This window comes from Bacillus marasmi (genome assembly GCF_902168435.1).
Classification (GTDB): Bacteria; Bacillota; Bacilli; order Bacillales; family Cytobacillaceae; genus Bacillus_BU; species Bacillus_BU marasmi.
The window spans coordinates 1-115343 of record NZ_LR656178.1 but is presented as its reverse complement, the minus strand read 5'-3'; the positions used below and the strand labels follow the sequence as shown (position 1 = coordinate 115343).

The following is a 115343-nucleotide window of genomic DNA, read 5'->3' as shown; positions in this document are numbered from 1 at the left end:
ATCAACAACCATCCATTTACCGTTTACTTTATTTAGTTCTAAATCGATAATACCAAGTGATCCACCACCGAATCCAGCTTGTACTGCTGGTACACCGTTTATTGTTCCTTTGCGGTTATCAATGCCTGGTAATGGTTGTTTATCTGGACCCAGTAAGGATCCATCTAACGCGGTTGCTGCTTTTGCCGGAAAAAGCTTATGTGTATGCGAAAATGCAATAGCATCTATACCGGGGATTGTGCTCAGCGGATATACTGCATTCTCAGAATCATCGATTGTTGGCTTAAAGCCAGTATGAGCAAGTGCAATTACAAGATCTACATCTTTCTTTTGTATTTCGGGAATAAACTTCCTGGCTGTCTCTACAATATCTTTCACAATCACTTTGCCGTTAAGATTTGCTTTATCCCAGACCATTGCTTGTGGTGGCATAAATCCAATAAAACCTATTTTCAAGTTATGCTTTTTACCAGTTTCATCAGTAAATTTTTTCTTTAAGATTTTATAAGGCTTAAACATGTTTTTATCATTTTCTGGATTCATATCATGATCATCATAGTATACATTTGCATTGATATATGGAAAATTTGCATCGTTGTAGGCTTCCTTAAGGAAGTCGACACCAAAATTAAATTCATGATTGCCTAATGTTGCTATATCATAGCCCATTAAATTCATAGCTTTAAAAACTGGATGAATTTCACCTGGTTTTAGGATGTCATATTTCGCTTTAAATGCAGCTAGCTGAGTGCCTTGAATTAAGTCGCCATTATCAACCAATAGGCTGTTTTTCACTTCTTTTCTGGCATTCTTCACTAAAGTGGCCGTTTTTGCCAATCCAACTTTATGAAACTCAGCATCTTTATTGTAATCGTAGCTTAATATATGAGCATGCACGTCCGTCGTTTGCATAATGCGCAATCTTAATAATGAAGGTATTGTTCGCTGATTTTGAATCGTAGCAATGACCTCCTTTGCAGCTACATGATTTATTCCAAAAATACCGGCACTTAAAAGCAAACTTAAGGCGAGAGTAGCAGATAATAGTATTTTATGACAAGACGTTTCCACGAAAATCTCTCCTTATGTTTTATCATGATATTGCAATCTTATCGGGGTTCACTGGGGTAATGGTCATTTGATGTCAATATTGTTTCCATTTTATTGGAATAATACCAAAAAATTTTTGATGTAAGACAATGGATTTAAAATCACTATTTTCTGGAAGTGGTAAATATGTTAACCTAATAATTATACAAGTTTACGTTACTTGATTAATATGTTAAGAGAATGGCGGTGGCACGATTGTATTTAAGAGGACATCATCTTTTATGTGTTCAAGGCTTTAGAGGAATGGGTTATAGTGAAAGCTTCGTAGAAACAATGAAAGAGATAGTTTCTGAGCTGCGCGATGAGAAGTCTGATTTTCCGATTACAGTCGTTGCAGGCTTTGATAATGTGTGCATGGCCTGTCCAAATCGTGGTGATCGAATATGTGAAGCTAATATTGGCTCACAAAAGCATGTATTGTCAATGGATCTAAAGGTCATTAAACATTTAGGATTAATAATCGGAAAAAATTATCCAAAATCAAAACTAATGAAATTAGTTGCCAGCAAAGTTGAGGCGAATGATTTAGATTATCTTTGTAAAGGCTGCTCTTGGCTACAGTATGGAGTATGCAAACAAGGTATCGCGGAGCTGAAGGAGAAACATATTGGGGAGCTAGATCAAAATTGGAAAATAGGCTAAATAAAGAGGCTGGGACATAAGTATTTCAGCTAAACAAAAAACCGAACTATCATGCGAAATTCTAACTTAGAATTTCCTAATAGTTCGATTTTTTTATTCCTATTTACTATAGAGCTACCCTGAAATAAATGTGGATTGGATTACACATTGAGTGCAATAGTTTTTGCTTGAGGGTCTGTTAACCCGAATGTTGATTTCCTTGTGTTTGAAAATAAGTGGAAGAATTACGCTTATATTGGAAAAGACCCATATTTCCCTTATAATAACGGGAGTTTTTCAACTTATTTCCTAAAAATCAATTGATTTTGTCTTTTATGGAGTAGTTAAGCGGAAAATCTACTCTTATTTCAGCTCATTTAACCCACTTTACATACAATAAAGGGAAATTCTACTCTTATTTAGATTCTCATACCTACATGAAAATCAACACTGAACTTTAATTTAGTCCTCCATAAAAAATCATACGGTTTTAATAGCGAACGATTTAGTTCTGTCCCAGCTTCTTTCAAGTTCTGTTAGCCTCGAACTTGGCCATTTCCGTAAACATAAAATTTGCTTGAAGTTAAAGCTGGTAGCCCCATAGGTCCACGTGCGTGAAGCTTTTGCGTACTAATTCCAATTTCTGCACCATAACCGAATTCAAATCCATCAGTGAAGCGAGTTGAAGCGTTATGATAAACAGCTGCTGCATCCACTTTGGTTAAAAACATATCTGCACTAGCTTGGTTTTCAGTAATGATAGCTTCTGAATGACGCGTACCATATTGATTAATGTGTGTAATCGCAGCTTCCACTCCGTTAACTACCTTCACACTTACCTTTAACGCTAAATATTCAGTAGCCCAATCTTCTTCTGTTGCCATTTTAGCGGCTGGGTATTTTGCGCAAACCTTTTCATCACCATATATTTCTACCGAATGTTTTTCAAGGGATGTTAAGAGTTTCTCTCCATTTTTATTAAACCAATTTTCTTGGATTAGGATGGTTTCAATTGCGTTACAAACTGATGGTCGCTGTGTTTTTCCGTTAATTGCAATTGATTCTGCCATCTCAACATCTGCTGTTTCATCGATAAAAATATGACAGTTTCCAGCACCTGTTTCCAATACAGGAACAGAAGCTTCACGTACAACGGTATCGATTAGATTTTTTCCACCACGTGGAATTAATACATCTAAATACTCATTTAAATGAAACAATTCATTCGCTGTTTCATGACTCGTGTCTTCAATTAATTGTACTGCCGTTAATGGCAAATCGGTTTTTTCCAAAGCGCGATGAATCGATTGAACCAATGCGATGTTTGAAAAGCGTGCAGATGAGCTACCTCTTAAAATGACAGCGTTCCCGGTTTTTAAAGACAATGTTGCGGCATCAATCGTAACATTCGGTCTAGCTTCATAAATCATTCCGATCACACCAATAGGTACTCGACGCTTTTTGATCACTAATCCATTGTCTTTTTCAATCGATTCAAGCGTTTCACCTACAGGATCCTCTAGCTTCACGAGCAAACCAATTGCTTCAGCCATGTCTGAAATTCTTTTATCATTAAGTAGGATACGGTCTAGTACAGAGTCATTTAAGCCCTTTTTCTTACCTTGCTCTATATCTTTTTGATTCTCGGCAATTAGATATTCCTGATCAACTAAGAGTTGCTCTGCAATTTTTGTTAGTGCGTGATTTTTTTGCTCAGTTGATACTCCAATTAATGCAAAACTAGCCTTTTTTGCCAATGCCCCTTTTTGTTTTACTTCACTCACTTTAATTCCTCCCCTTTATACTTTTACCCATTTATCACGATGAATGACGGCAACAGCTGTACAATTCTCAAGCTCGCCAGTTCGTTTCCCCATCATTTTTGAAAGTTCTTCGTTTGAAAATAAAACTTCCCCTTTACCAAGTAGTCCAGAAGGTCCATAGACCTCAACCACTTCGCCTTTTTCAAAAGAACCTTCAACATGATATATTCCTGCAGGCAATAAACTTTTTCCGTTGAAAAGGAGAGCATCTTCAGCACCTTGGTCTACGTAGATTTGACCTGAAACTGCTGAATGAAGAGCTATCCATTGTTTATTACTGTTGACAGTCTGGAGTTCATCACTGCCGATGTATGTGCCATCGCCATTTCCCTCTAGAATATCTACCAATTTTAATTCTCCCTGACCATGCCCTATAAATACGCGAACGCCTAGAGATAAAGCTGTTTTTGCTGCTATCAATTTAGATAACATTCCACCAGTACCAACACTAGATCCAGCACCTCCAGCAACAGCAAGCATATCATCAGTTACTTCGTTAAGAAAATCAAATTTTTTCGCGTTTGGATTTGAACGTGGATTATCATCATATAGCCCATTAATATCAGTTAAGATGATCAATTGCTCGGCATGTACCAAACCGCTTACTAGCGCGGAAAGCATATCATTATCCCCAAAGGTCAGTTCTTCAACTGAAACGGTATCATTCTCATTAATGATTGGCACAATGCCCCTTTCCAAAAGCTCGGTTAATGTAGAATAAGCATTGCGGTACCGATCCCTTTTCGAAAAATCATTACGAGTTAACAAAATTTGCGCAGGAATAATTTCGAAATTGCTTAAATATTCCATATATGATTGAATCAATAAGGTTTGTCCTACTGCTGCTGCAGCCTGTTTTCCTTTCAGCGTTACAGGTCTTGATGGGTAACCTAGCTTTGTAAATCCCGCCGCAACTGCCCCTGACGAAACAAGGACAATCTCATGTCCGTCTGCTCTTAATTTTGCAAGAGCCTGAATATGGTCTGTAAATTTTTCGTAATCAATTTCACCCTTGGAATTGGTTAACGAACTACTACCGATTTTAACTACAACCCGCTTCTTTTCCATTTATAAATCCCCCAAAATCGAAAAGCGTAAGGTGTGTGTCGGTGACTTGCACACCTTACAATCTAAATTTTACACATATTTCCTCATAATAAAAAGCCCTTTCCTCCTATAATAAGGACGAAAAGGGCTTAACTTCCGTGGTACCACCTTGATTGGATGTTATTAGACATCCCACTTGAACTGATAACGCCAGTTTGCGCCTATGCTTTTCACACAGGACTCCAAAGGTAGGTTCTGCGGTTTCCTGTGGCGGGTCTTCCAGCTTTTAAACGCCGCTCTCTGTCACAGAATGTATCACGCATACTAGTCCTTTATCAACGTTCTATAATTTGAATCTATTATGGCAGAACTCTTTTCATAAAGTCAAGCAAGTCTTATACGGGTACAGCTACGAAAAACTCTTCATACAACGCTTGAACCGCACGTTTCTCAAGTTCTTCTTTAACTGCAAACATCATGCTAACCTCTGAAGAGCCTTGGTTAATCATTTCAATATTAACTTGAGCGTTAGCTAACGCTTTTGCTGCACGAGCAGTTGTACCCACGTTATGACGCATTCCTTCACCTACAACCATGATTAAGGCTAAATCATGTTCGATTTTTACCTCATCAGCATGAAGTTCATTGTAAATTCGCTCAACGATTTTCTTTTCTGCTTCTTCGGTCATTTGCTTTTGGCTAAGGATAATCGAAATATCATCAATACCTGATGGAATATGCTCATATGAGAAACCAAAATCCTCTAAAATTTGTAGGAGTTTACGACCAAACCCGATCTCACGGTTCATTAAATACTTGCTGACATAAATACTACAAAAACCACCATCGCTGGCAATCCCGACAACCGGACCAGTAGAACCGTTACGTTTATTTACAATGAGCGTCCCTGGTGCCGTTGGGTTATTTGTATTCCTTACATTTACTGGAATGCCAGCTCTAAATGCAGGAAGGAGCGCTTCTTCATGAAACACAGAAAAACCTCCATATGACAGTTCACGCATCTCGCGGTAAGTCATTTCTTTAATGTCTTTAGGATTTTTTACAATATTAGGATTAACGCAATAAACCGCATCCACATCGGTAAAGTTTTCGTATACATCTGCTTTCACCGCATTGGCTAAAATCGAACCAGTAATATCTGAACCACTTCGGGAGAATGTTAGTACTTGACCGAACTCATTATACCCGAAGAAGCCTGGGAAAATAACAATGCCAGAGCGTTCTCGTAATGAATGCAAGCGCTCGTAAGATTCCGGAAGTGTTTGTGCATTACCTGGCTCATTGCTGACTAAAAGACCAGCATCTTTTGGATTTACATAGGAAGCATCTACTCCCTTATGCTGGAATACAGCCGCAACTAGCTTTGCGTTGTTATCTTCACCGCTTGCTTTAATCGCATCAAGGTAACGTTCTGGTGAACTTTGATCACCCTTGAGCAATGTTAATAAGTCTTCTTTAATCGTATTTATTATATCTGAAGGAACACCTAAGTCATCAGCAATAATAGAATATCTTTCTACAATTTTATTAACTAATTCATCTGCCTCGCCATGCAACATATAACGCTCGGCACATTCAATTAAAAGGTCAGTTACTTTAATATCGTCTGAAAAACGTTTACCAGGCGCAGATACAACAACAATCTTACGCTCCGGATCACTTGTAACGATATTAAAGACCTTTTCAACTTGTTCACCAGATGCTAATGATGAACCCCCAAATTTCACAACTTTCATAGTAACAACCCCTGCTCATATAATGTCTATGTCAAATTTATTTATTATTATCACCTTTTATTCCAAAAGAATCAAGCATTTTCTTCTCGGTGTGAACAAATGTTTTTTTAGGGAGGACTAAATTCTCTGAAATAATCAAAAAAAAGCTAGGTCAGCTATTATGCTGCACCTAACCTGTATTTATCAGGATATAAGAATAATATTAATAAAAAATTATCTTAAAATAAAGGAAAATTTTTATTAACTTAAATGACCTGGGTTTTCTTGAATAACACGATTAAGTTCTCTTATATCAGCCTCATGCTGAATTGATCTGGCTGAGAGTAAATCGATGGTCTTTTGATTCATATTCATCGACGATAATCGCCTTATTTCTTTAGTAATAAATGACTCTAAATGCTGATACTGTACGATGATACTACTGATCTTCTTTTCCTTCCGAGCATGATCATGCTCTAGCTTGTCTAGACTTCTCGACATTACTTCATAGCTATTCTCGATAGCATCCAATCGTAAACCGATATCACTCATCGCAGTTTCCAATTTTTCATACCGCTCTTTTGTGTCCGCTCTAAACTCATCTACATCCTTTCGAAGTTTGCAAACAGTTTGATGAACCTCTGCAAACTCTTCCTTGAGCACATCGCGCAATAATGATTTCATTTCTTCGTTCATTCTATCTCCTCCAATTTTCATAATTGATGATATATGTGGAAGTCTTAAAGATGATAAATGAATGAAAGCGTTTTTATTATTTGCGAATATGAAAAACGTGAATAGTATTAAGAATTCGAATATACTTTATTTTACCATTAACAAGTAAATATGTAACAATCTTCACGAAATAGTCAAATTGCTATCAGCAAATGACCGTCACTCCTAAATAGGCAGTTGTATGTTTCTTTCTATTAATAAATTTTGAAAATCTGCCAAGCGCTGTCTGCTATCTAAAAATGATTGGCTGACGATTTCTGTAAGTAATTCTCTCCTCGTTTCCATATCTTCCACATACTCTAAAATCAGGCGTCGAGCCTCCGCTAAAAAATCTAAATATTCAATATATCGGTCGTCAAATTCATTCGAAAACCTTCTTGATATCTTTTTTGCAAGTACTGGACTAGCTCCAGATGTTGATGTCGCAATCGTGAGCTTGCCTCGTTTTACGATTGCTGGAAAATGAACATCGGATTGCTGCTGCTGATCAAGTAAACACACTAGTTGGTTATTAGAGGCATAGTCCTTTACAAGACGATTAACCGTTGCATTATTTGTTGCGGCAATAATCATAAATGCATCAACAATATCCTCTTGAGAAAATGTTTTCTGCTTCCAAACAAACAAAGATTTTTCCAGCATCCCCTGTAAGCCAACTGTTAGGTCAGGGCTAACCACCTCAAGGAATGCCCCGGCAGTACATAATGAACGAACTTTTCGCTCTGCCATTTTGCCTCCACCAACAATCACAATTCTTTTTCCTGATAAACGGATATTTAAAGGATAGAAACTATTCATAAAACCACAACCATTCTACATTTATCAAATTGATACTATTATATAACATTTACTTACAGATTTCGTCGCTTATGATAGACTGAACATTGGAGAGATTAGGAGGATTTATAAACATTTATGAATATTTATGCATTTAGCTCAAAATCAAACATTGTCCAATTTATTCTTACATTATTTACAGCATTACTCGGAGGTACCGTTTTTTCAGTATTACATATTCCGGTTCCATGGCTGCTGGGTCCGATGGTCTTTATATTAATTTTCTCGAAGCTTTTTAACATTTCCTTTTATTGGCCGGGGATCATCCGTGATACCGGATTAATCATACTTGGTTACTCTATCGGTCTTTCTTTTACAAAAGCGGTTTTAACAACAATCACAATGCAATTACCTGTTATGTTTTTATTTACGACAATAACGTTAATCATATGTACTTTGCTGGCTTTTGTAGTAGCTAAGATATCCGGGCTTAACTTCCCAACCATCTTAACAGGAAGTATTCCAGGCGGATTAACACAAATGGTTTATTTTGCTCAAGAAACAAAGGGAATTGATGTTACAATAGTGACATTTTTACAGGTCATACGCTTATTTGTAATTATTTTCTCTGTCCCATTACTTGTTTTTAGTCCTTTGTATGGCGGAGATACATCAGTTCCACTACAGCTTGGTTCACAATCATCAAGTTATAGCTTGAACGATTCATATTTGGAACTAATTATCTATGGTATTACTGTTGTTTTGTTTGCGCTCTTTGGGAAAAAAATCAATGCTCCAACTCCCTTTCTCCTTGGTCCGATTATTGGAACGATATGCTTAAACTTAACGGGTTTGCAGGGTCCTGAGTTACCACCTGTGATTATTGATGGATCTCAACTTATGATTAGTGTATTCTTTGGTTTATTGTTAAATCTGGATAAGTTAAAAAATAACCGGAATATATTATGGCTCTCATTGGTAAGCGGTATGATTTTGGTTAGTGCAACTATTTTGTTAAGCTATATCCTCGGTATGATCTATCATACTTCTAATGTAACTGCATTTTTAAGTTTAGCACCAGGCGGAATGGACCAAATGGGGATTATCGCGCACGAGGTTAAAGCTGACTTATCCTTTGTTGCAGGATTTCAAATGTTTCGCTTATTGTTTATTTATTTTGCCATACCTCCCCTGCTAAAATGGTTTTTTCAACGTATTAATAAACCTGAAAATTAAAGCGCTTAAAGCTTCTATATAAGATAGAAGCCTTAAGCGCTTTTTCGCATTTATGCAAACAGGATTCAAACGCTACACCGACATACTTCAACAATTCTGCGCTTTTTCCAAGCTGGTGGAGAATGAAGTCTTGTTTTGAGAAGTTTTGTCAAGAGGCAGGAATATCACGTAGGTGATGCTGAATACTATTTTAAAGCAATTCACAGACAGGTAAAAAAAGTCGTTAATAGACTATTAATCATATAGGAAGGGATGACATAAACATGAATAGTCCTAACATTAAAACATATACCATTCAAGAAATATCCAAGCTCCTTAGTATACCAGTAGGAACAATCAAACGTTGGGAGAAGGATTTAGATGGCTTACTAATCATCCCTCGTACGAAACAAGGTGCTCGATATTACACTAATTTAGAGCTTGCCAAGTTAATTAAGGTAAAGAATTTACGAGAAAATAACACTAGTGTAGAAAAAATCAAGGCCATTTTATCTGAACAGGAACAGCATAAGCGGGAACAAGCCCAAAAAACAAGCAAACCAAAAGCTAATGCAAACTCTGGAATAACGACAGAGATTCAAAAATTAAAGTCAGAAGAACCACACCCAACTTCTCAACCTGAAACAACAACTGAGCTTACGCAAAGGGACGTCGAATACGAAACAAATGTAATCACTAAGCCCATTGCCCATGAGATTCAACAGAATCAAGCTCTCCCAAATTTAGAAGAATTCTTCAACGTTATGGAAGCCTATAAACAAAACTTATTAAGTGAGGTTAAGGCTGAAATTCGCAATGGCATTCGAAAGGAGGTCATTGATGAAGTGAAAAAGGAAATTTCGAAGGGGTCCATGCAAACGGTTAAAACTCTATCAAACTCCATTTACAAATTAAGTGAAAATACTAAGTCAGATATACAAGACCTCACCACTATCATTAATGAAACAAATGAAAATACAACTGAAAACATTGTTACTTTATCTCATATTATTACCGCAACCTCAGAGAATACGACAGAATCAATCGAAGCCTTATCCAGTCAATTAAACGCCACCGCTGAAAACACCACTGATAACCTTGTTACATTATCGCATTTCATTACTACAACTGCTGAACACACATCAGAGTCTATTGATGACCTATCGAGAAGAATAGCCGTTTCAACGGAAAATACAAATGATACAATCGTTTCTTTATCGGAAAACTTTGCAAAGGCGACAAAAAATGCAAATGATACGTTTCGTTCCCTTTCCAATTCCATCTCGAATGTCACTAGCTCAACCCAACATGAACTAAGCAATTTAGTAGAAGCCATTAATAAAGATCGGGAGTTGTATTTAGAAACGCTTCACGAGGAGCGGATGAATTTTAAACATGAAATTCGCACACGTGAAGCAATGTTCCAGGACATGGTTGCTAGCTTCCGAACGACAGCAGTAGCAAAAGAATTAAAAGAAACTAAGAAATGGTGGAAATTTTGGGTATAACTTATTTGATCATTTCTGTAGGTAAGCTGTTTGGTGGATATTTTAATCAAGCTTGCTGAAAATAGTTGATAATAAAGGAGGAGCTTATTTTGAACACAAGTGAAGTTGCAAAATTGTTAGGTGTCTCTGTAAGCACGATCAAACGATGGGTGAAGCAGTTAGGACTGCAATTAGAACGTAATGAACGCGGTCACTATCAGTTTAATGACGAAGCAATCGATTATTTAAAATTCATCCAAGGTCAGATCAACAGTGGTATCCTACTTCACGAAATCGCTCCTTTACCAGAAAAAACGCCCCGAACTGGGACGATTAAAGCACCACAACAAAATGACAAGGTTATTTCAGACATAGTATCAAAAATCGAAAGCTTGGAACAAAAAATTAATCAAAAAGCAGATTCTGTTGCTACTTACCAGCTTTTACAGCATCGTCGCGAAATTGAAGATCTCCAAGAGCTTATTACCTCGTTAACTAGCCAAATCGAGGAATTAGAGGAGGAATTGTCAGACCTAAAAAAGAAAACATTAATGGAGCTGCCACTTGTTTTGGATCATCAACAGCCCGTGAAAACTGGAAAAAAGAAGAATATTTTCAGCAGCATTTTTGGATTTTAGCCAGCTTATAGCTGGCTTTTTGTTTATCTATTAAAATAAACTCGAATTCTCCCGAAAAATGTTAAAAATAACTGGAATATTATTAACATTTTGTTAAAATGAGTATGAGCAGATTAGTTGGTTATTTTTAACAGCAAGGGGTTATCGAGTATGTTTCTTAATAATAAACAAAATATCACTATGATTCCATTATTTATATTTGTTTTATGGCTTGTATATATGAATAGTTTACGATTTTACGAGAACAGCAACTGGACCATACCAAACGAAATATTTGAATTCTCTCGTACAACAAGGGCGGTAGCTACGGTTGCCTTAACGGAACTTCCTGAAAAGCAAACTGGACTTAAACCGCTAGACACCGTATATACTATAAAAACTGCTGCTGGTATTGTTTCTGATACTGGACAGAATACAGTAAACTCTCAATTAAATAGTTCAAATCAAACTGGTAATCTCTCAAATTCTGGTCATGCGGGGGCTCTTCCAGCGAAAAAAACGGTTTATTTAACCTTCGATGATGGACCAAAACCATTTTCTCCAGAAATCCTTTCTATTCTCTCCCAATATGGAGCGAAGGCTACTTTTTTTATGATTGATGGAAACATTAGGTCATATCCTGATGCAGCAAGACAAATGGTTGCTTCCGGCCATACGGTTGCCTCTCATGGTGTATCACATCGAACGGATATATTTTACCAATCATCGCAAACGGTTATTTCTGAAATGGAACAAACACGGAATACAATTAAAGAAGTGACGGGAACGGACTCCATCTTAATTCGTACACCATATGGTAGTGCGCCGTATATGACCGATGAATATAAGCAAGCAGTAGTAACACAAGGCCTACAAATGTGGGATTGGAATATTGATAGTAAAGACTGGTATTATCGCGATCAGCGCCTTGTAGATACTGTTATCTCCCAAATTGAAGCTAGAATGAATTCAACTGCACCAATCGTGATTTTACTTCACGAACAACAGGAAACATTGGCTCAATTACCTGCACTTTTGCAATATTTAACATCTCAGCAATTCGACCTTCAGCCAATAAATCCAAGCATCCCACCGGTACAATTCTAATTCGTAATGTACTTAAATGCTCGAAATACCCAACGTTAAAAAGCAAGGAATGGATATATTTCAAACCATTCCTTGCTTTTTTAGTAGATTCATATAAATTACAGCCGTTCGAAAATCATCTGAATATCACTAACCTAATTAGAGTTTTTGTGGTTAGTTGTATATTACCTTCATTTTTGCAACTGCTTCTTCCGCCCGCTCCCTAGCTAGCTCGACTGTTTCCGCAGCATTTAGCGCCACGGCCATTCGACGACCTACCTTTGTCTCTGGCTTCCCAAACACGCGCACTTGAGTATTTGGAATGGAATAGCTTTCCTCGATACCAGTGATTTGGTATGTTTTGCTTTCTTCCCATGCTTTTAAAGTGCGGCTTGCACCAGGAGACAATAGTTTAATCTCAGGAATCGGATAGCCTAATATCGCTCGCACATGCAGCGCAAATTCTGATAAATCTTGAGTAACTAAAGTAACCATTCCAGTATCATGTGGGCGTGGTGATACTTCACTGAAATAGACGCGGTCAGGTGCTAGGAATAATTCCACACCAAATAATCCGTAGCCTCCTAAAGAATCGGTAATTTTCTTCGCAATATCCTCTGCTTCAGCAATTTGTGCTTCACTCATGAAATGTGGCTGCCAAGACTCGATGTAATCTCCATCCTTTTGGATATGGCCTATTGGCGCACAATATGTAGTGCCAGAAACTGATCTAACTGTGAGTAGTGTGATTTCTGAATCAAAGTGAATAAATTCCTCAACGATTACTCTTGTTTTCTTACCTCTTCCGCTTGCCATTGCCTCATTCCAGGAATTTTCGACATCATCAAGCGTACGACATACTGTTTGCCCTTTACCAGAAGAACTCATGACTGGCTTAATTACGCATGGAGTCCCAATTTTTTGAACAGCAGCTTTTAATTCCTCAAGCGTATTCGCAAATTCATAATTTGCCGTTGGTAAACCTAGAGTTTCACTAGCAAGTCGCCGAATCCCTTCGCGGTCCATTGTTAAGTTCGCAGCGGTTGCGGTTGGAACAACACGATAGCCTTCTTTTTCAAGCTGTATTAATGTTTCAGTTGCGATAGCTTCGATTTCTGGAACGATAAAATCCGGTTTTTCAGTTTCAATCACTTTTCTCAATTCTGCTCCGTCCAACATGTCAATGCTATAGGAACGGTGCGCTACTTGCATTGCTGGAGCGTTTTCATATCGATCAACCGCAATCGTTTCGATTCCTAAGCGCTGCGCTTCAATAATTACCTCTTTTCCTAGTTCACCTGATCCAAGTAGCATCATTTTTTTTGAGTATTCACTATATGGTGCACCAACCATGTAAAGCCCTCCCTAATTGTCTGTTATTTGATTAATATAACTTACATTTCTGAATGTTTCAAGAATGAATCTGTTGTAAAATCCGAATGAAAAAACAATGATCTTGAGATATAATTCGTATTTCGAAATACTAATAAACGAGAATAGAGACTTTGTATATTGGGCATGATTACTGCTTTTATTATTTGCTTAAATTGGATACAATTTTAGTAGAATGGGGGATTATAAATGAAGCGATTCATCCAAACACTATTGGTTATAGTTGTGTTAATCATTTCATGGCCATTAATCGAAAATCAAATCATCCAAAGTGATTTTGGACCAACATATGAAAAAATTAGCGATGGTATCGATAACGCTCAAGATCATCCAAAGTACTCAGATGCCATCGATTCATTTTTTGATAGTATTCATCAACTATTAACCGCATTTGGCGAGAATCCTGAAGACACTGAAAAGGAAGAAACATCTACTCTCCAGCTAGACAAGCCTAAATTAGATCAGCCTATATCACAAAGCTTTTCGGTCTATAATATTGAAATAGGCGATTCGAAAGATAAGGTCGAAGCTACAGTTGGAGTCCCAAAACGATCCACCTATAATGAATACGGTCTGAAATGGTCAACCTATCATCAAAATTATCAGCATTTCTTCATGGCCACTTATGATGATAACAATAAAGTAGTAGGTCTATATACGAATCAGGATCTTATCACCTCTACTAAAGGAATTACAATGAATGCAACTAAGGAAATGGTTCGTCAAAAGCTCGGTAAACCCCTTTCCAAAATTGAAAAGGGAACCTATTATTACCAAATTGAAGAGAGTCGGGACCATGATATCTATTTATTGGATGGCAACTATGTCACCATTTTTTATGATAAGCATGAAAATAATACCGTTACTGCACTTCAAATTATTAGTGAAAAAATGGAAGATAGAAAGCAGGATTTTTATACTGCTGAATCTGTTCAGCTACGAGAAGGCTTTGAATATCAGCTATTTGACCTTACAAACGCTACTAGGGTAAATCACGGTTTATCGATTTTAACTTGGAATGATCGGGTGAAGGAAACTGCGCGGGACCATAGCTTAGATATGGCAGTAAATAATTACTTTGATCATCAAAATTTAGCCGGACAATCACCGTTCGATCGAATGCAGGAAGACCAAGTGGTATTTACCTCCGCTGGTGAGAATTTAGCCTACGGACAGTTTAGTAGTATTTTCGCACATGAAGGCTTGATGAATTCACTCGGACACCGGGAAAATATATTGAGATCAGAGTATGAGTTTTTAGGTGTCGGCGTTGCATTTAATGATGAAAGTCAGCCATATTACACACAAAACTTCTTCGCGGATTAACACCGAAAAGCGGAAGCGGCTTGCTCAGGGGCGACAGGCATAAGACGAGCCGGCCAGAAGGTCGTACTTTGACCTACTGGCCGGATTGGCTTATGACCCAAGCCCCTAGCCGCTGGAGCTAGACAGTTCGAAAAGCGGAAGCGGCTTGCTCAGGGGCGACAGGCATAAGACGAGCCGGCCAGAAGGTCGTACTTTGACCTACTGGCCGGATTGGCTTATGACCCAAGCCCCTAGCCGCTGGAGCTAGACAGTTCGAAAAGCGGAAACGGCTTGCTCAGGAGAGTCACTAAACTAAACTTATTTACTATTAAAGAAGCAGTGACAGATCTAAATAATCTTACGGTAGTCTATATTAAAGTTCAGTGTGATTTTCATGTAAGTATGAGAAAAAATAAGCGGAGAATTTCCCGTTATTGTATGTAAAGGGAGCTAATTGATCTGAAATAAGAGGAGAATTTCCGCTTAAATGCTCCCAAGAAGACAAAATCCAATGGTTTTTATGAAATAAGCGGAAAAACTCCCTTTATTCTTAGCAAAAAACCCATATTTCTCAAAATAAGCGGAATTCTTCCGCTTATTTTTAACCACAAGTAAATCAACATTCGGGTAAACAGACTAACGTGCATAAAAATTGGCACACAGTTATTTCAAGGTAGTGCCTATTGAAAAAAAGAATAAAAAACCGAACTATTAGGAAATTCTTGGGAAGAATTTCACATAATAGTTCGGTTTTTTGTTTAGCTGAAAAACTTATGTCCCAGCGTCTATATTAATTTCAAAAGTTCTTTAACTGCGTAACTGATACCATCTTCGTCGTTGCTTTTTGTAATAATGTCAGCTGCTTCACGAATTTCCTTAGGTGCATTCGCCATTGCTACTGACTTTGTTGCCACTTCAAACTGCGATAAATCATTCCCGCCATCACCAAATGCGTAAATTTCTTCAAACTCGATATCGTTTAGCTCCGCATAACGTAATATGGCTCGCCCTTTATGGGCTTCGCGAGATGTAATTTCCACATTATTCGGAAATGATGATGCCATCGAAATATTTTCAAAATGTGCTAATGCTTTTTTTACTTCATCCACCCTCTCAAGCTGTTCAGGATAGACTAGAGCAATGATTTTATAAATTTTTAAATCATCTTTCATCAATAATCCATGATAATCAAAGCTTGTAAACATCTCATCTAATTCCGTTTTACTTTTTGAATGCAATGGTGGTAATGTTGAAGGAAAACCACCCTTATCAGTGTAAATAAGAATGCCAACATCTAGGTCTGTTAAAATTGAAATAATGGGTTCGTAGATTTCTCTCCTCAAAGTCGCTTCAAAAAGAAGTTCTCCTGTTTTGGAGAAGAGAATCGAACCATTGACACAAACAATTGGGCAGTTAAGCTCACGAATTCCCGGGACTTTTACTACATCAGTAAAGGCCCTTCCAGTGTTAATAATTACTTCTATCCCCTGTTCCTGAAGATTGACAATCGTATTAACACTCTTTTCAGTCATTTCAAAATGAGAATTTAATAAAGTACCGTCGAGATCCAATGACACACATTTCACGCTACAAATACACCTCTATATCTAATAGTGAAGCTGTTTAAAATATTTTTTATTAAAATCATCATATATTAATTCCGAGACAGGTACAATTTTTATGTTTTTATCCCCAAAATGTTTCATAGATGAAAAAACGCCTTTTGAACAAACATTTCCTGTTACACCTACATGTCCGATTGCTATACCACGACCATTTTTTTCTGTAATTTTCGCAAGAAGTCGCATTTGTTTCGAAACATATGAACTCGATGAGATATCATCCAAAAATACATCTCTAACTAAAAATGGTACGCCTAATTCCGTGGCGATTTTTGGAATTTTGGAATTAGGGCTTGTTCCACTATCGATAAGGTACAATCTATTTTCCTTCGCCACCTCGACAATCGCCCGCACAATTTCTTCATTTTCAATTGCCAAGGATCCCATATGATTATTTAACCCTTTTGCATAAGGAACACTTTTTATGGCCTCTCTGACGCGCTTCTTGACCTCTTCCTTTGATAAATCAACAGTAATCGGTTTTGGCCCAAGCCAAGATCTTTTTCCCTTTTTTGGTTGCATCGGTAAATGCACCATCACTTCAATCCCATTTTTATGAGCCCACTTTGCATGAGCCTTAGCATTTTCAGTAAAGGGCATCACTGCTGCCGTAATTTTTATATTCCCTTCCAAAAATTCTTTTACTCCACCAACGCCACCACCAAAATCATCTATGATAACAGCAGCCTTTAATTCATTCGGTGTGGCTAACGTGAAATTAGCAGGATGAATCATGCTTATGAACATGAGCGTTAGTATGAATAGAAATGCTCGCTTCATCTTACTCCTCCTACTTGTGTATTTTTGTTAATTTAACCTAACCAAGGGAGGTTAATGCACTATGAAACATAAAAAAACCACTTCAAGTATGAAGTGGTTTTCACTCTTAATTATGAATATAAGCTAATACTTCAGAACGTTTTGTTGCATCTTCACTAAAAATACCGCGAACTGCAGATGTTACGGTTTTAGCGCCAGGCTTGTTAACGCCGCGCATTGTCATACACATGTGCTCAGCTTCAACCACTACCATCGCACCGTGTGGATCCAATGTCTCCATTATCGTATCAGCAACAGTTGCTGTAATTCGTTCTTGTAACTGAGGACGACGTGAAACAGCTTCTACCGCTCGAGCTAGTTTACTTAATCCTGCAACTCGACCATTTCTTGGAATGTATGCAACATGTGCAACACCATAAAACGGAACAAGATGATGCTCGCACATGGAGTAAAAAGGAATATCCTTAACAAGTACTAATTCCTCATGATCCTCGCTAAAAATGGTTTCGAAGTATTCTTTAGGATCGATAGTAAGACCCGAAAACACTTCCTCGTACATTTTGGCAACTCGCTTAGGTGTATCGAGCAATCCTTCTCGATTTGGATCTTCTCCAACTGCCTCTAATATTAAACGTATCCCTTCCTCAATTTGGGCACGATTTACCTTTGACATTTTACTTCCCCCTACGGACATCTATTTCATCTTTATTTTATTATTAAGGATTTCTTATTATTGGAAAAAATAACCCTATACGCCTCGCTTATTTCCCCAAATATAGGTATGAAGCTGTGGCAATACTTTAACATCGCGTAATTGATGATCTTTCATAACTTTATCAATCAACCATTCATATTGCGCAATCAGTTTCGCTAATAGTGGTTTTTGATCGATTGTCTGCAAATCATCATTCCCCGTTTGTAGGAAAAATGGCACTTCTGGATAGCGCAAATGGACGCTCTTCGCGTACTCATAGTCAGCTACATCAAAAACAACCACTTTTAAGCTCACATGGTTTTGGTGATTCCGTGTTTTCAATTTATCGATGATTTCATCTAATACCGAAAAATCTGTTTTCATGCTCGAACTTGGTGGTTTTGGAGAAATCGTTAATTCATCTATCTGATAAAACCAATCCTGCCACCTGCTCCCTTGCGTTTCCAAGCCGATTTTAATTCCTTTTCCTTTTAATAAGTTGATAAATTCATCTAAATTTCTTAATAATGCTGGATTTCCGCCGGATATCGTTACAAATGAAAATCCATCTCCACCGAGTTCTTTGAGCGCATCCCAAATTTCCTCAGCATTCATTTGCTTGATTTGATCCTTTCCTGTTCCATCCCAAGTAAAGGCAGAATCGCACCACGAACAGGAATAATCACAACCTGCAGTACGGACAAACATCGTTTTTTGACCGATGACCATCCCTTCGCCTTGAATCGTCGGACCGAAAATTTCCAGCACTGGGATTTTACTCAAGCTCCATCCACTCCCGTCTTGCTTCAGCGAAGCTCGTAGGAGTTTCGTATAGTCGAACAAATTCTACTCTTGCTCCTAAATATTGCTCTTGTCTTTCCTCTTTTTGCAAAGCTTCATGCATTTTTTCATAGATCCACACAACCATATTCTCAGCGGTTGTATTCATTGGTGGCAAGGTTTCATTTAAGTAACGATGATCTAAGTGTACTTCAATTTCTTGCTTCCAAATTTCCTTTAAATCCGCAAAATCCATCATTAAACCACGTTCATCTGGGTAACCGCTAATCCCGAAAATCACCTTATACGTATGACCGTGAAGATTTTTACATTTCCCTTCATATGCATGAAGGTGATGCGCTGCATCGAAGGTAAATTCCTTACTAATCATCACCCGTTTATTGTGGTATTTTAATTGATTTCGTTTGATATCCTCATCTATTTTTTGGAGCTTATCAACTATGCGAAAACCATACATATTTTATTGCTCCTTTCTTTCAGTTAAATAGTCCTCTAAACCTTTTTGACGGAGCTTGCAAGCCGGACACTCACCACAGCCATCAGCGATAACACCGTTATAGCAGGTTAATGTCTTTTCTCTGACAAAATTAAACGCATTAAGCTCGTCAGCAAGCTTCCATGTTTCTGCTTTATTTAACCACATTAGTGGTGTATGAATCACAAATGATTTATCCATCGCAAGGTTTAACGAGACATTCAGAGATTTAATAAAAGAATCTCGGCAATCGGGATAACCACTAAAATCTGTTTCACAAACGCCAGTCACAATATGTTTTGCACCGATTTGATAGGCAAGCACCCCTGCGAAGGACATAAACAATAGGTTACGCCCAGGTACAAATGTCGAAGGAAGCCCTCCTTCTTCTCCATCCTTGACCTCAATATCAGCTCTTGTTAAAGCATTAGGAGCTAACTGGTTAAGTAAGGACATATCTAATATATGGTGTTTAATTCCTAGTTCTTTCGTAATATTTTTTGCACATTGAATTTCAGTGATATGTCGCTGGTTATAATCGAAGGTAACAGCGACAACTTCTTTAAATTGCTGCATGGCCCAAAATAAACATGTTGTACTGTCTTGGCCTCCGCTAAAAACTACTACGGCCTTGTCGTTTTTCATTTCTTCATGCTCCTTTACATAAAAAAACAGCACTACTAAGAAAGCAGTACTGTTTTCCTTAGTTTTTTTGAGAGGGTAGCTAGAACCTCTTTATTAAAATGTGGCATTAATATTTTAACATAATTTGAAACCAGTTTATTATAACACAATCCATTCAATAGTTCATTAAAAAATAGATTCATTCACTCTTTTTGAATTTAACAAGTATTAGCTCCCCTGAATACCCTATACACTGAGGAGGGATTTGTTATGTATCATCAAAATGAGTTTGGCAATCATCACGGACATTTATATTATCGTGATGATGAATTCCGTAACGTAAAAAGTGCTTGTCATAAGTATATGAACTTTCATGTTATTGGTACGATGGCAAATGGTCAGCAAATTGAAGGAATTCTCGAAGATATGGATGATAGGAATGTAACGATATTAGTTCCAGAAACGGTGGAAGAAGATGTAATGGAATCACCAGAAACACGGGTGTATGGAGGATTTGGTGGTGGTTACGGTAGAAGGCGTTTTCGCCGTTTCCGTCGTCGTCGTTTCCCCTATACAGTTTTCGTCGCCCCTTTCATCATCCCGTTTCCTTATTTTTATTAAAATCAAACTGAGCTGTTGGACATTATTAGTCCTTCAGCTTTTTTCATATAATTGATACCTATTCTCATCATCCATATTTTATTAAAAAACTAATGAAATTTATATTACATTCCATTTTTTTAAGAAAAAGATAATATTTACTAGCTATGATTAACATATATTACTATTTTAATAAAGTAATAGAAAGGAATTCAACCATGTTTACAGGTACAGAAATTAAGCTTCATACAGATACTGTTTCGATTTTACAAAGTAGATTGTACATTAATCAATTAATCCGACGTATCATGGATGTCCCACCTGACCGTGAAAACTTCATGGAAATAGCCGAAGATCCCCGCTTCCATTATTTATGTGAAATTAGCCACTCTTGTCAAACCATTCAAGAGGGAATCACCACCTACCTTTTAGGTGAGGGAAATACCGTCAACTCAGTTAGAGAAGAGTACACTCGACTCTTTATAGGTCCGGGCAATTTACCCGCTCCACTTTGGGAATCCGTTTACTTAAGCAGAGAACATATTATGTTCGATGAACAGACTATTCAAGTAAGAGAATGCTATCGGAAGCATGGTTTAAGCTTTGTCCGAGAAAATAATGAGCCTGACGACCATATCGTGACTGAGTTAGAATTTCTAAGCTATTTAATACTACAAACATTATTAAGCACGGATCACGCTAGTAAGAGCTTTTATATGGATGAACAGCTTTCATTTTTGCAGGAGCACTTATTAGTTTGGGGCCCGCTATTATGCGAACGATTAAGTGAAGCAGCAGAAAATGACCTTTTCAAGGGAGTTTCTCAGTTATTAATGGAGTATTTAGAGCTTGAAATAGAATTAACGAGCCAGCTGAAGGAGGAATTAGCTTATGAGTGATGAAAATAAAACACTTGCAAAAGAACTAGCAGATAAAAAACTTTCAAGAAGAAGTTTATTAAAATGGACCGGTGCACTCTCCATACCTGCACTCGCGGGCGGAGGTATTTGGGCTTCGAAACGGCTAACGAAAACGAAAAGTCCTGGAGTAAGTAGCGGTCCAGAAACCATCATTCCTACCTGCAGTACCTTTGATTGCGGTGGAAAATGTGTGATCAAAGCACATGTGCAGGACGGGGTTATCACTCGAATTAGCACAAGGACTGATGAAGAATTAGATGAATCGAATCCATACATGAAGGCCTGTGTTCGAGGTCGTGGTTACCGCAAATATCAGTACCATCCAGACAGATTGAAATATCCAATGAAACGCGTGGGCAAACGTGGTGAAGGAAAATTTGAACGAATTTCCTGGGAAGAAGCAATTGATACGATTGCGAATGAAACGAAGCGGATTACTGAAACCTATGGTCCAACCGCACGCTATGTTCATCAAGGTACCGCGGTCTCAGGCGGAACAATGATGGGTGCGAATTTTGCACGCCGTCTTATGGCGATGACTGGTGGTTATTTAAATTACTACCATTCCGTCAGTATGGGGAATACAGCAGCTGCGACTCCTTACACTTATGGAACAGCCGCAACAGGAAGCAGTCTTGATACGCTTGAGCACACAAAGTTAGTCGTGCTTTGGGGGCATAATCCAGCTGAGACAATCTTTGGTCACACAAATCATTACTTTAAAAAACTAAAAGAAAAGGGTATCAAGTTTATCCTAGTGGATCCTCGTTATTCAAACTCTGGACAAGCTTATGCAGATGAATGGATACCGCTTTTACCAGGAACCGATAATGCTTTAATGGATGCAATGGCTTATGTAATTGTAAAAGAAAACCTCCATGACAAAGCCTTCCTTGATCAGTTCGTAGTGGGCTTTGATGAAGACCATATGCCTGATGGAGTACCAGCAAATGAATCATTAGTTGCTTACCTTTTCGGTCAAAAGGATGGAATTGAAAAAACACCAGAATGGGCTGAAGCCATCTGTAAAGTACCAGCAGAAAAAATTCGTGAATTTGCTCGTGAATATGCCAATGCTAAGCCGGCTGCTCTTATTCAAGGCTGGGGGCCACAACGTCATGCAAGCGGTGAACGGATTGCCCGTGGCGGTACTATGCTAGCCACCATTACTGGTAACGTCGGTAAAGCAGGTGCATGGGCTTCGGGTTACGGTGGAATCCCACGTAAATTCCCTGTTGGCGTTCCGATTCCTGAAAATCCAGCAAAAGCATCTATTTCAATTATGTCCTGGACAGATGCAATTACTGATGCCAAGTCGATTACACCTGAAGATGGTCTACAAGGAGTTGACCAATTAACAACGAATGTGAAATTGATTATTAATCTAGCTGGAAACTATTTGGTCAACCAGCAGCCTGACATCAATAAAACAATCAAAATCCTTGAAGATGAAAGTCTAGTGGAGTTTATTGTCGTAAGTGATAACTTCTTATCGCCAAGTGCTAAGTTTGCCGATATCCTGCTTCCGGAGAATACCTTCTTCGAACGTTGGAATTTAGGAGAAACTTGGGCATCCGGTGATTACTTTGTTCTTTCTGAAAAGGTCGTTGATAATTATTTTGAATCTCGCTCCGATTATGAATGGCTAGCTGAGGTAGCTAAAAAGCTTGGCGTAGAAAAGGAATTTACTGAAGGACGAGACGAGTTAGGTTGGATTAAATTCATTTTAGAAGAAACCAAAAAGGTTGAGCCTAGTGCCCCTACCCTAGATGAGTTGAAAAAATCAAGAGTTCATATGTGGCGTTATGATAAGCCGAGGATTGCTTTTAAAGATCAGATTGAAGATCCAGCCAATCATCCTTTCGAAACCCCTTCTGGAAAAATCGAACTGTTCTCAAAGGCGTTGTATGATATGGAACACTCCGAAATTCCGGCTATTCCAAAATACGTTCCAGAATGGGAAGGTCCGAGTGATCCGTTGACTGAAAAGTATCCACTCCAATGCATCACCTGGAAAGCGAAAAATAGAGCAAATTCATGTTTTGCCAATCATCCTTGGCAAAAGGATTTAACTGAACAAGTTCTCTGGATGAACCCAGTTGACGCCGAAAAACGTAAAATTAAATCTGGAGATAAAATCAAGATTTATAATGATCGTGGCACCATCCTCATGCCAGTTCAAGTAACGGTCCGAATTATGCCTGGCGTTGTAGCAATGCAAGCTGGTGCTTGGTATAAACCTGATAGAAATGGTGTCGACACAGGCGGCTGTGCCAACGTTTTAACGAGCCAACGAAAAACACCGTTGGCAAAGGGTAATGCCCACCAAACGATGCTCGTTCAAGTCGAACGTAAAATTTAATCGTTTTTATAAGTTTATCGCACCACCTAGCCTGCTGTTTGCGGTTCTAGGTGGTGCGTTTTTGTGTTATTCATACCATCTAAGCAGACAATCTTCTGTTATGAAACTGTAATTCGATGCTTTTTACACCATCAAGACACAAATTACAGCTACTAGAGGTTGTAATTGACAAATCCTTAAAACATATTATAGAGCACATTGCTCGATTTCAAAGCCAAGATCTTCAATCATGCCCCAGTCAGCAGTTGGCTCTTGACCAGCAGTAGTTAAGTAGTCACCAACGAAAATTGAATTCGCCGCAAACAAACCTAGAGCTTGTAAAGAGCGGAAATTCACTTCGCGTCCACCGCTCATACGAATTTCTTTAGTTGGATTTACAAATCGCATCATGGCCAATAGCTTCAGGCATTTACGCGGATTTAACTGCTTTTGTCCCTCTAACGGAGTTCCTTCAATTGGGTTTAAGAAATTACAAGGAATTGAGTCTGTATCTAATTGGCGTAAAGTTGTTGCAACTTGTACCGCTTCAAGATCTGTTTCACCCATTCCGAAAATTGCACCTGAACATGGTGACATTCCAGCATCTTTAGCAGTTTCCACTGTATCAACACGGTCTTCGTATGTATGAGTAGAACATACATTTTCATAGTTCGCTTTGCTTGTGTTAATGTTGTGATTATAACGATGAACCCCTGCAGCTGAAAGCTTTTTCGCGTGTTCTTCATTTAAAAAGCCAAGACAGCAGCAAATTTTTAAATCTGTAGTTTGGCTAATTTCTTGAACAGCTTCGACAACATGGTCAATTTCGCGATCAGTTGGACGACGTCCAGATGCAACGATGCAGTATGTGCCTGCTTTACGGCGAATAGATTCCTGTGCCCCCGCAACGATCTCCTCTTTAGATAACCAGCCATATTTTTCAATCGGTGCATCTGACACGATTGATTGCGAGCAATATCCGCAATCCTCTGCACATAAACCAGATTTAGTATTAATAATCATGTTAAGCTTTACTTTATTCCCAAAATAATGGTGACGAATCATATAGGCAGCATTCATGATTTCAAGAACTTCCTCATCCTTCGCTTGGACAATCGCAAGTGCTTCATCTTCTGTAATTTGATATCCATCAATAATACTTTGAGCTAGTGTTTTCCAATCTTTCTTTGTTGTTACTTCCATCCTTCTTGTCCCCTTTTTATTAAAGTAAAAGCATTTGTTTTTTGTAAACTTAAATAATATTTTAGTTAACATATAGAAAATTACCACATAATAACAAGTTTTACAATTAGCAATTTTAAAAAAATATTTAAATAGTGCAACTTTTAGGAAAAAAATACAGGGAATCACGATTCGGATTACGGGGAAATTAAACAATGAGCTATTCATATAGCTCAAAAAATATGCGGCGGGAGTGATGGATCATGGCTAGAAACAAACTTTTGGTTCCTGGTTCAGAAAACGCATTACAGCAAATGAAAGCAGAAATTGCCAATGAGTTTGGTGTTCAACTTGGTGCTGATACGACCGCACGTGCAAATGGTTCAGTCGGTGGCGAGATGACAAAACGACTCATTGCCCTGGGTGAACAATCATTGCGTAACCAACAAAACCAGTAGGGTTAGGTCGTTATATACCATAACATCCCTCCTCTATCTCTGGTCTTTGTTGTTTTCCATGGAATGGGCCCGACTCGGGTCCTTTCCTATTTTTTATTTAGGCTGTGTTTTATGCACAGTGTTGATTTTTTGCCACGGTGATAGGAGCGGGAGTCAACATTCAAATTTATCACAAGCTTTATTAAAAACGGAGGTTTTTATTATGACTAATAAGAATGACAATCGTGAACGTATGAACAAATACCCAAATAACAAACGTCAGGACACTGAGTTTAACAAAGATACGGACATAAGAAGCGAAATCACCAAACGCGATTTGAAAAATAAAAACTTTTAACTCCTATTACGAAAAAAAGCGGACCAATATTTGGGCCGCTTTATCTCCTTTCCATTGCTCCATAACGATTTCTCCAGTTAAAATAAAGAAAAGCACAATGAAGGAGATTAAAATGAACCATAAAACCGCGATCATCACAGGGGCATCTAGTGGCTTTGGGTTATTAAGTGCAATAGAGCTAGCCAAGCGCCATTTCCACGTCATCGCGACGGTACGAGACCTCTCAAAAGCCAAACAGCTTGAGGAACTCGCCAAGAAAGAAGGAATCTCAAACTTAATTTCTTTTCACCTCCTTGACGTCACTTCAATCGAAAGCATCCAACAGTTTACAGAGCATTTATCCGAGTACTCAACCATTGATGTGCTAGTTAATAATGCAGGTTATGCACTTGGTGGTTTCAGTGAGGAAATTCCTGTTGATCACTACCGACAGCAATTTGAAACTAATTTTTTTGGCGTCATCAACGTAACTAATGCTCTCCTCCCTATCATGCGCAATCAAGGCTATGGTAAAATCATCAACATGAGCAGTATTAGTGGAAAAATTGGCTTTCCAGGAATGTCGCCCTATGTTGCCTCAAAGCATGCCCTTGAAGGCTATAGCGAAAGCTTGCGTCTTGAGTTAAAGCCATTTGGTATTGATGTTGTCCTAATTGAACCTGGTTCCTTTTCAACCAATATTTGGTCGAGTGTTGACTCAATACCCGTTAATCAGGATTCACCCTATCATCAGTACATGAATCAGATCTTAAACCAGGTCAAAGCAGGAAAAGCAAATCACGGAAATCCATATGATGTGGCAAAACTTGTTGCAGACATATCGACTATGAAAAAATCACCCAAGCTTCGCTATCCGATTGGTAAAGGGGTCAAACAAAACATTATTTTAAAAAAACTCCTTCCATGGCGAACTCTTGAGAACATCATTTTAAAGCAATTGAATAAATAAAGAATAGTATTACTTGATTCGGATAACCTAATGATACATATTGTTTTTTGAGATATCAGTCTCAAAACCAGGAGGTTGTTGTATGGATCGAATGCAGTTTGAACGACTCGGTGACGAGTTACGAGAAATCGGACATAAGAGACGGAAGCTTGCTGAACAAGTATTTCAGGAGGTCCAAGAGGGAGATGGTAAATCATCCAAAGAGTTATATCAAGAATTAAGCTCTGTTTCAGATCAAGCCATCGAAATTATTACGAAGCAAAAACAATTATTTGATGAACAAGTACAAAACATATAGAATGAATGATATGATATAGCCCGAGCTGGTTATGTCATTTTTTATTGGTCAATTTATCCGTTTTATGGATAAATCTCTAATAACTGGAGAGAATACACTGTGAAACTATGTTAATGAAGGAGACAAATGATGTTAAAATTAGTAAACAATATGGAGTTTGAAATTACCTCCAGTTTTATTCCCAATATTAGCAACGCCGCAAAGCTAAAGATTGTTGAATTAACCCCGGAAAGCGTTGTTGTTCAAATGTATAACTCCAACTGTAGAGGTGTCTTTCCTGTTGATAACTTCCAATACTGGGTGAAAAGAAGCTCGCTTATCCACATCATCGAACAAGATCACGAGCAAGAACAGCAAACATCTTAATAAAAGAGGCTGGGACATAAGTATTTCAGCTAAACAAAAAACCGAACTATTAGGAAATTCTTACATGGAATTTCAAAATAGTTCAGTTTTTTTATTCTTTTTTCAATATGCACTACCTTAAAATAACTGTGTGCAAATTTTTTTGCAATGAGTCTGATAACCAGTTTGTTTGTGTTTAAAAATAAGCGGAAGAATTCCGCTTATTTTGGGAAATACCCATATTTCCCTTCATATAAAAGGAGTTTTTCCCCTTATTTCATAAAAATCACATTATTTTGTCTTTTTAGGAGCAGTTAAGCGGAAATTCTCCTCTTATTTCAGATCAATTAGCTCCCCTTACATACAATAACGGGAAATTCTCCGCTTATTTTTTCTCGCACCTTCATGAAAATCACCAAGGAACTTTAATATTGTCTTCCATAAAATCATTTAGTTCTGTCCCAGCCAGCTTTTATATATTACTTTTCTCCCCATTGATTATGGAAAATTAGCGGCTCTAATTCCTGGCGTTTCTCCCAATTAGCAAGCTCTAATAACGGTTTCTCTGGATAATGGTCAGTATAGCCAATTGAAATGAGCGCCAACGGATCAATATGCGGTGGTAAATTTAAGATGTCTCGAACATCATTCTTCTTATAAAAGCTCACCCAGCCCATCGCCAAACCTTCTACACAGGCCGCCAACCACATATTTTGAATGGCACAGGCAGTCGATAGCGCATCGGTTTCTGGAATAGAATTTCTACCGAGCACATGCGAGCCACCTCTCGTTGGATCACAGGTTACACAAATGGTGATGGGTGCTTCCTTCAGACCTTGAATTTTTAAGCCTAAAAATTTTGATTCTTTTTCTTCATTTTCCTCATAATGAATGGCAAGTGCCCTTCTTTCCTTATCGGCAGCCCATGCCAATTTTTCTTTTACATCATTTGAAGTGATGATAACAAAATTCCAGGGCTGACTGAATCCGACTGAAGGCGCGTGATGAGCTGCGTTTAATATTCGATTTAGTTTCTCCTCCGAAACCGAATCTGGTAAGAATGAGCGAATATCGCGACGATTATAGATTGTTTTATATACTGCTTCCCTTTCTGCTTGTGAAAACATACTTTTCCCCCTTGTGTCTATTTGCCCACAAACTCAACCTGAATGACCATAACCTCTGCCTTTGTGCCAATTCTAATTGGAGGTCCCCACAATCCAAATCCGGATGAAACAATGGAATGGAGCTCCCCCTTTTTCAAATATCCATAATCATTTTCATAGATGAAATTTGTCAGCAAGCTAGCTGGCCAAATTTGACCTCTATGTGTATGGCCAGACAACAGAAGGTCCGCGCCAAAGTCCTTAGCTTCCTTTAAATCCTTTGGCTGATGATCCATCATAATGATTGGTTTATTTTTATCCAAATTATTTAGGTAGGCATTTAGTTTTATTCGACTGTTATCCGTATGTTCCTTCCTACCAACGACATAAAAATCTTGAATGTTAATATATTCGTCCATTAATACAGCAATTCCAAGCTTATCCATTTCAGCTAAAATCTCGTCCTTATCATCACCGTAATAGTCATGATTACCCAAAACCGCATAAACTCCAAGCGGAGCATCAATTTTCCCTAGCACCTCTCCCATATTTTGGTTAAGATAAGGCTCGATATTATCGTTAATGATGTCCCCTGGCAATAACACTATATCCGGTTTTTCTTCTCCAACCAATTTCACTAATCGCTCAAGATGGCTTTTTCCTACCAACTGCCCTAAATGAATATCAGAGGCCATTAAGATTTTTAGATCCTTACGTTCAGATTTTTTGTTAATCTCTATCGTGTAATTGCGCACAGTTGGAATCCAAGCATTGTATGAACCATATAGAAAAATAAATATGAAAACTGCAATTACTCCTATTCCAATTGATAGCTTATATTTCTTTTTTAATAAAAAATAAAGCAAATTTGCTAGCGGTAAAATCAGGAGACTGTAGCTTAATAGCATCATCCAATAACCACTTATCCATTGAAAAACGTTAAAAGGTAACATGATTCCAATAAAGATTGAAAGCGATAAAAACACGATAAAGCTAATATAGCTCTTTTTGTATTTGCCTAATGGAGTTGAATTTAGTAAAGCCCAACCGTTTCGACCGATATAATAGCAAATCAGTCCGTAAAGAACAATTGAAATAATAACCGATAGGATGATAGTAAATGACATGTTTGCGCACCTTTAATGTATTTTTTTGGTTCAAATAAAATCTTACATTGAAGCACGAAACAATTCAAATATATTATTTCTGATTCCGAAATACTTCACGAGGACAATTGCGTTGGCTTTTTATACTTTAACCATTGTAAAATAAAGCTAGAAAGGATGTGGAACCATGGCGATTATTTTACCGCATATCGAAAATGCCAATACAACTCACTACATACCACCAAAAGGTGAATACATACATTTTACTGATGAGAGACATTATGCTGAGAAGGTTCGCGAATGGGGTTTAAGCGGAGCTAAGGAGGTTAAGAAGGAATTTTGGTACAAGGAGCGTACGTTGCAACGTCTTGTAACAATTATTGGCTATGAATCCTATGGGATAACTGGTGAACATGATACACTTGTGATTCAATTTCAAGATGGACACCTATCTTGCATCAACCCTGCGTTATTAAAAGAAATGCAGTCTTCAAATTTTGGTAAAGAACTGATGATACAGACAACTACGGATCAAATGGAAGCATCACTCGCTGATACGAATGCTGCAAATAATGAAACGCAATCTTCACCCGAATCGATGACCAAATCCTTAGCGTCCGTATCAAGCAAAACGAAAGCTACAAAACCTAAAAAAGAAAAAGCACCAAAGCTTGTTTTACCAGAGGAAAAGGTTCATTTTACGGCACAGGTAAAGCAGTTTGCCCTTAGTTGGAATCATTTTAATGAGGAAAATGACGAAGTGGTTGTACTTGAAAATGTCATCGTTGAAAGCGAGGCTCCATTAGAGGTTGGTCTTGCCTGGTGTGCTCATAGCAAAACCTTGAAGAAATTCGAACTTGCTCCCGGCGAGTCTCTTGAATTTGATGGTAAAATCGTAAAGAAATCCCTACCTAAAGGTAAGGATATTGATGACGAAGCACTTCTGTTTGAGGGGTCCATCGCTTATAAAATTAATAACCCATCTAAACTAAAGAAGAAATAAAATACTAAACCTGTGGTGAATCACCACAGGTTTTATTATTCCTTGTTCAAACAAAATACAAATACCAAAGTTATGCAGATGCATTGAAATGGTAAAATATTAAGGTGCTTATGATATTATATTTATATACTTTCAAAGGTGGTGGAGCATGAAATTTAACGGAAGAATGATTGGGATATTTCTTGTTATGCTCCAAGTAATTGTTTGGATTTCCCATGATCACCTCAAATTAACTGATACACATAGTTTGATTTTTCAGATGGTTCTATTTGCGATATACTTCCCCATCTTTTGGATGTTAGGGAAAATGCATGATAAAAATAAATACCAAACGAAACAACTTGAAGCAAATAAAAAACGATTTCAAACCATTTTTGAAAAAGCAGGAATTGGCGTATCCCTCATTGATGAAAACGGACGACCTGTTATGGTGAACCCTAAATTACTAGAAATGTTAGGATATTCTGAAGAGGAATTAACATCACTAACATTAAACGATATTAGTGTGCCTGATGATGCCAAAGTAAATTATGATTTGTTGCATCAACTGGTGAACCAAGAAATCGATTCCTACACATTAGAAAAACGATATATCCGTAAAGATGGTCAAATTGTATGGGGTGAAGTAACTTCATCGTTATTTCCAAATAACGAAGGCGATCTTACTTATGTAATTGGAATGGTGAATGATATTACCGAACGCAAGGAAACTGAACAGAAGCTCATTGAATTAAATCAAGAACTGGAATACCGATCAAACCGTGATGGTTTAACTGGTATTGCTAATCGTCGCTCCTTCGATGAACAGCTATTGATAGAGTTGAAGATTGCTAAAAAATTCAAGCAATCTCTTTCCCTTATCCTAATTGATATCGACTTCTTTAAAAAATATAATGACACATACGGGCACATCAATGGGGATAATTGCTTGAAAAGTGTCGCTAAAGTTCTCTGCGGAATCACTGAACTACCGATATGTCTACCGGCACGTTATGGGGGCGAGGAATTTGCCATTATCGTTCCAAATTCCAATATGAAGGATGCTGTGATCATTGGCGAAAAGGTTAGGGCCTTAGTCGAGGAACTAGAACTACCGCATATACAATCTGACATCAGTCCATTTGTTACAATCAGTGTTGGAATCGCTACCATAGTTCCTGATGTTCATTCAACACCTGAAGACATCATTCATCAAGCAGACCAAGCTTTATACCAAGCTAAGCTTAATGGGCGAAATCAAATATATAGTACTAACAATTGTAAGACATATCAAACCAAAGAAAAAGCTTGCATCCACTAATTATCAATGGATGCAAGCTATTATTTTTTAATCTTCGTATTTCTTCTTCATTTCCTCGCCCTTTTCCTTAATGGCGTTTTTCAGGTTTTCTCCATTAGTTTTTAGCTCGTCTTTTAAACTTTCATAGTTTTCTTCTTGGTATTTCTTAATGATCTCATAACGCTGATCAATTAAACTATCCACTTCAACACGGATATCATAGCTGATTTGCTCTTGATCATTTAAATAATAGGCGGCTTCACTTAAACGATTTTGCTCATCGTAGGCTAAACTACCAAACTTATTGTTCTTTTCCCAAAGGTTATTGGATTTTTTATTTTGCTCATCCCAAACTTTATTCCAATTCTTATTGCTCCAGTCCCACCATTCATTCCAGAGGTGACGACGCTCATCTTCCCAGATACGATTAAAATCTTCAGCAGAATCAACTGTTTCAAATTCACCACCACCGGCTTGTGCAACCTCTAAGAGCTGCTTTTGACCCGCGCTATCAACGTTAAAACCAATAATATTGACAACTGCCTCAATTTCTGAATCATGCAATGACTTTGCCGCCTGAACAGGGTCTCCGTCACAGGTTTCAACCCCATCGCTTACGACGTATATGATATTTTGCCCAGGCTTGTCTGCTTTTTCAAAATCAGCCTTGGCTTCGTTTATGGCCTTGGCGATTGGTGTCCAACCAGTTGGTTGAAAGCTGCCAAGAGATTCGGAAAACTCCCCTTGATTATAAGCCTTTAAATCATACACAAGCTCAGTACTACCACAGGACAATTCTTTATCACTGTCACTATTGCTCCCCTTATGACCGTATACACGAAGTGAAACGTTTGCTCCCTCTGGCATTGAAGCAACAAAATTATTAATTGCTTCCTTTGCTAAGTCCATTTTCGACCTTCCACCTACCTGCTGTGCCATACTGCCACTCGCATCTAGCAAAATAGCAATATTTGCATTTAAGGCAACCTCACCATTCTTATTTAGCTTCATTCCACCAGGTATTTGGCTAATTTTCGTTTCAATTTCAGGATTAAACTTTTCAAAAAACTTATAATAAGGTCGATAATTTTCTCCTTCTCGCATCAATGCTAGAAGTGCATTATAGATTTGAAAGCTATCCTTATCTTGAAAATTTGATTCATTTAATTCTTTGTGGACTATTGCTTTATTGTACTTTGTGCCTGAGTACTTGCCTGGGTTTTCCTTTAAAATGTCTTTTATCGATTGTGCTACCTCTGTTCCCTCATCTTTTTCTTCTTGTACGTTGTTAGTATTTTCGCTTTCTTTTTCAGATTTTGATGCAGCATCCTCTGCAGAGCAGCCAAACAACGTGAATGATACTAACAATAGCAAACACAAAAATAGTGCAAAGCTCTTGATGTTCATGAAAACTTCTCCTCCTTAACTAGATTAGTAGGGAATGTTTTTTCATCTAACCACATATTCTCTACTAATTTTTTACAAAAATAATACCCAACAACTAATTTATCAAATTATTGGAATTTTTACACCATTTTCATGAAAGGAAGGAGAATTTTTCTTGTTTTTTAGACAAAGAATATAATAGTAAAAAATCTTGACATGTAATGTTAAATCAATTTGTTCTTATACTTCGTTTTTATGGATAAAAAAGATAAAAAAGATAGAGGAATTTTTTTGAAACGGAGGTAATACTCATTGCCAAAATTAAAGGTTGAAGGAACAAATCTTTACTATCAGGTTCAAGGAGAAGGTGTTCCAATCGTCTTTGTTCATCCCCCTTTGTTAACTAGCTCGAACTTTAAGTATCAGGTCAACGAGCTATCAAAGGAGTTCCAAACGATTGTCTTTGATATCCGCGGACACGGCAATAGTTCTTTTTCGAAAGAACCTGTCACCCATTCGCGAATATCAAAAGACATAAAGCAATTATTGGACCATTTACAAATCACGCAAGCCTTCCTATGTGGCTATTCCACAGGCGGTACAGTCGTGCTAGACTTTTTGCTAACCTATCCACACCGAGCAAAAGGAGCCATATTGCTTGCACCTATGCCTGAGGTTAATGATTGGAGACTAAAGCAAGAACTTCAGCTAGCTATACTATTTTCAAAAACCAAATTGATAACTCCGTTGAGATATGCAATCTGTTTTAGCAATGCTGACAATAAATCAATGTTTCGTGAACTTTTGAGCGAGTCGAAAAAAGGTTGTTCCGATAATATTAGGCAATATTATCAATCAAGTTTAACTTATCAAAGTACCCAATCAATAGGGAAAATTAGCACACCGACACTGTTACTATATGGTGAGAAGAACAGACAATTTCATCAGTATGCACGAATGATTGAATCAAGGGTTCCAAATAGTCAGCTACAGTTGATCCAAAACGCCAAACATCAGCTACCAACAAAAGCAGCAGAGGAAACAAATTCGTTAATCAAATCATTTGTTCAAAGAGTAAGTCGGCTAATTCAAACGGTGTAACGAATAATGAATATTTATACTTCCTGAAGAACACATTGTTCTTGAGTGTTTGTATATTTTTTCCAATACAACTCATTGCCAGGTAGGTCGTCAAACCAACTTGCATCATTTGGACAATCCAAGACCATTAATTTGCCATAGTTCCCTTCCTTAGATTGATGATACTTTAAATAGGCTTTTCCAGCTTGAATCGCTAGTATTTCAATTTTACCTGAACTATGGCTCATTACTAATCGTACCCTTTTACCTAATCCCGAGGTTTTGGCTTTTGCCTCTTCAACTAATGTATAGGCTTCTTCCAAAGGAAGCACGAAATCGTAATTTCCTGCTACAGGTCGATTAATAAAGAAATAGTATGGGTTAACTCCAATCCATGATAATTGACTGAGAAGATCGGCCAACACATCTGAATCATCATTTATGCCTCTTAATACAGGCGTCTGATTCATGACTATTGCACCAGCTTCGATTAATGCTTGAAACGCTTGTTTAGTTTCAGAAGTAAGCTCTCGGGGATGATTGATGTGTGACATAACATATATTCTTTTTTCGGGAGTAGAATTGTTTCGAATGAGTTCTAATAGTTCTTTATCTTCATATATTCTCATTGGGTTATATGCAGGTAGCTTGGATCCTAATCGAATGATTTTTACATGATCAATTTTTCGAAGTTGCTCAATAATGTTACTGAGTTTTTTGGTAGATAGCATTAGTGAATCTCCACCAGTCAATAGGACGTTACTAATTTCTTGATGTTCGCGGATATAATGAAGCCCTGGTGTAAAATCTATATTCGCTTCCTTCACATCATTAATAAATAGTCTCTTACGGAAGCAATAACGACAATACCCTCCACAAACTTCGGATATCACTAAAAGTGCAGTAGCTTGATATTTATGCTGACATCCTGGCACAACATAATTTGTTTCCTCATCACAGGCATCCCATTTTCCGTACTCTAAAAGCTCACCATTGTTAGGGATGATTATTTTTCTGATTGGGTCATTAGGATCCTCCCAATCAATTAAATTTAAATAATAGCTATTTGATCGGAAAGCAAATTGATCAGTAATCGGCTTTAACTCTTCCTTCTCTTCATTTGTCAGTCCATCAATTTGATTGATCGATGTTAGATATTTTGGTTTCATCTAGTTTCCTCCATTTCTATAGAAATGGTTATTAGCATTTAATAGTATTAAATGCTTTATAACCTTAACCACGTTGTAAGTGGCTATTCCATATACTAACCGTAACATTATTTGGGGTAAAATTTAAATATTCTGACAAGATAGTCGAAAATTTGACACTAAATATCCATTAATTGTATATTTTTCCATGCATTTTGTATCTCGTTTTCTTTACTTGAAACTTTTTGTTATGTTAAACGTAATAGATACTATGACATTCATGAAGGAGAATGATTATGGGGAATTTTTTTCTTTTTTCACTTATTGCGGGATTAATATTTGCGCTGTTACTAGTACCCTTTTCTAGCCCAAAGGCAAAAGGTGTTAAACAGCCGTCTGCAACATTTTTACTCGGAACTATTATCTTATTTTCAGTCATAGTTCTTGCGACGTTTTATATTACAAATCTAGACCGAAACATAACGATATTATGGGCTCCTGCCATAGTTTTCGCTGCTGTCGGAGCCATTTTTTCAACCGGATTAGAGCAAAAGATTAAAGGATTGTTATTTTTAGCAAGCTTTGCGATTGGAGTTTATTTCCTTACTGCATTTGTCTTTAATGCAAACGAAAAATTTGAATCTGCAAACATGAAACAAAAAGTAGAAATAGAGACCTTTGATGAAAAAGAAACGCCTGCAAGCGTACCTCCGCAATTTGCCCGAAATAAAATGAAAAAGGCATTTGGACAGGTTCCAAACACTAGTTATTATGAATTAGGGAATCTTCAAATCCAGAAAATTGATGGAAAATATGTTTACATTGCTCCAGTTGAATTTTCCGGTTTCTTTAAATGGATGAATGGAGATGTAACTCCAGGTTATTTTACCGTCAGTGCAACGGATTCATCTGCAAATCCAAAGTTCGTAAAATCTGAAATGAGCTATACGCCATCTTCATTCTTTAACAAGCAAATTGAAAGACATATGCGTATGCAATATCCAAATGCCATTTTTTATGGTGATGTTCAATTAGAAATCGATGACGACGGAACTCCTTTTTATATCCGTTCCTATGGGGAGTTTATCTCTGCTCGTAACGGGTTTGAAGTTAAAGGGATTGTTATGGTCGACCCTAAAACGGGGAAAACAGATTCCTACTCATTAAAAAAAGTGCCAGAATTTATTGATGGAGCTGTTTCACCAGAGGTTGTAAGTTTGCAAAATAGTTATTTTGGAAATTATATTCACGGATTTTGGAACAGCAAGTTCGGTAAATCTGATGTAAAGCTCCCTTCTGATGAAGGAACAGAAGCAAATGTAAGTCCAATTTTCGATGAAAATGGAGAAATGTTTTATTTTACCGATTTCACAAGTCCGAAGGAAGGCGTCGATTCGATGCTTGGCTACTCATTAACGAATGCTCGCACTGGTGAGGCAACATATTATACTGGAAATATGGAAGAATCGTACATGGATTCACAAGGGGCACTCCAAATTATAGAGAAGAAATTTATCGAGAAAAAATGGTATGGAGCCATGCCTATCCTCTATAATTTCTATGGTGAAGCAAGCTGGTTATCACCTGTTCTTGATTCAAATGGTTTCTTACAAAATTACTTCATCGTTTCAGCAGCAAATCCTGAAATATCAGTATATGGAAGCACTCCGAATGAAGCGCTGAAGCAATATAAAACAGCTCTTCAACGTGGTGGCAGCACGGTAAAAGGAAGCTCAAAAGCAGATGAAAAACAGGCTAGCGGGACGGTTGTACGTGTTTATAAAGAGAAATCAGGTGAATTTACGATTGTAAGCTTTCTCCTTGATAATAATAAAAATTACACTATCTCTTCAGAAAATAGCCCACTTGCTATTTACTTAAAAGAAGGTGACGTTGTGAAAGTAACATACATGGATACGGAAGAAGATTTCTTACCGGCGAAAAAAGTGGAGATTGAAGGATTAAAATAACCATTACTATAAAGCAGAGAGTCACATTGATATGATTCTCTGCTTTTTCTAATTATAAAGTACGGAATGACAAGATGAATGCACTAACTGATACTGCTATGATGACCAACAAAATACTCATCCAAAGGGTTGTAATGGAAAAATAAAGTGAGATTCCCATAGAAAGCCAAAGTGCCGTAATACTAATCACTTTATTTTTCAGCGTGATTCCCTTCTTCTTTTGAAAATCCTCAATATAGCCTCCGAGCCATTTATTTTTCAGCAACAGCTTGTACAATTTTTCAGAGGAGCGAATGTAACACGCCGCTCCTAGTAACAAAAGCGGTGTTGTTGGTAGTAAGGGGATGATAATTCCAATTACTCCAAGTGCAATTGACAATGTTCCAATCACAATTAAGAGTGCTTTTACGAGTTGATTCATAGAATTCCCCCTTGCTGTTTGATCTCGTCTTAATGGGCAATTTAATCTCCCTTAATGAACATTTCAGTTTTATCATGATTTGTTACCTTACAGAGGACGAATAGACCCTTATAATATTCCTTTGTTTCTGTTATTTCCATTCTATGGGATTTCAATAGCTGCTCTAAATTTCGATTTAAACAGCATCCATCACAAAGTGATTTCCACGTAGGGGTTAACCAATCCTGTAATTTCGACAAGACTGGATTTTCCAATTTTACATGTTCAAAGAAAAGGATCGAGCCACCTGGTTTGCACACTCGTTTTATTTCATTTAGCGCTTCATCAACATTAGGGATGGTACAAAACACTAGTGTCGCCACAACTGAATCAAAGCTATTCGTATCAAAAGGAAGCCTTTCGGCGCCTGCATTGTGGATTTCGATTGGAACTCTCGCATGCTTCTTTTTTAGAATTGACTTTTCAATCATGGCAAGATTGGGCTCTATGGCATGCACAGCTTGCGCTTTTTCATATAACGGGAAATTAACACCAGTTCCTGAGCCTATTTCTAATACTTTACCATTTGCATCACCTAATAATTCAGCTCGTATTGTTTTAAATTTCCCTTTTTCAAGTGGATTCATAAAAAAGTCATACCATTTTGCAAAATTTTTATTCAAAACATTCATCTCCGTAGCAATTTATGGAATTTGTATTTTTGGCAGGAATATCGACAATGAAAGCTGAATATTTAATCATCAACTCTATTTCTCAAGCATTCAATCCTTATGACTAGGAGAGTAACAATGCGCAACCAAATGGACCAAGTCTCACTTAATTTAACAGGAATGATACCATTTAACCATCGGTTATCACCATTATTCATCCGTGATTCTCTCTATTCATTAATTCCACAAGGAACACAGCACATTTTTGTTGCGGCAATTGGTTCCAATCGCATAAGCGGTGACAGCCTAGGACCATTCGTGGGTACGCTTTTAGATGATTTATTTCCTCGACATTTAACAGTACTAGGTAATTTGCAATATCCATTAGACGCGACTACGATTGAGGAAGAAATTTCAACCCTTTCGCTTCCGGATAACAGTTTTGTAGTCGCTATTGATAGTGTACTTGGGAATGAAGAAACCGTAAACTCGATTATCATCCAAAATGGCCAGCTAAAACCAGGTAAAGGACTTGGGAGTGATCTTCCTCCCATTGGTCATTGTAGTGTCATGGGTGTTGTTGTCAAAAATGATCCTGACTTGGAGTCTTCACTACTATTTTCCGATCTCCATCTCATTTATACTATGGCAACGAATATAGCCAAGGGAGTTTCGCTCGCTGTTCGGCAGTATTTTCATTATCCTGCTACACACCCTATTTTACAAATCGGTTAGTTTAATTTCTATGATATTAACGCACATGTCGATATATCTTTTGAATAATTAAATGTACGAGTATCATAGAATGGTTGAGGATAAATCATGAGAGGACGGGGTTTAATGTTTAAAAAAATTGCTGCAGATGCATTAGGTTTATCAGATATTGGGAAAATCATAGATCCATCAGATTACGATAAAACAGATGCTGATGATTACGTGATGCATGAAGATCAGGAAAAGATTTACTTTCTGATTAAGACGAAGAAGGATGAATATTGTTTTACGAATTTGGCGTTAATCCATGTTGATGGTGAAAGTGCTGTTTCATCGAAGCGAACTTTAAAACGCTATCCATATTCCCGCAATCGAATTACTAACGTTCTGCTTGAAACTGCTGGTAAAATCGATCTAGATGTTGAAATCAAATTCAAAATTGGTGAAGTTCAGTTTGATATTGATGTTCAAAAAAATCAAATAGAAAAACTGAAGGACCTTTATAAAACATTAACCTACATTTCCGATGTCACACATGAAAATACTGTCATGACACGAATGGCAGAATTAAGCCTTGATAAGGCTAACACTATTCTCCAGAACTCTCGGACAGATGCACAAATTAACCTTGCTACCCAATATCAAGAATTAACAGAGTTTGGATTTAAATGGCTTACCCAAGTCCGTGAACAATATCATGAAAAAGATTTTGGCAAGGTTTTTGAAAAATACATTAATAACTAATAAAACGAAAAAACTTGGTTGATAGGATCAGCCAAGTTTTTTCGTTTTATTGATTCATCAACTACTATTTCCTCATTACCTCAAAATATTTTGGAGCCATGATTCTACTGACTCCAGTATGGTCGATTTTCGGTTAACTTTATCTGTAAATATTTCTTTTGTGTTTCGATATGATTCCAAGTATTGATGTATTTCTTCACCTAAGTCTTGAATGACAAGGCTTTTGCGAACATAAGCAGGAAATTGAACCATTTCATCAAACGCATTTTTCTCATCGCCCAAAATCATTTTCGTCAGTATATATGCTTGATAAAAGACAACAGGAAGCGGTATATCCTCCTTCATAGTCAGTAATTCTTCAAAAAGCAAAGAAGCTTCAGTATATTTGCCGCTCTGAATATGCTCCAATGCTTTATTATACTTTTGATATATTTCGATGTAGACGGGTAATTTTTGTTCAACTTGATAAATCGCATGATTAAGCCCGTGTTCATTCCCGTCTACTATCCCCTTCCAGATCAGCAAAGACTTATGTGGGTAGCCGGATAATGTATAAGCAATACCGAGTGCCCATCGCGCTTGATTAAAATGTGGCCTCTCTTCAACCAGCTTTTCAAGAAGGTCGGTCGCCTCGTCAAATAATTCATCTTTCATATAATCAATTGCATGATTATACGTTTCTTCCTGTAGCCCCATCACATTCCCTCTTTATGTTGACTTTATGTATTGATCAGATTCTTTGTCCTCTTCTAGCGGTTGACTTGCCTGAATATGAAGAACTGCTTGTTCTGTTTCGATTACAGGTATCGGTTTGAGTTCGAGCAGTTTTTTCTTAAACCACTCTATGTATTCACTTTCCGTTTTCATTTTATTTTCCTTTCTGACTAATAAATGGCATAGGTAATATCGTTTTAATTTTACCACATGAAACAAATAATCAGGGATTAGTAGGAACGAAAAAACCTGGAGAATCTTCAGGACTTCTTCAGGCTTTTTGGTTAATATAAATTCAATGTGGTTTCAAGATGACCTTTATGCAGCCATCGGTTTTCGTATCAAACACCTCATAGCCGCGTTTCGCTTCATCTAATGGAATCATGTGGGTGATAATATCACTGGGATCAATTGTCCCTTTGGAGAACACATCATAAAGGTATGGCATATAAGGTATAACGGGAGCTTGCCCAGTTCTAATATTTACATTCCTCGAAAATATATCGCCTAAAGGAAAACCGTTATATCTCATTCCATAAACACCTGTTATTTGAATCATTCCGCCCTTACGTACTGCCTGGGTTGCCGTCACAATTGCTCCCATTGATCCCCCATGTAATTTAAGACCAGTGGCCAAAAACTCAAGAGGACTCATTTTCCCATCCATACCAACACAATCAATAACGACATCAGCACCGCCTTGGGTGATTTCCTTCAAATAGTTGCCAACATTTTCTTCCTTTTCAAAATTAACAATTTCCACATTGTTCGTCCGTTTTGCGTGCTCAAGTCGATAATCGATGTAATCAACGGCAATTACACGTTTCGCACCTTTAAACCACGCAAATTTTTGTGCCAACAGTCCTACTGGACCACAACCAAGGATAATGACCGTAGAACCTTGTGTAACACCAGCGTTTTCAACCGACCAATATGCAGTTGGTGCGGCATCAGACAATAAGACTAGTTTTTCATCTTCCACTTCACAATTTTCTGGAATCTTAAAGGGAGTAAAATTCCCGTATGGCACTCGTAAATATTCTGCCTGCCCACCAGGATAACCTCCAGTCGTTTCTGAATAACCAAAAAATCCGCCCATCTCACCGTGCGGATTGGAGGTATCACATTGACTCGTTAAATCGTGCTGGCAATACCAGCATTGCCCACAGCTAACATTAAATGGAATGATAACTCTATCACCCTTTTTCACCTTCGTCACCTCAGGACCTACCTCTTCAACAATTCCCATTGGCTCATGGCCAATTACGTAATCCTCTGGTGTGTTCGGGATCATACCATGTATTAAATGCAAATCAGAACCACAAATCGCTGAACTTGTGATTTTTACAATCATATCATCTGCTTTTTGAATCGTTGGGTCATGTACTTCTTTTACAGCAACATCTTTTATCCCTTGATAGGTCACAGCTTTCATGCATCTGTCCTCCAAACCTGCTATATATTCGGTGTCGCAAAGGTGCCGCGGCGGTCAGTATCCAGTGGAAAAAGCTCCATATTAGCTATAGTGATAGCCATGTCGGCTGATTTCAAATCCAATTCTATCTGCTTATTTACATCGTTTGGATAGAGCCAGCCCTTGTTTAACATCAATTCCGTTACCTCAGTATGTAAATCAATGGCTTGCTCCATCTGCTTGTATAAAACCTGACGAAGCTCAGGACTTGCAGTTTCAGTTAATGTGACCGCATAATAGCGAATTCCTGTCTTTATTCCTAAAAGAAAGTCCATCGCAAATGCTGAGTCAGCCATCTTTGGCATTCCTTCTGCATATTTTGGATCTAAATAATCCTGGTTCATGATACACCTCCAAACTAAATTATTCTGTACGTGCTTTAGTGTAGAGTCCTTTTAATTCTTGAAGTGCTTGAACAGATTGTTGCACATCCTTTTGCATAAGTGCTTTTAAATCATTATCAAAACAAATACCTTGCATAAGCTTTGATTTCATTAAACACACTGTTTTAAAATTAATCATTTCATGCGTATCCATCGTTTCGTGGTAAGCTAGCACCCCATTTTCCAAAGTAAAACCCTCCAAAAACAGTCTTTATATACAGATTTAATTTGCCGTCTTTTTTGGATAGTATTCAGTTCTTTTGGTGTGAAAAAATAACAATATTTAACAATAGGTAAACTGCTTAAATTACACAAAATGTTATTAAAACATTTAAAGGAGCATGACATGACAAAATATATGGGTTTACACGAAACGCTCGAAGTTCATGAACTTTTAACGTTCAAAAATTTAAGTTTAACGAAATCGTTTTTAATGGGAAAACTTGTACAAGATCCTGAGTTAAAGACTATTCTTAATGCTGAAGTTCTTGCAGGGACAAATGCTGTTAATCGCCTTCAACAATTCATAACTAATGGGAGTGAAAATCAATGAATGATATGATAAAAAGCTTGATGGGCATGGGAGGCATGACGGATCAGGTAATTGCTACAGATTTCCTTATCTCCACAAAAGCAGGAGTTCGAAATTTAGCCTTTGCCATAACCGAATGCAATACGCCTGAGGTCAAAGCAGAACTACAGGAACAATTACGAAGCGCTGTCGCCACTCACGAGAGCATTTCAAATTACATGATAGCTAAAGGAATGTATCATCCAAGTAACTTGGAGGAACAACTTCAATTAGATTTAAAAATTACCAATACTGCACTTAAGTTAACTGGTGAATGATGATCATTTAAAATGATTTGTCTAATAAAAATACCTTGCAAAGTATGCAAGGTATTTTTATTAGACTTATATTAATTTAAGTATTCATTAGGTTGAGAGGTAGTTTCTTGATTCATCCATATATTTGATTTTGGTTTATCATTCAATTTTTCCAATTCATCAAATACTGCCTGATAATGCTGCAGGTTATCCGCTTTAAAAGAAGTATTTTGATAAGTTAATATGCCTTCTTGATTTATGACAAACACGGAACGAACAGCGGTTTCCCCCTTAGCGTTGAATACACTGTAACTTTTAACGGTTTCTTTATGCCAATCAGATAGGAGCGGATATGGCAATGTACCCATACTTGCTTCAAAGACACGGTGTGAGTGAATATGATCAACACTAATGGCTAAAATTTCTGCATTCGCTTGTTCAAACTTCTTGTAATCCTCTTTCCAAGAGGCAATTTCCTTGATTCAGCCTGGTGTAAAATCCATTCCATAAAACGCTACAACTACATTCTTTCTTCCATAATAATCAGAGAGTGAAATCTTCTCTTTTTTGGTTGCGGGTAAAGTAAAATTAGGCGCAGCATCACCTATTTTTAAAGACGCCTCCATGTTATTCCTCCCTCAATTTCATATTCCACTTCGTTCCAATAGCATTTCCAAAACTTTAGTTTTAATGTACAAAGCAGCTTATTATCCTCATTATTATTTTTTGACGAAAAAATTTCGAATTTTTCCAAATCGTAAAATGTTATAATGATGATGGGTTAATTGTGTTTCCGGAGGTGAATTTCTTGGCTCGAGAATTACACTTTACCGATCACGAATTAGTGTTAAAGCTATCTGGTACTGTTAGTTTATTAGCTTTAAAGCGTGAATTAAGGATTCCCTATCAATGTATTAAACGTGTCTATGTTGAACATTATAAACCGCCGCTGTGGATGCTACGAATTCCCGGAACATCGGTTGCTTTTCTGAATATTTACGAAGGAACTTTTTATTACGAAAAGGAATGGTACTTTTTTTCATTTGAACATTACGTACCACTCATTCATTTGGAGTTAAGCGGACATAAAAAATATAAATATGTCATCTTCGAGCTTGAAAAGACGCGAGAAGCATTAATAGAAATTCGAAGTAAACTGCGTGAAATTTGATAATAAAAAAAAGGCTGGGACATAAGTATTTCAGCTACAAAAAAACGAACTATCTTGCGAAATTCCAACTTAGAATTTCCTAATAGTTCGTTTTTTTTATTCATAGGCACTTCCCTGAAATAAATATGGATCACAGTGCAAGATTTTTTTGTGGGTCTGTTAACCCGAATGTTGATTCTTTTATGTTTGAAAATAAGTGGAATAATTCCGCTTATTTTGGGAAATATGGGTATTTCCCTTGAAATAGCAGGAGTTTTTCCGCTTATTTCATAAAAATCACTGGATTTTGTCTTTTTTGGAGTAGTTAAGTGGAAATTTTCCGCTTATTTCAGCTTAATTAGCCCCCTTACATACAATAAGGGGAAATTCTCCGCCTATTTTCTCATATAAACATGAAAATCACACTGAACATTAATATAGGCTTCCATAAAAAATTATTCGGTTTTAATAGCAGACAATATAGTTCTGCCTCAACTCTTTCCTTTAATACGATTTTCTTCTATTCGATTCTCTTGTATCTTTTCTATCATTGAAAAAGTGATCAAAAGCAGAGTAACGGTGTGGTTTTTCGTAGTCATTTTTTTCGTCTTTATGAATATTTTTCATGCGATCCTTGCGATATTCAATGTTATCCTCTTCATAAACCTTTTTACGATCCCTGCGGTATTCCACCTTTTCATCATCAAAATCTTCTTGTTCCTTCATATTATTATCGTCATTTCTGACGATTCTAAGTTCTACCCTTACCTTTCCTTTGTTTTCAATCTCACAATTCTCGTCTATATATTCGCTAATAAAATCTTCGCTCGCTTTTGTAGTGTGCAGCTTTTCTTTGTCTTGATCATTGTTTGTATCATTTTCTTGATATTTGTTTTGTTCTTTATATTCACAATGTTTGTTATCATCTTTTTCATGATCATGTTTAATATTACGGGAATGCTTTAACCCATCTTGATACCCATCTTGATAACCTTCACGATATCCTTCCTTGTAACCAAGATAATAGCGGTCTTCTTCATGATGTACTTTAGAATAGTTCCTATTACCCATTACTTCCATCTCCTTTGTACATGATTGTCTAATGTCTTTATAGGTTATTCGCAATCATATATTTATCTTGTATTTATACCCAACAGCAATCGAAATGGATGTTTGTCCTACATGTTAAAAGTGGAACAACAGTCTACAAATCTCCCTCCTAGCGCTTTCTATCATTTTTCATAAAAAAAGCATGTAACTCAATTGAATGAGCTACATGCTTTTTGGAAATTATGATTCTATTAATTTAGGACAATGACTTTTACTGTTTTACGGCCCCATTGCAGTGCTGCTGCCTTTGTAGGCATTAACACATCAATTTTGTAGCCTTTAATTGCCGAACCAGTATCTCCAGCTATTGCCTCACCATAGCCTTCAACCCATACTCTACTTCCAAGTGGAATTACAGTTGGATCCACAGCAATTATTTTCAAATTTGGGTTTTCGTGTATATTATGGCCTAATCTTGTAGTTGGACCAGATTCCTCTGGGCTGTAAGCTGTCGCAGAAACATACATTTCTCGTCCATTACCTGTAGGCGCAGTTTGCTGCCCGCCTTGATTTACACTAGCGATTGCAGCTGCTGCCGCTTGTTCTGCACGAATTTTGTCTTGAGCGGCTTTTAATTGAGCAGCGATTCCGGCTTCCTGTTCTGCTATTTGACTGTATTTATCCTGCATAACAGAAAGATTTTCCTGACGCGATTGTAAATTGTTGTTTAGCTCTTCCTGTTGTTTTGCTAGTGTTTGCTGTTCTTCATTTAGGATTTGCTGTTGTTTATCGATTTCCTTTTTATGCTCTTCAATTCTCTTTAAATCCTGTTTTTGTGCTTCAAGGATATCATTATCCGCATCCAGAAGAGCATTTACAGCACTAGCACGTTGGATAAAATCATCAAGACTCTTAGACTCTATTAAAACTTTAATCACTAAATTAAAATTATTGTCATCATTTTGAAGAGCCTTAAGCCTATTTTTCATAACCTCTTTACGATTATGGATTTTATCCTCTAGAATGACGATTTCCTCTTTATTTTTTTCAATAAGCTGATTTAATTCGTCAATTCTTTTTTGGGTATTATCCATTTTAGTCTTATTCTCTGCAATGTAGTTATTTAACGAATCCATTTCTTGTTGTATTTTGGCTATTTCATCATTAATTGATTTCTTTTCTTTAGCCGTTTGATTTAACTCTTGTTGAATATTTTGTATAGTTTCAGTGTTGGCTTCTGTTTTTATAGCAAAGGTACCTGAAACACACATCATCGTTGTAACACCTAAGAGAATCATACGCTTAAATTCTGGCATGCACTTCTCCTCCTCGCCAACTAATTATAACAGAAGAATTCAACTGCTATGTTACAAAAGGATTAAAAGTGCTGTAATGTTACGTACAAATTTTGGTAATAACTATAGATATTTGTAAAAAAACAACAAATTTAAGCGTTTTCATTCATCTATCAATGCAAAGAATGTAAAAAATCGTCATTAATGTTTGAACATATTTACGTTAAAATGCCATAAAAATACAACAGCATTTCTGCTGTTGCAATTTTAGGAACGTAAAAGCCTTAATCCATTCAATATGACTAATATCGTACTGCCCTCATGTCCGAGTACCCCAAATGGAAGTGCAAGAGATTGTAAAAAATTAGATATTATTAGCAACATGATGACAGCAATCGAAAAAATTACATTTTGTTTGATGATCATATTCATCCGTTTCGAAAGCTTTACAGCTTCCGCAATTTTTGGAAGGTCATTTTTCATTAGCACAACATCAGCAGTTTCTAGCGCGACATCTGTACCTTCTCCCATCGCAATACCAACCGTAGCCGTAGCTAGAGCAGGAGCATCATTAATTCCATCCCCAACCATCGCAACTGTACGATAGTCACTTTTTAGCTTTTTCATTTCCTCTACCTTCGTTTCAGGTAAACATTCGGATATGAAATGATCAATTCCAGCTTGTTCTGCTATGGCTGTCGCCGTTTTGTTACTATCGCCCGTTAGCATGACCGTATGAATGCCTTCAGCTTTTAAAGAACGGATTGCTTGTAGTGCTTCATCCCGTACACAATCCGACAAGGTAATTAGACCGGCAATACCCTTATCATCTCTTGCATAAACGATGGTTTTTCCCTGTTGGGCAAGCGTTAATGCAATACTATTCTGAAATTGTTCAGCTTCCTCGCGTCCTACAAAATCAGCCTTACCCACCTTCCAGTGAACATTATCTATTGTTGCTTGCACACCATAACCGGCAAGGTCCTCCATGTATTCAGGTTTTAATAGTACTCTTTGATGATTTTGATTTGCAAAACGGACTATTGCAGTTGCAAGAGGGTGAGTTGAATACTTTTCTATTGAGGCCACATGTAATAAAAACTGATCTAAGCTTAAATCCTGGCGTACTACCACGTCTGCCACCTCGGGTTTACCCCTCGTCAATGTCCCTGTTTTATCAAAAGCTATTGCTTGAAGATTACCGAGATTTTCTAAATGAACGCCCCCCTTAAATAAAATTCCGTGCCGCGCCCCATTAGAAATTGCAGATAAGGTTGCAGGCATAATCGCTGCAACAAGAGCACATGGTGAAGCAACTACCAATAAAATCATTGCCCGATAGATGGTTTCTGTCCAGCTCCAATCCAAAGCATAATGTGGCACAAACATCATCAGACCAACAGCAATTAACACTGTTTTTACATACTTACCTTCAAATTGCTCAATAAACTGCTGTGAAGGAGATTTTTCACTTTGAGCAGACTGAACGAGCGTGATGATTTTTTGAAATAAAGTTTCACCGCTTGGCTTTGTCATTTCAATGATAATTGTTCCTCGAAGATTCACCGTGCCTGCAAAAACCTCATCAGTAATCGTTTTGCTAACAGGCATTGATTCTCCAGTTATGGCTGCCTCATCTAGGTTCGTTTGCCCTTCAATAATTCTTCCATCAGTCGGTACCCTTTCACCAGGCTTAATTAAGATTTTGTCACCTACACATAAATGTTTAATTGGAACCATTTCCTCAACACCATCGATGATACGAACCGCTGCTTCTGGCTGTAGATCCATTAAGGCTGAAATTTCCTTCTGACTTTTATTCATTGTATAGGTTTCGAGTGCCCCACTTAATGCAAAAATGAATATCAGTATTGCTCCTTCGTTCCAATATCCTATGAATGCAGAACCAAGTGCTGCAAGTATCATCAGCATTTCAACATTAAGTTCTTTGTTGGCAATAGTGTCTTCAATGCCTTCTTTAGCCTTCGAGTACCCCCCGATGACATAAGAGGCAATATAAATGATAATTGCAGCAGTTTGCAACTCGTATTTCATAAGAATCCAGCCTGCAATAATAAGGATTCCACTGAATAAAGCAGCAAATAATTCAACATGTGGTTTAAATTTTTCAAAGAGTGGTGCTTCAATATTTACTGGCCGCTCAATCGTTTTTGCCTCAGCAAGCATATAATTCCCTCCGATTTCTTTTCTAATCAACAAATCATTCTCAATAAAACAATATAATTGAGAATGATATTCGACATCATTATTTTAAGATAGCAACAAACTCAATTAAATAAAGCTCTTATATACCGTTGTTTTTAAGGTTAAACCTATGATAACACAGGATTTCTAAAAAATAAATAGTAATTATTTTAAATTAATAATTATTATTGATAATGATTTTCATAATCAACACGTTTATAGAAGTTTTGAATTAGTTTATGGAGAAAACGGAGTGTAGGTCACTTTTTTCCTATAAAACGAAAATAGAGAGATTCATTTATCAGTGGGGTATGAAAATAATAAAAAGTGAGTGGAAACGAGTTCCCTCACTTTTTATTAATAAATTCTCTTTTCAGGAATTACACCTCTTACTCCTCCTCGTGGATTAGCGATATCATTTGTGAAACGTGGAATTAAGTGAACGTGGACATGAAAGATAGTTTGTCCGGCAGCTTCCCCACAATTAATGCCTATATTATAACCTTGTGGCGCATATGTTTTTTCAAGGACATGTCTACCATCCTCTAATAATTCATTCATAGCTAACCGCTCTTCATTACTTGTTTCAAAATAACTGCTCACATGCCTCTTAGGAATAATCAAGAGGTGTCCCTCATTTACAGGGTATTGATCATATATTGCAAAAGCTAATTCGTTTTCAATAATTTTTTCAATCTTTTCACAACAAAAAGGACATGACATTTTTCAAATCACCTTAATTTCTATTAGTATTCCATTCCCCTATACATAGATATTTTGTCTAGTTTGTTTACAAAATCCACTTAATTGCTATTTTTTCATCACAATATAAAGATGTTTAGAAAAAATAATTATCTAGTATAAGTGATGAAATCGATATTGACTGGCTCTAATCCATTATCTCTTAGTTGCTGATTAATCTGACCACGATGATATTGTCCATGCAGGGCAACATGGGTCAAAACTTCTCTTATTGAATTTTGAAATTCTGTTCCTTTGCTATTTTTATAAATAATTAAGTTTTCGAGGTTATTTTTTTGATGATTGCTAAGCAAGTTTGAATAATCTTCATTATTTTCTTTAACAAGTTTCTCGCAGTCAGCCATATTGAAATTAGGCCAAATTTGGATGGCCTGACTATCCATTCCTTTTAATCTCGTTAGCCAAACCTTTTCTGCCATTAACAGATGAGAAAATAGCCGAATAAACCCTTTATTGTCTTTGTTATTGGTTTTCATGACATCAAGAATTCTTTCGTTTGCCCAAGCCATATGCTCAAACATCGTCTTAATCGTTTCCATCTGAAACCCTCCTATGAAAAAAATTATTCAATAAAAAAGAGGTGGTAATTATCATAATCAACCGTACTTATCCAGATTAGCTATTTTAGAAGGTCCATAAGTGCGCAACTAAGGTTAGGGAATTGATATCGAAAGCCTTGGTTTACCAGTACATTTGGAATCACTTTCTGACCTTCAAGCACAAGCGCACTTTTTTTACCTAGTACTAGCTTCATCACTAAAGCAGGTACTGGTAGCCAATGCGGACGATGTGTAACTGCAGCGATTGATCGACCAAAATCGTCCATCAAAACTGGGTTAGGTGCAGTGACATTCACAGGACCACGAATATGTTGATTTTCAATGCAGAAGTCAATTGCCCTTACTACATCCTCTACATGTACCCAGGAAACCCATTGTTTACCCGAACCAACGGGACCACCAACAAACAGTTTATATGGGAGAGCCATTAGTGGCAGTGCACCACCTTCATTACCTAATACGACTCCAAATCGCATAAAAACTGGTCGAGTTCCATATTCAGCAACTGTACCCGCTTTATTTTCCCAGTCACCGACAGTGCGACTGAGAAAATCATTGGCAACCTCTTTTGAGTTTTCTGTATAAATGTTGGTTTCTGATGGAGGGAAAATTCCTATTGCGCTAGCATTTATCAAAACAGATGGTTTTTCATCCAATGCAGCTATTATCCGTAGAAGTTCATCTGTAGCTGTCATTCTGCTTTCATATATTTCCTTCTGATGCTTTTCGGTCCAACGTCCGGCATTTATCGATACTCCTGCTAAATTAATGAAGACATCTACAGACTTCAATAATTTTTCGGGTTTTGCTTCATCTACTAACCATTTAATATGCGAAATAGCCCCAGTAATAGTTTCGGCTTTTCTAGATAAAACGATAACATCATGGCCCTTTTCGTAAAGGTATTGTGTTAACTTTTTTCCGATAAAACCAGAGCCTCCAGCTATGACTATCCTCATTTTCCACGCCTCAATTCTGAGCTTTTTCTGTGGCGAGTTGTCCAAATCCATCACCAAATTTTATTGAATGAAGCTGACCATTAGACGCCCAGTTCTCACGTTCGTATTCTTCAAATAGGATTGTGACCCATTCCGGTTTCACTCCTAATGTTTTAACAGCTTCTTTTGTCACTTTCTCCACAAATTGCTGCTTTTGTTCCACGCTTCTTCCTTTAGCCATCTTTATTGTAATAACTGGCATTGAAATCACCTCCATAATGTATGTAAATACAATTCTGTAACAATCAAGAGAATCCTTTTTTAGAACATAAAAAAGGAAACCCATTTTCACTGGATTTCCCATTCCTTCATTCCTTGCACTATTGCTTATCAAACATTTTATTTTTAAAGTAATCCATAAAAACATCTTTCGGTTTATTTTTTTGATAGATTAAGTCAATGCTAATATTTGTTTGAATGGGTGGAGTCATTTCCACTCTATAAAGCTGATTGTTATCCACTTCTTTTTTTACACAATGTTCAGGTAAAAAACTTATACCTAAGCCACGCATCACCAAATTTTTAGCTGTCTCCATATGGTCAACTTCTAAATAAATGTTGGGTTTTAAATCTTTACTTTGAAACAGACGATGTATCATAAGCCAATCAATTGATCCATAATCAAAAAAGATTAAAGGTTGTTCACATATATCTTCCACCGTAACCATTTCATTTATTAATAATGGATGATTGGACGGCACGAATAAACTAATTGGGTCATGATAAAGACAAATAGAGTCTACTTTAGGATGGGTTTCTGTTCTGATAATACCAAAATGAACTTCATTCGAAATGACCTTTTGTAAAATATCTTTAGAATGTCCAGTTATGATTTTGATTTTCACATCTTTAAACGCTTTTTTAAAATCTGGCAAAATATCAGGGAGAACATTATTGGATATAGATAAAGCACAACCTAGGACGAGTTCATAGGGACCAGTAACTTGGTGTAAGCCGTACTTTGCTTCCTGATAAGATAGTAAGATTTTTTGGGCATGTGGAAAGAAATATTCGCCTTTCTCGGTTAAGGAAATTTTGTTTCCCTTCCGATTAAACAGCATTAAATCCATTTCACGTTCTAGAGATTGAATTCGTGCAGTCACAGAGGGTTGCGTTAAATAAAGAGCCTCCGCTGCCTTATTAAAACTGCCAAGCTGGCAAACATAGATGAAGGCTTCTATATTTTCTATATTCATATCTTCTTTCTCCCAATCAAAGTTGTTAGTATATTGGTATAATAACGGAACATCTATACATTCTACCACTAAACCATGAAAGACGTCGTATTTCGGATTAATTTACACTGTTGCATATAATGATTCAGCCTCACAGGCTTTTTCTATAATTGTTTTCGCTAAAATTTCTGTTGGGTCAATGATAAAAACATTTCGTGTAGATTTTAGTACAATTGGAATCTCTGTGCATCCAGCAATAATAGCTTCAGCTCCACTTTCCATCAACGCATTCGCCACATTTGATAGAAGATGGCGCCCTTTCTCTAAATCGCTCTCTTTGATTGCGTATATCCCATCCATTACGTTTTGCTGCATGTGTTCGTTTGGCTCAATGACATCAATACCATAGGTTTGGCAATACCTTTGGTATAAGTATGTATTGATGGTCCCATCGGTAGCTAACAATCCCACCCTTTTTAAACCATTTTTATGTAAAAATAAAGCAGTTTCTGATGGCATATGTAAAATAGGAATAGTAACAGCATTAGTGATAATATCGTAGTAATAATGAGCTGTATTACACGCCATTACGAGAAAACTTGCACCCGCGTTCTCTAGCCGTTGAGCAGCTTCTATCATATATGGCGTAGGATCTGTCCCTTTCCCCATAATAGCCGTAGTTCGATCGGGTATTTGTGCATAATTGTCGACAATAACATGAATATGATCTTGATCTTTTTTTGCGGGTGTGTAAAAAATAATTTTATTCATTAAATCGACAGTAGCTAATGGTCCCATTCCACCAATAATTCCAACTATTTTCTCCATACTATCACCGCTTCATTATAATATTTAAATATTGCTTCTTATTAAATTATAATTTTTTAAAACGGTGTCAGGTTATAGAAAGATTCTATACACCAATACAAATGTTATATCGAAATAATAATGGTTATAATAACGGTTAACAATAAATCGTTAATAGTATCATTGTTTCATTGAATCTTTATCATTTTAATTAGTCTCATCTTTTCAGCTTGATTTCCCTTTTCAACCCAAACAATGAAAAAGGTCAAATTCTCATTTCTATCAAAATAACCACAATCATCTGTGCATTCATATATGATTTGTCCATTGATGAGTTCTGATTCATAAAGTCCTTCAAAAAATGGAGTTATTTGATAATCCTTCACTTGAATCGATTTTTCTCCTTTATAATGAATTTTTATCGTATAACTACCGTTTAAACCAGTTAATTTTGATTGTACCTTGACTTGCCAATCTTGGTCTTCACCGAAATAGGTAGCGGTTCTTGTCCGGAAAACAACAAAATATAGAGAAATCACGATTATTAATAAGGTAAGAGTTCGATAATATTTCCGATTCATAAAAAATGCACCTCTGTATAAGAGATGCATCAAGGTAGCAAATTATGTAAATTAATATCCGTTTCAATTCTTCTCAACCTTAGTTTTTAACATGTATTAAAGGGTAATCTTGATGGCGCATAATCAATAAATTTGCATATAGTATCACAACAACGAATTTGAAGGTGTATGCTATGCGGAGGTTTACGAATAGAACGCAAATGGTACCAATCATCGGCCAAGCTTGGACCGGGAAGCATGTGGTTATTATCCAATGTTCATCAACCAATCAATTCCTGCAACTCTTCAAAAGTAAACATGCACCTATTGAACCAACCCATCCAAACTGTGCCGAAACCCTTTCACAACTACTTAGTATCGGATATCGAATCCAAGCAATAACCCCAATTGGACCAAATCAAATCCAATACACTTTATCACTGTAAAGCATTGGGGGACTGTCCCCCAGTGCTTTAACGCGTTAGTTTGGATGATAATGAATAGTATGCGACTAATATAAATAATCAACATTGATTGACCAATTCCACACAACAGTCCTGTCCAAAATCGCAAAAAATTATTACTCATATGTATACCCATTCTTTGGGCTGTCCCATCAATCATCATCGGGAAGTTAAGTGCCATGCCCAACCACAATGGAAAAGAATAATCATAAACTAACAATACCGGCAAAAATACATAGCCAATTAGTATTGCCATACACCGATAGCATAACGGGAATTGCCTCCCACTAATCACCAATGATCGTTCTTTTATACGGTGGCATGGCACATATTTCAACGAGATTATTTCCATGACCATTTCTTTAATCACAGTTAGGTCCTCCACAATCGCAATCTGATTTACAGTCCGGATCACAATCACAATCCGGCAATGCGCAATCTACGCAGTCCCAATTTCGAAAATGATTTTTCCGTTTTTGAGCATAATACGCCAAAGTAAAAATCAAACTGACTGCACTTGCAACAATAAAAATCGTTCCATACAAATCATTTCCAGCCGAAAGTAAATACCCACCTGTAACCCCAAGAATAAGTGTAAATGTAAGCATTAGAAAAAACATAATCACCACATCCGAATTATTATTTTTCAACAATTCTATTATATGATGATGATTTTCAAAACTTGACATGAAACCAAACGGTTTTATATATTAGAATAAGAAACCGAATGGTTTCGTAAATTAGGTTGAAAGTGGGAATATCTATGGAAAACACACTACAAGATATTAAGCAAACCGTAATCATTAACGCTCCTATTGAAAAAGTTTGGGAAAAGGTGTCAACAGCAGACGGGATTGGTGCATGGTTTATGCCAAATGATTTCAAACCAGAGCTCGGTCACAAATTTCATTTGCAATCACCTTTTGGACCATCACCATGTAAAGTCATCGAATTGGAACCCCCTCATCGCCTTTCCTTTACATGGGATACTGATGGTTGGGTTTTGACCTTTATACTAAAAGAATCAGGAGACCAAACAGAATTCACTGTCATTCATGGCGGTTGGAAGCATGCGGATGAAGTGGTTGGTAAAGCTGGCGAAAAGTCCTCTGTTATCCGTGATCGTATGAACCAAGGCTGGATTGGCATCGTCGAAAACCTCCGTCAACAAATGGTGAGTTAGTATGGACTCAGCAGCCAAAAAACATGATGTGTTTCAGGCCATTGCTGATCCAACCAGACGTGAGGTATTACGCATTTTATCTGAACAAGAACTACCGATATCAGAAATCACCTCACATTTCACTATAAGCAGGACCGCAATCGCTAAGCATTTGCAAATTCTTACAGAAGCCAATTTAGTAACCGGAAGGAAATCTGGTCGGGAAAAAATCTTTCACCTCCATCCAGAACCATTGACAGAAGTAAAACAGTGGCTTGCTTACTATGAACAATTTTGGAGCAACAAGCTGTCCATGTTGAAACATATTGTTGAAAACGACGAAAAACGCTAGGGTCCTATAACCTAGCGTTTTTTGACTATTATTCTCTAGTCTCAATTGCATGTTCTCCATTGATCCCCTCTTCTCGCGTTCTGAAAAGAGGTATTAACAACAACGTCCCGATTAAGAAAAGAACGCTTGACAGCAAATAGACTCCGAATAGCGTTAATGGAACTTTTACGACACCAGATAAACTCATTCCAACAACCATCATTCCCATGAACAGTGGATTGAGGACACCATTGACACGACCAACAAAATTTTCATCAGAATTTTTCAATATCAATGTGTTTATTCCAATATGAATACACGGGAAGAAAAAGCCGTTAAATACCTGTAGCACAATCGTGAGAGTGACACTTGTCGACCAACCAATTCCAATCGTACCAATCATATTAGCTAATATCCCAATTGAAAGGAGCATTTGTGGTGACACTTTCCTAGAGATCGCCATGATGGCACCGCCACCAACCAGCATTCCTACACCATTGGCAACCAACAACCACTGTAGAAACTCCTTCGTCATTCCGAGATTTTCAATCGCAACAAATATTCCGAGCGGCTGAATTAACCCGACTGCTAATCCCGTTACAACGAACATGCCACCCATTACTTTCAATACTGTCTTAGACATTACATAGCGAAAGCCATCAATCAATTCCTTCTTGAAGTTGTTTTCTCCTTTTTCTGCCTTCTCTAAATCTTTTGGTAGTCTTGTTAAAACTGAAGCAGATAGAAAGAACATCACGCCCATAACAGCAATCGATACATTAATACCAAACTTCTGATACACAAACGTACCAATCATCGGACCAACTACCATGAATATTGCCATTAAAGATTGGAACATGGCCATAACCGACTGGAGCTGCTCCCCTGGAACATGTTGTTTGAACAATCTCATCGCTGATGGCATCGAAAACTGCGACAACACAGCTGACAGGAACGTTGCAAAGAAAATAGCATGCCAGGTTCCATACATAAGCGTAAGTAGTACCGCAAAAACGGAAATTCCAGAAAGAACATCACACCAAACCATCGTTAGCTTTGGCTTCCACCTATCAGCAAAGGTCCCACCTATAAATGAAAAAATAAAGATTGGTGCAAACTCGGCAACTGAGATGAGGGACACATACAACGGATCATTGTTTGTTATGTCTGTGACATACAGAAGAATTGCAAAATTTCTTACCCATATTCCTAGCTGTAGCAAGAAATTGGAGGACATTATTGCCAGAACAATTTTATTAGAAAATATACTCTTTGATTGCTGTTCTGGAGATTGAGGAAACCCTTGATTTTGAGACATTTCCATTCGCATCACCCTTTCCATAACCTCTATCTTCTTAGGATTAAAATCAGAAGTCAAGAAAAGAATGAGCTATTGTTTAAAAATCTTGGTATTACCTAATATTCCCTATATATTTACGAAAGCTTTACATCGTCTAAAAACTAATTTCACAGATAACTTGTATGATGTAAATAAGGGAGGAATTAACATGACAATTAATGATAAAGTGCTGTATCTAGGTAAAATTTATAAAGTCATTTATGACTACCAAAACGGACAATATGAAATTATGAAGGACGATCTGTTGAAACAAGTCCACTTAGTAAAAAAAGAACAGCTTAGTCCGGTTCAATTACATTAATTGGACCTTTTTTTTGCCTTACCTCCTGATTGATTCCTTTATTATTGGAAAAACTACCATATAAATCGTCTCATAAGGTGGTGTAAAATTGAAAAACGATCATACGAAAGATACAGACATTAACCAAACAGGTACTGATGAATGGGGTCCTATTCAGAATATTTCTTACAATGAAAAAACCGGTCTTCCTGCAGAACCAACATCTTCTCAAATCCAAGCTAACATAAAACAATAAAAAGGTGCTACCATTCTTTGTGAAAAATAACAAAGGATGGTAGCATCTTTTTTTATTCAAACATCACATTGAGGATAGAATTTAGATAAAGATTTTAAAGAAAATTTTTTCTCCAATAGTGTAACAAAACAAATCGTGCAATTATTCACAAATTTCTGCATCTACTTTTGTCGCATTATGCTATAAAAACTAATAATATCACTATTCATATAATTATATGAAGATAAATGTTGAGAAGTTTTCCATGTTTAAGGCAGGAAAAAACCACTTTCTTACCAAAATATTATAATAGTTGAAAAATTGGTCAATGATAGATAGAAAGGTGGTAAAAAACGTGGCTACAGAGTTATCTCTAAAACAAATCGTTGAAGGGATTCCTAGTTCCTTACTAAGTGCATCGGACCGAGATTTGGAAGGTTTTCAAAAAATCATTGAAGAAACGATCAAATTAAGAGAATCTCATCGCAACTTACAAAAGATGATAAGAAATTTCTCTGCATCCACGATCAAATCCTCTTAGAAATGTATCCATTTGTAATTTTCGGGAGGGTATTTCTACCTTCCCTTTCGTTTTTATGCGTCGATTAACAACATCAGCACAGTATTAATGTTCAAATAATTGTCAGAAATCTACTCCAGATTTCTTTCATTCATAATGTAAAATTAAGTTAAAATATTCACATATTGAAAAGAGGTTTAGATTATGGAAGGCTTACTAACAGCTTCTAAAGTTGAACTCGAGAATAAAATTGAATTCTTAAAAAATTACATGATTGATACTGGTATGAGGCTAGGGCTATCTAATGATAAAACTGTCGCTATCAGCCAGGAATTAGATACATTAATTTTTAAATATCAGCATTTAAAAAACTAAAAAAGGCGATTACCGGGAAAGTAATCGCTTACCTCATACTCAAAGATTCATGTAAACTATAGTCTATGTTAAACTTATTATAATCTTAAGTTTAATAGAATGGGTGACGAGTCTTTGAGCAAAAGTAGGTATAGAATGATGATAAAAATAATAATCGGTTTTTCACTACTATATTTAGTTTATCTTCAATATAAAATATATTTGCATAGCGAGGTTAAACCGAGCAAAAATGCCGATTATCTGATTATTCTCGGGGCTCGAGTACACGGTACTACTCCTTCCCTAACACTCCAAGAGCGGATTAATACTGCCGCGGAGTACTTAAAAGAGAACAAATCTACCCTAGCTATCGCATCTGGCGGGCAAGGTCCTGATGAAAAGATCTCAGAAGCGGAAGCTATAAAAAGAGAACTAATCAAACAAGGAATACATACATCCCGGATCATTTTAGAAGACCGTTCTACTGACACTTACCAAAATCTTAAATATTCGAAAAAACTACTTCCAGGTGACGCAAATAATGGACTTATCGTAACAAACGAATTCCATCTTTATCGCTCGATTATGATTGCAAAAGATGAGAATTTATTTGTTTCAGGACTACCGGCAAAAACACCACTAATTGCGGTACCAAAATCCTATAGTCGTGAATACTTAGCAATCACCAAATATTACCTTAAATCATTGTTTGGAAAATAAAGACGTCTTTCTGTTCCAAATCTAGTTTGGAGCTGAAAGACGTTTTATGATTAACTCGCAGATTTTACACGCCTATGAGGAAGTGAATTTAGGATAGTTCTATGATTGCGTTCAAAAAATGATTCTTTACGATACATGTGAATTTGCGGAATGATCGTTTGCTGTTTCAGTAAATACGTACGGAGTTGTCCCGCATATACGAGTTGAGTAGCTTCATTTTCTGCAAAATCGCTAGGCTCTACCAATCCAGCTGGCTTATTTTTAAGAGAAATACCACCCTTTTGTAAAATAGTTGCAACAAATTGTGAGCAAAAGAAGGCGTTTTTACGTCGAATCTCTTTATTGAACATAACTCCAAAAAGTCCAATGAAATTATATCTGTATTCTTGTTTATGATTTTCAATTTGTTTTAAGCATTGGTGCATCTTCCTAAACTCTGTTGGAGAAACTCTATATCGGTAAATAGCACATGTTGCGTTGCGGAACAACTTCCCGTTTAAATCCTCTTGAACAAATCCTCCCACAAGTGGATTATTGGGATGTTTTCTTCCAAAGCTATAAGTCTCCTTTAAATCCTTCGTAAAGGAAATCGATGCATGATTTAATGGGCGCCTTGTAAAACATTTAATTAATTTTGTCAGCCATGACCCTGTATCGGTAAGAACGATATAAACTTCCATAACTTCTCCCCTCCTCATGAACACGCTGTTGTGGTCATTCTGAGTTTTCCGTATCATCTCTTCTAAGTTAATTGTATAATAGTTTTGCATTTTCTTAAACAACCCAAAGCATGATTTCACTATAAGACTTAAGACTGAGAAGTCCTCAGAACGAAGGAGGAGGCCTTTATATTAACTTCAACACATCATGAATTGACTTTACTATATTTTTTGCTTCAGAAAGATTCATATTTCCTGATTCGGGATTTGTAAAACCAATTGTCTTCATACCTGCCGTGTTACCCGCTTTTACACCGTTTTCAGAGTCCTCTAATACGAGACAGGATCCAGGATTAATACCCAATCTCCGTGCTACTTCTAAATAAATATCAGGAGCGGGCTTACCTTCTTTAATATCATCGCCACTGACTATCTCTTCAAAAAAATGAGTAATCTCAAACTTATTTAATACTGCCTCAATAAAGGGTTTTGAGGATGAAGATGCCAGTGCGATTCGATACCGGAGCTTACTTAAGTGTTCTAATAAATCCTTAATACCTTCAATCGGTTCTATGTCATGCGTGTCAATATACTGAACCTTTCTTTGTTCTGCAACATTTAATATCACATTGACATCTACCTTAAAGTTACGTTCAGCGATTATTGACTCCCACATATCTCGAGAACGCATTCCAACATATTTTTCCAAGTTATCATCTTCGAGTTCTATCCCCTGTTCAGCAGCCACTGACAACTCAATTTTTTCGTGCATCGGCTCACTATTGATAATAACTCCATCCATATCAAATATAAATGCCTTGTCCATTTGGAGCTCCTTTTGTTAATGTGAAATGAATTGTGCACCATATAAACTATTATAATAAAAAATCATCATGATACCACCAATTCCAAAACGAAAAGCTTATCTGAAAAGTGACAGATAAGCTTTATTATCAATATTGTTGCTAAATTACTATTATCAATCCATTTCCCTAAGTATCTTCGCCGCCTCAGCTATTGCTGTTAATTTTTCATAAGCAATTTGGTCGCTGTTCATAGGACGCTGGGCAAATGTTCCAAACCCACAATCTGGATTTAAGAAAATCTTCTCATCAGGAAGATATTTGCGAAGTTCCTGAACTCGATCGATAATTTGTACTACTGTTTCGACTGTTTCAGTCCTTGGATTGACAACCCCAAAACCAAGTTCTTTTCCTTCGATGTCTTTGATGGCATCTAATTCTCCAGCGCGAGGTGTCGCATATTCTAATGTCAGCTGATCAACCTTTACATTTTTAAAATAAGGAATGAGTGGATAATATGGTCCGCGCAAAAGGATTTCATCTTGAGTACTCCAGTTACCACGGCATACATGAACTGCAATTCTCGTTCCCCTGCCGAGCATACCCTCTGTCACCTGGTTCATTAATTGTAAGGCAAAAGCAATCTCCTCCTCAGCATCTGCTTTTGCTGTCAATGCACCACACATAAAGGTGCGGTTTGCATTTTTCTTTGTAAATACTACTTCCGTGAGCACCGGTTCATCGAATTGAACAAATTCAACTCCAGCAGTGATTAAATCTTCTAATTCCTCACGTAAAATCTTAACGATGTCTACCGCCAAATCCTCTTTCGTTGGATACACATCTGTCGATAAACCTTCAATCCACATTGATCTAGCTAATAAATATGGACCGGGAATGGCTACTTTCACCGCTTTATCTGTATGCTTTTTTAAAAATAAAAAATCATTGAGTACAAGTGGTTTTTTACGGCTAATTTTCCCTATTGCAGCTGGGTTGGACATAGAAAATGCCGGTACATCAAGTGTACCAAGAATTTCCTCAAAGCTTGCTTTATCCTCAACATAATCAAGTAACTCAGAGACGCTTAGCATTCTCACATTGTCTAAATGCTCAGCAACAAAGGAAATATAATTATCCCGACGTTGTTCACCATCCGATACAAAGTCAATTCCTGCTTCTTCCTGCCACTTCAAGATTTGAAGCGAGGCTTTCTCGGTAATAGCTTGGAATTCTTCTTCATTAATCCGACCTGCGCGCTTATCACGTAAAGCACGCAGCACTTCCTTTGATCTAGGCCAGCTTCCCATAACAGCTGTCGGGAATTTTGGTATTGTCATAGTTCAAACTACCCCCAATTAATACACAATTGAAAATTGTATATCGATTTTTACTGATTGTTTAAGGGTTTGATAGATTGGCGATCGCTCGAGGGTGTTTTTCCAGAGTTTTTCTAGCTCCTCTTCATCCCCAGGTGAAGAAACGTAGAACGTTCCTTTGATTTCCTTAATTCTTGGACTACCTGCATCCTCAAGCTCCATATGAAATAACACATTTTCGAGGCCAGCTTTTAAGGTAACCTCTGTATGGTCAATTTCAATATTTCGTTTTGAGGCTTGTGCTTTAAATCCTACCGTCAAGCATCCAGCAAGTGAGCCGAGCAAATAATCAATTGCACTAGGTGCATTTACTTTTGGACTAAAATCTGCTGGTTGTCCAACTACAAATGTATGATTACGAGAGTGTATCTTGGCTGATAAATCTCGATCACCTTGGACTCGAACGCTCCATTGATACCCTTTTGCGGCCTCTAATTCCTGTTGTAGTTCTTTGTGGGTGGAGCCCTTCTTAACAAAATATCGTGTTGTATTTTCCCCCGGCTCAGAGCCAAGGAATTGATGATCCACCATTCTACACCAAGCTGGCAAGTCATCTGCAACCGTGCGCTCACGGCTCCGTATCTCTAAAACATCACCGCCTGAGAGTGGATCCATTGCCTTTTTAATGATTAACAATAGTCCTGAGCCACAATCTAAATCTCCACCATCACAAACTGCCAGTGGATTGTACATTTATATCACCACTTATCAATAAGTAATCGATGCTGCGCCTTGGCTTAGGAATTCAACAACCTTAGCCCCTCCAACGATTGTTGCACCGTCTATTAAATTCTCTTCATCTAAATTACGCTTTTTAAAGCAAGGACTACACACCCAAATCGTACCGCCAGCTTCTACAAATTGCCCCATTAGTTGCGCTAACGGTGCGAAGCCTTCTTCGTGAATGTCATCAGCATAACCTTTTGAAGCTAAATATGCGCCTTCAACATTAAGAAATACCACTGTTTCTTGTCCTGAAGCAACTGCTGCATTGGCAACCACGAAACCTACAGTTGCCTTATCAGCATCGTTTTTTGCGTTTGTTAAGCTTACTAAAAATTTTCCAGCCATTATAAAATTCCTCCTAAAAGTTATTTGCATCCCGGTTATTCCGGTGAAAAGATTTATGTAAAAGGCTTGATTAGCCTTTTTCAATAAAATAGTGACTCACTTTCCCTACATCATGACGGGCTAATAACGGGTTGTTCTGCATCCGGCACCATGCAGGAAGATCCTCCCTTGCACCGGGATCATACGAGACCACCTCAATGATTTGTCCTTTTTCCATTTTCTTCATGGTTAAAAATAGATTCATAATTAATTCCCCACAACCTGTTGGACCGGCATCATAGGTAATATCAGGTTTGTATTGAAATGTCATCGGATTCTCCCTCCAATAAAAAGTATCGTCCTCCATCAAATTGCTTTCCAATATTTTACTACGTTGAACAAATATCCATACTCTAATATTATAAATCTTAGTTATTTCAATATAAATTCACTTTATCGATTCTATTAATCACTTTGTATCTATTTTTTCGATACCAAACAACTTTATGTGGTTATTTATCTCTCATAGTACAAAATATGTTCCAGTATATTAATAATAAATGTTATCTAACGAAGGAAGGGATTGGCGATGAAAGTTAGAATACATCGGTGTAATTGCAGAAAAATCTGGGCCATCCAAACTAGAAAAGTAAAACAAACAGCAAACTCTGTTCTCCTCATTGACCAGTGGAACACGGAATTAAAGCCTGATCGAAGAGTGAATCCAAAGGGGTTTGTTACGACTAAAGATTGTAATAGCATTGTCCTTAACCCAGCAAACGAATTGCTCGAAAATTATATTAAAATAACAAAATTAGTATTTAACAAAGAGGAAGTAAGCTTTAATTTTACAAATGGAAGGAATTTATTTTTTTCTGAAGATGGGGCGTGTTATTTGCTTTCCAAGATTACTTAGTTCTGCACAAGCATCTCCTGGAATAAAAATGGAATAAGAAATGCTTTTGGAGGTGCTTTATGCAGTTTTATTACGGAAATCAGATGCCGTTACGTGTACTAGATGAGGCGGAGTTTTGGAAGAACCAAGAATCGGAGCATACAGTCGTGATTCGAGAGCTTGTAACTGGGTTAGAACAGGAATTTGTTGATGCACTAGCAAAATGGGAGCTTGATTTTTCTGAAACTCATCAGAGAGTGGTTCGCTATATTGAGACTGTTAATCGTTCAGCTGGACAAGTAAGCCCCTCCCTTTATCAAGATATTTTGCAACTCATTACTTTTTGTTTGCAGCAAAGTGAACGATTCACAGAGTTTTGCCGGATGTTGATGAAGGATAGTGTCCCTATTAGTACTAACCCAACGGCAAAAACTGTTTTGAACCATATCATCGTTGAATCAGAATATTTTATTGGTATCGCGCAAACGATTTTGTATCAAAGATAAATTGTTGTCATTAATACCAATTTAAATCTTTCAAACGTAGGCCTATTCCCGTAATTAAGCGGAAGGCCTGCGTTTTTTTATTCAAACATAAATAATAATAGCGCTTTGGTTGTTTTTGTATTATTCTAAATATTAGGATAAATATTATTAGGGAGGAAATAATGAAAAAATTAATCTATTTTTTATTTGGCAAACCATTTAAAAAAGAAAATACATTTCTATCAAAATACTTTAGATTTGCCTATTGGGGTATGATTGCTTTTTACGTATTCTCCCTTATTATACTGGGACTAGCGGCTGTTTATAATCCGAATACAATCATTAATCTTATTATTTGGGCTATTTTCATCCCTGCAATATTCCGATTGACCTACAGTCTGGTTGGGAAAGTGAATAACCTTGAAAAAGATGCATAAACTTGAGGCTGGGACATAAGTATTTCAGCTAAACAAAAAATTGAACTATTAGGAAATTCTAAGTTTGGAATTCCTAATAGTTCGATTTTTTTCCTTTTTATAATAGCCACTACCCTGAAATAAATGCGGATCACACATTGATGTGCAAATTTTTTTGCCTGTGGGTCTGTTAAGCTGAATTTTGATTTCCTTGTGTTTGAAAATAAGCGGACGAATTCCGTTTATTTTGGGAAATCCCCATATTTCCCTAAGAATAACGGGAGTTTTTCCGCTTATTTCATAAAAATCACTTGATTTCGTCTTTGTGGGAGTAGTTAAGAGGAAATTCTCCTCTTATTTCAACTCAATCAGCCCCTATTACATACAATAAGGGGAGATTCTCCGCCTATTTTCTCATAACTACATGAAAATCAATACTGAACTATATTCTTTCTAAAATAAAGCAGACAGTTTAGTTCTATCCCAACTTACAAATCTAAATTTAATTAATTATGGATTAATGAATACACCGACAAATAAGAGGTACATTATATTTGTCATGATGAAAAAGGAGGCTGCAGTATGAATGTTCAACGAGCGAAGGAGATTTGTGAGTTACCAGAGTTAGTGAAGGTATCTTTGAATGGTGTACCGATTTATATTCAACATGTTGATGACAGAAGTGAAACAGCCAGAATCTATCCATTAAATGACCCACAAAATGAGCAAGAGGTTTCTTTCGATAGTCTACGCGAGCATTGACAGACAAAAATATAGAAAAATGGCCACGAGAGTTTAAAAAAACCACGTGGCCATCATTTTATTATCTTTCCTCAAGCACTATTCGATGCTCTACTAGAGCCATTTCTTTAATACTTGCTTTAATATATTTTCTTTGGCTAAATATATTTTCAAGGAGTAAGCCTTCCTCAGTTGGAATCACTTTATCAACCGATTCCAACAATAGCTTTTCATTCCCATCCTTATCAAGGACATACACGTTTGCTTCACACATTTTAATCACCTCTATGAGCTTTTACAATATCAACAGCATCATCAATATAATGTGGCAGCGGCTTGTTTTCAATGCCGGTAACAAACAGATTGCAGCGATTTAAGGGAATTAGCACTTTTTTAGCAGGACTTTCTGCAATCGCGCTCGCCATTTTTGGTGTCAGTTCACCAAGAAACGCATTGGTGCTAATGATGCCAATTGTGCCGAGAATAATATCCACTTTCGGAGCATTGTAAACAATCGCGTTTTCACCAGTAGCTCCTTCGTTTGCACCCGCCTTTAACATAAGCGAAGTTGCAACAGAATTCGTGCCAAGAGCAACAATTTCGATCGAATCATCAAAATGCTGGCGAAATTTTGCGACAATTGCCTTTCCAATTCCTCCACCTTGTCCATCTATCACAGCAATTCTCATCCTAACCCTCCACTCTAATAAGCTCACCTCTATTATACATATAAATGGAACTTATTAGGGCTCGACGCCCTGAAAACTGGAGGATTGTCATTGTTTTTACAAAATTATTATTTTGAAGCTCCGCATGCAGGACAATTTTGCAATGCGAGCGGTACCTCAAGTCCACAAGTATCAAGCAATTCTGCATCGCTCAATATATCGAACGTCTTGCCATCAGCTGCTACCTTCCCATCCTTTATCACTATCACCCGATTACACGTGTCCAAAACCATATCCAAATCATGACTTGTAATAATTTTCGTATGCTCAAATGAATTTAACAAGTTGATGAGCCGCCTACGTGATTTCGGATCAAGCGCCGAAGATGGTTCATCCATTATCAAAATATCCGGTTCCATTGAAAGAACTGTTGCAATTGCCGCAGCTCGCTTCTCTCCTCCTGATAATTTAAACGGTGCACGCTCACGCAAATGTGGAATCCCAACCAAATCTAAAGCTTTCATAACACGATTTTCAACTTCAGCTTCAGTGAGTTGATTATTTCTTGGACCAAATGCCACATCATCATAAACAGACGTCATAAACAACTGATCATCAGGGTCCTGAAACACCATCCCAAGGCGCTGTCGAATCATCGGCAGCGTTTTCTTCGTTATTTGAACATCACCGACCAACACCTGACCGCTTTCGGGAAAATGAACACCCATCAACAGCATCAATAGTGTTGATTTCCCAGCACCATTTGCTCCGATTATTCCAACTGCCTCGCCGTGATAAATTGAAAATGACATATCCTTCACCGCTTCGTGCCCATCCGGATAACGAAATTGTACGTTCTTAACTTCAAGTTTATGATGACTCATCTATTTCACCATCCCCGCGCAAACAATGAACCAAGCAACATTGGTAAATTGTATAGTCTTGCTAAAATAAACATAAAACTCCAGCCTGCCAAATATGTAAAATCTTTCTTTTCAAGCCTCATTGTTTTACCTGAGTAATACTCACCTGAAAATCCACGCAGATTCATTGCCTGATATACTCGCTGGGCACGGTCAAATGTCCGTAAAATTAACTGCCCAGCAAACGGTCCCCATGCTTGTCTTTGGATTCCTTTTTGTTTAGGTGCTCTCAATGAGTATGCACGCAGCATTCTAGCAACCTCTTCAATCAAAACTGATATATATCGATACGTTAAAAGGAGCTGAAGTACAAAGATTTTTGGAACTTTCAGCATTCTTAACGCAGAGGCAAGTTGGTCCATACCAGTTGTAGCAATGAGCAAAATACTAACTGTCACCGTTAGTAGGCCTTTAATACAAAGCGACAAGAATGTGAACCAACCGTTTGATATTTCCCTTCCAAAAAATAAAACTGTTTCCTGGTCAAACACCGGGTTGAGAATTCCAATCCCAATTATAAACGGCGCTACAAATAGAACCCGCTTTAAAATCGGAACCACAGGGATCTCACCGAGCGCAAAGATGATAATTGGATAAAAGAAAAATGGTAGCAACCTCGCAATCTCTGCTTTTTGAAACGAAACCACCATCACTAGAAAGAACAAGGTGGTTAACACCTTCACGAGTGGATGAATCCGGTGAATTGTACTATCTTGCTTTGCTAAATCATCCAATAGTCGTAGGTTATATACAGTATTTTTGATATTTTCCATTTTTCATCAATCCTAATAAAAGATTCAACAGTAGAAACTTATTGTATTGTACTTTTTTTCTTCTTTTTTACAATATTAATAATAAATCCTATTATGACAGCTAACCCAAGAGTTAATGTTCCGCCAACCACACCAGAAAGACTTGTTCCTCCACTAACAGAAGGCCATGACTCATTTTCATCCACAGCAACGTCTTCACTTTTGCTTTTCTTCAAACTGTAATCAGGTAGGATTGCTGTTTTACCTTGTAGTTCAGAAAGCGTCTTGTAAATAGAACCATTTGCCTCAATCTCAGCACTACCTGCCGTTTTTTCGATTGACCATTCCAAGCCATCAGGATTTGCTGATGCAAACCAAGATACGCCTCCACCAACAAGGGCTGTTGTAAAGAGCAGACTAATCAATACTTTCTTCATCGGTATATTACCAAGTACTCGCCCGGAGCCAACTTTTTCTAATATTTCAGGACGTGCTTTCCAAACAAAGGTAACAACCGCTGCCGTAACTAACGCTTCAACAATTCCAATTGCTAGATGAATCGGCTGCATCAGAAAAAGAAAAGTTTGAAAAGGCAGCTCTGTTTTTCCAGATAAAAGCGTCTGAAAAACAACACTTAACGAACCTAACTGAAGTCCAACGATTGCTGAGATAATGGTTCCCCAGAGGATTCGTTTTGAGGTTATTTCTTTTTGCGTAAACCATTTATATATGAGTGGATATGTAAAAAAACAAGTATAGAAACCTAAATTAAAGACATTTGAGCCAAATGCGAGCAAACCACCATCGCCGAAAAATAATGCTTGAATTAGTAGAATGGATGCCATTGTCAAAAAACCGGCATATGGTCCAAGCAGTATAGCCAACAGCATCCCACCACCGATATGACCACTTGATCCAGTACCTGGAATCGTAAAATTAATCATTTGCGCTGCAAATACAAATGCGCCAACTACACCCATTAATGGTATTTTCGAATCATCCATATCCTTTTGCACTTTTTTAATAGAATAAGCTGCAACCCCAGTTGTAACAGCAAGCATTGTGCCACCAACCGTAGGTGAAAGTAGCGCATCAGCCATATGCATAGTATCTAAACCTCCTCAAAAATAATAAACCCAAAAAAAGGTAAGCTTGTAAACTTAGCCCCTTCATGGGTTTATTTTGAATTGAATTGATTTTCTTTGCAGGAACCTTCATGATTCCTATAGGATGTATTAATCATAGCATAATTAATGTGATTATCGAATGAACATTACTATCTATAAGGAAGTAATAAAACAAAAAATGACAAAATTGTGAACTTAAACTTTTTCGATAGAGAAAACGAGGTCTCATGACATTATGGGTGACAAACACTTCAATATCTTGAGGTGTTTTGTTACCAATAGCACTTCTTGATAACAATTATCTATGAAATACGGAACATTTTGTTACCAATATCCCTTATTGATGACAGTTCTCCACATATTTGGGAGGATTTTGTCACCAATTAATTCTAAAGTGCTTTACTCATATTATACCAAACCACTCCCCCATGCTCGGAATTTGAAACTCCATGATTTTGATAACCGCGTTCTTCATAGAAATGAATCAAATTTTCCTTGCAAGTTAGTGTGATTGTCGTGCGTCTTTTGGCGCTGGCTACTTGCTCAAAGTAATTTAATAGTGCTGAAGCAATTCCCCGTTTTTGAAAATCAGGATGAACGGCAAGTCCAAGTACACTTTGATGTCCCCCAGATGGTGGATTTTCTTTGATTTCAGCAAATAGATCATCCGTTATGAAAGGTGTCCCTATAACGGGACCATTTATGAGCCCTACCACCTGTCCATCCACTTCAGCCACAAAAAAACTATCTGCTATGTTTGTGATTCTTTGTTCAAACGCTTCCTTTGTTGCGGCCTCTTCGATTGTAAATCCTGAACTTTCAATTTCTAAAAGTTGATCCAAATCAATTGGTATAACTGTCCTTATTTTCACCATTGATATATGTTCCTCCGTTAGAATTCTTTTACATAATTATAATTGATTCCGTTAATGGATTTTAATGTAAATTAGAAATTTCTATAAAATCAATATTGTGTGTTGGTTGTCTCTTCGATTAGCTACTCTAGGTATATGTATCTCCTCCTCCCCTACCCAAGTCCTCTATCTATTAGCTCCTATCACACCAAGGCATGTATCTCTATTAGACAAACATACATATTAGACAAATATAGACAATAATCTATCTCCAAAATAATGTGGACGAATATATATATTAGCAAACGGACATGTAGTGGCAAGTAGCTCCATGCCGAATAACCAGGAAAGGAGGGGGAAAATGACATTTCAGATAGGAATCACAATTGTTGTATTCCTAGCAACGATGTCTGTTATCTTTTGGAGACCAAAAGGAATCAACGAAGCTTACCCAGCAGCAGTCGGAGCCACAATCATTTACCTATTTGGAATCGTGACTAACAGAGACGTATTATATATATTTGATAAAATCGGTGGAGCATCAATTACAATTATTGCGACGATTGTGATGGCAGTAATCCTTGAAAGCTTTGGCTTTTTCCACTGGTCGGCTGCCAATCTAGCTCGCATAGCGAAGGGTTCTGGGTATCGCCTTTATTGGTACATCCAGCTGCTCTGCTTTTTAATGACACTATTATTCAATAATGATGGGAGCATATTAATCACAACACCAATTCTTATTCTGCTATTAAAAAATCTCCGGCTTAAACTTCACCAGCAAATTCCATATTTATTAAGCGGTGCGTTAATAGCTACTGCCTCTAGTGCTCCAATCGGTGTCAGTAATATTGTCAACTTAATCTCTTTAAACATTATCGAAATGTCCCTCTATCGCTATACCGAAATGATGTTCGTACCAGCCACACTTGGCTTAATCTTTATGTCCGTGCTGATGTTCTTCGTGGTAAAAAAGAAGCTCCCCCAAAAATTACCAGATATTTTTTATGATATAGAGGAAAGCTTTTTTTCATCACATTTCCACCCTTTAAAAGATGGGGCGGTTTCTGCAGAAATAAAGAAGAAACGTTCACAATTTATGCTAAAAATCATTCTGTTCGTTCTACTCATTCGTTGTCTGTTATTCGTCGCTTCATTTCTATCCATTCCCATTTCAACTGTTGCTGTTAGCGGGTCCATTATTTTACTGTTCTGGCGTTGGTATAAGCTCCGTATTACCCCAACAGATATAATAAAAAAAATCCCGTGGCATATACTCGTTTTTGCTTTTTCAATGTACGTAATCATATACGGACTCCACAATATAGGTCTCACTGAACTCCTTATCAAATACTGTGAACCAATAGTAAGTAAAGGATTAATGTATGCTAGCTTTGTCATGGGGGGATTAGTGTCCGTTTTATCGAATTTCTTTAACAATCATCCTGCCTTAATGATAGGAACGATGACATTAACAGAAATGGGTCTAGACACCATAACCTTGCAAACCATCTATCTTGCGAATATCATTGGCAGCGACCTCGGTTCACTACTCCTACCGATAGGAACACTTGCATCGCTAATATGGATGCACATATTAAAACAATACCATATCAAAATAACTTGGAAGGATTATCTTAGTGTTTCAATAATCGTTATACCAATTAGCACCTTTGTCACCTTACTGTTCCTGTATTATTGGGTGCAAATCTTCTTTAGATAAACAATATTTTATTAATGAATATACTAAGATCAAAAAATATGACCTCGGAATTTGACCGAGGTCTATTCATCTTTCTTCTTTCTGCATTCCCCAGCCAACATATGCTAAAATATTTTCAAAAAAGGAAGATGAAAATGCTCAAAAAATTCTCGATAAAAACGACAAAAAGAGATCAAATGATAGAAATAACCCGTCAAGTAGAAGAATTCATCTATGAAAACAATTTAATGGATGGTGCTCTTATTGTATACTGCCCCCACACAACCGCAGGAATCACCATAAACGAAAATGCGGATCCTGATGTTAAAACTGATATGATACGTCGCTTTGATGAGCTGTTTCCATGGCATCTTGAGCAAGACCGCCATATGGAAGGTAATACTGCCGCACATATGAAAGCCTGCACAGTTGGCGCTTCACAGCATATCATCGTAACGGATGGACAACTACTGCTCGGCACTTGGCAAGGTATTTATTTTTGTGAGTTTGACGGTCCGCGCACAAGATCCTTTTATGTGAAAATGGTTTAAGTAGCTGCTTCATATGAAAAAGGCAATTCAACCGGGGAGAATTGCCCTCTTTCATCTAGATATGTTTAATTATTTTTGCGGGATTTCCACCTACCAAAACACCATCAGGTATGTCTTTAGTCACCACCGCTCCAGAAGCAATGACAACATTATTTCCGATTTTTATCCCAGGGTTAATAACGGCTCTTCCACCAATCCAAACATTATCACCAATCGTTACTTTTGCTCCAGACTCCGCACCTGTCATTCGTTCTTTTGCATCGAGTGGATGCGTGGCTGTGTAAATATGCACGCCAGGAGCTAGTAAACAATTTTCACCAATTCGAATTTCACATACATCAAGTAAAACACAATCATAATTGGCATAAAAATTTTCACCAACATGGATATTATAGCCATAGTCACAGCGAAAGGTTGGTTCAATAAAAATGTTATTTCCTGTTGAACCAAACAACTCTTTTAGCAACTCCAATCTTCTATCCTTATCCGTCTCAAGTGTTTGATTATATAATCTTGTTAATCTTCGAGCATTTATTCTTTCTTTTACTAACTCAGGATCTGCTGCATTGTAAAGCTCTCCATTTAGCATTTTTTGTTTTTCTGTTAACATTCATTGACACCTGCCTTTTCATAATCAAATCCTTAACAACATTATTTTTTATTAAAACATACAAAAATACTTGGACAGGCCTTAAACATTATTCGTATGAATACATCATCCAAAAGCCAATGTCTTCAAAGCCGATTCGTTTATATATGTTACCTGCTGCAGGATTATCATAAAAAAGGCATACTTCCTTCCCTTCTTGTAATAATGTTCTGCATAGTTGCACCATACATTTGGTCGCAAAACCTAGTTTTTTATAGTCGTTTAATGTAGCAACAGCGACAACCATCGCAGACAAAGAATTTTCTGCTGCTGTTGAAGCGGTTGAAACTATTTTTCCATCCACTTCTATAAATACGGATCGAGAGGTTCCATCATTCATTTCTCTTAATTTTCTTGCTAAAGTTAGACTTGAATTACCGAACTCTGGAACTGAATTTATCATTTGGACAAGGGCAGGAGCATCTTGGACTGTTGCTGCTTTCACATCAGTAACATCAACAACTTCGTCTCCTTCCTTCAAGTATGTACACTTTGAGTAGTACGTTTGCCGTTTACTGATAAGGGATTTCGTTATATATACTTCAATTTTTTCAGTGATTTCTCTTAGACCTGACATCATTTTGAATTCAGGATCATTCATCATAATTTTCGCGAAGCTTAAAGCATCAAATGGTTCGACTGCAAAGGGGATATAATTTTCCTCATACTTTAGTAATACAGCAATCAGTTTACCCTTCTCATTAAAGTCGCCCCATAATTTTTGAAAATCTTGATCATAACCATAAATTTCTATATCGCCAATGATAAATAGATTTTCTGCACACTTCTCTGTAAGTAGCTTTAGGCAGATACTATGATCATAGTTAGTAAGTCTTCTTATCATCTTTCAATACCTCCTTCCATTACTTCATCATGATTTTAGATAACTATAAATTTCAATTTCTTTGTAATAAAAACCTGACTGAGTACATAAAAAATAGAAAAAAGGGATATTTTGGAGGTTTACAATGAGTAGAAACTATCACTTAGACCATGGATATATTACGATACCTACAGCAAGTAAAATTGTTATAAATAAATTAGGAATTATCGATGATAATCAGAGCCATTATGTAAAAATACTAAATGGAGCTAAAAAAGGTTGGTTTGGTGGTAAAATGCATGGCAAAAGAATGTTTCAGGTGCGCAAAGACGAAATCATTCAGTATGCCAATGAATTAGAAAAGCTCGAAACATATAATTTATTTACTTATGATTCTTTAGCCAATCCTGAAGTTGCCACGTTTTAACTACGATTAATATCAATTTAACAATTGTATTAAACAGGCTTAATAAACACCTTTTATGATGGAAGTATTAAAACTGAAATCCTAGAGGTGTATGATCATGCTCGAAAAGATAACAAGGATCGTAATCTGTACCTTCATCTGTTTTGTAAGTTTGTGAATTTCAGTTTCAGTCAAAAACATAAATGAATTGAAAAAAAACATCAAGAATGAGGAGTTGACCTTGGCTTGGTCAGCCCCTCATTCTTGCTCATTTTTATTTTGTTTTTGCACCATGAGTATTTCTTTAAGTGTCTTATTAATATTGTTCAGGGCAATTAGAATTACTCCTAACATAACAAATGTTACAATTTCTTGCGTATAAATTGCGACGATTCCAAGGATAAAGAGATAAACGGTATTTAGAATATTATTCATGCCATCAGCCCCTTAATGATAGTTACTAGTTCATCAAATATAAATTATAACAATGTTATATTCTCTGATATGGAATAATTGTTAATTTTTTCAAACATTAGTATTTGCAATAGGAATTTAGTTTACATAATAAAATTATTGTTAATATCGATTAAATGGGTAAATTTGACTCCTTAATCGTTTGAATCGAGAGATTGATTTTATAATTCCCATACATAATGATATTATTGAGGAATTCATTTAATTGTTCTTGCTCATGAATCATCACTTTTAGCAAAAAACATCCTTCTCCAGATATTTTATGGGCCTCTACTACTTCCCTACTTTTTTCAATAAAATTAAGAAAAGCGCCATGGTAATTCGTCTTCATGAAGACTGTTACAAACGCAGTATAAGTAATGCCCATTTTCATTGTATCAAGCAAAACCGTATAACCTCTAATTACATCTTGGTCTTCAAGTTTTTTGATTCGATTTCCCACTGCCTGTCCAGTCATATGAATCTTATCACCGATTTCCTTCCATTGAACACGTGAATTACCGGCCAATATCCGTATGATTTGAAAATCAATTTCATCCAGCACCATTTGCAAAATCCTTTCATCATGAAAATAATAAAGCATGATTCGTTTCGTCAGACTATCGTTAATAGTCGCAATTTTCTTTATCATATTATTATACCTATTCCAATCACGAGGAGGACAAAAAATGTGTACTGCCCTTGTTTTAATTGATATTCAAAACGATTATTTTCAAAATGGAAAAATGGAGCTACATGAATCATTAGCTGCTACGGAGAATGCACGCGCTGTCTTAAATCGATTTAGAGCAAAAAATCAAGATATCTTTCACATTCAACATGTTTCATTGGACCCTAAAGTAGGATTTTTCCTTCCTGAAACAAATGGAGTTCATATTCACAAATCTGTCTTTCCGTTAAATTCGGAAGCCATCATAATTAAACATACTCCGAATAGTTTTCTAGGGACTGACTTATTTTCAAGGCTTACCAAAAAAGGAATTAACAAATTAGTGATTTGCGGAATGATGACTCATATGTGTATTGATTCAACCGTTCGGGCAGGACGTGAACACGGATTTGAAATAATCCTAATTGAAGATGCGTGCGCGACCAGAGATTTGGTTTATAAGAACGAGATAATACCAGCCAAACAAGTCCACCAATCCTTTATCGCAGCTTTAAATGGAAAGTTTGCAACCGTTGTTTCAACAGTGCAGTTTTTAACATCATATTCCTCAATGTAAAGACATTCTTTGAATATTCTATGACTCTTTTATGCTAACATACTAGAAACATGTCCGTCTCACCCTGTGATGAATTGACTGCACATCTAGGCATTGCTAGAATTATGCTGACATAACTTTATAGATTGTGAGCAACCATCTCACAATCTATAAACACTTTTTTAAAAGGAGTCTTACATAATGAAAAGAATCGTAACACTTAGTACTCGTAAATTGATTGACACAGTGAAGCACGGTGGCTGTGGCGCATGCCAAACTTCTTGTCAGTCAGCCTGCAAAACTTCTTGCGGTGTCGCTAACCAAAAGTGCGAAAATTCATTACAGAACTAGGCATCACCTACCATACCGCCTTGCTGAACCAGCTGGGCGGCAATTTTTTGTTCAAAAGGAGCTTAATACTACATCATGATTCATCAATATCAACTAAATGGCTACAATATTGTTCTTGATACATATAGTGGGTCCGTCCATGTTGTCGATGACCTTGCCTATGACATTATTGCACTTTTCGAAAATCATTCAGCAGATGATATCATCACAAAAATGCTTGCAAAACATGCTGATAACGAGTCTATTACAGTTCACGAAATTCGCGAAACGATTGCTGCAGTTGAAGAGCTAAAAGCCGATGGACAGCTTTTCACTGAGGATGAATATAAAAATTTATCAGTTGATCTCACCAAACGTCAAACCTACCTTAAGGCCCTTTGCTTTAATGTTGCGCATACTTGTAATCTTTCCTGTGATTACTGCTTCGCTAGTCAAGGCAAATATAATGGTGATCGTGCCATTATGAGCTTTGAGGTTGGAAAAAGAGCGATTGATTACTTGTTGGAAAACTCTGGACCACACCGAAATCTAGATATCGACTTCTTTGGTGGCGAACCCTTAATGGCTTGGAATGTTGTAAAGCAGATCGTGGCGTACGCAAGGAGTAAGGAAGTAGCGTTTAAAAAGAGATTCCGCTTTACGTTTACCACAAATGGGATGCTCCTAAATGATGAAGTAACTGAGTTTTTAAATAAGGAAATGTACAATGTTGTCTTAAGCCTTGATGGTCGTAAAGAAGTCCATGACCATCTCCGCATGACCGTAACAGGAAAAGGCAGTTATGAACATATCGTTCCTAAATTTAAAGAATTTGTTAAGAAACGCGGCGACCGGGAATATTATGTACGCGGGACATATACGCACAACAATGTTGATTTTACTAATGATATTTTCCATATTGCTGACCTTGGCTTTGATAAACTCTCAATGGAACCCGTTATTTGCGACCCAAGTGAACCATATGCCCTAACAGAAGCAGATTTACCAGAGATATACAACCAGTATGAAATCCTGGCCAATGAAATGATAAGACGCGGGAAGAATGGCAAAGGCTTTACTTTCTATCATTACATGCTAGACCTATCCGAAGGACCTTGTATTCAAAAAAGACTAACAGGCTGCGGTTCAGGAACTGAGTATCTTGCTGTTACACCTTGGGGCGAGCTCTTCCCATGTCATCAGTTTGTCGGAGACCAACAATACAGCATGGGAAACATCTGGGATGGCATTACGAAGCCTGACATACAAACTCAATTCAAAGTAAGCAATTGCTACTCTAAACCTGACTGTGAAGATTGCTGGGCAAAGCTGTACTGCAGCGGTGGTTGTCCGGCCAACAACTTGCATGCGACCGGCTCCCTTAATGGAACCTACCCATTTAGCTGCGATATTTTCAAAAAAAGAGTTGAATGCTCAATGATGGTAAAGGTAGATGAGTCGCTAAGAGCGATGGAGACGGAAGAAGACGCCGTACGGGAGCGATAAATATAGCTAAATTTCAACAGCGGGGTTATTATACCCCGCTGTTGTTTATAGTTGATAACTATATAAGTGCATTATTTTTTGGTGATTCTGAAAAATAGGTCACTTATCGCCACTATAAGTGACCCCTTTTCTTGCGATTATGAAAAATAGGTCACTTACCCCTCATATAAGTGCCCTCTTTACCAACGAATCAAAAAATTAGGTAACTTAAGCCCTTCAGTATGCCTCATCTTCCACAAAACCACAACAAGAGGCATACCTACATCAACCAGAAAATTATTATTTTTTTAAAAGCTCAGCTACAATTCTACTAATCAATTCTTCAACACTTTGACTTTTCGCCAATCTTGGACTTTGACCTGACCAAAGTGACATGAACTCCGGATTACCTTGGGCTGCAGCAGCCTTTCGAATATTTTGAGTTAGTGTATTTTGAACCGGATATTGCGCAAATGCAGCTTCATGATTTTGAGTCTCCGTAATAAAGATATTCTTAATACCCCTTGCCCATTTACCAGAAAAAGCTCTAGTTAACACAGCCTGGTCTTCACCTGCATGAACAATGGATTCTTTATGAAGCTTGTGTGCCCCACTCTCCTGACAAGTTAAGAAGGCTGTTCCCATTTGAACTGCTTTTGCTCCTAAACAGAGAGATGCTCTTAACCCTCTACCATCCATAATTCCGCCAGCTGCAATCACTGGTATGTTCACATTGTCTGTAACCTGCGGAATCAGCGACATTAAGCCGATTTGACTTTCCTTGACATCGTGTAGAAAATTCCCTCGATGTCCCCCAGCTTCACAACCTTGTACAACGACCATGTCCATTCCGCATTTTTCAACTTCAATGGCCTCATCCACAGTGGTTGCGGTCCCGATTACAATGATATTGTGTTGCTTTAGCTCCCTTATGACCTCTGAAGAAGGAATTCCAAATGTAAAAGAACATACTGGAACACGTTCCTCAATAATTACTCTAATCTGTTCGTGAAATGTTTCAGAAGCACTTTCGTAATCAGGTAGATTACTAGTTCCTCCAGTAGCGATGTTTAATTTTTCGCGAAAAGGCTGTAACAATAGATTAGCTTGATTGATTTCATCAATGGATTGACTGAATTGCGTAGGTACAAATAAATTTATTCCAAAATGATTAGAAGTTAACTTTTTTGCTTCCTTTATTTGTTCCCGAGTTTGCTCGGCGTTTAAATAACCAGATCCAAACATTCCGAGACACCCGTTGTTTGAAACGGCAGCAACCAAGGTTGGAGTTGTCACGCCCCCAGCCATTGGTGCTTGAATAATCGGGTAGTCAATTTGTAGTAGCTCTGTGATTTCATTTCTAAGCATAATCTGTACCTCACATTCAGTTGGTTGTTTTGTGAACCATTTTCCCACTTCCAAAATTTTTCAATTTCACTACCATATCATAAATAAGTAAGCCTAAAATTGCTCCAACAGTGTTTAAAATAATATCATCAATATCAAACTGACCAATTTGCATCGAAAACTGTATGATTTCTATAGAAAGACTTAAAAGTAAACTGTGTAGAAATAAGTTTGAATAGGAGCGATACTTTTTGAATAAAAGTGGCAGGAAAATTCCTAATGGTAAAAACACGAGTATATTACCTAAAGTATTGTTGATGATAATATCCAAATTGAATCGGTCTGAACCATTTATGTAAATCAGCGTATTTTGAAACGGGATGAGGTTAGAATTAGCTAGCCAGACTTCCCTATCAAAAAAACTATTAGTACCTTCTGGATAAAAGAAATAACGATTAAAACCATATCCCTCAACAAATAAATCGAAAACTCGACCAATGATTCTTTCCAAAAGTAGCTTAAATGACATCAATAAAAGGTACATTACAAAAAGGACCCATAAACCAATCTTTAAAATCTTATAATATGGGAAGATGGAATCCTGTAATCCACTTGTTAATTGCCTTTGCTCTCCAAAACATTCCAATGCTTTTTCTGTTGCTTCAGCTTCAGTTAAGCCTTGATTGTAATATTCCTGCTTTAATAATAATAAGTGATCCTTCATTTCATCGAAAATTTCCCTTTTTTCTTTCTCGTCACAATTCAGACCACTCACAATTTCTCCTATATAGGCATCAATCTTTTTATCCAAGCCATTCCCTCCGTACAAACTTTTATTAAATGATTTATTTGCTTCCACTCTTTCAGTTTTTTATTTAATTCTTTTTTTCCGTCATCCGTAATCTTGTAATATTTGCGTCGAGTTCCAAGTTCGGAGCTTTCCCAATAAGACATAAGCCAATCCTTGTTCTCTAGTCTTTTTAAGGCTGGATAAAGAGTCCCTTCACCCATGTTGTATAAATCATTACTGTTTTCCTTCAAAGTCTTTACAATTTCATATCCGTACATATTTTTTTTATTCAGAAGTGAAAGAAGTAAAATATCAATGCTTCCTTTCATGATTTCCTTGTCCAAATTCCCACCTCACTTTCGATTTTTTTCTTGAATACATCGTATCACAATGTACATCGTAACACAAGGTCGATAGTTAAAATTTCCCTTATCATATTAACAACTTTTAAATAATAGACCTTATTGTTCGCCTGTTATAGCCTGAGCATGTTTTCGATTATAATAGAATATATTGGAAGTATATATCAATTTCTGAAATGGGTGATATAAATGATAAAGCCGATAACCTTTAAAGCATTTGCCATAACGAATGAAATTGATTTAAATAAAATCGCCATTTATTGCGGTATCCCCAAAAAATTCACCTGGGAAGAACCGCTAATACTTAAAAGCGATTTGCTAGAAACAACTCTTAAACAAAAAGTGGACTCATCACAACAAGTCCAGATTTTTTCGTTTGGTAGTATTGTCTTCATTAATTTCACAGATTCCACTGAAATACTGGATATCTTAATATTCCTCCAAAGCTTCGAGAAAGACATTAATCTTAATGATTTTGATCGTTATTCTGATGACTATTGCCTTCATGTGCGAGAATCTGAAGAATTAGAACTTAACGATGAATTTGTCGTAGTTCCAGCTTTTGAAAACTATTATCCTGAATTAATCTCGACTGTGCTTGCTAAATCTGTAGCACTTGAGAAAACTGAGGAACAGCTAGGGACCATCTTGGACAAGCTCGAAAATATGGTTGACCGACTTGAAAAAGGGAAACTTCGTATTGGAAATAAAGAATTGGCTCGGACAACCGCAAAAATCGTACGTCACGAATACAACACCCTGTCTTATATCATGATTCTCGATAAACCTGATATTACATGGACAAGCAGTACAGCAGGTGACTTTTACGATAAAATGTTTGAGTTCTTCGAATTAAACGATCGTTATAAAATATTAAAGAGTAAAACTGAAATTCTCTATAGCATCATGGACGGCTTTTCCAATATCAGTCATTCAATTCGAGGTCTATTCGTAGAGTGGATTATCGTACTACTCATCGTTTTTGAAATCATCCTGACCCTACTTGAACTTGCTGGTGTAATTCATAAGGGATAAAAATATGAGAGCGAAATAACAAGAGCGATTACTCTGAAAAATACAGCAGAATAATCGCTCCTTCTACACTATTTACCTTATGCTTTAAGCATTTTTCTTCGTGCAACTCCCACTATTGCAAATATACCAATAATAACTCCAATAATAAAAGAAATATTTAATATATTCATTTTTTCATATTGAACTTCTAGTTTATTTTCACTGTTTACTTTTAATTCCCAAATCAATGTCTTTCCATCATCTTTGACCTCAGAAGCATTATTTTTCCCTGCCTTTTGTGGAAGCGTAAGTGAAAATTTCAAATCCATTTGCCTCATAAATGATTCTGCAAACTGTTGCTCGAATCCATTGTTATTATTTTCGGTCATATCTGATAAATTAATATTACCAGTGACTATATATTTGGTTTTAAAAAAACCTTTATCTTCCTCTACCTTAATGCTTAATCCGTTATAATCTAGTTTTTTTGAAAGTTCAGCTAGTGTTTCATAATGACTTGTTAATTTATACCCTACAAATCTGTCATCCTCAAATTTTTTCACTTTGTATCCATTAGCTTCAGCCTCGGTTGTAAACTCCTCTAAACTAAAGTCTTTATCCATAGCGGCTAATTGCTTATCAACACCGTAGACAAGTGTTACATCGCTGCTGCCATCAGCATTAATTTTCAAAGAGGTATTAATCTTAATGCAACCAGTAAGTATTAACGTCGTAATAATTAACGTAAATATTAAACTATGTTTCATCCTTCCCACCTCCACTTGCACTTTTCTTCATTATACTGCTGCTGTTAAAGAAGTAATTGTATAAATATTGGTATTTGAGCTTTATAAATATTTCCGTTGATTGATTATACTCATGGAAGCTTTTAGAGATGAATTCTGAATTTTTTGTTGTCGAGTATTTTTGATAAATGACGAAAGGACTTCACAAAGTTTGATTTGAGTTTGTTTATCTAATGGTCTAATCGCATCTGCTAGCGCGAGTATCGGTCTTTTGTTTTCTGCGACAACCTCCTCGTTGTCCTTAACAATGTACCATGTATTATCTTTTCTTTTCGCCGAAAACTCTACTTTCGGTGCTGGTACAGATTCATTTTTTAAGTAATGCCGACTTAAATTGTGAGCATATTGATGATACTTTTGATTAGTATCATGGTTAAAATGAATTTTAATAAGCGGTCTGGCATGATTTGTTTTTTCACAATGAAATAATGGATAGTTTGAAAAGTAAGAGATTAACTCGATATACAACCTACGAATATGTTGATAATAATGGTTTGCTTCCTGTTTTTCAAAATAATTATTACGATTATACTCCATGTTCTCATTTGATAGAAATAATCGATGAAGTTTTTGGCAATCTGTGTAAATATCGATCATTTCGTGCTTATGGAGATCATTTTCTTTAATCATATGTAATGTCCTCTCCAACGCATAACCTTCTGCAAGGTTAGAAGTTGGGTTAACGTGCTCAACCTTGAAATGATATTTTTCGATAAAACCAAATTCATTTACCTTGACGATTCCTACACCAATCATTTGATCTTTTGTGGACCCATCGATATAATACTCAATCACCCGCTTCACCACTTTCGATTATTTCTCAAGATCATTGTTCCACACCTAAATTGATATACTAGAAAAATAGTTTATATATACAATTCTCTATTATTAGGATTAATCCTTTATGCCTTAAGTAAATTTAGACAACAAAAAACCTTGTTCGACTCTTACAAAAAAAGAGTTAAACAAGGTTAAAAATGGCTATGTTAAATTTGCATGTTGATTTCCGCTCCTATCAACTTGGCAAAAATCAACACTGCGCATTAAAACAGCCTTAAAAATAAAAGTGAAAAGTCTAATTTATCCTACTTTACGTTGTTCAAGTTCCTTTTTATACTGAATAGCTGATAATAATTTTAAACCTCTGAGCTTTTTAATGTGGCTTTCGAGCGTGTTTATAGCTTGCTGTGTTTCGCCAGAACGGATTTTTTCCTCTATATGTAAAAACGAACGGTTTAGAGGATCCTTCACTTTTGCAAGATTTTCTTGATATTCTTCATGTTTAGCTTCTCCAAGTGCAATTGCTGCACTATAATATGCTTTGTATTCACCATTTTTAAGATTTGCGAGGTAAACTTTACCTTCAGAAATCTTATTCTGGTGGTTTAACAGTGCTAATTTTGCATAATATTGCAGCTGGTCAGATTTGATCTCCTTCGCAGCTTTTGCCGCTTTGTCCACATTCCCATGATAGAGATGAAATAAAAATTGGTTATGAGCATTCTTTGATTTCTGTAAAAACTTTAATATTTTTTCGATATTTTTCTCATACAGAATCGGATAAAGAGTAAAGTACATAACCCCACCAATAAATAAGATGAATACGATAAAGATCATCCAAGTTGGTGCATTAAAAAGTCCTAACAAAAAAGAACTAATAAGTAAAAATACAAAAAGCCAGGTCACAGAAATCCCCCTTATCTATATATATAAGAAAATCTTATAACATTATTGAGCAAAAAGAAATAACATTTTTCTAATTTTTCTATATTTTCTGAAATAAATAAATATATTCAGCATTTTCTTCAAAACAAAAAGACTAACCCACTTTAGGTCAGTCTCTGGATTACAAAATAATCATCAAATATTATACAACCTTTTTTCCGTGAGTTGGAATACAGTGGTTAACGAATTCATAATGCGGATAGTAATCAGCGTAAAAATCTTCTGCAGCTTGGAGATTTTTCACCTGCAGCCACCCACCGTCTCTTTTTAATGTTCCCACACCTTTATAAGGTGTTTCGGACATTTTATCGGTATAGATACAAACTTTATGTAAGGAAAATCTCTTAGTTGGATGATCAATATTGATCCAAACTTTTTGCTTTTCAACAAAAAGAATACCCATTTTTCTCACCCACCTGATTCTTTTCAATTTTTCCCCCAAAGGCCAGCGACTCCCCACTAGTTCCATTATAGAGAATAAATGTTAGATTGAAAACTATAAGAGCAAACTGGGCATTTTATTTTCAGTATTCTTCAAAAAACAAAGCATTGAGCGCTAATAATTGGGAAAACTACCTTTTGGTTGTAATTATTTAGAGGAGTGAGGATAATTATGAAATTATTACTGCAGCAAATTAAAGAAGAGGTCATTAGAGCCTACGATCATCCAGAAAAATATGACTTGACCGCGTGTATTAATGAGCTTCAGTCTGCACTTGATCAATACGGAGATAAAGGAACAATGATTTCGAATGCGATTACAGCTCTTACCCAAGCAAATAATTCACGTATTGCATTAAAAAGTGCTGGAGATGTCTCTTCCTCTGCAGCTTTTGGCCAAGCCTTCAATGCATTAGAACAAGCGATTGAATCATATTCTTCACATAATAATGACCCGTATTAAGCAAAGCAAAGGGACGGTTATTCTAAGTTGACAAAAGCAAAATAACCGTCCTCCTCCCATAACCATATTTACTTAAACAAAGATTGCATTTATTTATTTCTTGGCACTTTCATCTGCTAGCAACAAAATATAATCATTTGCTTCAATAATCGTATCACCTCTTGGGATAATGACTTGGTCTTCATCACGCAGAATGGCAATCAGGACACATTTTGAAGGAATGATTAGCTCTTTTATTGATTTTGAGATAGCCCTCGATTCGGAATTGACATATAGTTTAACAATCGATAGATTACCCCGATTCAGTTTCATCAAGGTCGGGATATGCTGCAAATCCATTTCTCCAACCACTATTTGCGCGAGTAATTCTGATTGGTTGATAGCTACATCTACACCCATTTCTGTATTATACAGCCATGTATTATTAGGGTTGTTTACACGTGCTACAACACGGGGAACCGCAAATTCAAACTTTGCAATTGTGGCAGCTACTAGATTGACCTCGTCGCTGCCAGTTACTGCAACAAGAACATCCGCCTCTTCAATACCAGCTGACTCTAATGAATAAGGATCAGTACCACTTCCTAAAACAACTACTTCCGAAGGAAAATCTCTTGATAACTTTTGATAGAGAATGTCTCGAACCTCGATAATTTTGATGTTTATTTCATTATCTTGTAATAAGTGCCCAATATGTGAACCAGCTTGACCTCCACCAATAATGATTACATTCATTGGCTTCATCCCCCTAACGTCCAAGCATTGCCTTTAGTTTTTGAATAGCCGAAGTAGCAACAACAAGATACAAAACATCATACGCTTTTATAGTCGTTCCAGATACTGGGATAAACGCTTTGTTATTTCGAGTAATCGTAACGACCTTAATTTCACCAGCACTTGTCAACTCTCTTACGGGATGACCAATTAACAATGCGGGCGATTCAATGCGAATCATTTCAACCTTTCCATTATCCGGAATCCAAACACTATCAAATTGATTGTAGCTTAATAATTCTGTAACTCTTTGAATTCCCCAAGCAATTGAGGAAATTGTTTGAATTCCAAAACTTTGATAAATATCTGCCTTGCGCGGGTCATAAATCCTAGCGATAACCTGCGGGACACGATATTCATTTTTTGCAATTCTAGCAAGTAAGGCGTTAGTTTCATCGTTGTCTGTACAAGTAATTACTGCATCTGCCAGATGAATTTGTACAGCCTCTAGAGTTTTTTTATCAATCCCAAAACCAACGATCGTTTGCCCATGGAACACTTTCGGCAATTTTTTAAAGGCATCTTTCTCACGATCGATAATAGTGACTTCATGCCCCTTTGCCTGGAGGTTCATCGCCAATCCAGCACCCATATGACTACATCCAACGATTATAGCCCTCATCATTTTCATCCTTTCCCAATTTTTTTGGATTTTCATGATTTTGAGCCAACTTCCTCGAGATTGCTTTGCGAATTTCTTCAATTGCTACAATAAGTGGCGGAATGCTAATAAGAAACAACCAATCTGTCATTCCAATAGGTGCGGTGCCAAATGCATCCTGCAAGAACGGCACATACATAATCATGATGAGGAAGATGATTTCTACGATGATACCAAGATTTATTGTGTGATTTTTCCATAGTCCTTTATAAAAGATAGATTGGTTTTCTGTTCGGCAGTTCATGACCGCACCTATTTGACTAAATACTATACCTGCTAGGGTCATTGTCGTCGCTATCGTATAAACATTACTACCTTCCTCAGCTAACCCTCCTAATGAATATCCGTTAATATAATTAACTAAAAAATAAGCAAACATTGAGACGGAGGATGCCAAAATACCATACCAACCAAATGCTTTTATAATGATTCTTTTATTCAATAACGGTTCCTTTAAATTTCGTGGTGGTTTATTCATAATCTCCTTTTCCGGTTCCTCTGACCCTAACCCTAAAGCAGGTATTAAGTCTGTTCCCAGGTCAACAAATAAAATTTGCATGATGGTTAACGGCAATGGAACTGTCCCTTTGGAAAATAAGAAAAATGCTGATGGGACCGCCTCTGGCATATTGCTGTTTAAAATATAAAGCAAAAACTTGCGAATATTGTTATACACAGCTCGTCCTTGCTCCACAGCATGAACAATTGAAGCAAAATTATCATCGGTTAAGATCATATCAGCCGCTTCTTTAGCCACATCAGTCCCAGAGATTCCCATTGCCACACCGATATCTGCCTTTTTCAAAGCTGGAGCATCGTTTACCCCATCTCCTGTAACCGCAACAATTTCTCCCATTTGTTGCAAAGTTTCTACAACGCGGTATTTTTGCTCAGGCGCGACACGAGCAAATATTACTTCTCCTTTTAAAGCAGTTTTTAGTTCCTCATCGTCCATGTGTTCCAATTCAATTCCAGAAATTACACGAGGATGCTCGCCTACAACAATACCAATTCTTTTCGCAATGCTCTCAGCAGTCAAGCCATAATCCCCAGTAATCATAACAATTCGAATTCCTGCTTTATGAGCCTTAGCCACGGCCTCAGTAACTTCAGGACGTGGTGGGTCAGCCATTACAACAAACCCGATAAATGTCATTTTTTGCTCAATGATTTCGGGAGAATAGGCGCTCAAATTTGTTGGAATATCATGGTCATCATTACTTAAATAACGAACAGCAACAGCCAAAACTCGTAATCCCGAACAGGCATACTCATCATTAGCAGAAAGTGCTCTACTCTTCATTTCATCTGAAAACGGAGATACTGTTCCGTTAATAAATACTGATTCACATAAATCGATTAGTTCTTTAGGTGCCCCTTTTGTATATGCTACTCGATTTCCCTCATTTACTTGGTCCGATAACTGATGAATGGTTGTCATTCTTTTTCTTCTGGAATCAAAGTGTAATTCACGAATACGCGGCACTAACTTTTGTAAATCTTCAACGTGAATCCCTGCTTTTTCTGCCACGACTCCTAAACTAGCTTCAGTAGGGTCGCCGAGCACGGTATAAGATTGATTGTTTTCATTTGGTGGTAATACTCTCGCGTTACTACATAGACTAGCTGCTGATAATATCAATCTTAGCGCAGAATCCAAATCTGCTGTTATGACTTCACCTTTGTCAAGGACATTTCCTACTGAAGCATATCCGGTACCCGTTACCTCTAATTCTCGATCAGGAAGCCAAATGTGGTTAACTGTCATTTCGTTTTGTGTTAAGGTACCCGTTTTATCAGTACAAATCACAGACGTACATCCCAGAGTTTCAACAGCAGAAAGATTTTTAACAAGACCATTTTTCTTTGCCATGCGCTGAACACCTTGCGCCAATGCCAATGTCACTGTTGGAGATAACCCCTCTGGTATAAAAGCGACAATCATACCAAGAGCAAAGATGAATGATTCCGCAACTGGGTTTTTTACAAAGAAAATAGCTAATAAAAAGAAAGTGACTCCGAATCCAAGAGCTATGATCGAGATTTGTTTCGTCAATCGATTTAATTCCTTTTGTAACGGACTCAATTCATGAACAACGTTCTGTGTTAGTTTAGCAATTTTCCCAAATTCTGTTTCCATTCCGGTCTTCATCACGATAGCTTGTCCAGAGCCGCTGGAAACGGTGCTTCCTGTATAAATAAGATTAGAAGTTTCAAAGCTAGTTAAATCATTTTGGTGAATCGAATCGGCAAATTTTCGAACTGGATTGGATTCACCCGTGAGCGCAGATTGATTGATTTGTAAATCGCTGGACTTAATTAAACGTGCATCAGCCGATATTTTATCGCCTTCCTCTAAAAGCATGACATCTCCTGGAACAAGTTCATCCGTAAGAATTTGGGTTTCTTTACCTTCTCGTATGACACGCGCGTAGGAAGCTAGCATTCCTTTTAATGCCTCGGTAGCTTTTCCGGCTCGATATTCTTGAATAAAACTAAAAATCCCATTAATAAAATTGACACACCAAACTGCTATACCCAATTCAGGCATTTTTGCAAAGAATGCAATTCCACCGCTTATCCATAATAGAATCGCCATCAAGCTAGTAAAATTTGCAAAAAACTGCCTATATAATGGCTTCCCTTGCTTTTCCTTAATCGTATTTTTTCCATATTGCATAAGCCTCTTTGTTACTTCGTCCGTTGTTAAGCCATCTTCGCTAGTTTGTAGCATTTCAAAAACCTGGCTTGGAACCAGTTCAGGAATCGATTGCTCAACATTATTCCCCTCATTTTTTGTATCCATTAATAAAGTTCCTCCACGAGTTCCCCTCAATGTAATCCCCCCAATGTCCCAAAATGCAAGTGATAACAACGTTAGAAATCATGTTACCTCACTTTTAGCTTAGTGGGGTTTATATTAAAATTGTGTTAGCAATTTCACCTATGTATAAAGATTAAATAAAAATGTGTTTAATCATCTGCAAAGCGGTAACCAATTCCAACTTCTGTTAAAATATATCGAGGCTTGGCAGGGTTTTCCTCTAACTTTCGTCTAATATTTGCCATGAACACACGGAGTGATTGAACATCGCTCTCCAAATAGGAACCACCCCACACGTCCTTTAATATGTATTTATGAGTTAACACCTTTCCATGGTTTTTTAATAATAAAATAAGTACGTTATATTCCATTGGCGTAAAACCTCTCTTCCCGCTAGCGTGACCTTATGTTTTTCAAGATTCACCTCAAGCTCGCCTACTTGGAACACTATTGGAACATGCTCTTGTTTATTTTTTTTATGTCTTAGCACAACACGAATACGCGCATGTAACTCCTTAATGCTGAATGGTTTCGTCAGATAATCATCAGCGCCGACATCGAGCGCTTCCACCTTTTCATAATCTTGATCACGGGCCGATACGACAATAATTGGTATATCCGAAAACTCCCGCACCTGTTTGATAATATCTATCCCATCCATATCTGGAAGTCCTAAATCTAGTATGATTGCATCAAGGTTCTCTACAGCGATAATGCCCAACGCTTTCTCTCCAGTCGCTGCCTCGACACATTCATAATCTTGGGATTTAAGCGAGAAGTTAATAAACTTTCTGATTTTTTCATCATCCTCAACTATTAAAAATACTAATCCCATATGAAAACCCCCTCTCAGTTCTGACGAGCATTCCCAATTTAATCCATTATACTAGATAAATCACATTGTTCCTCCAGATTTAATACAATCCAATTAATCTTTCATGTTTAAATAAAAGCGAAATGTCGAACCACCCGCACGATTATTTTCGGCAAATATTTCACCACCATGAAAAGTAACAATTGCTTTGCAGATTGCTAATCCTAATCCAATTCCTCTCTTAGAATCAAGCGGTGAACTATTCGCCACAAAAAACATATCAAATAGTTTTGGAATATCTGCTTCATTTAGTCCAGTACCATTGTCACTGACTGAAAACCAAACCTTATCATCATCACGCTGTACAAGAACGGCTATTTCATTTGCTGTTGATGTGTGCTTAATGGCATTTTCGATTAAATTAATTAACACTTGCTCAATCAGTTTTCCATCCATAGGTACAAACAACACTTCATCTGGGACTGTACTCGAAATATTATGGTGAGGCGCATACTTTGCGGCGCGATAAATAGCCTCAGCTACGATTTCTTCAACCGCTTCCTGTTGAATGTTGACAGTTAACCTGCCCTCTTGAATCCGCGTAAGGCTCAAAATGTTTTCAACTAATCGAGTTAGCCAACAAGAATCTTCATAAATCCCTTCTACCAGCTTAATTTCTTCATCATTGTTTAAATGGTGCAGTAAGATTTCTGCTGCTCCTGTAATACCAGTCAACGGTGTTCGAATATCATGAGAAATGACTCGAAGAAGATGGCTCTTCAATCGTTCGCGTTCCGTTTCTCCTTTCGCTGCCTCCTTTTCACTAGTAAGTAGCTCGCGTTCCATCGCAATCGTTATTTGCATAATGGCCGAATCCAAAAGTATTTTCTTATCACTCGAAAGATTCTTAAATTCCTTCGGTAAGCATACAAAACACACAATCTTATCATGAACCTTTATCGGAAAAGTATATTGATCAGCAGTAATCTCTTTCATTCCATCCATATTTACATCTGTTGCTTCAATAACCCTTTTTTCCATTTTGGAGGTAACTATTTGCGCTTTATTTAATTTAGAATTAATCACAACAAGTGTCGCTTCACAATGTAATAAATTAGAAAGACATTGGACAGATACTTTTGCAACCTCTGCAACCCCACCAGTTTTTGCGAGCATGCTTGTGATTTGATAAAGCAATTGCGCCAGTTTCTCCTTTTCATTAGCAAGCTCCTTAGACCGAATCAACTTACTCGTCAGGGCGCTTGTAAAAATAGAAGCCATCAGCATAATCATTAATGTAAATAAATAGTTGGTATCATCGACCTTGAAGGTATAACGCGGTCCAGTGAAAAAAAAGTTGAAGGATAACATTGAAAAAAACGAAGCGATAATGCCATAGGTGTACCCCTGGGTATATCGAGACGTAATGAGGACAGATAATAGATATATGACAACAATACAAACCTCTGAAAATCCCAAATGTTGGATGAGCATCGATAATAGCATCGATGAAATATGGAGATAAAGCATAATTACTAATTGCAGAATTACCCTTTTGACCATCAGCTTTCGATCCATTAGTCTCACTCCAAACATAAAAGGATATCCATAGGAAAAAATATAAAAAGTTTTAATTTAATCCTACTCCCGTTTTTAAGGAGTGTAAAATTTTTTGTAGCTTCATTTACGCATAAATTACCATTCATCGTTCCAAAACCAGAAAAAGAAAAAATAGAATAGGATGACAAACGCCAGTAAGCTAACTTTATCCATTACGACAATCATCGTAGCTCACTCCTATCTTTACACCTTTCAATTACATCTTAACAAAAATGAGATAAAGGTAGCGTAAAGGAATGAAGACTCGGCATCAAGATAATATAAAGATGTACGTGCTTATTACCAGAAAATATATTTCGATACAAACAGAAAAAAGAACGCTTGTTCGGGTATAATATATATGGAAAGGAGTCGGGGAAGCTGAATATCAATCTACAAGTAAATTTAAATATAGATGGAAATCGCTGCATGTGTGGAGGTGATTTTAAGGTTTGGAGGGAAGAAGACATCCCGATGATTGCCTATCAGTGGATTAAAAAAATGAAAATGGAAACAGGCTTTCGTCCAACCATTATCGAAAAGGTTATCTGGAATAACGAAAAGGATATTACTGAGCAAGTACTAAAAATTGTTCAAGCCCCGCTTCCCTCTGACGACCTCCCATTTTAACTGAATACAAGTAATGGCAGCCTATCTTTTCAATAGAAGGAAAAGCTGCCGTTACTTTAATTGAAATGCTGTTATAACAGTGCTTTAGTGAAATTTCTATCTTTTCCCATAAACATCTTCGAATGAATGAAACCCGTCAGAAATAATCGTTTCGTCAATATTTGTCCGGTTTACAGGAACTGGCGCAAGGAGTACTGAGGGCACTTCGATTTTACCATTATTCATATTTCTATTCGTTTCAACCTTCTCACCCTTGGCCATCTTTACCGCAATCATCGCTGCTTCCATAGTGAGATAATCAATTGGTTTGTATGCAGTCATCATTTGCGAACCTTTAACTATACGCTGGATTGCCGCGAGATCCCCATCTTGACCAGCAACCGGGATATTACCGGCAAGACCTTGCTCTTCTAGTGCTTTTATTGCTCCGCCTGCTGTTGCGTCATTTGCTGCGATAACTGCATCGATTTGATTATGATTGGCCATTAAAGCTGCTTTCATATTTTCATAGGCACTTGCCGGAGTCCAGTCCTGGCTCCATTGATCATAAACAACTGTAATATCGCCTTTGTCGATGAACGGCTGAAGGACATTGAAGACCCCTTTCTTAAACATATGTGCATTATGATCCGTAACGGCTCCTCCGATATAAACATACTTTCCTTTTGGAACAATATTCGAAACGGCGACTGCCTGCAGTTCACCAACCTGTACATTATCAAAGGAAATATATAAATCCACATCGGCATTTTTAATAAGCCGATCGTAGGAGATTACCTTAATTCCAGCTTTATGAGCCTTATTCACAATCGTCGCTGCTGCCTCTGCGTTATGCGGAACTACCATTAGAAGGTCAATTCCACTGGCAATCATAGCTTCTGCTTGTGAAATTTGTAGGGCATCATCGCCATTGGCTGCCATAATCTCAACCTCTGCACCTAGCTTTTCAACCGCATCTTTAAACAAATCTCTATCCTTTAACCAACGTTCCTCAAGGAAGGTGTCCATCGAAAAACCTATTTTTATTTTTTCATCAGATGGAGAGACCTTTAATGCTTTATCTTCAGGAGAGCCTAGAGTGTTTGATGATCGATATTCGCTAGAATTCTCGCTACCATCATGACAGGCCGTTACTATGATAAAGAGTGGGAACATAAGCAAGAGTAGTCTCCAAAGGTTTGCTCTATACATGGACACTCTCCTTTGTTTAGTATTCTGCAGATCTATCATTCTTTTTTACCTAAAAGCGTTTTTCGATACTCGTTTGGCGAAAGCCCACAACTCTTTTTAAACACCTTACTAAAATAATTCGGCTCGTTATAGCCTACCTCGAAAGAGATTTCCTTTAGACTTTTATCTGGATTGCTCATCAGCTTTTTCGCCTTTTCAATCCGACACTCAGTTAAAAAATCAATATAGTTAACTCCTAGTTTTTCCTTAAACAGTTTACTAATATATATCGGACTTAGCCCGACCTGCTTTCCTAATGTTTCCAGTGAAATATCCTTATGAGAATGTTCCAAAATGTACTGCTTAATTTGATTCATTGCGTCAGGCTCCACCTGGTCATAATAACTTGTATAAGCCTGTTGCAGTTTATCGATTAATAAGTTAGTTTCAGTACTAAGTTGCCTGCTGTCCTGAGCTTGAAATGAATAAAGCGGAGTTTCTGTCTTAATGCCAATTTCACTTAATACTCTCGTTGCAAGCGAAATGATTTCAAAAACTCGTTGCTGAGTCTGTAACAGATTAGCTCCTTGGGACAAGTAACGGAGGGTCATATCCTGGATGTTTGTCCGAACATCCTCCCAGTGGCCAAGTCGTACTTGATCGAATAGCTGCTTCTCCCGATGTTTAGCAAGCTCACTGTCAAATTTACCATTTACAATATGAACATCACCATAGAATCTATACTTAACGGGCTGTGACGTATCCATCGTCGCAATAAGTGATTCTTGATAAGATTGGCGAATCTGGCTTAAGGAATTAACTACACTACCTAAGCCGACAAACCATCCTGAGCTGTTGCTTCCTTTGGCAATAGCAAGTATTTCATTAGCAAGGAAAATAGCTTGCGAGCGGTACGATCTATTTGGGTCACGAAATGTAATAATTGGAAGCTGGCGACTTGTTAGTGCCCCAATCCAGCAGCCGCCATATTGATTAATTTTTTCTTTTATAACTCCATATTGCTTTTCGGAGCCGGCAGGAAGGATGACACTTATGACAAAGAGTTCATTTGACACAGGGATATCCATCATCTCGATGAGCATATCAAGATGCACATCATGAACATGATCAAATAATAGCTGTGTAACAATGTCAGTTTCTACTAATGGCATCGCTTTTTGTAAAGTGGCCTGTTGCAGCATATAGGTATTCATTGATTTGCGTTCCTCTATACACTCATGAATAACCTTCCCAACAGTGGCAATAATTTCACTCGTTTTACTTGGTTTCAGCAAATAGTCCTTTACGCCTAGCTTAATAGCCTGACGGGCATATTCAAAGGATTCGAAGGCTGTGACCATCACAAATTTTGTAAATGGAAACTCAGCACCTATCACTTCAACCGCTTCAAGCCCATTCATGCCGGGCATTTTAATGTCCATTAAAATAATATCAGGGTGAAACACTCCAGCCATTTGAACTGCTATTTTTCCGTTTTTAGCCTTTTCGATATTCAGGTCTGGAAATGACCGCTGCAAAATCAGTTCAAGACCATCCCGCTCAATTTGCTCATCATCTACAATTAGGAGTTTGATCATTAGTGTATTTTCTCCTTCGGTATTTTCAGCACAACCTTAGTCCCTTTTCCAATAATGCTATGAACATCAATTACATCCTCGACACCATAAAATAGGTGGAGACGTTTGACAACATTACTAAAACCAATACCAGTAGTTGCATCTATCCTGTCAGATTCTTGAGAATCAGCTTCTTGTCGTAGGATGTATTTTATTTTATCTTCCGAGATTCCAGGTCCTTCATCCTCGATTTCGATCAAAATTTGATCTGAACCATCTTTGATACGGAACCAAATTGAGCCGCCATCTTCCTCTGGTTCGACTGCATGAATCACCGCATTCTCAATAATTGGTTGTAGGGTTAACCCTGGTAGTAAGGCGTTCAAGCAATTTTCTTCAATTTCCATAAACACTTGGAGTCTTTCGGTGAAACGTGCTTTTTGAATTTCTAAATATTGCTTAAGCACAGTTACTTCCTCTTCAAGCGTAACTGCACGGTCAATTCGCTTTAAATTATATCTTAGCAAACCAGCCACACTGACTAGCAATTCACTCGTTTCCTCTGAACCCTCTAGATAGGCCTTTTTTGAAAGAGTATTCAGTGTATTGTATAAGAAATGGGGATTGATTTGACTTTGTAGGCTTTTGAGCTGACTTTCCTTCAATAAGAGCTTGTTTTGCTGGAGTTCATACTCAAGCTGAGCCTTTTCGTGGATATCAGAGATTAAATTATTGATATTAACGCGCATTCGTTCGAAGGTTTTAGCCAAAAATGAAATTTCATCATTTGACTCTATCTTGATTTGCTGATCAAATCGACCCTTAGCTAATTCATTGGCTGCTTCAGTTAACTGTTGCACTGGTTTTGTGATACTCCTCGAAAACCAATATGACACAAACAGTAACACAGCAGACATTAACAACATAAGCCATAGTCCCATTTTCTTTAATTCGGTAGATTGCTTAATTATGCCTCGATAAAAACGGTCATAAGTCTTAAGTTCTGAATCGAGCAATGCAAGCGTCATTTCAGAAATATACTTTGAAATGCGAGTCGCCTCACTAAACTCCTTCGCGGATGCCTCGGTTTCTTTTTCCTGATAAAAAATGACAGTACGATTCGTCGTTTCCATGAGACTTTCGACCAAATTTACATGATTACTTAACGTAAAGTCATTTTCATTATTTCTTAAGGCCGTGATTTCATTTTTGGCTTTTGTAATTTTCTCCTGACTTGATTCGAGCTTGTCAAAATTAGAATTTGTTGGAGTCAGTAAATAGTTGTTAAGGTTTGTAATCAGCTCCTGGCTGACACTTGTTACTTCATTCATTAACAAATAGCGTTGGAGAATTTCATTGTATTGATTTTGTGTCTTCTGATTGTAGTAGGTGAGACCAATCCATATTACCGCCATAAAAAGCAATACAAAAAGGGTAAGCATTAAAATTTTCTTTTGGATTTTATTCATCGTGGATTCACCGCTTTCGTCAAGCGAATATCGGTGAGATATCCATTCATATCAAGGGTAAGCGTTGGGTTATTCAGACTTTGCATCATGTACATCACGCTGAGTTTCCCCATTTCTTTTGGGGATTGTTCAATCATCCCATCGAGCTTTCCTTCCTTAAATAAAGATAAAGATTCCGAGCCATCATCGAAGGAATAAATAAAATATGGATCAACCTGCGAACGTTTCCCAATTTCCTTGATCATATCACCCGCCATATTGGCATTAACTGCAATAAACGCATCTACACCCGGGAGTTTGTTTAATGTATCAGATGTAGTAGCAGTTACCCGTTCTTCAGTATTTTGGGTTTTGGCGATTTGGATTTGGATTTCAGGAAAAGTGTTTAGGATTTCGAGCATACCATGTAATCGTTGCTGCTGATAATATTCATCCTTGTTGTCACATAAAAGGACAACTTCTCCACTTTTGCCCATATCAGATATAAGTTGATTTGCAATTAGTTTTCCAGCCAAATACTGATCGGAGCCGACATACGTTTTTCTTAGACTTTTCTCCAAGTTCACATCATTTGCTATATAAATAACGGGAATTCCGTAAAAAGCTGCTTTAATTTTTGTCATATGGATAAAATCATCATCATCCAATCCTTGAATGATAATTCCATCGACTTTAGAGTGAATGGCAATTTCAAATTTCTTAATAAAATCCTCACGATTATTTCCATAACTCCCCCATACCTCAAGGCTGGCATCGCTTTCTTTCGCTTGCTCAAGCGCACCTGCTTTGACTTTGTCCCAGAACGGTGTATCAAGCTCCTTCGTTATTAATACAAGTCGGTGCTTCACCTGCTGTTGAGCATAGGATTTTGGAAATTCTCCTCTTGCACGAAAGGCATTTTTGGCCGAATTTATTGTAAAATAGCCAAGGATAACTAAAATAATAGAAAATATAATAATACCTATTTTTCGCAAGAGATTAATCCCCTTTTTTACTATATTAATATATCTTATCATAGCATCATCCAAAAAATGTTCAATCACTTTTGCTGAACTGCTAACCGTTTCCAGAAACGGGTTTAGGGCACCCAATGTATTGGATGCCCCCATGTAAAATTCTGTTAAGCTCTTGCTTTACGAGTCATTACGTCAAAAATTACTGCTCCGGCTAATACGCCACCGCGAATCATATATTGATAGGAAATCCCTACTCCAAGTAGATTCATCCCACTTGAAAGAGAAGCCATTACAACTGCACCAATAATAGCTCCAGTTACTTTACCAACTCCACCGGCAGAAGATACTCCACCAACATACGCTGCTGCAACTGCGTCAAGCTCGAACAATGTTCCAGCAGTTGTCGTAGCAGATTGGAGACGTGAAGTAAATAGAATACCAGATAGCGCAGCAAGCATACCCATTGAACCGAACACAAAATATGTGATTCTCTTAACGTTAATACCGCTAAGGTGAGCAGCTTCAGGGTTACTACCAACTGCATAAATATGGCGACCAATAACGGTTTTGGTTGTAAGGAAATAATATATTACTGTCACTAGAAGTATAATTACCACTGTCCAAGAGAAGCCGTTATAGCCTGCTAAAATCCAAGTTACATAGGCAATAAGAGCAGAAACAAGGACTAATTTTAATGTAAAGATTCCTTTTGAAACAACATCAAAATTATACTTTATATTGTTTCGACGCGTTGATACTTCACTATAAATATAAAATACGATAAATAATGCACCTAAAATTAATGAAAGTAAGTGTAAGCCATTAATTTGAACAAGTGATGGGATAAAGCCATTTCCAATTGCGTTAAAGTTTTCATCCTTAATGATGATTGTTCCTGTTTTTTCAGTAACCTGAAGGAGAGCGCCACGGAAGAATAACCAACCGGCTAAAGTTGCCACGAAAGCGGGAATCCCGATTTTTGCCACTAAGAAACCGTTTAAGAGGCCGATTAAAATACCAAGTATAAGGATAATAGGTATTGTGAAATACACGGGTACTCCCACTTGCGTAAGAAGAATCGCTGCAATCGCGCCGAGGAACCCGGCAACGAACCCAACCGATAAATCGATATGTCGGATGACAATTACAAGAGTCATACCAACTGCTAATACGGCAATATAACCCGTAGAATCTAGTAGATTACTAATATTACGGGATGACATAAATAGCCCATCTGTCATGATTGAAAATGTGAGGATAATGACTAATAGCGCGATGTACATTCCATAATCACGAATATTTTCTTTAACCATCGTTTTGACTTCACTGAAAAACCCCATAGGTTTTAACCTCCTATTGCGTTGCAAGTTCCATAATATTTTCTTGGTTGGCCTCATCTACCGATAGCTCACCCTTGATTTTACCCTCTGCCATAACATAAATTCGATCGCTCATACCAAGTACTTCACCGAGCTCTGAGGAAATCATGATAATGCTCATGCCTTCACTTATCAGCTTGTTCATGATAGTATAAATTTCAAATTTTGCCCCAACGTCAATGCCTCGTGTTGGTTCATCTAATATTAACAACTTCGGTCCTACAAACAGCCACTTCCCTAAGCTCACCTTCTGCTGGTTACCACCACTTAAATTGCCAACAATTTGTTCAATCGAAGGCGCTTTAATATTCATAGATGTCTTATAGCTATTTGCGATATTAATTTCTTCATTACTATTGATAATTCCACTTTTAGCAATCCCATGGAGATTGGCAGCAGATATATTATTTTTGATATCCTGAATCAAGAATAGTCCGTCGCCTTTTCGGTCCTCCGTCACATAAGCGATTCCAGCTTTTATCGCATCACGCGTATGTGGCAAGCTTCGCGAAGAACCCTCTAAAACTAAATCACCTTGCAGCTTATAGGATTTAGGATTACCAAATATACTTAGCGCAAGCTCTGTTCGTCCCGAGCCCATCAAGCCAGCAATTCCAACAATCTCACCTTTTTTCACATGCAGGTCAACATCTTTTACAACTTTACGACCTAACTGCGGATCGTAGGCAGACCATTTATGGAGTTCTAAAATCTTCTCACCAAATTGTTTATTATTACGTTTCGGATATATATCATCAATCTCTCGACCGACCATGTTCTTAATTATGATGCTTTCAGAAATTTCACCCTTTGCCTTATCAAGTGTACAAATGGTTTGACCATCACGTAAAACTGTCGCTTTATCCGCGATGGAAATAACTTCCTTAAGCTTATGTGAAATCATTATACAGGTAATTCCCTGCTTTTTAAGTTCTCGCAACAGCTCCAACAGGTTTTCACTGTCGTCTTCATTTAGTGCCGCAGTCGGCTCGTCCAAAATAAGTAGCTTTACGTTTTTACTCAATGCTTTAGCGATTTCGACTAACTGTTGTTTACCAACGCCTAACTCTTTTACCAATGTTTCAGGATTTACTTTTAGCTTTACTTTTTCAAGCATTTGCTTAGACTGAACAATTGTCTTATTCCAATCAATAAATGCTCCGCGCTTCACTTCATTACCCGCATAAATATTTTCATAGACTGTCAAATCAGGAAACAATGCCAACTCTTGATAAATAATCACAATACCGGTATTGACACTATCGTTAATTTTGTTAAACTTTTGAACTTTACCTTCAAATACAATATCGCCCTCATACGTTCCATATGAATAAACACCGCTTAGCACCTTCATCAATGTTGATTTCCCAGCACCATTCTCCCCAATTAAGCAGTGAATCTCGCCTTTTTTCACTTTAAAATTAACATTGCTAAGTGCTTTGACACCTGTGAACTCTTTAGAAATTTGATTCATTTCCAAGATATACTCGCTCATCCAAGATCCCTCCTTAACACACCAACTTACAATGAAGGAATAGTGATAGATGCTCTATCACTATTCCTTAAACTACCTATGTTTTCTTATTTCAAACCAGTGAATTCGCTTTCTTTGTAGTACTTAGACTCGATAAGTTCTTTCTTAACATTGTCTTTGTCCACTACGATAACATCAGTTTGTTTTGCTTTTACATCTTTGTTTCCATTGTCGTAAGAACCAGTTGTTTCCGGCTTATCACCATCAAGGATCTTAACGGCCATATCCATCGCATCTTTAACTAGAGTACGAACATCCTTGAATACTGTCATAGATTGCTTGCCATCAATGATGTACTGGATAGAAGCTTTTTCAGCATCTTGACCTGTAATAACAAAGCTTGAAACCGCTTTGTCAGTACCAAATACATCAGCGATTGAACGAGCAGTGCCATCATTTGGAGCAAGGATAGCTACATTACCTTTTAAGTCATCGCTTGCAGCAGTTAAGTGAGTTTGAGCTTTGTTTTTCGCATCACTTGGCTCCCAGTTTGTTGTAACCTGGCCGATGATTTTACCTAATTGGTCACGTGAGAGATCAGCTTTATCTTTTAAGCTTTCAGCTTCTTTAGAGTTAGCGATTTTGAATGTGCCATCAGCGATTTTTGGTTGAAGCACGCTCCAAGCACCTTCGAAGAATAAGAATGCATTGTTATCAGAAGCAGCACCAGCATAAAGGTATAACGGTACGTTTGTTCCTTCAACGTTGTCAACTAAATATTGAGCTTGAGCGGCACCAACTGCAAGGCTGTCAAAAGTTACATAGTAATCAACAGCATCAGTATTTGTGATTAGACGGTCATAAGAGATAACTGTAATTCCCTCTTTTTTAGCAGCTTCAACTGCAGCTGCAGCAGCATCACCATCTTGAGGACAAATAATTAAAACTTCGATACCTTTGTTGATTAATGTTTCAACGTTTTCTTTTTCCTTAGCAGAAGAACCTTGGCTGAACAAAATCTCTGTAGTATAGTCCGTACCATCTAGAGCATCCTTGAAGCGTTGTTCGTCTTGAACCCATCTTGGCTCATCTTTTGTTGGAAGAACGATCCCTACGCTAATCTTGCTATCACTACTATTACCGCAACCAGTAATAATTAGTGCGAACATGATTGCAGCAATCATTAGAGAAATTGTTTTCAAGCTTTTTTTCATCTGTATTCCCCTTTCAAGGCTAGTAATTTGTCTTACAAGGCTAATTATAGCTTGTATGCGCTTTCGTGAAAGCGTTATCACTAGCACTCTTTTAATATCATCTATACTTTTTTAATATATTATCGGGACTAAGGGTTACCCGGGGTGTGCGAGGTTGATTTTTTGTTGTTTGAGGAGTGGTTTTGGTAGATTGGTTACTGATGGGATGTGGTAATCGTAGTTAGGTTATCAATATTATCTGTTGGTAACAATTTGATAGAAATAATTTCGATTTTTGTTACCAATAGGGCTGATTGGTAACAGTTTCTTATAATATGTAGTGTGATTTGTTATCAATAGAGGTTATTGGTAACAGTTTTTAAACATGGACGCGATTTTTTGTTACCAATCCTTTGACTTTTCCACTAGATTTTCTAATTTGAAAATCTCACACAAAAATGCTCAGAACACGGAGCTCTGAGCATTTTTATCATTGTTTGTTATTTATTTTTGAATGATGAATTAATTCTTCATTGATAAAACAAGTTATCATCGTTCTGTATACTTGTTCAATAATTTGGGGATTAACATCGTTTTTTTCTGCAATGGCCTTAACTTTTTGAATAACGGCCTCAACTCGTTCGGGGGCTTTTACATCATCGGTGTCGGTCTTGAATTTTGCAGCTTGCTCAACAAATTTACTTCTTTCACTTATTAACTTTACTATTTGTCGATCGAGGTTATCAATATTTTCTCTTACCTCATTGATATTCTTACACTCTAGCATCTTACTAGCTTCCTCCCAATCTACTTATGTTAAGGATGATTATTTACTTATTTTTAGCATAGAGTTAGCATTTAATTGAAATTCATATCTTACAGTTTCTTCCTCGCAAGTATACCCACTTTTGGATAGATCATGAATTAATTTATCTAAATCTGCATACCTTTGTCCGCTAAGATCAACGAGTGGGAAAATTCGCACTTCCTCCTTCGCAACACGTAATAACTCATTTAATGTATCCTGGTGAAACTGGTAATCTAAGCGATCCCCATACATAAATAGAAAATGTGCGGAGAGGACAACGTCGAATTGGTCATCATCAAATGGTAAGGACGGTAAAATAACAGGAATGTACCGTTCACACCTATTCATCATATCGTCAACACAATTATGAAGTGCACTTAAGCGATGTTTTCTTAGACCTTCAATATCGCGAAAATAATTCCAACGATAATTCTTTTGGGAAAACCTCATTTTTCCCATTGCGTGTTCGATATCTAACAAACCTTTACTTTTCAAGTCACTAATGTCGTGATAATAAGCAATATCACAAGCTGTTATGTCAAAACCTTTTCTATTGCCCACAGCACTAAATGAACAGGCTCCGGCTGGACAATCAAGAATCGTCTTACTTTTTAATTCATCCTCAGGTAGTGAGAACATCGCCATATACTCCTCAAAGGTTCTCCCGATGAAAACAATCCTTTCCAAATCCAACTTGCTGCTACTCTCAACTTGACTCAACTTAACTCACCTCTTCTAAAATAATAATTACATATTAACACACAAATTGGAAAATTTAACCTGTAAACCGTTTAATACTGGGAAGTCTTAAAAAAAGAAAAGTGCGAATACCAATGAAAAGTATTCGCACCCTAATTTGTTACTCAGTAATCTTTACAAACGTTGGCAATAGTCCTTTTGTTTCATCTAAACTAATTCCTTGTAAAACCATTTCGTATTTATAGTCACCTAAACTCCCAATCAGGTGGATATCTGGAGTATTCTTTACTTCATACGCACTCCATTTGATACCATTGAACTCGAATGTTTCGAGTTTGTTTCCTCTGTCAGTTCCAAAATCACCAATTGATTTCACAACAGATTTTTTGTGATAGGATCTTACATAAATCACACGGGAAATATGATCATCTTCAACATCTTTATTGTAGTAATAAACAAAGTACGCATGATAATATTTTTTATATTTTTCCAGACTAGCAGAGAAAAGTTGCAGGTCTGGATTTGAAAATTCAAATAATGACGGGACTTTAGTTCGAATTATTTTAACTACATCTTCCACCTCTTCCTTCTTATTATCTGCATGTTCAATAACCTCTATATCTTTCTCTCTTTTGTCTTTATATGGAAGCTCGCCCAATTTTAATTCTTGATAATCTTTCAATGCTGGTACGAATTGTGTTTTGTTAATCGGAACATTTACAGACAAACTTTCTGGGTGAAGATAACTGATGATGTCCCCCTTGTCATTGTAAATTTCACGTTTTAATAAAAATCCAGTATCTTTATCTACCCAAAAACGAAACGCTCTTACATCTGGTTGCATATCATTAATGATACTGTTATCAATTTTTCCAAATAAAACAATTGTATTATGCCCAAGCAGCTTTTCGTTCTGATTCTCAATTTCCCATAGGTTTGTAAATCTTAAATACTTGGATGTTTCCTCATAAGGAAAGATCGTCCCAGATGCAATTCCTATTGGAGGTCTTTCTCTAAACTTATCCCTTGAATCGTAAATTTTATTTAGTTCAATTGAAAAAGCGTCTTCTGGTGTAACCTTTTCCTTTTTGGGCTCAACCTTATAATCATGTATTTGATAAATCATCCTATCTGGGTTTAATGTCCATAAAGTTTTATCATTATAATATTCTTCTACATTTTGTACGCTAGTTATTTCAAGATTTTCATCAGGGACATGCATATATTTTTCGTATCCACCAATTACATCCTTATTACTAATTTGGAATTCGAACTTTACTGTTCCTGTCGATTCTCCATTATATTGATCACGACTTTCAAATTTCCCTACCGCGGTGTGAAAATAGTCCACTGTATTTAATAGTTTAAATACTACCTCTTCTTTCGACATTTCCTCATACGACTCTTTCTTTATAGGTGGAGTGTAGATTGAGCCATTCTTTTCATTTTGTGTTGATTCTTTAGTTTTAGTCGCTTCCTCATGCTTCTCATTTGAGCCCTGTGCTTGTGTATTAATTAAGGAAAAAACTGAAACAATTATGATCGTAAAAATACCGAGAGCTGACCAGCGGTACGATTTTTTTTCGAATTTTTTAATCAAAATAATTCTCCTCTTTATACTACGTTTATTCCTACTTAAATTTGCTAAACTTGGTGTTTGATAGTATTTTGCGTATTTTTCTAAGAGACTGATGATTGTATTTCCATAGGAAAGTTTTTCGTCATCAGCCATAAAGGTCAGTGCATACGCATCGCAGGCAAGCTCTTGATCCTCCCGCATACAGTAGTAGGCCCACCAAAGAATCGGATTAAACCAATTTAGGATGAGTAAAATATGCATGAGCCAATTAACACCAACATCACGACGTTTGATATGTGATAATTCATGCAAAAAGATATGCTGCAATTGTTGATCAGTTAATTGATTGATTAACAAATTTGAAATAAGTATTTTCGGACGAAAGTAACCAAGAACCGTGGGACTTGAGATATTTCCAGATAATTGTAATGGGATAGAGCGCTTTATCGACATTGACTTCTTACAATTCTGAAGTATGGTTAATACACGATTGTCCGTAACCACCGGCTTATGCTTAATGTAGTTATGTAGCTTTCTATTTATTAAATAAGTCCCAATGCTAAATATCAAAACTCCCGCTAACCAAATGACATAGGCCACATTATATATGGAAATCGGCGTTTCTTTTTTCTCATTTTGCGTAGTTATAGTTTCACTATTCAGTTCCTTTGGGACAGGCAAGTTACTAGTCTCAAAAAGGTTTTCATCTACACCTTGATTTGAACTAGGTTTACTCAATTCAGGTACTGATCCATTTTTTGGCGCAACTTCAGTTTCATTTTCCCCTGTCACTATTTCAGTTTCTTTTGGTAAAAATGAGTAAATACTAAAATCCAGTGGTGACCAAGGAACTATCATTCTGACTATTAATACAAACCACAGAAGATAATGCCACCGGGGTGACAGCCTACTTTTTAATAAAGTTTTAATAATTAAAATTAGACAGACTAGCAAGCTAGCATAAATGGATGTTTCAATAATCCAGTCAAAAAGTTGCAAAAAGTAATGATTCATAAAAATGTCTTTCATTGCTACTGGTCCTTCCTATTTACCTCTTCTGACTTTTCTTCTAAGATGCGTTTTAGTTCGTTAATGTCTTCAGGCGATAATTTTTCTTCTTTTAGAAAGTTTACTAGCAACGGTTTTAAGGCCGCACCATAAAATCTGTTTAATAACGATTTTGTTTCAACTTGAAGATAGCTTTCTTGAGATACTAACGGAAAATAGGCATACATACTGCCTTTCTCCTGATGATAGGAAACTGCTTCCTTTTGCACTAATCTGTTAATCAGTGTACGGATGGTTTTTGGCTTCCAATCCATCATAGGCTCTAGGTGTTCGATGATTTCATTTGCGGTTTGTGGAGATTTTGTCCAGAGAACTTTCATTATTTCCATTTCCGCATCTGAAATTTTAGGAAGATTTTTTGTCATTTAATATATACCTCCGATATTACAAACGTAATCTATAATTGATATTACAAGCGTAATCCAATATTGTCAACCAGTTTTGGATAAAAATGTATATTGCAAGCTACTTTCAATACAAAAAAAGGGGGCAATTTATCCACTACTACAAATAGGATAAATTGCCCTAAATCTAACAATATATGATTTTTACTTTTGTATTTTTACCGAGGTTTATGATGATTTTTGAATAATGATAATCCGTATAATTCAATGGCCATTCCAATAAGCATACCAATTCCAGTAATGTACGCTGGAACATCAAGTGTTAAATTTAATAGTAGTGATACACTCAAAATGATCAAACCTAAGCCAATAAGCGTGTCAGGATATTTCATTTTACAATGCCCCTCCTTAACAAAAATGTCCAAAGGTTAATAATGTACTTGTATAAGACAATTATAACTCTTTTATTGAGGGGTTTCCAATAATTACCTCTACAATGATTAATGCCTTGCTTCTTGAACCTTTAATAAATATTGACTAGCAATTTGGCTTACTTTTTCATAATCTCCTAGTTTTGCTGGTGCAATTAAACTATCGCCAATTCCAACTGCGACAGAACCATTTTTGAACCAGTCGGCAATATTTTCAAGGCGCACTCCACCTGTTGGCATAATATTGACCTGTGGGAGCGGAGCTTTAACTGCCCGTACAAATTCCGGGCTAAACATATTACCTGGGAACAATTTAATAATGTCCACACCATATTCTAGTGCGGTTTTCATTTCCGTTACCGTCATACATCCAGGCAAATATGGTACTTGATATAAATTACAAAGTTTAGCTGTCTGAGCATCGAAGGTCGGACTTACAATAAATTGTGCTCCGGCTAAAATCGCAATCCTTGCTGTTTCTGCATCTAAAATTGTACCTGCTCCAACAACGACTTCGCTTGAATTGCCATATTGAGCAGCAATTGCCTGAATTGCCTCATTTGCTCCCGGTGTTGTATAGGAAATCTCAATGCTCTTGATTCCACCTGCTACTAGTGCATCAAATATCTTAACAGCCTCTTCTTTTGATTCAGTGCGAATAATTGCGACGATTCCGCAATCCGTAATTGTCTTTAATATATTTACCTTTTTCATATGTACAATCTCCTTTTTTTGTTACTGAATAATGTATTGACACCTCATTTTTTGTTGGGCTTGAAAATTAAGTACCCAATCAGCCTCATTGGCACCTTCTTTTAATACAGTGCTAGAAAATTAAATAGCCAATCGGCCTCATTGACCCCTTCTTTTTATTCAGTGCTAGAAAATTAAATAGCCAATCGGCCTCATTGGCACCTTCTTTTTATACAGTGCTTGAAAATTAAGTAGCCATTCGGCCTCATTGACCCCTTCTTTTTATACAGTGCTGGAAAAATAAGTAGCCAATTAGTCTCGTGTATGACCCATCACTCTATTAATTATAAAATAATTATAAATATTAAGACACATCATTTTACTTTTCGTCAATTCTCCCAACAAAACCCAATTTTTTCCCTTCCAATAACATTACAAGAAATCACAAAAAATCGGGTGCGCAACATGCACCCGACCCATTCACTATTTTTATCATGAAGCAACGTCACGCTTAGCAAATACCGTAAACGCCAACACTTGAAACACAAGATAGTACACAATGAGCATGACAATTGAAAACGTCAATGTCATCGATTCGATTGGTGGGACTCCATCGAAATACATAGTTAAATTAGTATTTGCGAATAAAATATACTTGGCCCACTCAAATTTTGTTGCAAGGAGCATTGTTGCTGTCTGCCCCATAAACATCAGGAATAAGGCAATTCCAATTGCTAAATTACTATTGCGGAATACAGCTGAAATCATAAATGCCATCGTTGCCAGCATTAATAAGTCAATCGAACTTAATAAATACTCCACAATGAGTTGTACAACCAAACTCCGTTCGACAACTTCACCATCAAAATAGGCTAAATGAGAAATGTTACCCTCCGGAAAGCCAAAGAAAATTGCACCTGCAATCCAGGAAAAAACAAATAGAGTGGCCAATAACGTGAGTCCAAATAGCAATACCGTTAAATATTTTGATAATAATATTTTTGTACGGCTTATTGGCCGTATTAATAGGAGCTTCACTGTACCCCATGAAAATTCAGAAGATACCATTCCAGCAGCGACAACAATGACAAATATCCCGACAAAACTAATGATTTGTTCCGCGTCCCGAACAAACACCCAAACATGTTTTTCTGATTCTGGAGCAATGTTGTGCTCAACTTTGTATTTATTAACTGCAATCGCGCGCTCATAGTACATTTTCATGTTCGCATTGGCTTTGCCAACTCCTTTAAGGGCAATGGTATCATCCTTTATTTGCTGCTGAAGCGCTTCTTTCCATTTTGGATTCTCTTGGGGAGGATTTTTAATTTCGTCATATTTGTAGACACCAGCAACCCCCATTACTAAAAGGATCACTAAGCCAACCATTACAAGTGTCCCTGTTCTCCTAAAAAGCTTCGCCCATTCATTCACGATTAATTTTCCCATTATGCTTCACTCCCCAATCTCGTAGTGATTTCTAAGAATCGATCTTCTAAAGATTTCGAAATCGCTTCTACAGAAAACACATCAACTTCATTGTGAATTAACTCCCGCACAATATTAGGAATATCTTCTCTAGTGGCCTGTATAACAAAACCTTTGTTCGTCATTTTCGCCTTCCATTTATCTTGAAGCCAGGAAACAATCTCATTAAGCGGACCTGTTTCAAATTCATAGTTTATCTGTTCCTGTTGAACAAAATCATTGACCTGTTGAATATCAATTAACTCACCACTTTGAATAATCGCAATTCGATCACACATTAATTCCATTTCTGAAAGTAGATGACTAGAAACAATGACACTCATTCCTTTATCACGAGCCAGCATTCTTAAGTGGTCGCGAATTTCCTTTATACCAGCAGGGTCTAATCCATTCGTTGGTTCATCAAGGATTAATAACTTTGGATCATGCAATATGCACTGCGCGAGACCAAGGCGCTGTCTCATTCCGAGTGAATAGGTTTTAACTTTGTCATGTATTCTCGCTTCAAGACCTACGAGCTTTACAACTTCATCAATTTTAGCTTTCGAAACTCCTTCATGCATGCGAGCATACTGAAGTAGATTTTGATAGCCAGTTAAAAATTTATACATTTCAGGGTTTTCTACAATTGCCCCAATTTGCCTAACTGCCCCCTCAAAATCCTTCTTGATGCTTTTACCGTTTACGATAATATCGCCTTCACTTAGTCGCATCAACCCAACGATCATCCGAATTGTTGTGGTTTTACCTGCACCATTTGGACCTAGGAAGCCAAAAACCTCCCCTTCGTTAACCGTAAAGCTCAAGCCTTTAATGATTTCTTTTCCATTAATCGTTTTCTTTACATTCTCTAATGCTAATAAGTGCTCATAGATGTCCCTCCTCAAACTTGATAGATAATTCCTTAAACCATTTCAACACCGATAATCCTTGATTCTCCCGGAGCTCCTCTACATTTACATGACCTATTATGTCTCCATTAATAAGTGCAATAGCTTCGTCTAATAGAGGCTCAATTTCGTTAATTTCATGGGTTGCAATCACAATGATTTGGTTTTCAAAATCAATAAATTTCAATAAGCTTTTCACAATTGAATCCCTTACCATCGGATCCAAACCAGAAAATGGTTCATCAAGTAGGATAACCTCTGTATCTCGAGCAAGCGTCGTCACTAATTTCAATCTTCCCCGATTACCTTTTGACAAGGAACGAACCTTTTTAGTCGGATCAAGCTTCAACTCATTTAGGAGCTTAAGTGCTTTTTCCATATTAAAATTAGTAAACTGACTGTTAACGTATTCAACTGTTTCTCGTACAGTAAAAGCATCGTAAAACATATCAAGCTCAGTTAAGTAGGCAACATCGCTACAAGTTTTTCTAGTCACAGGCGTTTCATCTATTGAAATAGCACCATTATCTGGAAACACTAAGCCCGTCATTAATTTTAATGTTGTCGATTTGCCGCTCCCATTTGGACCTAGCAAACCGTAAATCTTCCCTTTTTCAAAGGAAAAATTAATATTTCGTAACGCTTCTGTCTTGCCATATTGTTTGTAAACATTCTGAAGGACGATTCCCATTTAATAATCCTCCCCGATGTATTTTTGGAGGAGTGTGATCATTTGTCGTTTTTTTATGCCGATTTCCTCCATCTGATTGACAAACGACTTGATAATTTCATTCTGCATCGATTCTCTTATTTGCAATAACATTTCTGTGTTTTCACAAACAAAGGTCCCTTGTCCTCTTCTGGTTTCCACAATATTCATCCTTTCTAACTCACTATAAGTTCTTTGGATTGTATTAGGATTAACCCCCATTGTGACTGCCATTTCCCGAACCGACGGCAATTTCTCTCCAGCCTTACGAATTTCTTGAAGAATCTCGATAATGAGCTTATCAACGATTTGCATATATATTGGTTTTGAAGACTGAAACTCAACCACAACTCACACCTCGACTTTCCGCTCAAGGACTTTTGCCGAAATGAAAAATAGTAAAATGGTTAAAATGATGAAATGCACAAGAGGAATCACCGGTACTTCCGTTACACCGAGAATTACATTCCAATTGTCATCCTCAAATCGGAGAATACCATCCGAAAAAACGTCCAATCTATACTTGAAAATAAAATCTTTTAACCCCTCAATTCTCAAGATAAGTGATTCAATGATGTTATAGCTCGCCATAATAAGAAGGACTAAAATCGAGCGGATGAGCTTGCTACTAATCCTTTGTTTTAAGCTTTGAAAAAGTGTCCAATAAAAGGTTAACCAACAAGCGAAATATAGCCCCATTATTAATAGTCCGAAATTAATAACGGCAATTGATTGTGCAAAATCTGCTAAACTTAGTTGGTTATATACTGATTTTCCATACCAATACAAGCTAAAACCAGAAAAAATCGTAAGGAATATCTGAGTGACAAATTGATATGAAAGGATGACAATCAGCTTTGATAGAAGCAAATGTGCACCACTCTGTGAAGTATAAAGCCATAGCTGATTTTTAGCTTCAATGTTTAATATTACGAACATCATCACTGGTGCAAATACGAAATGCCCAAGCGTTATCATAACAATAACTGGATAGGTCCCAGCTGGTTGGACTGTATATGCCGAAATAGCGACGCCAATAATCATCATCAGCAAGACTGCTCCGACCCAGGTCAAAAATAAGATTCTGGAAATCCGAAAATCTTTTTTAAGCAATCCGTGTAAAGGACTCATTTACGTTTCTCCTTTATGAATGTATTAGTGTACTATCCAAATAGTACACTAATACATTCATAAATACAACATAATAATTGTAAATTTACTGGTAACATTCTCGCTTTTTTTACTACAATTAAGCAAAAAAACAAGCCATCATATTCATGACGACTTGTGGTGAATATATATTATTACATTTCGATTTTCCTATCCAATTCTATCCTTGACATCCATTGCACCAATCAATAATAGCTTTCATCAACTACATATTGATGAATCGCATCTGGTACCTCGCGGAGTGAATTTAATTGAAAGTATGCTCTTTTGGGTTCAACATCAACTTCAACTTCGTTGTACTTCCATTCAGATTCGGCTGGAATATAAATCGCATTAATTTCCATTTTTAGTGCTGGTAAGATATCTGTTCTTAAGGAATTTCCAACCATCCAAGTTTTATATGGATCTGCATCAATCGTTTTTAAGATATCCGATAGCGCGGTTGTATCTTTATGTTCAGAGATGAAGATTCTATGTTCAAAATAGGTTGTAATTTCTAGCTGTGAAATTTTTCTTAGTTGATTTGCCTCGTCTCCACCCGTGTGCAAATATAATTCATGACCAGCATCCTTTAAGGTACTCAGTGTTTCATTCATATATGGGATCGGTTCTACTGGAATTTCAAAAACCCAAAAACCCAATTCTCTTAAATAATCAATTTCAGATTTATATTTTTCTTTTCCGTATTTTTCACAGTAATATTTATACGTTTTAACAAACGATTCTGGGAAGCGATTTGACGCTAAGCCGTGTACAGAAATAGCATCTAAGTCAAATTCAAGTTGCTTCTGTCTAATATCTTCTCTGGTCAAAGTATCAAACCAAATACTCATTTGGTCGATAAACCTTTCAACGACTGTGTTAAAATATCGATTGCAGTATGCTAAAGTATCGTCCAAATTAAAAAGAATATTTTGTTTCTCCATTTTCCACCGACCCTTTAAGAGATAAGTTTATGTAAGTTATTTTCCCAAAGGGATCGTCCATTCATACGTATCTACCTTCATAATGATAAAATCCTTAGATAAAAAAACAGGATTCGCTCTTCGACAAATGAAAAGCGTATCCTGTTATAGTTTTATAAATGATAACTAAATTCAAATAATGGGCTGACTGGATCTTCATTATGAATGCGTCGAATGGCCTCAACGAGCAACGGCGCTACTGACAGCGTTGTCATTTTTGCAAGCTTTTTATCATCAGATAATTTAATGGAATTCGTAAAAACAAGCTCTTTAATAGGCGATTCTTCGATTTTTACAATTGCTGATTCAAGGAAAACGGCATGTGTTACACAGGCATAAACCTCTTTAGCCCCCGCGTTTATCAGCGCATGCGCTGCATTTGTGATAGTATCAGCGGTATTTATTAAATCATCCACTAAAATCGCAACTTTTCCCTCAACTTGGCCGATGATGTTGATTTCTATTTCTTCAGATGAATCAGGCTCAGGTTCCCGCTTATCAATTAAAGCTAGCGGTGTATGTAGTTCACTGGCCATTTTCCGCGCTCTGGTCACGCTGCCTTTGTGCGGTGCAACAACAACAATGTCATCCAATTCTTTTTCTTCATAGTAATGAGCAAGGATTGGAGCACCACGCAATTCATCAACCGGAATGTCAAAAAATCCTTGTAGCTGTGGAGAATGAAGGTCAATTGTTATAACCCGTGTTGCTCCGGCAGCTTCCAAAAGGTTCGCAACTAGTTTGGCTGTAATCGGTTCACGTGGACGTGCTTGGCGATCCTGGCGTGAATAGCCAAAATAAGGAATTACGCAATTGATTTCTCGCGCTGAAGCTCTTTTCAAGGCATCGACCATGATCAATAGCTCCATCAAATGCGTATTTACTGGCTGTGAAGTTGATTGAACAACATATACATCACAACCACGTACACTTTCATCGATATTAATTTGAATTTCTCCATCACTAAATTGTGTTACGGAGCATTCACCCAATCTACAGCCCAACAACTGGGCCATTTCTGCTGCAAGCTCTTGATTGGAATTTAATGCAAAAAGTCTAAAGTCATTTTTTAGTAGATTATTCACCTTTTTCCCCCTGTGAAGATGTACTCGAATTTTATCGATTAATTATATTTTACTACATACTGAGCGATCGTTCACTGATAAATACGAAAAAAGTCAAATTCTATAACTACATATTTCTACAAAAATTTATTTTTTGTTATTTTTTCTTCCTTGACTTATATATTCGAAAAATATAGCCTTTATAACGATATTCAATAAATTTCAACAAAAAGGAGAGTAATGATGTTTTATAAATTAACAAAAGAACAACAACAAATGATGATTTCAGCCATACAAACCTTTTTCTCTCAAGATCGTGATGAGGAAATTTCTGAATTTGCAGCAGAAAGAGTTCTGGATTTTGTTAAGGAAACACTTGCACCACACTTTTATAATGCAGCTGTTCAAGACGTCAAAATGGTCGTTGAGCAACAATTTGCCTCAATAGAAGAAGAAATCTTAACCCTTGAGCGACCCATAAAAAAATAATCTATTACTTGTATCACATTTATTTTCACAAAAAGAGGTACATATTATTACAAACATCACCTAACTATTTTGGTAAAAAACCAAACTATTGGAAAATATAATAATACTTATACTAAAGGATTGGTGTTATGTATATTTTCATAAATTTAATATATATTGCAATGGGATATAAGTGGGGGGACTGGAGAAATTGGCGGTTGTATTATCCAACAATTCTTTTTCTGATTATTGGGGATTTGTTATACAATTTTTTACTATACAAAAAATCAATGTGGTTATTTCATGATCTTGTGTTGCCTAATCATACTATGATTACCCTATTGGCCATGGTTGTGACCTATTCTGCAACTGTATTAATCTACATAGGGAGGTTCCCTAATGGTTGGATTAAACGGGGATTATGGTTTCTTTTATGGTCAGGTATTTTTTTAACTGCAGAATATTTCAACTTTAAGTTTGGTTTTATTACTTACCATAACGGTTGGAGTTATGGATGGTCAGTTATATTTACTGCGATAATTTTTATAATATTACCGATTCACCATAGAACTCCATTGCTTGCTTGGCTGCTTTCGATCATCATCATCGTTTCATTGCTGCTTATCTTTAATATAAAAATTAGTGATATGAAGTAATCTTTGTAAACTTAAAGGACGGGACCGCTAAAAAAATAGTGGAGCCGTCCCCTCTAATTTATTTAATCATTGTCATCATCGTCCTTATCCTTATCTTCCTTGCCTCCTTTACCGTTCCCTTTACCATTTTGCTTCTCTTCTTTATCCTTATTTTTCTCGTTTTTCTTAGCTTCTTTTTCCCTATTTTTTCTATCCTTCTTATCGTTTTTATCTTCTTCGTCATCGTTGTCCGTATATTGATTCTGGTTGCGCTTTTTAGCATTTTTCCGCTGCTTTTCTTCTTCCTTTAAATGCTTCTCCATTTGTTTATCAATCGCAGTCAGGTTGAATTTTTCTCGGGAAAATTCCGAAATAGAACCAGAAATAATTTCTTTAAAAAGCTTTGGTGAAGTAGCACCACTTGAACCAATCAAATAGTGATTTTCATCAGTTTGATCATAACCAAGCCAAACCGCCCCTACAATCTCGGGAGTAAAACCCACAAACCAGTGGTCCTTAGTTCCAGTTGAATTGGCAAAAGGGAGCTGAGTAGAACCAGTTTTCCCTGCAACGTCTAAACCCTCTACTTGGGCCTTTGTACCTGTCCCTTCCTCAACTACCCCTTTGAGCATATAGGTCATTTTCTGTGCAATGGCCGCATTTGTAACGTTCGTTGTTCTCTGCTTCCATTCGCCAATGACAACTCCATCAGGGTCCTCAATTCTTTGAATCGAGTGTGCATCCACCTTTATTCCATCATTGGCAAACACAGTGTAAGCTTCCGCCATTATCAAAGGGGAAACGCCCTCACTCATCCCACCCAATGCTAAGCTAGGTGAAAAATCATTGTTTGTTAGTGGGATTCCGAACCGCTCTACTGCATTATACCCATCATTCATTCCAATTTTATTCAAAAGCCATACTGGAGGAACATTTAAGGAGTCCTTAACCGCATTATACATGCTTACCTGGCCTCGATACTTTCGATCATAATTCATCGGCTGATAACCGTTTAAATTCAAAGGTTGATCAGATAGTTTATCCCAAATCTCATATCCTTCTTCCAAAGCTGGTGTATAGACAGCGAGTGGCTTCAATGTCGACCCTGGCTGCCGTTTA

The 115343-nt window shown here is 37.0% G+C and carries 134 protein-coding genes, 1 riboswitch and 1 other annotated feature (1 of these 136 running past the window's edge); of the genes, 45 read left to right on the top strand and 89 right to left on the bottom strand.

What is annotated here, in order from left to right:
• Positions 1-1071: the 5' portion of a bifunctional 2',3'-cyclic-nucleotide 2'-phosphodiesterase/3'-nucleotidase gene (locus tag FXW34_RS18615; RefSeq protein ID WP_147535560.1), read on the bottom strand. Its footprint begins 1002 nt before the window's first position; only the first 1071 of its 2073 coding nucleotides appear in the window; its start codon is at positions 1069-1071; the stop codon falls past the left edge of the window.
• 225 nt (positions 1072-1296) lie between these two features.
• On the opposite strand from FXW34_RS18615, the gene FXW34_RS18610 reads away from it, so the two are divergent.
• Positions 1297-1752, top strand: coding sequence for a DUF1284 domain-containing protein (locus FXW34_RS18610; protein WP_147535559.1), 456 nt, complete (start codon positions 1297-1299; stop codon positions 1750-1752).
• 515 nt (positions 1753-2267) lie between these two features.
• Here FXW34_RS18610 and FXW34_RS18605 read toward each other — a convergent pair.
• The 5 genes from FXW34_RS18605 to FXW34_RS18585 all read right to left on the bottom strand — a co-directional run bounded on the left by FXW34_RS18605 (position 2268) and on the right by FXW34_RS18585 (position 7870).
• Positions 2268-3515 carry a glutamate-5-semialdehyde dehydrogenase gene (locus FXW34_RS18605; protein ID WP_147535558.1) on the bottom strand — a complete coding sequence of 416 codons (1248 nt, stop codon included), beginning with the start codon at positions 3513-3515 and terminating at the stop codon, positions 2268-2270.
• A gap of 15 nt (positions 3516-3530) precedes the next feature.
• On the bottom strand, positions 3531-4622 hold the full coding sequence (gene proB, locus FXW34_RS18600; RefSeq protein WP_147535557.1) for a glutamate 5-kinase: 1092 nt from the start codon (positions 4620-4622) through the stop codon (positions 3531-3533).
• A gap of 110 nt (positions 4623-4732) precedes the next feature.
• Positions 4733-4949: a binding site (T-box leader), on the bottom strand.
• A 47-nt stretch (positions 4950-4996) separates the two neighbouring features.
• On the bottom strand, positions 4997-6358 hold the full coding sequence (locus tag FXW34_RS18595) for an aspartate kinase (protein ID WP_147535556.1): 1362 nt from the start codon (positions 6356-6358) through the stop codon (positions 4997-4999).
• A gap of 240 nt (positions 6359-6598) precedes the next feature.
• Complete coding sequence (locus tag FXW34_RS18590; RefSeq protein ID WP_147535555.1) at positions 6599-7033, bottom strand: hypothetical protein; 435 nt, start codon at positions 7031-7033, stop codon at positions 6599-6601.
• 204 nt (positions 7034-7237) lie between these two features.
• Entirely contained in the window at positions 7238-7870 is a 633-nt protein-coding gene (locus FXW34_RS18585; RefSeq protein WP_147535554.1) for an NAD(P)-binding protein, read from the bottom strand.
• 117 nt (positions 7871-7987) lie between these two features.
• Between FXW34_RS18585 and FXW34_RS18580 the strand changes: the two genes are divergently transcribed.
• The 4 genes from FXW34_RS18580 to FXW34_RS18565 all read left to right on the top strand — a co-directional run bounded on the left by FXW34_RS18580 (position 7988) and on the right by FXW34_RS18565 (position 12275).
• The gene (locus FXW34_RS18580) at positions 7988-9085 is read left to right on the top strand and encodes an AbrB family transcriptional regulator (protein ID WP_147535553.1); all 1098 of its coding nucleotides are present in this window, start codon (positions 7988-7990) and stop codon (positions 9083-9085) included.
• 263 nt (positions 9086-9348) lie between these two features.
• Positions 9349-10572: a MerR family transcriptional regulator gene (locus FXW34_RS18575; protein ID WP_147535552.1), complete on the top strand. Its 1224-nt coding sequence runs from the start codon at positions 9349-9351 to the stop codon at positions 10570-10572.
• A gap of 89 nt (positions 10573-10661) precedes the next feature.
• Positions 10662-11189 carry a MerR family transcriptional regulator gene (locus FXW34_RS18570; protein WP_147535551.1) on the top strand — a complete coding sequence of 176 codons (528 nt, stop codon included), beginning with the start codon at positions 10662-10664 and terminating at the stop codon, positions 11187-11189.
• A gap of 150 nt (positions 11190-11339) precedes the next feature.
• Positions 11340-12275: a polysaccharide deacetylase family protein gene (locus tag FXW34_RS18565; protein WP_147535550.1), complete on the top strand. Its 936-nt coding sequence runs from the start codon at positions 11340-11342 to the stop codon at positions 12273-12275.
• A 153-nt stretch (positions 12276-12428) separates the two neighbouring features.
• On the opposite strand, the gene purT is transcribed toward FXW34_RS18565, so the two are convergent.
• A complete protein-coding gene (gene purT / locus FXW34_RS18560) occupies positions 12429-13607 on the bottom strand; it encodes a formate-dependent phosphoribosylglycinamide formyltransferase (RefSeq protein ID WP_147535549.1) in 1179 nt (392 codons plus the stop codon).
• 228 nt (positions 13608-13835) lie between these two features.
• Here purT and FXW34_RS18555 point away from each other — a divergent pair, with 228 nt between their 5' ends.
• Positions 13836-14972 (top strand): CAP domain-containing protein, encoded by a 1137-nt coding sequence (locus tag FXW34_RS18555; protein WP_147535548.1) that lies wholly within the window; start codon positions 13836-13838, stop codon positions 14970-14972.
• A 764-nt stretch (positions 14973-15736) separates the two neighbouring features.
• Here FXW34_RS18555 and FXW34_RS18550 read toward each other — a convergent pair.
• The 6 genes from FXW34_RS18550 to queC form a co-directional block, all read right to left on the bottom strand.
• Positions 15737-16537, bottom strand: coding sequence for an HAD family hydrolase (locus FXW34_RS18550; RefSeq protein ID WP_246141184.1), 801 nt, complete (start codon positions 16535-16537; stop codon positions 15737-15739).
• 21 nt (positions 16538-16558) lie between these two features.
• The gene (locus FXW34_RS18545; RefSeq protein ID WP_147535547.1) at positions 16559-17353 is read right to left on the bottom strand and encodes a divergent polysaccharide deacetylase family protein; all 795 of its coding nucleotides are present in this window, start codon (positions 17351-17353) and stop codon (positions 16559-16561) included.
• Positions 17354-17459: 106 nt separating this feature from the next.
• Positions 17460-18026 carry a GTP cyclohydrolase I FolE gene (gene folE / locus FXW34_RS18540; protein ID WP_147535546.1) on the bottom strand — a complete coding sequence of 189 codons (567 nt, stop codon included), beginning with the start codon at positions 18024-18026 and terminating at the stop codon, positions 17460-17462.
• Positions 18027-18101: 75 nt separating this feature from the next.
• The gene (queE, locus tag FXW34_RS18535) at positions 18102-18830 is read right to left on the bottom strand and encodes a 7-carboxy-7-deazaguanine synthase QueE (RefSeq protein ID WP_147535545.1); all 729 of its coding nucleotides are present in this window, start codon (positions 18828-18830) and stop codon (positions 18102-18104) included.
• The gene (queD, locus tag FXW34_RS18530; RefSeq protein ID WP_147535544.1) at positions 18823-19305 is read right to left on the bottom strand and encodes a 6-carboxytetrahydropterin synthase QueD; all 483 of its coding nucleotides are present in this window, start codon (positions 19303-19305) and stop codon (positions 18823-18825) included. The genes queE and queD overlap by 8 nt, the downstream gene beginning before the upstream one ends.
• A gap of 3 nt (positions 19306-19308) precedes the next feature.
• Positions 19309-19968: a 7-cyano-7-deazaguanine synthase QueC gene (gene queC / locus FXW34_RS18525; RefSeq protein WP_147535543.1), complete on the bottom strand. Its 660-nt coding sequence runs from the start codon at positions 19966-19968 to the stop codon at positions 19309-19311.
• Positions 19969-20020: 52 nt separating this feature from the next.
• Positions 20021-20063, bottom strand: a riboswitch (PreQ1 riboswitch).
• Positions 20064-20217: 154 nt separating this feature from the next.
• Between queC and FXW34_RS18520 the strand changes: the two genes are divergently transcribed.
• The 3 genes from FXW34_RS18520 to FXW34_RS18510 all read left to right on the top strand — a co-directional run bounded on the left by FXW34_RS18520 (position 20218) and on the right by FXW34_RS18510 (position 23829).
• The gene (locus FXW34_RS18520) at positions 20218-20568 is read left to right on the top strand and encodes a hypothetical protein (RefSeq protein ID WP_147535542.1); all 351 of its coding nucleotides are present in this window, start codon (positions 20218-20220) and stop codon (positions 20566-20568) included.
• A 197-nt stretch (positions 20569-20765) separates the two neighbouring features.
• Positions 20766-21446 (top strand): TorD/DmsD family molecular chaperone, encoded by a 681-nt coding sequence (locus tag FXW34_RS18515; RefSeq protein ID WP_187119027.1) that lies wholly within the window; start codon positions 20766-20768, stop codon positions 21444-21446.
• Positions 21439-23829: a DMSO/selenate family reductase complex A subunit gene (locus FXW34_RS18510; RefSeq protein ID WP_147535540.1), complete on the top strand. Its 2391-nt coding sequence runs from the start codon at positions 21439-21441 to the stop codon at positions 23827-23829. The genes FXW34_RS18515 and FXW34_RS18510 overlap by 8 nt, the downstream gene beginning before the upstream one ends.
• Positions 23830-24015: 186 nt before the next feature.
• Here FXW34_RS18510 and bioB read toward each other — a convergent pair whose 3' ends face one another.
• Positions 24016-25011, bottom strand: a complete 996-nt coding sequence (gene bioB / locus FXW34_RS18505; RefSeq protein ID WP_147535539.1) for a biotin synthase BioB — start codon at positions 25009-25011, stop codon at positions 24016-24018.
• Positions 25012-25253: 242 nt separating this feature from the next.
• On the opposite strand from bioB, the gene FXW34_RS18500 reads away from it, so the two are divergent.
• The 5 genes from FXW34_RS18500 to FXW34_RS18485 all read left to right on the top strand — a co-directional run bounded on the left by FXW34_RS18500 (position 25254) and on the right by FXW34_RS18485 (position 27398).
• Positions 25254-25448 (top strand): alpha/beta-type small acid-soluble spore protein, encoded by a 195-nt coding sequence (locus FXW34_RS18500; RefSeq protein WP_147535538.1) that lies wholly within the window; start codon positions 25254-25256, stop codon positions 25446-25448.
• 202 nt (positions 25449-25650) lie between these two features.
• On the top strand, positions 25651-25785 hold the full coding sequence (locus FXW34_RS23610) for a hypothetical protein (RefSeq protein ID WP_281292948.1): 135 nt from the start codon (positions 25651-25653) through the stop codon (positions 25783-25785).
• Positions 25786-25897: 112 nt separating this feature from the next.
• A complete protein-coding gene (locus FXW34_RS18495; RefSeq protein WP_222705337.1) occupies positions 25898-26734 on the top strand; it encodes an oxidoreductase in 837 nt (278 codons plus the stop codon).
• Positions 26735-26816: 82 nt separating this feature from the next.
• A complete protein-coding gene (locus FXW34_RS18490) occupies positions 26817-27032 on the top strand; it encodes a hypothetical protein (protein WP_147535536.1) in 216 nt (71 codons plus the stop codon).
• 129 nt (positions 27033-27161) lie between these two features.
• Positions 27162-27398, top strand: coding sequence for a hypothetical protein (locus FXW34_RS18485; RefSeq protein ID WP_147535535.1), 237 nt, complete (start codon positions 27162-27164; stop codon positions 27396-27398).
• 458 nt (positions 27399-27856) lie between these two features.
• Here the strand turns inward: FXW34_RS18485 and bluB are convergent, their stop codons facing one another.
• Positions 27857-28504: a 5,6-dimethylbenzimidazole synthase gene (bluB, locus tag FXW34_RS18480; protein ID WP_147535534.1), complete on the bottom strand. Its 648-nt coding sequence runs from the start codon at positions 28502-28504 to the stop codon at positions 27857-27859.
• A 17-nt stretch (positions 28505-28521) separates the two neighbouring features.
• Entirely contained in the window at positions 28522-29610 is a 1089-nt protein-coding gene (locus FXW34_RS18475) for a metallophosphoesterase (RefSeq protein WP_147535533.1), read from the bottom strand.
• A 166-nt stretch (positions 29611-29776) separates the two neighbouring features.
• On the opposite strand from FXW34_RS18475, the gene FXW34_RS18470 reads away from it, so the two are divergent.
• Both FXW34_RS18470 and FXW34_RS18465 read left to right on the top strand, forming a co-directional pair.
• Positions 29777-30592, top strand: a complete 816-nt coding sequence (locus FXW34_RS18470) for a hypothetical protein (protein ID WP_147535532.1) — start codon at positions 29777-29779, stop codon at positions 30590-30592.
• Positions 30593-30740: 148 nt separating this feature from the next.
• Positions 30741-31892 carry a sensor domain-containing diguanylate cyclase gene (locus FXW34_RS18465; RefSeq protein ID WP_147535531.1) on the top strand — a complete coding sequence of 384 codons (1152 nt, stop codon included), beginning with the start codon at positions 30741-30743 and terminating at the stop codon, positions 31890-31892.
• Positions 31893-31919: 27 nt separating this feature from the next.
• Here FXW34_RS18465 and FXW34_RS18460 read toward each other — a convergent pair whose 3' ends face one another.
• The gene (locus FXW34_RS18460; RefSeq protein WP_147535530.1) at positions 31920-33278 is read right to left on the bottom strand and encodes a VWA domain-containing protein; all 1359 of its coding nucleotides are present in this window, start codon (positions 33276-33278) and stop codon (positions 31920-31922) included.
• A 291-nt stretch (positions 33279-33569) separates the two neighbouring features.
• On the opposite strand from FXW34_RS18460, the gene FXW34_RS18455 reads away from it, so the two are divergent.
• Positions 33570-34358 carry an alpha/beta fold hydrolase gene (locus tag FXW34_RS18455; RefSeq protein WP_147535529.1) on the top strand — a complete coding sequence of 263 codons (789 nt, stop codon included), beginning with the start codon at positions 33570-33572 and terminating at the stop codon, positions 34356-34358.
• A gap of 14 nt (positions 34359-34372) precedes the next feature.
• Here the strand turns inward: FXW34_RS18455 and FXW34_RS18450 are convergent, their stop codons facing one another.
• Positions 34373-35506 carry a KamA family radical SAM protein gene (locus FXW34_RS18450; protein ID WP_147535528.1) on the bottom strand — a complete coding sequence of 378 codons (1134 nt, stop codon included), beginning with the start codon at positions 35504-35506 and terminating at the stop codon, positions 34373-34375.
• Between the two features lie 275 nt (positions 35507-35781).
• Between FXW34_RS18450 and FXW34_RS18445 the strand changes: the two genes are divergently transcribed.
• Positions 35782-37455 (top strand): hypothetical protein, encoded by a 1674-nt coding sequence (locus tag FXW34_RS18445; RefSeq protein WP_147535527.1) that lies wholly within the window; start codon positions 35782-35784, stop codon positions 37453-37455.
• Between the two features lie 52 nt (positions 37456-37507).
• Here FXW34_RS18445 and FXW34_RS18440 read toward each other — a convergent pair whose 3' ends face one another.
• Together FXW34_RS18440 and FXW34_RS18435 are read right to left on the bottom strand one after the other, a co-directional pair.
• Complete coding sequence (locus tag FXW34_RS18440) at positions 37508-37876, bottom strand: YbaN family protein (protein WP_147535526.1); 369 nt, start codon at positions 37874-37876, stop codon at positions 37508-37510.
• Positions 37877-37917: 41 nt separating this feature from the next.
• The gene (locus FXW34_RS18435; RefSeq protein ID WP_147535525.1) at positions 37918-38547 is read right to left on the bottom strand and encodes a class I SAM-dependent methyltransferase; all 630 of its coding nucleotides are present in this window, start codon (positions 38545-38547) and stop codon (positions 37918-37920) included.
• A 117-nt stretch (positions 38548-38664) separates the two neighbouring features.
• On the opposite strand from FXW34_RS18435, the gene yyaC reads away from it, so the two are divergent.
• Together yyaC and FXW34_RS18425 are read left to right on the top strand one after the other, a co-directional pair.
• Entirely contained in the window at positions 38665-39261 is a 597-nt protein-coding gene (gene yyaC, locus FXW34_RS18430; RefSeq protein ID WP_187119026.1) for a spore protease YyaC, read from the top strand.
• 105 nt (positions 39262-39366) lie between these two features.
• Entirely contained in the window at positions 39367-39984 is a 618-nt protein-coding gene (locus tag FXW34_RS18425; RefSeq protein ID WP_147535523.1) for a PH domain-containing protein, read from the top strand.
• 75 nt (positions 39985-40059) lie between these two features.
• On the opposite strand, the gene FXW34_RS18420 is transcribed toward FXW34_RS18425, so the two are convergent.
• The 5 genes from FXW34_RS18420 to FXW34_RS18405 form a co-directional block, all read right to left on the bottom strand.
• Positions 40060-40680, bottom strand: a complete 621-nt coding sequence (locus FXW34_RS18420) for a tetratricopeptide repeat protein (protein WP_147535522.1) — start codon at positions 40678-40680, stop codon at positions 40060-40062.
• 12 nt (positions 40681-40692) lie between these two features.
• Positions 40693-40851 (bottom strand): hypothetical protein, encoded by a 159-nt coding sequence (locus FXW34_RS23070; protein WP_187119025.1) that lies wholly within the window; start codon positions 40849-40851, stop codon positions 40693-40695.
• 142 nt (positions 40852-40993) lie between these two features.
• Positions 40994-42133, bottom strand: a complete 1140-nt coding sequence (locus tag FXW34_RS18415; RefSeq protein ID WP_147535521.1) for a zinc-dependent alcohol dehydrogenase — start codon at positions 42131-42133, stop codon at positions 40994-40996.
• Positions 42134-42153: 20 nt separating this feature from the next.
• Positions 42154-42516, bottom strand: a complete 363-nt coding sequence (locus FXW34_RS18410) for a spore coat protein (RefSeq protein WP_147535520.1) — start codon at positions 42514-42516, stop codon at positions 42154-42156.
• A gap of 19 nt (positions 42517-42535) precedes the next feature.
• A complete protein-coding gene (locus FXW34_RS18405; RefSeq protein ID WP_147535519.1) occupies positions 42536-42742 on the bottom strand; it encodes a spore coat protein in 207 nt (68 codons plus the stop codon).
• A 159-nt stretch (positions 42743-42901) separates the two neighbouring features.
• Here FXW34_RS18405 and FXW34_RS18400 point away from each other — a divergent pair, with 159 nt between their 5' ends.
• Both FXW34_RS18400 and FXW34_RS18395 read left to right on the top strand, forming a co-directional pair.
• Entirely contained in the window at positions 42902-43108 is a 207-nt protein-coding gene (locus FXW34_RS18400; RefSeq protein WP_147535518.1) for a single-stranded DNA-binding protein, read from the top strand.
• Positions 43105-43404, top strand: a complete 300-nt coding sequence (locus FXW34_RS18395) for a spore coat protein (protein WP_147535517.1) — start codon at positions 43105-43107, stop codon at positions 43402-43404. Before FXW34_RS18400 ends, FXW34_RS18395 begins: the two co-directional genes overlap by 4 nt.
• Positions 43405-43475: 71 nt before the next feature.
• On the opposite strand, the gene FXW34_RS18390 is transcribed toward FXW34_RS18395, so the two are convergent.
• Positions 43476-44009 (bottom strand): redoxin domain-containing protein, encoded by a 534-nt coding sequence (locus tag FXW34_RS18390; RefSeq protein ID WP_246141180.1) that lies wholly within the window; start codon positions 44007-44009, stop codon positions 43476-43478.
• A 173-nt stretch (positions 44010-44182) separates the two neighbouring features.
• On the opposite strand from FXW34_RS18390, the gene FXW34_RS18380 reads away from it, so the two are divergent.
• Complete coding sequence (locus FXW34_RS18380) at positions 44183-44554, top strand: hypothetical protein (RefSeq protein ID WP_425457450.1); 372 nt, start codon at positions 44183-44185, stop codon at positions 44552-44554.
• Positions 44555-45037: 483 nt separating this feature from the next.
• On the opposite strand, the gene FXW34_RS18375 is transcribed toward FXW34_RS18380, so the two are convergent.
• The 12 genes from FXW34_RS18375 to FXW34_RS18315 all read right to left on the bottom strand — a co-directional run bounded on the left by FXW34_RS18375 (position 45038) and on the right by FXW34_RS18315 (position 55029).
• A complete protein-coding gene (locus FXW34_RS18375; RefSeq protein ID WP_147535513.1) occupies positions 45038-45604 on the bottom strand; it encodes a hypothetical protein in 567 nt (188 codons plus the stop codon).
• Between the two features lie 230 nt (positions 45605-45834).
• Positions 45835-46899, bottom strand: a complete 1065-nt coding sequence (locus FXW34_RS18370; protein WP_147535512.1) for a 3D domain-containing protein — start codon at positions 46897-46899, stop codon at positions 45835-45837.
• A 246-nt stretch (positions 46900-47145) separates the two neighbouring features.
• Entirely contained in the window at positions 47146-49065 is a 1920-nt protein-coding gene (locus FXW34_RS18365; protein WP_147535511.1) for a heavy metal translocating P-type ATPase, read from the bottom strand.
• A gap of 375 nt (positions 49066-49440) precedes the next feature.
• Entirely contained in the window at positions 49441-49806 is a 366-nt protein-coding gene (locus tag FXW34_RS18360; RefSeq protein ID WP_147535510.1) for an HIT family protein, read from the bottom strand.
• A gap of 128 nt (positions 49807-49934) precedes the next feature.
• Positions 49935-50384, bottom strand: coding sequence for a DinB family protein (locus FXW34_RS18355; protein WP_147535509.1), 450 nt, complete (start codon positions 50382-50384; stop codon positions 49935-49937).
• Positions 50385-50464: 80 nt separating this feature from the next.
• On the bottom strand, positions 50465-51364 hold the full coding sequence (locus FXW34_RS18350; RefSeq protein ID WP_147535508.1) for a TIGR01777 family oxidoreductase: 900 nt from the start codon (positions 51362-51364) through the stop codon (positions 50465-50467).
• Between the two features lie 10 nt (positions 51365-51374).
• Positions 51375-51605, bottom strand: coding sequence for a tautomerase family protein (locus FXW34_RS18345; RefSeq protein ID WP_147535507.1), 231 nt, complete (start codon positions 51603-51605; stop codon positions 51375-51377).
• 118 nt (positions 51606-51723) lie between these two features.
• Positions 51724-52599 carry a LysR family transcriptional regulator gene (locus tag FXW34_RS18340; RefSeq protein ID WP_147535506.1) on the bottom strand — a complete coding sequence of 292 codons (876 nt, stop codon included), beginning with the start codon at positions 52597-52599 and terminating at the stop codon, positions 51724-51726.
• 102 nt (positions 52600-52701) lie between these two features.
• Positions 52702-53406 (bottom strand): cysteate racemase, encoded by a 705-nt coding sequence (gene cuyB / locus FXW34_RS18335; protein WP_147535505.1) that lies wholly within the window; start codon positions 53404-53406, stop codon positions 52702-52704.
• Positions 53407-53573: 167 nt separating this feature from the next.
• The gene (locus tag FXW34_RS18330; RefSeq protein ID WP_147535504.1) at positions 53574-53966 is read right to left on the bottom strand and encodes a hypothetical protein; all 393 of its coding nucleotides are present in this window, start codon (positions 53964-53966) and stop codon (positions 53574-53576) included.
• A 351-nt stretch (positions 53967-54317) separates the two neighbouring features.
• A complete protein-coding gene (locus FXW34_RS18320) occupies positions 54318-54779 on the bottom strand; it encodes a DUF2085 domain-containing protein (RefSeq protein WP_147535503.1) in 462 nt (153 codons plus the stop codon).
• Complete coding sequence (locus tag FXW34_RS18315) at positions 54772-55029, bottom strand: hypothetical protein (protein WP_147535502.1); 258 nt, start codon at positions 55027-55029, stop codon at positions 54772-54774. The genes FXW34_RS18320 and FXW34_RS18315 overlap by 8 nt, the downstream gene beginning before the upstream one ends.
• A 137-nt stretch (positions 55030-55166) precedes the next feature.
• On the opposite strand from FXW34_RS18315, the gene FXW34_RS18310 reads away from it, so the two are divergent.
• A complete protein-coding gene (locus FXW34_RS18310) occupies positions 55167-55592 on the top strand; it encodes an SRPBCC family protein (RefSeq protein ID WP_187119029.1) in 426 nt (141 codons plus the stop codon).
• Position 55593: 1 nt separating this feature from the next.
• Positions 55594-55923, top strand: a complete 330-nt coding sequence (locus FXW34_RS18305) for an ArsR/SmtB family transcription factor (protein WP_147535500.1) — start codon at positions 55594-55596, stop codon at positions 55921-55923.
• Positions 55924-55951: 28 nt separating this feature from the next.
• Here FXW34_RS18305 and FXW34_RS18300 read toward each other — a convergent pair whose 3' ends face one another.
• A complete protein-coding gene (locus FXW34_RS18300) occupies positions 55952-57226 on the bottom strand; it encodes an MFS transporter (RefSeq protein ID WP_147535499.1) in 1275 nt (424 codons plus the stop codon).
• Between the two features lie 184 nt (positions 57227-57410).
• Here FXW34_RS18300 and FXW34_RS23065 point away from each other — a divergent pair, with 184 nt between their 5' ends.
• The 5 genes from FXW34_RS23065 to FXW34_RS18285 all read left to right on the top strand — a co-directional run bounded on the left by FXW34_RS23065 (position 57411) and on the right by FXW34_RS18285 (position 59371).
• Entirely contained in the window at positions 57411-57563 is a 153-nt protein-coding gene (locus FXW34_RS23065; RefSeq protein WP_187119024.1) for a hypothetical protein, read from the top strand.
• A gap of 88 nt (positions 57564-57651) precedes the next feature.
• Complete coding sequence (locus FXW34_RS23060) at positions 57652-57798, top strand: hypothetical protein (protein ID WP_187119023.1); 147 nt, start codon at positions 57652-57654, stop codon at positions 57796-57798.
• Between the two features lie 334 nt (positions 57799-58132).
• Positions 58133-58318, top strand: a complete 186-nt coding sequence (locus FXW34_RS18295) for a hypothetical protein (RefSeq protein WP_147535498.1) — start codon at positions 58133-58135, stop codon at positions 58316-58318.
• A gap of 183 nt (positions 58319-58501) precedes the next feature.
• Positions 58502-58672 (top strand): aspartyl-phosphate phosphatase Spo0E family protein, encoded by a 171-nt coding sequence (locus tag FXW34_RS18290; protein WP_147535497.1) that lies wholly within the window; start codon positions 58502-58504, stop codon positions 58670-58672.
• 135 nt (positions 58673-58807) lie between these two features.
• Positions 58808-59371 (top strand): YdcF family protein, encoded by a 564-nt coding sequence (locus tag FXW34_RS18285; RefSeq protein WP_147535496.1) that lies wholly within the window; start codon positions 58808-58810, stop codon positions 59369-59371.
• Positions 59372-59421: 50 nt separating this feature from the next.
• Here FXW34_RS18285 and FXW34_RS18280 read toward each other — a convergent pair whose 3' ends face one another.
• From FXW34_RS18280 to FXW34_RS18255, 6 genes are all read right to left on the bottom strand, one after another.
• A complete protein-coding gene (locus FXW34_RS18280; protein ID WP_187119022.1) occupies positions 59422-60051 on the bottom strand; it encodes a C40 family peptidase in 630 nt (209 codons plus the stop codon).
• A gap of 166 nt (positions 60052-60217) precedes the next feature.
• Positions 60218-60856 (bottom strand): HAD family hydrolase, encoded by a 639-nt coding sequence (locus tag FXW34_RS18275; protein WP_147535495.1) that lies wholly within the window; start codon positions 60854-60856, stop codon positions 60218-60220.
• Positions 60857-61009: 153 nt separating this feature from the next.
• Positions 61010-62173, bottom strand: coding sequence for a cobalamin-independent methionine synthase II family protein (locus FXW34_RS18270; protein WP_147535494.1), 1164 nt, complete (start codon positions 62171-62173; stop codon positions 61010-61012).
• Positions 62174-62191: 18 nt separating this feature from the next.
• Positions 62192-62905: a sulfurtransferase TusA family protein gene (locus FXW34_RS18265; RefSeq protein WP_147535493.1), complete on the bottom strand. Its 714-nt coding sequence runs from the start codon at positions 62903-62905 to the stop codon at positions 62192-62194.
• 15 nt (positions 62906-62920) lie between these two features.
• Complete coding sequence (locus tag FXW34_RS18260) at positions 62921-63283, bottom strand: DsrE family protein (protein WP_147535492.1); 363 nt, start codon at positions 63281-63283, stop codon at positions 62921-62923.
• A 70-nt stretch (positions 63284-63353) separates the two neighbouring features.
• Positions 63354-63593, bottom strand: coding sequence for a sulfurtransferase TusA family protein (locus tag FXW34_RS18255; RefSeq protein WP_147535491.1), 240 nt, complete (start codon positions 63591-63593; stop codon positions 63354-63356).
• Positions 63594-63851: 258 nt separating this feature from the next.
• Between FXW34_RS18255 and FXW34_RS18250 the strand changes: the two genes are divergently transcribed.
• The 4 genes from FXW34_RS18250 (at position 63852) to FXW34_RS18235 (ending at position 65820) form a co-directional block, all read left to right on the top strand.
• Entirely contained in the window at positions 63852-64178 is a 327-nt protein-coding gene (locus FXW34_RS18250; protein ID WP_147535490.1) for a hypothetical protein, read from the top strand.
• A 59-nt stretch (positions 64179-64237) separates the two neighbouring features.
• Complete coding sequence (locus tag FXW34_RS18245) at positions 64238-64663, top strand: DUF2935 domain-containing protein (RefSeq protein WP_147535489.1); 426 nt, start codon at positions 64238-64240, stop codon at positions 64661-64663.
• Positions 64664-64824: 161 nt separating this feature from the next.
• Positions 64825-65079: a hypothetical protein gene (locus FXW34_RS18240; protein WP_147535488.1), complete on the top strand. Its 255-nt coding sequence runs from the start codon at positions 64825-64827 to the stop codon at positions 65077-65079.
• 561 nt (positions 65080-65640) lie between these two features.
• On the top strand, positions 65641-65820 hold the full coding sequence (locus tag FXW34_RS18235) for an H-type small acid-soluble spore protein (RefSeq protein ID WP_147535487.1): 180 nt from the start codon (positions 65641-65643) through the stop codon (positions 65818-65820).
• Between the two features lie 61 nt (positions 65821-65881).
• On the opposite strand, the gene FXW34_RS18230 is transcribed toward FXW34_RS18235, so the two are convergent.
• The 6 genes from FXW34_RS18230 to FXW34_RS18205 all read right to left on the bottom strand — a co-directional run bounded on the left by FXW34_RS18230 (position 65882) and on the right by FXW34_RS18205 (position 70144).
• Positions 65882-66073, bottom strand: coding sequence for a CooT family nickel-binding protein (locus tag FXW34_RS18230; RefSeq protein WP_147535486.1), 192 nt, complete (start codon positions 66071-66073; stop codon positions 65882-65884).
• A 1-nt stretch (position 66074) separates the two neighbouring features.
• Positions 66075-66488, bottom strand: a complete 414-nt coding sequence (locus FXW34_RS18225; RefSeq protein ID WP_147535485.1) for a DUF3842 family protein — start codon at positions 66486-66488, stop codon at positions 66075-66077.
• Positions 66489-66595: 107 nt separating this feature from the next.
• Positions 66596-67351: an energy-coupling factor ABC transporter ATP-binding protein gene (locus FXW34_RS18220; protein ID WP_147535484.1), complete on the bottom strand. Its 756-nt coding sequence runs from the start codon at positions 67349-67351 to the stop codon at positions 66596-66598.
• A gap of 5 nt (positions 67352-67356) precedes the next feature.
• On the bottom strand, positions 67357-68163 hold the full coding sequence (gene cbiQ, locus FXW34_RS18215; RefSeq protein ID WP_147535483.1) for a cobalt ECF transporter T component CbiQ: 807 nt from the start codon (positions 68161-68163) through the stop codon (positions 67357-67359).
• 38 nt (positions 68164-68201) lie between these two features.
• A complete protein-coding gene (locus FXW34_RS18210; RefSeq protein ID WP_147535482.1) occupies positions 68202-69248 on the bottom strand; it encodes an energy-coupling factor ABC transporter permease in 1047 nt (348 codons plus the stop codon).
• A 410-nt stretch (positions 69249-69658) separates the two neighbouring features.
• Positions 69659-70144, bottom strand: coding sequence for a GNAT family N-acetyltransferase (locus FXW34_RS18205; RefSeq protein ID WP_147535481.1), 486 nt, complete (start codon positions 70142-70144; stop codon positions 69659-69661).
• A gap of 340 nt (positions 70145-70484) precedes the next feature.
• On the opposite strand from FXW34_RS18205, the gene FXW34_RS18200 reads away from it, so the two are divergent.
• On the top strand, positions 70485-71843 hold the full coding sequence (locus FXW34_RS18200) for an arsenic transporter (RefSeq protein WP_147535480.1): 1359 nt from the start codon (positions 70485-70487) through the stop codon (positions 71841-71843).
• A 134-nt stretch (positions 71844-71977) separates the two neighbouring features.
• Positions 71978-72373 carry a secondary thiamine-phosphate synthase enzyme YjbQ gene (locus FXW34_RS18195; protein ID WP_147535479.1) on the top strand — a complete coding sequence of 132 codons (396 nt, stop codon included), beginning with the start codon at positions 71978-71980 and terminating at the stop codon, positions 72371-72373.
• 55 nt (positions 72374-72428) lie between these two features.
• Here the strand turns inward: FXW34_RS18195 and FXW34_RS18190 are convergent, their stop codons facing one another.
• Together FXW34_RS18190 and FXW34_RS18185 are read right to left on the bottom strand one after the other, a co-directional pair.
• Positions 72429-72983 (bottom strand): sugar O-acetyltransferase, encoded by a 555-nt coding sequence (locus FXW34_RS18190; protein ID WP_147535478.1) that lies wholly within the window; start codon positions 72981-72983, stop codon positions 72429-72431.
• An 88-nt stretch (positions 72984-73071) separates the two neighbouring features.
• Positions 73072-73866 carry a GNAT family N-acetyltransferase gene (locus FXW34_RS18185; RefSeq protein ID WP_147535477.1) on the bottom strand — a complete coding sequence of 265 codons (795 nt, stop codon included), beginning with the start codon at positions 73864-73866 and terminating at the stop codon, positions 73072-73074.
• Between the two features lie 124 nt (positions 73867-73990).
• Here FXW34_RS18185 and FXW34_RS18180 point away from each other — a divergent pair, with 124 nt between their 5' ends.
• The gene (locus FXW34_RS18180) at positions 73991-74272 is read left to right on the top strand and encodes a hypothetical protein (protein WP_147535476.1); all 282 of its coding nucleotides are present in this window, start codon (positions 73991-73993) and stop codon (positions 74270-74272) included.
• Positions 74273-74509: 237 nt separating this feature from the next.
• Here the strand turns inward: FXW34_RS18180 and FXW34_RS23055 are convergent, their stop codons facing one another.
• Complete coding sequence (locus FXW34_RS23055; RefSeq protein ID WP_187119021.1) at positions 74510-74686, bottom strand: hypothetical protein; 177 nt, start codon at positions 74684-74686, stop codon at positions 74510-74512.
• A 151-nt stretch (positions 74687-74837) separates the two neighbouring features.
• Positions 74838-75272, bottom strand: coding sequence for an Lrp/AsnC family transcriptional regulator (locus FXW34_RS18175; protein WP_147535570.1), 435 nt, complete (start codon positions 75270-75272; stop codon positions 74838-74840).
• Between the two features lie 121 nt (positions 75273-75393).
• On the opposite strand from FXW34_RS18175, the gene FXW34_RS18170 reads away from it, so the two are divergent.
• From FXW34_RS18170 to scfB, 3 genes are all read left to right on the top strand, one after another.
• Positions 75394-75951, top strand: coding sequence for a cysteine hydrolase family protein (locus tag FXW34_RS18170; RefSeq protein WP_147535475.1), 558 nt, complete (start codon positions 75394-75396; stop codon positions 75949-75951).
• Positions 75952-76131: 180 nt separating this feature from the next.
• Entirely contained in the window at positions 76132-76281 is a 150-nt protein-coding gene (gene scfA, locus FXW34_RS18165; RefSeq protein WP_147535474.1) for a six-cysteine ranthipeptide SCIFF, read from the top strand.
• Between the two features lie 75 nt (positions 76282-76356).
• A complete protein-coding gene (scfB, locus tag FXW34_RS18160; RefSeq protein WP_147535473.1) occupies positions 76357-77766 on the top strand; it encodes a thioether cross-link-forming SCIFF peptide maturase in 1410 nt (469 codons plus the stop codon).
• Positions 77767-78045: 279 nt separating this feature from the next.
• Here scfB and FXW34_RS18155 read toward each other — a convergent pair whose 3' ends face one another.
• The 3 genes from FXW34_RS18155 to FXW34_RS18145 are packed head-to-tail and all read right to left on the bottom strand — an operon-like array spanning position 78046 to position 80226.
• Positions 78046-79113: an NAD(P)H-dependent flavin oxidoreductase gene (locus tag FXW34_RS18155; RefSeq protein WP_147535472.1), complete on the bottom strand. Its 1068-nt coding sequence runs from the start codon at positions 79111-79113 to the stop codon at positions 78046-78048.
• Between the two features lie 16 nt (positions 79114-79129).
• Positions 79130-79903, bottom strand: coding sequence for a VanZ family protein (locus tag FXW34_RS18150; RefSeq protein ID WP_147535471.1), 774 nt, complete (start codon positions 79901-79903; stop codon positions 79130-79132).
• On the bottom strand, positions 79876-80226 hold the full coding sequence (locus FXW34_RS18145; RefSeq protein ID WP_147535470.1) for a PadR family transcriptional regulator: 351 nt from the start codon (positions 80224-80226) through the stop codon (positions 79876-79878). Before FXW34_RS18145 ends, FXW34_RS18150 begins: the two co-directional genes overlap by 28 nt.
• 207 nt (positions 80227-80433) lie before the next feature.
• Here FXW34_RS18145 and FXW34_RS18140 point away from each other — a divergent pair, with 207 nt between their 5' ends.
• Positions 80434-81279: an RMD1 family protein gene (locus FXW34_RS18140; protein WP_246141178.1), complete on the top strand. Its 846-nt coding sequence runs from the start codon at positions 80434-80436 to the stop codon at positions 81277-81279.
• 77 nt (positions 81280-81356) lie between these two features.
• Here the strand turns inward: FXW34_RS18140 and FXW34_RS18135 are convergent, their stop codons facing one another.
• The 4 genes from FXW34_RS18135 to FXW34_RS18120 form a co-directional block, all read right to left on the bottom strand.
• Positions 81357-82025 carry an LppM family (lipo)protein gene (locus tag FXW34_RS18135; protein WP_147535469.1) on the bottom strand — a complete coding sequence of 223 codons (669 nt, stop codon included), beginning with the start codon at positions 82023-82025 and terminating at the stop codon, positions 81357-81359.
• A gap of 81 nt (positions 82026-82106) precedes the next feature.
• Positions 82107-82859 (bottom strand): hypothetical protein, encoded by a 753-nt coding sequence (locus FXW34_RS18130; protein ID WP_147535468.1) that lies wholly within the window; start codon positions 82857-82859, stop codon positions 82107-82109.
• 285 nt (positions 82860-83144) lie between these two features.
• On the bottom strand, positions 83145-83750 hold the full coding sequence (locus FXW34_RS18125) for a hypothetical protein (RefSeq protein WP_147535467.1): 606 nt from the start codon (positions 83748-83750) through the stop codon (positions 83145-83147).
• 181 nt (positions 83751-83931) lie between these two features.
• On the bottom strand, positions 83932-84192 hold the full coding sequence (locus tag FXW34_RS18120; protein ID WP_147535466.1) for a hypothetical protein: 261 nt from the start codon (positions 84190-84192) through the stop codon (positions 83932-83934).
• Between the two features lie 210 nt (positions 84193-84402).
• Here FXW34_RS18120 and FXW34_RS18115 point away from each other — a divergent pair, with 210 nt between their 5' ends.
• Positions 84403-84693 carry a hypothetical protein gene (locus FXW34_RS18115; protein WP_147535465.1) on the top strand — a complete coding sequence of 97 codons (291 nt, stop codon included), beginning with the start codon at positions 84403-84405 and terminating at the stop codon, positions 84691-84693.
• A 93-nt stretch (positions 84694-84786) separates the two neighbouring features.
• Here FXW34_RS18115 and FXW34_RS18110 read toward each other — a convergent pair whose 3' ends face one another.
• From FXW34_RS18110 to FXW34_RS18090, 6 genes are all read right to left on the bottom strand, one after another.
• Positions 84787-85428 carry a potassium channel family protein gene (locus FXW34_RS18110; RefSeq protein WP_187119020.1) on the bottom strand — a complete coding sequence of 214 codons (642 nt, stop codon included), beginning with the start codon at positions 85426-85428 and terminating at the stop codon, positions 84787-84789.
• 13 nt (positions 85429-85441) lie between these two features.
• Entirely contained in the window at positions 85442-86089 is a 648-nt protein-coding gene (locus FXW34_RS18105; protein ID WP_187119019.1) for a potassium channel family protein, read from the bottom strand.
• The gene (locus FXW34_RS18100) at positions 86064-88934 is read right to left on the bottom strand and encodes a cation-translocating P-type ATPase (protein WP_147535462.1); all 2871 of its coding nucleotides are present in this window, start codon (positions 88932-88934) and stop codon (positions 86064-86066) included. Before FXW34_RS18100 ends, FXW34_RS18105 begins: the two co-directional genes overlap by 26 nt.
• A gap of 167 nt (positions 88935-89101) precedes the next feature.
• Positions 89102-89323: a winged helix-turn-helix domain-containing protein gene (locus FXW34_RS23460; RefSeq protein ID WP_246141177.1), complete on the bottom strand. Its 222-nt coding sequence runs from the start codon at positions 89321-89323 to the stop codon at positions 89102-89104.
• A complete protein-coding gene (locus FXW34_RS18095; RefSeq protein WP_246141175.1) occupies positions 89293-89787 on the bottom strand; it encodes a response regulator transcription factor in 495 nt (164 codons plus the stop codon). The genes FXW34_RS23460 and FXW34_RS18095 overlap by 31 nt, the downstream gene beginning before the upstream one ends.
• A gap of 93 nt (positions 89788-89880) precedes the next feature.
• On the bottom strand, positions 89881-91344 hold the full coding sequence (locus FXW34_RS18090) for an ATP-binding protein (protein ID WP_187119018.1): 1464 nt from the start codon (positions 91342-91344) through the stop codon (positions 89881-89883).
• A gap of 450 nt (positions 91345-91794) precedes the next feature.
• Between FXW34_RS18090 and FXW34_RS18085 the strand changes: the two genes are divergently transcribed.
• Positions 91795-91995: a hypothetical protein gene (locus FXW34_RS18085; protein ID WP_246141173.1), complete on the top strand. Its 201-nt coding sequence runs from the start codon at positions 91795-91797 to the stop codon at positions 91993-91995.
• 96 nt (positions 91996-92091) lie between these two features.
• Here FXW34_RS18085 and xylF read toward each other — a convergent pair whose 3' ends face one another.
• The 20 genes from xylF to FXW34_RS17990 all read right to left on the bottom strand — a co-directional run bounded on the left by xylF (position 92092) and on the right by FXW34_RS17990 (position 113142).
• Complete coding sequence (xylF, locus tag FXW34_RS18080; protein ID WP_147535460.1) at positions 92092-93186, bottom strand: D-xylose ABC transporter substrate-binding protein; 1095 nt, start codon at positions 93184-93186, stop codon at positions 92092-92094.
• A 35-nt stretch (positions 93187-93221) separates the two neighbouring features.
• Positions 93222-94763 carry a response regulator transcription factor gene (locus FXW34_RS18075; RefSeq protein WP_147535459.1) on the bottom strand — a complete coding sequence of 514 codons (1542 nt, stop codon included), beginning with the start codon at positions 94761-94763 and terminating at the stop codon, positions 93222-93224.
• Positions 94763-96211 (bottom strand): sensor histidine kinase, encoded by a 1449-nt coding sequence (locus FXW34_RS18070; protein WP_147535458.1) that lies wholly within the window; start codon positions 96209-96211, stop codon positions 94763-94765. The genes FXW34_RS18075 and FXW34_RS18070 overlap by 1 nt, the downstream gene beginning before the upstream one ends.
• Positions 96208-97302, bottom strand: a complete 1095-nt coding sequence (locus FXW34_RS18065) for a sugar ABC transporter substrate-binding protein (protein WP_342780837.1) — start codon at positions 97300-97302, stop codon at positions 96208-96210. The genes FXW34_RS18070 and FXW34_RS18065 overlap by 4 nt, the downstream gene beginning before the upstream one ends.
• A 29-nt stretch (positions 97303-97331) precedes the next feature.
• A complete protein-coding gene (locus tag FXW34_RS18060; protein WP_147535456.1) occupies positions 97332-98507 on the bottom strand; it encodes a sugar ABC transporter permease in 1176 nt (391 codons plus the stop codon).
• Between the two features lie 13 nt (positions 98508-98520).
• On the bottom strand, positions 98521-100041 hold the full coding sequence (locus FXW34_RS18055; RefSeq protein WP_147535455.1) for a sugar ABC transporter ATP-binding protein: 1521 nt from the start codon (positions 100039-100041) through the stop codon (positions 98521-98523).
• Between the two features lie 86 nt (positions 100042-100127).
• Positions 100128-101234 carry a sugar ABC transporter substrate-binding protein gene (locus tag FXW34_RS18050; protein WP_147535454.1) on the bottom strand — a complete coding sequence of 369 codons (1107 nt, stop codon included), beginning with the start codon at positions 101232-101234 and terminating at the stop codon, positions 100128-100130.
• A gap of 469 nt (positions 101235-101703) precedes the next feature.
• The gene (locus FXW34_RS18045; protein WP_147535453.1) at positions 101704-102000 is read right to left on the bottom strand and encodes a chorismate mutase; all 297 of its coding nucleotides are present in this window, start codon (positions 101998-102000) and stop codon (positions 101704-101706) included.
• Between the two features lie 39 nt (positions 102001-102039).
• A complete protein-coding gene (locus tag FXW34_RS18040) occupies positions 102040-102741 on the bottom strand; it encodes a class I SAM-dependent methyltransferase (protein ID WP_147535452.1) in 702 nt (233 codons plus the stop codon).
• Between the two features lie 139 nt (positions 102742-102880).
• The gene (locus FXW34_RS18035; RefSeq protein WP_147535451.1) at positions 102881-105328 is read right to left on the bottom strand and encodes a M56 family metallopeptidase; all 2448 of its coding nucleotides are present in this window, start codon (positions 105326-105328) and stop codon (positions 102881-102883) included.
• 2 nt (positions 105329-105330) lie between these two features.
• Positions 105331-105732, bottom strand: a complete 402-nt coding sequence (locus FXW34_RS18030; protein ID WP_147535450.1) for a BlaI/MecI/CopY family transcriptional regulator — start codon at positions 105730-105732, stop codon at positions 105331-105333.
• 197 nt (positions 105733-105929) lie between these two features.
• Positions 105930-106103: a hypothetical protein gene (locus FXW34_RS23050; RefSeq protein WP_187119017.1), complete on the bottom strand. Its 174-nt coding sequence runs from the start codon at positions 106101-106103 to the stop codon at positions 105930-105932.
• 108 nt (positions 106104-106211) lie between these two features.
• Entirely contained in the window at positions 106212-106856 is a 645-nt protein-coding gene (locus FXW34_RS18025) for a bifunctional 4-hydroxy-2-oxoglutarate aldolase/2-dehydro-3-deoxy-phosphogluconate aldolase (RefSeq protein ID WP_147535449.1), read from the bottom strand.
• 471 nt (positions 106857-107327) lie between these two features.
• Positions 107328-108284, bottom strand: a complete 957-nt coding sequence (locus FXW34_RS18020; RefSeq protein ID WP_147535448.1) for an ABC transporter permease — start codon at positions 108282-108284, stop codon at positions 107328-107330.
• Positions 108284-109210 (bottom strand): ABC transporter ATP-binding protein, encoded by a 927-nt coding sequence (locus tag FXW34_RS18015; RefSeq protein WP_246141171.1) that lies wholly within the window; start codon positions 109208-109210, stop codon positions 108284-108286. Before FXW34_RS18015 ends, FXW34_RS18020 begins: the two co-directional genes overlap by 1 nt.
• On the bottom strand, positions 109191-109904 hold the full coding sequence (locus tag FXW34_RS18010; RefSeq protein ID WP_147535447.1) for an ABC transporter ATP-binding protein: 714 nt from the start codon (positions 109902-109904) through the stop codon (positions 109191-109193). The genes FXW34_RS18015 and FXW34_RS18010 overlap by 20 nt, the downstream gene beginning before the upstream one ends.
• Positions 109905-110237 carry a GntR family transcriptional regulator gene (locus FXW34_RS18005; protein WP_147535566.1) on the bottom strand — a complete coding sequence of 111 codons (333 nt, stop codon included), beginning with the start codon at positions 110235-110237 and terminating at the stop codon, positions 109905-109907.
• Positions 110238-110273: 36 nt separating this feature from the next.
• Positions 110274-111053: a hypothetical protein gene (locus FXW34_RS18000; RefSeq protein ID WP_147535446.1), complete on the bottom strand. Its 780-nt coding sequence runs from the start codon at positions 111051-111053 to the stop codon at positions 110274-110276.
• A 224-nt stretch (positions 111054-111277) separates the two neighbouring features.
• Positions 111278-112018, bottom strand: coding sequence for an HAD family hydrolase (locus FXW34_RS17995; protein WP_147535445.1), 741 nt, complete (start codon positions 112016-112018; stop codon positions 111278-111280).
• 152 nt (positions 112019-112170) lie between these two features.
• The gene (locus FXW34_RS17990; protein ID WP_147535444.1) at positions 112171-113142 is read right to left on the bottom strand and encodes a ribose-phosphate diphosphokinase; all 972 of its coding nucleotides are present in this window, start codon (positions 113140-113142) and stop codon (positions 112171-112173) included.
• Between the two features lie 222 nt (positions 113143-113364).
• On the opposite strand from FXW34_RS17990, the gene FXW34_RS17985 reads away from it, so the two are divergent.
• Together FXW34_RS17985 and FXW34_RS17980 are read left to right on the top strand one after the other, a co-directional pair.
• Positions 113365-113610 (top strand): DUF2164 domain-containing protein, encoded by a 246-nt coding sequence (locus tag FXW34_RS17985; protein WP_147535443.1) that lies wholly within the window; start codon positions 113365-113367, stop codon positions 113608-113610.
• Between the two features lie 128 nt (positions 113611-113738).
• A complete protein-coding gene (locus FXW34_RS17980) occupies positions 113739-114245 on the top strand; it encodes a CBO0543 family protein (protein WP_342780824.1) in 507 nt (168 codons plus the stop codon).
• Between the two features lie 62 nt (positions 114246-114307).
• On the opposite strand, the gene FXW34_RS17975 is transcribed toward FXW34_RS17980, so the two are convergent.
• Positions 114308-115343 (bottom strand): transglycosylase domain-containing protein (locus FXW34_RS17975; protein WP_281292947.1); only part of this gene is annotated, 1036 nt, incomplete at its 5' end.

Bases quoted from the DNA above. Each gene is read 5' to 3' on its own strand.
- FXW34_RS18435 (WP_147535525.1), bottom strand. From the start codon at position 38,547: ATGAATGTTTTGAATAAAAATTTTGCAAAATGGTATGACTTTTTTATG.
- FXW34_RS18415 (WP_147535521.1), bottom strand. From the start codon at position 42,133: ATGAAAGCTGTGACCTATCAAGGGATAAAAGATGTTGCTGTAAAAGAA.
- FXW34_RS18495 (WP_222705337.1), top strand. From the start codon at position 25,898: ATGAACCATAAAACCGCGATCATCACAGGGGCATCTAGTGGCTTTGGG.
- bluB (WP_147535534.1), bottom strand. From the start codon at position 28,504: ATGTTTTCACAAGCAGAAAGGGAAGCAGTATATAAAACAATCTATAAT.
- FXW34_RS23070 (WP_187119025.1), bottom strand. From the start codon at position 40,851: ATGAAAACGGAAAGTGAATACATAGAGTGGTTTAAGAAAAAACTGCTC.
- FXW34_RS18515 (WP_187119027.1), top strand. From the start codon at position 20,766: ATGTTTACAGGTACAGAAATTAAGCTTCATACAGATACTGTTTCGATT.
- FXW34_RS18555 (WP_147535548.1), top strand. From the start codon at position 13,836: ATGAAGCGATTCATCCAAACACTATTGGTTATAGTTGTGTTAATCATT.
- FXW34_RS18330 (WP_147535504.1), bottom strand. From the start codon at position 53,966: ATGAATCGGAAATATTATCGAACTCTTACCTTATTAATAATCGTGATT.
- FXW34_RS18375 (WP_147535513.1), bottom strand. From the start codon at position 45,604: ATGGGTAATAGGAACTATTCTAAAGTACATCATGAAGAAGACCGCTAT.
- FXW34_RS18190 (WP_147535478.1), bottom strand. From the start codon at position 72,983: ATGTTAACAGAAAAACAAAAAATGCTAAATGGAGAGCTTTACAATGCA.
- FXW34_RS18140 (WP_246141178.1), top strand. From the start codon at position 80,434: ATGATAAAGCCGATAACCTTTAAAGCATTTGCCATAACGAATGAAATT.
- FXW34_RS23610 (WP_281292948.1), top strand. From the start codon at position 25,651: ATGACTAATAAGAATGACAATCGTGAACGTATGAACAAATACCCAAAT.
- FXW34_RS18270 (WP_147535494.1), bottom strand. From the start codon at position 62,173: ATGACAATACCAAAATTCCCGACAGCTGTTATGGGAAGCTGGCCTAGA.
- FXW34_RS18135 (WP_147535469.1), bottom strand. From the start codon at position 82,025: ATGAAACATAGTTTAATATTTACGTTAATTATTACGACGTTAATACTT.
- FXW34_RS18020 (WP_147535448.1), bottom strand. From the start codon at position 108,284: ATGGGAAAATTAATCGTGAATGAATGGGCGAAGCTTTTTAGGAGAACA.
- FXW34_RS18365 (WP_147535511.1), bottom strand. From the start codon at position 49,065: ATGCTTGCTGAGGCAAAAACGATTGAGCGGCCAGTAAATATTGAAGCA.
- FXW34_RS18050 (WP_147535454.1), bottom strand. From the start codon at position 101,234: ATGAAAAAAAGCTTGAAAACAATTTCTCTAATGATTGCTGCAATCATG.
- FXW34_RS18590 (WP_147535555.1), bottom strand. From the start codon at position 7,033: ATGAACGAAGAAATGAAATCATTATTGCGCGATGTGCTCAAGGAAGAG.
- FXW34_RS18370 (WP_147535512.1), bottom strand. From the start codon at position 46,899: ATGCCAGAATTTAAGCGTATGATTCTCTTAGGTGTTACAACGATGATG.
- FXW34_RS18360 (WP_147535510.1), bottom strand. From the start codon at position 49,806: ATGTCATGTCCTTTTTGTTGTGAAAAGATTGAAAAAATTATTGAAAAC.
- FXW34_RS18045 (WP_147535453.1), bottom strand. From the start codon at position 102,000: ATGCTAGAGTGTAAGAATATCAATGAGGTAAGAGAAAATATTGATAAC.
- FXW34_RS18355 (WP_147535509.1), bottom strand. From the start codon at position 50,384: ATGGAAACGATTAAGACGATGTTTGAGCATATGGCTTGGGCAAACGAA.
- FXW34_RS18340 (WP_147535506.1), bottom strand. From the start codon at position 52,599: ATGAATATAGAAAATATAGAAGCCTTCATCTATGTTTGCCAGCTTGGC.
- FXW34_RS18115 (WP_147535465.1), top strand. From the start codon at position 84,403: ATGAAATTATTACTGCAGCAAATTAAAGAAGAGGTCATTAGAGCCTAC.
- FXW34_RS18545 (WP_147535547.1), bottom strand. From the start codon at position 17,353: ATGAAGCGAGCATTTCTATTCATACTAACGCTCATGTTCATAAGCATG.
- FXW34_RS18460 (WP_147535530.1), bottom strand. From the start codon at position 33,278: ATGAACATCAAGAGCTTTGCACTATTTTTGTGTTTGCTATTGTTAGTA.
- queD (WP_147535544.1), bottom strand. From the start codon at position 19,305: ATGTATGGTTTTCGCATAGTTGATAAGCTCCAAAAAATAGATGAGGAT.
- FXW34_RS18100 (WP_147535462.1), bottom strand. From the start codon at position 88,934: ATGGATACAAAAAATGAGGGGAATAATGTTGAGCAATCGATTCCTGAA.
- FXW34_RS18105 (WP_187119019.1), bottom strand. From the start codon at position 86,089: ATGAGGGCTATAATCGTTGGATGTAGTCATATGGGTGCTGGATTGGCG.
- FXW34_RS18095 (WP_246141175.1), bottom strand. From the start codon at position 89,787: ATGGGATTAGTATTTTTAATAGTTGAGGATGATGAAAAAATCAGAAAG.
- FXW34_RS18275 (WP_147535495.1), bottom strand. From the start codon at position 60,856: ATGGACAAGGCATTTATATTTGATATGGATGGAGTTATTATCAATAGT.
- FXW34_RS18280 (WP_187119022.1), bottom strand. From the start codon at position 60,051: ATGGAAGTTTATATCGTTCTTACCGATACAGGGTCATGGCTGACAAAA.
- FXW34_RS17980 (WP_342780824.1), top strand. From the start codon at position 113,739: ATGTATATTTTCATAAATTTAATATATATTGCAATGGGATATAAGTGG.
- FXW34_RS18520 (WP_147535542.1), top strand. From the start codon at position 20,218: ATGTATCATCAAAATGAGTTTGGCAATCATCACGGACATTTATATTAT.
- FXW34_RS18510 (WP_147535540.1), top strand. From the start codon at position 21,439: ATGAGTGATGAAAATAAAACACTTGCAAAAGAACTAGCAGATAAAAAA.
- FXW34_RS18090 (WP_187119018.1), bottom strand. From the start codon at position 91,344: ATGGATCGAAAGCTGATGGTCAAAAGGGTAATTCTGCAATTAGTAATT.
- FXW34_RS23055 (WP_187119021.1), bottom strand. From the start codon at position 74,686: ATGAATAATATTCTAAATACCGTTTATCTCTTTATCCTTGGAATCGTC.
- purT (WP_147535549.1), bottom strand. From the start codon at position 13,607: ATGGTTGGTGCACCATATAGTGAATACTCAAAAAAAATGATGCTACTT.
- FXW34_RS18035 (WP_147535451.1), bottom strand. From the start codon at position 105,328: ATGAAAGACATTTTTATGAATCATTACTTTTTGCAACTTTTTGACTGG.
- FXW34_RS18005 (WP_147535566.1), bottom strand. From the start codon at position 110,237: ATGCAAATCGTTGATAAGCTCATTATCGAGATTCTTCAAGAAATTCGT.
- scfB (WP_147535473.1), top strand. From the start codon at position 76,357: ATGATTCATCAATATCAACTAAATGGCTACAATATTGTTCTTGATACA.
- FXW34_RS18565 (WP_147535550.1), top strand. From the start codon at position 11,340: ATGTTTCTTAATAATAAACAAAATATCACTATGATTCCATTATTTATA.
- FXW34_RS18025 (WP_147535449.1), bottom strand. From the start codon at position 106,856: ATGAAAAAGGTAAATATATTAAAGACAATTACGGATTGCGGAATCGTC.
- FXW34_RS18305 (WP_147535500.1), top strand. From the start codon at position 55,594: ATGGACTCAGCAGCCAAAAAACATGATGTGTTTCAGGCCATTGCTGAT.
- FXW34_RS18410 (WP_147535520.1), bottom strand. From the start codon at position 42,516: ATGAACCAGGATTATTTAGATCCAAAATATGCAGAAGGAATGCCAAAG.
- FXW34_RS18285 (WP_147535496.1), top strand. From the start codon at position 58,808: ATGATGATAAAAATAATAATCGGTTTTTCACTACTATATTTAGTTTAT.
- FXW34_RS18500 (WP_147535538.1), top strand. From the start codon at position 25,254: ATGGCTAGAAACAAACTTTTGGTTCCTGGTTCAGAAAACGCATTACAG.
- FXW34_RS18200 (WP_147535480.1), top strand. From the start codon at position 70,485: ATGACATTTCAGATAGGAATCACAATTGTTGTATTCCTAGCAACGATG.
- FXW34_RS18075 (WP_147535459.1), bottom strand. From the start codon at position 94,763: ATGATCAAACTCCTAATTGTAGATGATGAGCAAATTGAGCGGGATGGT.
- FXW34_RS23460 (WP_246141177.1), bottom strand. From the start codon at position 89,323: ATGGAATATAACGTACTTATTTTATTATTAAAAAACCATGGAAAGGTG.
- FXW34_RS18485 (WP_147535535.1), top strand. From the start codon at position 27,162: ATGTTAAAATTAGTAAACAATATGGAGTTTGAAATTACCTCCAGTTTT.
- proB (WP_147535557.1), bottom strand. From the start codon at position 4,622: ATGGAAAAGAAGCGGGTTGTAGTTAAAATCGGTAGTAGTTCGTTAACC.
- FXW34_RS18580 (WP_147535553.1), top strand. From the start codon at position 7,988: ATGAATATTTATGCATTTAGCTCAAAATCAAACATTGTCCAATTTATT.
- FXW34_RS18110 (WP_187119020.1), bottom strand. From the start codon at position 85,428: ATGAATGTAATCATTATTGGTGGAGGTCAAGCTGGTTCACATATTGGG.
- FXW34_RS18440 (WP_147535526.1), bottom strand. From the start codon at position 37,876: ATGAATCAACTCGTAAAAGCACTCTTAATTGTGATTGGAACATTGTCA.
- FXW34_RS18465 (WP_147535531.1), top strand. From the start codon at position 30,741: ATGAAATTTAACGGAAGAATGATTGGGATATTTCTTGTTATGCTCCAA.
- FXW34_RS18010 (WP_147535447.1), bottom strand. From the start codon at position 109,904: ATGGGAATCGTCCTTCAGAATGTTTACAAACAATATGGCAAGACAGAA.
- FXW34_RS18400 (WP_147535518.1), top strand. From the start codon at position 42,902: ATGACAAAATATATGGGTTTACACGAAACGCTCGAAGTTCATGAACTT.
- FXW34_RS18250 (WP_147535490.1), top strand. From the start codon at position 63,852: ATGAAAGTTAGAATACATCGGTGTAATTGCAGAAAAATCTGGGCCATC.
- FXW34_RS18225 (WP_147535485.1), bottom strand. From the start codon at position 66,488: ATGAGAATTGCTGTGATAGATGGACAAGGTGGAGGAATTGGAAAGGCA.
- FXW34_RS18585 (WP_147535554.1), bottom strand. From the start codon at position 7,870: ATGAATAGTTTCTATCCTTTAAATATCCGTTTATCAGGAAAAAGAATT.
- FXW34_RS18085 (WP_246141173.1), top strand. From the start codon at position 91,795: ATGTGTGGAGGTGATTTTAAGGTTTGGAGGGAAGAAGACATCCCGATG.
- FXW34_RS18470 (WP_147535532.1), top strand. From the start codon at position 29,777: ATGGCGATTATTTTACCGCATATCGAAAATGCCAATACAACTCACTAC.
- FXW34_RS18175 (WP_147535570.1), bottom strand. From the start codon at position 75,272: ATGGTGCTGGATGAAATTGATTTTCAAATCATACGGATATTGGCCGGT.
- FXW34_RS18300 (WP_147535499.1), bottom strand. From the start codon at position 57,226: ATGGAAATGTCTCAAAATCAAGGGTTTCCTCAATCTCCAGAACAGCAA.
- FXW34_RS18220 (WP_147535484.1), bottom strand. From the start codon at position 67,351: ATGAGTCATCATAAACTTGAAGTTAAGAACGTACAATTTCGTTATCCG.
- scfA (WP_147535474.1), top strand. From the start codon at position 76,132: ATGAAAAGAATCGTAACACTTAGTACTCGTAAATTGATTGACACAGTG.
- FXW34_RS18350 (WP_147535508.1), bottom strand. From the start codon at position 51,364: ATGAGGATAGTCATAGCTGGAGGCTCTGGTTTTATCGGAAAAAAGTTA.
- FXW34_RS18240 (WP_147535488.1), top strand. From the start codon at position 64,825: ATGAAAAAATTAATCTATTTTTTATTTGGCAAACCATTTAAAAAAGAA.
- FXW34_RS23050 (WP_187119017.1), bottom strand. From the start codon at position 106,103: ATGAAATATCCTGACACGCTTATTGGCTTAGGTTTGATCATTTTGAGT.
- FXW34_RS18425 (WP_147535523.1), top strand. From the start codon at position 39,367: ATGTTTAAAAAAATTGCTGCAGATGCATTAGGTTTATCAGATATTGGG.
- FXW34_RS18170 (WP_147535475.1), top strand. From the start codon at position 75,394: ATGTGTACTGCCCTTGTTTTAATTGATATTCAAAACGATTATTTTCAA.
- FXW34_RS18445 (WP_147535527.1), top strand. From the start codon at position 35,782: ATGGGGAATTTTTTTCTTTTTTCACTTATTGCGGGATTAATATTTGCG.
- FXW34_RS23065 (WP_187119024.1), top strand. From the start codon at position 57,411: ATGACAATTAATGATAAAGTGCTGTATCTAGGTAAAATTTATAAAGTC.
- FXW34_RS18395 (WP_147535517.1), top strand. From the start codon at position 43,105: ATGAATGATATGATAAAAAGCTTGATGGGCATGGGAGGCATGACGGAT.
- FXW34_RS18490 (WP_147535536.1), top strand. From the start codon at position 26,817: ATGGATCGAATGCAGTTTGAACGACTCGGTGACGAGTTACGAGAAATC.
- FXW34_RS18245 (WP_147535489.1), top strand. From the start codon at position 64,238: ATGCAGTTTTATTACGGAAATCAGATGCCGTTACGTGTACTAGATGAG.
- FXW34_RS18000 (WP_147535446.1), bottom strand. From the start codon at position 111,053: ATGAGTCCTTTACACGGATTGCTTAAAAAAGATTTTCGGATTTCCAGA.
- FXW34_RS18420 (WP_147535522.1), bottom strand. From the start codon at position 40,680: ATGGGGCTACAGGAAGAAACGTATAATCATGCAATTGATTATATGAAA.
- yyaC (WP_187119026.1), top strand. From the start codon at position 38,665: ATGCGCAACCAAATGGACCAAGTCTCACTTAATTTAACAGGAATGATA.
- FXW34_RS18235 (WP_147535487.1), top strand. From the start codon at position 65,641: ATGAATGTTCAACGAGCGAAGGAGATTTGTGAGTTACCAGAGTTAGTG.
- FXW34_RS18345 (WP_147535507.1), bottom strand. From the start codon at position 51,605: ATGCCAGTTATTACAATAAAGATGGCTAAAGGAAGAAGCGTGGAACAA.
- FXW34_RS17985 (WP_147535443.1), top strand. From the start codon at position 113,365: ATGTTTTATAAATTAACAAAAGAACAACAACAAATGATGATTTCAGCC.
- FXW34_RS18055 (WP_147535455.1), bottom strand. From the start codon at position 100,041: ATGAGCGAGTATATCTTGGAAATGAATCAAATTTCTAAAGAGTTCACA.
- FXW34_RS18475 (WP_147535533.1), bottom strand. From the start codon at position 29,610: ATGTCATTTACTATCATCCTATCGGTTATTATTTCAATTGTTCTTTAC.
- FXW34_RS18255 (WP_147535491.1), bottom strand. From the start codon at position 63,593: ATGACATTTCAATACAAACCTGATATTACCTATGATGCCGGTCCAACA.
- FXW34_RS18155 (WP_147535472.1), bottom strand. From the start codon at position 79,113: ATGCTTAGAAATGAAATCACAGAGCTACTACAAATTGACTACCCGATT.
- queC (WP_147535543.1), bottom strand. From the start codon at position 19,968: ATGAAAAACGACAAGGCCGTAGTAGTTTTTAGCGGAGGCCAAGACAGT.
- FXW34_RS18030 (WP_147535450.1), bottom strand. From the start codon at position 105,732: ATGACAAAAAATCTTCCTAAAATTTCAGATGCGGAAATGGAAATAATG.
- FXW34_RS18265 (WP_147535493.1), bottom strand. From the start codon at position 62,905: ATGTACAATCCACTGGCAGTTTGTGATGGTGGAGATTTAGATTGTGGC.
- cbiQ (WP_147535483.1), bottom strand. From the start codon at position 68,163: ATGGAAAATATCAAAAATACTGTATATAACCTACGACTATTGGATGAT.
- FXW34_RS18315 (WP_147535502.1), bottom strand. From the start codon at position 55,029: ATGTTTTTTCTAATGCTTACATTTACACTTATTCTTGGGGTTACAGGT.
- FXW34_RS18185 (WP_147535477.1), bottom strand. From the start codon at position 73,866: ATGATAAGAAGACTTACTAACTATGATCATAGTATCTGCCTAAAGCTA.
- FXW34_RS18120 (WP_147535466.1), bottom strand. From the start codon at position 84,192: ATGGGTATTCTTTTTGTTGAAAAGCAAAAAGTTTGGATCAATATTGAT.
- FXW34_RS18595 (WP_147535556.1), bottom strand. From the start codon at position 6,358: ATGAAAGTTGTGAAATTTGGGGGTTCATCATTAGCATCTGGTGAACAA.
- FXW34_RS18070 (WP_147535458.1), bottom strand. From the start codon at position 96,211: ATGAATAAAATCCAAAAGAAAATTTTAATGCTTACCCTTTTTGTATTG.
- FXW34_RS18230 (WP_147535486.1), bottom strand. From the start codon at position 66,073: ATGTGTGAAGCAAACGTGTATGTCCTTGATAAGGATGGGAATGAAAAG.
- bioB (WP_147535539.1), bottom strand. From the start codon at position 25,011: ATGGAAGTAACAACAAAGAAAGATTGGAAAACACTAGCTCAAAGTATT.
- FXW34_RS18060 (WP_147535456.1), bottom strand. From the start codon at position 98,507: ATGGGGTTTTTCAGTGAAGTCAAAACGATGGTTAAAGAAAATATTCGT.
- xylF (WP_147535460.1), bottom strand. From the start codon at position 93,186: ATGTATAGAGCAAACCTTTGGAGACTACTCTTGCTTATGTTCCCACTC.
- FXW34_RS18180 (WP_147535476.1), top strand. From the start codon at position 73,991: ATGAGTAGAAACTATCACTTAGACCATGGATATATTACGATACCTACA.
- cuyB (WP_147535505.1), bottom strand. From the start codon at position 53,406: ATGGAGAAAATAGTTGGAATTATTGGTGGAATGGGACCATTAGCTACT.
- folE (WP_147535546.1), bottom strand. From the start codon at position 18,026: ATGTCAAAGGTAAATCGTGCCCAAATTGAGGAAGGGATACGTTTAATA.
- FXW34_RS18205 (WP_147535481.1), bottom strand. From the start codon at position 70,144: ATGGTGAAAATAAGGACAGTTATACCAATTGATTTGGATCAACTTTTA.
- FXW34_RS18290 (WP_147535497.1), top strand. From the start codon at position 58,502: ATGGAAGGCTTACTAACAGCTTCTAAAGTTGAACTCGAGAATAAAATT.
- FXW34_RS18260 (WP_147535492.1), bottom strand. From the start codon at position 63,283: ATGGCTGGAAAATTTTTAGTAAGCTTAACAAACGCAAAAAACGATGCT.
- FXW34_RS17995 (WP_147535445.1), bottom strand. From the start codon at position 112,018: ATGGAGAAACAAAATATTCTTTTTAATTTGGACGATACTTTAGCATAC.
- FXW34_RS18575 (WP_147535552.1), top strand. From the start codon at position 9,349: ATGAATAGTCCTAACATTAAAACATATACCATTCAAGAAATATCCAAG.
- FXW34_RS18210 (WP_147535482.1), bottom strand. From the start codon at position 69,248: ATGCATATGGCTGATGCGCTACTTTCACCTACGGTTGGTGGCACAATG.
- FXW34_RS18195 (WP_147535479.1), top strand. From the start codon at position 71,978: ATGCTCAAAAAATTCTCGATAAAAACGACAAAAAGAGATCAAATGATA.
- FXW34_RS18450 (WP_147535528.1), bottom strand. From the start codon at position 35,506: ATGAAACCAAAATATCTAACATCGATCAATCAAATTGATGGACTGACA.